We start from the raw sequence: 114585 nt of genomic DNA, 5'->3' as shown, positions 1-114585 counted from the left end.
AAGCCGGGCTTGCTCACGCCCTCCACCACGCAGCCCGAAATGATCCCATCGCTCGACCAGGTTCCGATCGCGATGCCGTTGGTCCTTGAGCCCTGCATCCCGGTGCCGTTCCCCCGCACCGTGACCCGCTCGCAGAACCAATCGACGCACCCGTTCATCGTGAGCCCCCCGGAGTCGTTCCGCCCCGCCTCGGCGAACTCGATGGTGAGGTCCCGGACGCCCACGTTCCTGAGATTTGGCACGCTCGTGCTCATGGGCTTCGAGAAGTGCAGTGGAATGACGGCGCTCGCAGGTGAGGCGGCGTAGTACTTGAGCACCGTCTCCCGGCCTTCCCCTTCCAGGATGATGCCGTCGTGGTCCACGAGCAGCCCGGCCGTCAGTTTGTACGTCCCCTTCGGGATATAGACCACGCCGCCGCCCGCCGCCGCCGCCGCAGTGATAGCGGCCTGGATCGCCGGCTGGTCGAGGGCCGTGTCGTCGCCCACGGCGTTGTAGGGGGCGTTCTTCACATTATAGATCATCGTGGCGTCCTCCGGGTGCAATGAACACCGCCCCTGCACGCAAGCTTCCGGCGCCGGATGCCGGCATCATCGCGTCTGCGCGGTCATCACAGCTCGACCCGGCGAGGCGCGCGGCGCGGATCGAGCTCTCCGGCGCCGCGCAGCCGCGCCGGTTAGAATAGCTATATGGTGTGTGCTCGCGGGCGCAAGCCGATGGGGGAGCCGAGCAGCTTTATGTCTATCTCGCCATGATCCTCGGGCACACGCCTGGATACGGCGTGCCGCGTCGTGGCGACTTACGGTGTCTGTCGAGCCGCGGTGAGCTCATCGCTCGATCTCGACGTGCCACGCATCTTCCGAGATCTGCTCGACCGAGGCGCGGAGCCCGAGGAGATCCCGGAGCAGCTGCAGGTGGGTCGTCGTGTGCGACGACGGGCGCACGGTCCGGAACGCGCCGCGTCCGGCGAGCGCCATCGGCAAGAGCAGCTGATCGGCCAGGTGCTCGCCCACCGGGACGCCCGCCGCGAGGTAATCGCGCGCTTCCTCGGCGACCTTCGTGGCGACGGTCTCCGCGCGCACTCCCTTCTGGCCGAACCCGGTGAAGACCTCGGTCACGTGCTCGCTCTCGACGGCGATCGTGAGCACGTTGCCCGGGCCGTGCCCGCCCGTCAGCACGCGCGGCCTGAAGCAGCCCGGCTCCCAGCCGAGCACCGCCGCGGCCGCGTCGAGCTCGCGCATCGCGACGGCGCTCGGGAGGTTCGACACCGTCGCCACGGCGCTCCGGCCGCGGATCTCCCCGCGCGAGAGCAGCGTGAGCGGCGCGAGCGCGGGCGCCGGCGCGACCGAGATCCGGACGAGCCCGCCGCCGGCCGGATAGAAGCCGGGCGTCACGAGCGTGGCGGTGATGTCCGGCCCCATCCTCCGCACGAGCGGCAGATAGGCCAGATCCAGGAAATCGAACGGCGGCGCCATCGGGTTGTGCGTGCCGCCCTCGAGCGTGATCGTCGACGGCGCGGGCGCGCGGAACAGCGCGGGCAGGACGGTCTGCAGGACGAGCATCGTGCTCCCCGCGCTGCCGATGCGGAACGTGTGCTCGCCGGGCACGATCGCCGTCGGCCGGAACACGAGCTCCTGCGACCCGAGCGCCGCGCCCGAGACCTCGGCGCGGCCGATCTGGGCGGCGGCCTGGACCGAGGTGAGGTGCTGCCGCATCAGGCCGGGGCGCCCGCGGCCCTTGCGGATCGAGGTGATCCGGACGGGCGTCTGCGTGATCAGCGAGAGGCTGAGCGTCGTGCGGAGGATCTGGCCCCCTCCCTCTCCGACGGATCCATCGATGGTCAGCATGGCAGTCGATCCTCCCTGGATGAGCGATACCACGACCCCTGGCCGCGGCTCACCCCTTCACGCAGACGACCTGCCGCAGGGTGTGGACGATCTCGACGAGATCCTTCTGCGCCCGCATCACGTCGTCGATCGGCTTGTAGGCCGCCGGCGTCTCGTCGATCACGTCCTCGTCCTTGCGGCACTCGACGCCCGAGGTCGCGGCCTCGTGGTCCGCGACGGAGAAGCGGCGGCGCGCCTCGCCCCGCGACATGACGCGGCCCGCGCCGTGGCTCGAGCTGCAGAAGCTCTCCGGGTTGCCGAGCCCGCGGACGATGAACGAGCGCGCGCCCATGCTGCCGGGGATGATCCCGAGATCGCCCGCCTGCGCGCGGACGGCGCCCTTGCGGGTCACGAGCACGTCCTTCCCGTAGTGGTGCTCGCGCGCCACGTAGTTGTGGTGGCAGTTCACCGCCTCGACGGTCGCGTCGAAGGGCGGCAGCTCGCCCGAGCTACGGAGCGCCTCGACGACCTGCGCCATCATCAGCTCCCGGTTCACCGCCGCGAAGTCCTGCGCCCACGACACCGCCTGCATGTAGTCGTGGAAGTGCTTGGTCCCGTCCGGCAGGTACGCGAGGTCGTCGTCGGGCAGGTTGATGAAGAAGCGCCTCATCTCCTGCTTGGCGAGCTCGATGAAGTAGCTCCCGACCCGGTTGCCGACGCCGCGAGACCCGCTGTGCAGCATGACCCAGACGCGGTCCTCCTCGTCGAGGCAGAGCTCGATGAAGTGGTTGCCGGTCCCGAGCGTGCCGAGGTGCTCGATGGCGTAGCCGCGCCCGATGCGCGGGTGCTTCTCGATGATCTTCAGGTACCGCGGCTCGAGCTCGGCCCACGCCGCGACCTGGGCGGGGGGCGGCGAGCGCCACGCGCCGCGGTCGTTCTTGCCGCCGTTGTCGGTGCGGCCGTGCGGCACGGCGCCCTCGATGGCCGTCCGGAGCCCGCGCAGCGCGTCCGGCAGCTGCGACGCGGAGAGGCTCGTGCGCGCCGCCATCATCCCGCAGCCGATGTCGACGCCCACCGCCGCCGGGATGACCGCGCCGCTCGTCGCGACCACGCTCCCCACGGTCGCGCCGATGCCCTGGTGCGCGTCGGGCATCACGGCGATCCACCTGTGGATGAACGGCAGCGCGGCGAGGTTCTTGAGCTGCGCCTCCGCGGCGGGCTCGAACGGCACGCCGACCGTCCACGCCTTGATGGGCACGCCCGAGTCCGTGGGGATGACGTTGTAGCTTCGCTCCATGGCAAGATCTCCGGTGAGGGGTCGAGCCGCTCGGCTCGCGCCGCGGCCCGTTGGCGGTGGGTCCCGTCGGTCTCTGTCGTTCCCGCCGGTCCGTCGTTCCTTCGTTCCTTCGTTCCTGCGTCTCGCACGGCGCGTGCCACTCGAAATCCAGGCGATCGCGGGCCGCTGGCCCTGCGGATTAGACCTGTGTATAAACCGGATAGAGAAAATTCTATGGCACGCAAGCCCACCGTGGTCCTCGGCATGCTCGGCCCGACGCTCGACACCGGAAAGACGCCGGAGCGCTGGTCGCGCTGGCGCCCGAGCGTCGCGCTCTGCCAGCACGAGGACCTGATCGTGGACCGGTTCGAGCTGCTCCACCACCGCCGCTTCGAGGGGCTGGCCGAGACGGTGATGGGCGACGTGCGGCACGTGTCGCCGGAGACGGACATCCGCGCTCACGTTGTCGAGATGGACGACCCGTGGGACTTCGAGGCGGTGTACGGCGCGCTGCACGATTTCGCGAGGGCGTACCCGTTCGCGCCGGACCGGGAGGACTACCTCGTCCACATCACGACGGGCACGCACGTCGCGCAGATCTGCCTGTTCTTGCTCACGGAGTCGCGTTACTTCCCCGGGCGCCTCATCCAGACGTCGCCGCCGAAGCGCGACCGGGAGGAGCTCGCGGCCGGGTCGTTCACGATCATCGATCTCGACCTCTCGAAGTACGATCGCATCGCGTCGCGCTTCCAGAAGGAGCAGCGCGAGGGGGTGTCGTTCTTGAAGAGCGGCATCGAGACGCGCAACGCGGCGTACAACCGGCTGATCGAGCGGATCGAGCACGTGGCGATCGCGTCGCGCGCGCCCATCCTGCTGATGGGCCCGACGGGGGCGGGGAAATCGCAGCTCGCGCGGAAGATCTACGATCTCAAGAAGGGACGCCGGCAGGTGAGCGGCGATTTCGTGGATCTGAACTGCGCGACGATCCGGGGCGACGGCGCGATGTCGGCGCTCTTCGGGCACACGAAGGGCTCGTTCACGGGGGCGCTCCAGGACCGCCCGGGTCTCCTGCGCAAGGCGCACGAGGGGGTGCTGTTCCTCGACGAGATCGGCGAGCTCGGCGCGGACGAGCAGGCGATGCTGCTGCGGGCGATCGAGGAGAAGGCGTTCTTGCCGGTCGGCTCGGACAGGGAGGTGAAGAGCGAGTTCCAGCTGCTCGCCGGCACGAACCGGGATCTCGCGCTGGAGGTCTCGGCGGGGCGCTTCCGGGAGGACCTCCTGGCGAGGATCAACCTGTGGACCTTCCGGCTCCCGGGCCTCCGGGAGCGGGTCGAGGACATCGAGCCGAACCTCGATTACGAGCTCGACGCCACCGCGCGGCTGCTCGGCGTGCGGATCACGATGAGCCGCGACGCGCGCGCGCGGTTCCTCGAGTTCGCGACGTCGCGGGAGGCGGCGTGGCCCGGCAACTTCCGGGACTTCAACGCGGCCGTGACGCGGATGGCGACGCTCGCGCCCGGGGGACGGATCGGGGTGCCGATCGTCGAGGAGGAGATCGAGAGGCTGGCCGAGGCGTGGCGGCGGGGGCCGGCGGCGGGCGGGCGGGCGTTCGCCGCGGGCACCGCGGCGGGGGAGGGGGGCGACGGGGACGATCCCGTTGTCGCGGCGCTCGGCGCGCGCCGGGCGGCGGCGCTCGACCCGTTCGACCGGGTGCAGCTCGCCGAGGTGCTGCGGGTGCTGAAGAGCGCACGATCGCTGTCGGAGGCGGGACGGGTGCTGTTCGCGGCGTCGCGGGTGAAGAAGAAGAGCGTCAACGACGCGGACCGGCTGCGGAAATACCTGGCGCGCTTCGACATCGACTGGAGCGAGGTGGCGGGGAGCGGGTAGAGCGGGTCTCCCTATCACAAGGCCAGGACCGAGCCCGGGCAACAACGATGTTGCGGCGCCGGACCGTCGAGCGCCGCGCGCGACCGATGCGCGATGCTCCGTGGGTCGTGTCACGCCGCGAGCCGTGACATGTCACGCCGCGAGCCGTGACATGTCACGCAGCAGCCCGTGACATGTCATGGAGAATGGGCCGCGCCCCGCGGCGGGCGGCCCGCCGTCCAGCGCACGGTGACGCGACGAATCGAGACCTCCAGCGCTCTCTGCGCCTGGCACATGGAGTGCTACGTGCCACGCCGAGCGGCCGAGAAACAGCGTTTTTCACAACGGCCTGTGCTCGCGGGACGACAATGGCAAATCACGAGAACATCAATCTACCGGAGCGTACCAGGTTGCGTTCTTCTGCCGCCGGCAGAGGAAGAGGGACGACGAACGACGATTCGAGGCTTCGAGCGCGGCTCGCACGGGCTTTTGCGCTGGTAGCGGGCGTGAGCGTGGTCGGCTGCGGTGCGCCCGAGGGGGAGGCGCCCGAGCAGGCCGCGATCTCCACGGCCAGGCAGGCGCTCTTGAGCCAGTTCGAGATCGCGCTCGGGTTCCCGGCAGGCTTTTCACAGGGCAACGTCGCCCTCCATGCATCGCAGTCGTTGCGCATCGCCGGCGGGGTCACGCTGCAAGGCGTGAACGGGGCGCCGGCGCCGGCGGTGAACGTCGGCGCTGGCCTGCTCGAGGTCAACGCCGCGACGAGCACGGGGTCGCTCATCAGCGGAGGGAATATCTGGCTCGGGAGCCAGTCGCACGCCACCGGCACCGTCCAGGCGGCAGGCACCATCACAAAGCAAGCCGGCGCAAACATCATCGGGACAGAGCTTCCGGCCACGCCCCTCGGCCCGCTCGGGAACCTGCGCTTCACGGTCGACTTCCCGTCGCTCATCAACGTACCGGCCGTCGGACCGGACACGACCGCCTCGCTGGCCCCGGGAGGTTACACGAGCGTCTCTGTCGGCTCTCGGAGCACGCTGGATCTCAGCTCGGGCACATACTATCTCGATCAGCTCCAGATGCAGCCTCAGTCGATCGCCCGCCTCGACACGTCGGCCGGTCCGGTGATCGTTTACGTACGCCAGCTGCTCGATTTCAAGGGTAAGGTTCAGATCGTCGGCCCGGACAGCAGCTTCTTCCTGGCCTACCTCGGGACCGGGACCGTCTCGCTCGAGACCGCGTTCAACGGGACCATCGTGGCGCCCAGCGCGACCCTGCGCCTCGCGCCGGTCGGGTCGCCCGGACATCGAGGGTCGTTCTTCGGGCAAACGGTCGAGGCCGCCGAGGCGGGCTCCACCATCGTGTTCGACCCCTTCGACTACTGGTACGATGTCCTGAACATTCACCCGGTGGTCAAGTGCGTGCGACGCTATAAGCACCCTGCGGGGGCCGCGCTCCTCGGCTACGAGAACGAGAGCGACTTCCCGGTCACGGTGCCGCTCGGCCCCCAGAACCAGCTCGTCCCTGCGGGAGACGTGGCGCCGCCAACGACGCTGTTGCCGGGGGTGCACGACAATGTGTTCTTTGCGCCCTTCGACCTGAGCGGCAGCCTCTCGTGGCAGCTCGCCGGAGAGACGGCGACCGCGAGCTCGTCCAGCCCCGCCTGCGATCTGGGAGATGTCCCCCCGAAGCCAGAGCCCGACCCGCCGCTCCCCCTCGTCCCCATCGAGCGCCCGAGCGTGTCGCTCGCGTCGTTGAACGTGCAGCTCGCGCCGGAGGTGACGACGTCCGCCACGTCCCACCTGGCATCGGAGGTGTACGGCGACTTCGTGGGCCCGCAAGTGGGCAACACGAGCAACGAGGAGGCTGGCCCCGCCGCCTTCACGTTCACGGTCACCTCGCTCAACTTCGATGACAGCGAGGGGCTGTGCGGCACGGTCGATCCGTTCGTCGCCAAGCTCGTCATCGACGGTCAGGACAAGGGTCGAACGAGCAGCGGCACGGTGCAGGTCGCCCGCGACCGGGACACGGTCCACGTCTCGATCGACGTGGACGACGACGACGCATTGTTCTGCCTGGGAGACGACGACCTCCGGGAGTACGGGTTCGACGTCGACCTGTACACCGGCGCCACCGGCGCGAACGAGACGTGCATCGACGGCGGCCGCCTGTGCTTCACCGCGACGCCGATCGCGAGCCCGGACATCTGCTTCGACTGGAACGCGCAGTTCATCGACTCTGGACCCTGGACCGGCGTCGGCCCCGAGGACTTCCTCGTCGGCAAGGAGATGCAGCCGGTCCCGGCGAGCTTCGCGCGCTACCAGATCACGATGACGAACTCGACCGGCGTGTTGTTCGACCGCGGCGGCGTGCTCGACGGCAACGGCTGCGTTCCGAGGCCCAAGCTCCCCGTGCGCTCGCACTGGCAGCTGGGCACCGGCCTGCAGATCGCGACCCGCGTCATCAGCCAGCACTGCCTGGACCCTTCGGGGACCAACTGCGCCATGAACGGCTCGGCGTTCACCGGGGCCAACATCGTCGTGCGGGAGACCGGGCAGAGCGGGCCTGCCTCCATGTGCGCGATCTACGCGGAGGACGTCGGGAGCGTCACCGACGCGACGTGCTCGGCCCGCCAGATCGACTGGCCCACGGTGCCGCCGGCGCCCCTCCGCCCTGTCTTCGTCGAGCACAACTCGATCACCCGGACCAGCGCGGCGATCAGCCAGATCCTCAAGCGTGAAGACGCGAGCGGAGGGGAGCTCGGTATCACACGTGCGATGATCGAGAGTCGCTACGAGGGCAACGGTCGAGTCGAGATCGTCGTCGACGAATATTGCGAAATCGAGGAGCCCTGCACGGGGGAGCCCCTCCTGACGAGCTGCAGGAGCCAGGACACGTTGTTCCTCGAGCCGGATGGACTGGCCGCTTCGTCGACCCGCTTCAAGTACGTCGTCGCGCACGAGTTCGGTCATTTCATCCAGGGCAACGGTCAAGGGGTGATGCAGCCGGCGTACGGCTGCGGCGCGGGCGACGCCAACCAGCCCGCGCTCTGCCGCTGCGATGGCGTCCCCCCCGATCAGCGGCTCCATTGCCTGCAATCGCTGGAGGAGCCGAACGCCGTGCAGGTCGAGGGGTTTGGTCAGTACTTCGCGGCCAAGGCCTTCAACGCCGACATGGAATCGGACTGCACGTTCGTTTACTACAAGCAGATAGCGAACACGGCGTGCATGCCGGGCGTGACCGATTGCGCGCTGGACACGGCCACCGGGCTCTACATCAATCAGCCGCCGATCCCGGTGAGCTGCAAGCAGGCCGTCCGGTGGCGCAACACGCACTGCATCGACCAGAACTCGTCCCCCGACCTCCTCTCGTTCGGCACCGAGTACGATTGGCTGGAGTTCCTCTACGGGATCGACAGCCATCCGTCGCCGACAGAGCGCTGGAAAATGAAAGATATTTTCAACGCCTACATCGCCGCGTGCAGTGAATCTGCGCAGAACATCGACATTTGCACCGGCAAGCGCGTCAGCTGGGATGGCGGGCTGGGCCACGAGAGCCTGCTCGAAGGCGTTACCTTGCTGGTGACGGAAGGGTTCAAGACCCAGCCCGCGGCGGATCGTTTCGAGAGGGTGGGCGAGGACTTCGGGGTCAGCGACGTGCCATGAATACAAGCGGTTCGATGACGTGCGCGATCGGTGTCGCTCTCTGGGCTCTTTTGGCCGTGCCCCTCGGCTGCCAGCCCGAGGCGGAGGGCCGGGAGCCATCCGTCGTGCCTGCCGGCAACATGGATCCGGTCGGTCCGGAGGTGGCTGGCTGGGAAGTAGCCTCCGCCGATGGATCCGTGTGTCGGCATCCGGCGGTGGTGGCCGAGTGCGCGAATGGTTGGTGTCGCATTCCGCCGGGCTGCTTCATCATGGGCTCGCCGGAGAGCGAGCTCTGGCGCGGTGAGAGCTCCGAGATCCCAAGGGCGGTCACCATCGAGCGCGGGTTCGAGATCGGGCAGTTCGAGCTGACGCGCAAGCAGTGGTCGGAGCTCGTCGGTGTCGTGCCAGAGAAGCCGGAGAAGGTGCTGGAAGGTCCGGTGACCTGCAAGGACGACGCGTGTCCGCTTCGCTACGCGACGTGGTTCGAAGCCCTGCTCTTCGCCAACCAGCTCTCCGCGCGTCACGAGCCGCCGCTCGCGCCCTGCTTCGAGCTCTCCGAATGTCAAGGCGAGCTGGGCCGCGGCGTGACTTGCGGTCGCGTGAGCCTCACGGGCGGCGCGACGAGCGTCTACGAGTGCGAGGGCTATCGCCTGCCAACGGAGGCAGAATGGGAGTACGCCGCGCGCGCGGGGACGAGGACGGCATACTACGGAGGTGACATCACCGGGACGAATCCGGATGCGCGCTACGACCCCGAGCCGAGCCTCGACCCCATCGCATGGTATGACGTGAACTCGGGAGGGCGTACGCACCCCGTGGGATCCAAGCGGCCCAATCGCTGGCTCTTGTTCGACATGCTCGGCAACGTCTTCGAGTGGACCAGCGATCGCCCCGTCTTTCGCGAGGTCGAGGGGCCAGCGACGAACCCTGCCACGGAGATCGCCCTGAGGACCGACGCGCCCGATCTCCGCGTGGCCCGAGGCGGCAACGCCGCGGGCTCGCGGGATATGCTGCGAACGGCCGGCCAGAATTACCCAGCGTCGGACGCTGTGTCCCGCGGCGTCGGCTTCCGTCTCGTCCGAACCATCAAGTAAGGCCCGGCCGTCGCGCGCCTCGCGGCGGCGGGCCTCGTCGGGCTGGGCGTCGGCGGCCACGAGCAGCCCGGGATCGTCGTCGCCCTCCTCACGCAGGCCCCGCGCCACCTCCAGCCGGCAGCGCCGGCGCCGCAGCGCCTCTTCGGCAGGGCGCGCGGCGCGCGGGGAGGGAACGTCGCCGTGCGCCGTTCGCGCTTGACCGACGTATGCACCGTAGTGTATATGTACATCCATGCAACTGGACGTCTTCCAGGTGCTGGCCGATCCCACGCGCCGCCGCATCGTCGAGGCTCTCCTTTCTGGCGAGCAGCAGGTGGCCGAGGTGGTGGAGAAGGCCGGCATCCACCAGTCGGGCGTGTCGCGGCACCTGCGCATCCTCTCGGAGTCGGGCTTCGTCTCGATGCGGCCCGATGGGCAGCGGCGCCTCTACGCCCTCCGGCCCGAACCCTTCCGCGAGCTCGAGGAGTGGCTGGGACGTTACCGGCAGCTCTGGGAGGAACGCCTCGATCGTTTCGGTGCCGCGCTGGAGAAGAAGCGCGCAACCGCTCAGAAGAACCCCGCCATTCAAGACAACCCAAGCAAAGGGAAGCGATCATGAACAGCGCAGTCAAAGCCCAGGCCCGATCCAAAGTTACAATCGAGCGCACCTATCGCGCTAGCTTGCAGGAGGTCTGGGACCTCTGGACCACGCGCGAGGGCTTCGAGTCCTGGTGGGGCCCGCGAGACTTCCGCGCCGCCGTGGCGGAGCTCGACGCCCGACCGGGCGGCACGCTGCGCTACGAGATGATCGCCGCCACGCCCAAGATGGTCCGCGCCATGGCGGAGATCGGCCAGCCGCCCTCGCACGCCGTCACCTCCACCTTCGCCGAGGTCAGGCCCATGACTCGGCTCGTGCTCCGCAACGTGATCGACTTCTTGCCCGGCGTACCGCCTTACGAGGCCGACATCGAGGTCGAGCTCAGCGAGCTCGGCGACCGCGTGAAGATGGTTGTGCTGCTCGACACCATGCACAGCCCCGAGTTCACCGAAATGCAGAAGGAAGGCTTCACCAGCCAGCTCACCAAGCTGGACGAGAAATTCGGAAGCTCGTGAGAGAGCGGCCTCGAACGCCTTGATCCTTTATACGGGCCGCCGGTGTCCAGCCGGCGCGCGATCAGAAGACGATCGTGCCCAGCTCGATTTCGTCCAAGCCGGTGATGCCCTCCGGCTGGCCGAAGAACAGGAGCCGGCCCGTGGCAGGCAAGGTCGGCGTGTTCCAGGTGAGCTCGATGACGATGTGAGGGTTCTGATAGCGGTCGCGAGCCACGAATGTGGAGGCGGGCGGTCCGAACGGATTCGAGAACCCAGCCAGATCGGGCTCTTCCTGGACGGGCGTGCCGTCGTCAAGAAACCTGACGGACGCGTCCAGCCACGTCCAGTCATCCAGCGCGCCGTCGGCGGTTGATACGGCCGCTTGCAGCCAAGCGTACACCCGTCGGGCGCGGTCACAGTACATGTCGGCCTGCAGCGAGCTCGCTGGGTCGGACGGGCTGTCGATGTCGATGTCGATGTCCGTGACCTGGCCGTCGCGCCAGGTCACGGTGCCGTGCCAGCGTCCGGCGTAGGGGGTGAGCAGCTCGACCGGATCGTGGCCGTTGACCTGCTCACCTGCCTCCAGAGGGCGGGACGATTCACGCTGGCACGACGCGTCGTCGTCTCGCGTCCCCAGGCAGCCGGCCTGGAGCAGCGCAGCCAGCGCGATTGCAGTGCGCCACGTCATTGCGAGACCTCCACGACGGCGAGCGTGACGGTGTCGCCGCCCGTCAGAACCAGCGACCCGTCGCCATAGGCGACACCCGCGCCGGCAGCCACGAGCTCAAAGGTCACTCTTACGAACCCGCTGTCGACCAAGGGATCGAGGATCTCCGCGGAGACGACGTCGGCACCGGCGAAGATCGACGCTGGCAGGGTGACGGAGACCGTCGCAGGCCGGACGAGCGCGCCGTTTCCGTCGACGAAGAGCCCGGTCTCCGCGCTGACGCTCAGCCGGCCGTCGGCGGTCTCGAACAGGATCGTCACCGGGACCTCGTAGTGGGTCGGCTTGTCGTCGCAGTCGAGATGAGCATGGCTCGGCTTGTTCGTTGTCGCCGTCGTCAGCTTCAGCGTGGTGGTCTGGTCGATCTGCACCCAGCGGAGCGGCAGGGTCTGCGGCATCAGCGCGGCGAGGGCGGGTCGCGGGTCGATCCCGCCCGGCGCGGCTTCCCCGGGCGCCACGGACAACCCCTCTCCACATTCGGCAGGAAAAAAGCATCCGGTCGTCCCGCCAAGCAGCAGACCCAAGGCGAAGAGCCTCGACACCCTCCCGACGAACCTCATGTCGTCAGGCATAAGCAATCGACGTACCTGCCGCAGCAAACCCGTGAGCCCGACGCGGGATCGGGGACTTGGACGGCCCTACCACGACATGAGTGTCGCGATGGGCCACCCCTGACACAGCCCCGTGAACCCGTGTAAAATGACCGTGATGGCAGCGTCGCTCCAGGTGGTGGCTCGGTGCGCACCGACCCGAGCACGCCTGCGATCATCACGTGAACGCGCGTGACATGCCCGGAGCGAGTGCGCCTCGTCCGCCCATCGCGACGGATAGCACCTCTGGATATTTACCGTTTCAGTTGACAATTCACTCACTGGGGCATTGTCGTTGGCTGCTTCGGTGCATGGTGCAGCGAGCTGGTCTTTACCGGTTCATCATTTCGGCGGGGATTGACGACGGAGGTCGCCTCCGCTGTTGATCGTGGGGCCGAATTGCCCCAGAGTGCCGGGCGCTGGAGGTCAGTTTCGATGGCTTTGCGTTCATCTCAACAATCACCTTTCCTGGTTCTTGCGCTGGGGGCGGTTGTGCTCCTGTCGGCCTGCTCGGACGACGACGGCGGCGGCTCGACAGCGAGCTCCGGGGGCACGGGCGGCTCGTCGGCGAGCTCCGGGGGCTCCGGGGGCTCCGGGGGCTCCAGCGCGCAGGGCACGGGCGGCGCGGGCGGTGGCACGGGCGGCGCCGGGGACACGGGTGGGGGTGGCACGGGCGGCGGCGGCACAGGCGATGGCGGCACCGGCGGCGGTCTGGACGCGCAAGGGATCGTGCCCAATCCCATCATCTCCCGCGGCAAGCCGGCCTTCGCCTCGGCGGGGACGGCGTCGGTGATCAACGACGGCAAGTACCGATCGGCAGGGACCTGGATCGCGGGCAAGCCGACCTCCGCCGCGCCCGCCTGGGTCGCCATCCAGGTCGGCACCGGGTACGAGCGGCTGCTCCTGAGCTGGACGGCCTCGTACAACTACAACTACACGGATGTGCAATACGGGGCGCCGGGCGCTTACCGCGTGGAGACGTCGAGCAACTCCACGAACGGCTCGGACGGCACCTGGACGAAGGTCGCCGAGGTGACCGACAACCCGGTCCGCACGCGCGCCCACAGCTTCGATTTCAGCGGCCAGAGCTGGGTCCGGCTCGTCGTGACCGCGGCCCCCGCGACGACCGACGAGACCGGCGTCCAGCTCGACGAGATCGACGTGCACGACATCTCGAAGGGCGCGGAGGACACGTGGTTCTTCCTCGGCGACAGCATCACGGCGTTCGCCTATGACCGCGACACCCCGGCGACGCAGCCGAGCTTCGCCGAGAACGTGCACGCCGCGCACGCGGGCCACTATCCCGCGATGATCAACGGGGGCATCGGGAGCGAGCTCGTCAAGAGCAGCGACAAGCCCAGCGCGCTCGATCGCATCGATGACGTCCTGGAGCTGAACCCCGACTTCAACTTCTTCGCCATCGGTTACGGCACCAACGACTCCTGGGGCCAGACCGACCCGAGCACCTTCAAGGCGAACCTGCAGCAGCTCATCGACAAGATCGAGGCAGCGGGCCGCGTGCCGGTGCTCGCGCATATCCCCTTCTCGCCGGACGGCAACCACGACGCGCTCCCGGCGTTCAACAAGGCGATCGACGAGCTGACGCAGGAGAACGGCCTCCCTGCTGGGCCGGATCTGTATACGTGGTTCAAGGATCACGCCGGGCAGCTCTACGACGATGTGCACCCGGATCCCGCCGGGCGGGTCGCGATGAACAAGCTCTGGTCCGACGCCGTGGACGGCCTCTACCCGGCCCAGCGGTAGCGCGACCGCACACCCCCGCGCCCGCGCCGACCGCGCCGGGCTGCGCCGACAAACCACGCGACCCCGCGGCGCCGGCGCGAGCCTTGACTCCACGCGGCGGCGGGGGCTAGCTCGAGCCGGCGCACCGGCTGAAATAGCGGGCGACGGAGCGGCGCCGTGATGGACGACGAGCGGGACGAGCGAGAAGAGGAGGATACGAAGCGGGACATCGCTCCCTATGTCCCGCGCCGCCCCCTGATGGCGGTGATAGGCAACGGCCTCGCGGTGGACTCGGCGACGGAGGCGGTGTGCGTCGAGCTCGGGCGGCGCGCCGTGGAAGCGGGGTTCCGGCTCGTCACCGGGGGGCTTGGGGGCATCATGGCCGCGGTCTCGCGCGGCGGGCGCGAGGCGACGAGCTGGCGCGACGGCGATATCCTCGGGATCCTGCCAGGGTACGAGGCGTCTGCGGCCAACCCGTACGTGGACATCGTCGTTCCCACCGGGATGCAGATCGGGCGCAACATCCTGGTCGTCGCCACGGCGGACGTGGTCGTGGTCGTGGGCGGCGGCGCGGGCACGCTGAGCGAGATCGCCGTCGCCTGGCAGCTCGGCAAGCCGCTGCTCGCGCTCGCGACGAGCGGGGGCTGGGCGAAGCAGCTCGGAGGGGAGCGCGTCGACGACCGGCGCTCCGACAGGATCGTGTCGGTCGCGAGCGCGGAGGAGGCGGTCGCGAGGGCGTGGGAGATCGCGGGCCGAGGCCGCAGCCCGGGGGGCGTGACAGGGCGCTGAGCGCGCGGGGCGCGCTCGCGCCGAGGGCGGCGCCGGTGCTGAGAGGCCGAGGGGGCCCGACCCGCGTGACGCGCTGTCGACCCGCGCTGTGATGATGGCGTCTCCCGAGCGCCGTGGCCGGGGCGCGCGCGGCGGAGCCTCCGCGCGAGCCGGCCGCGAGGCGGCCCGTGCTAGCCTCCGCGCCGATGTCGGAAGCGGAAGAGGACGAGATCCGGCGGCTGAGAGCCCGCGTTGGGACGACCCTCCACGGGAAATGGCGGCTCGACGCGCTGATCGGGGCAGGGGGAATGGCGGCCGTCTACGCGGCCACCCATCACGTGGGGCACCGCGTGGCCATCAAGATCCTGCACCCGGAGGGCGCCGTGTCCCGCGAGCTCCGCGCCCGCTTCGAGCAGGAGGCGCTCGCCGCCGCGCGGCTCGGGCACCCGGCCGCGGTGCAGGTCCACGACATCGACGTGACCCAGCAAGGAGAGCCGTTCCTCGTCATGGAGCTGCTCGACGGAGAGAGCCTCAGAGAGCGCGTCGTGCGGCTCGGCACGATCGCGTTGCCCGAGCTCCTCGCCCATGTGGATACGCTCCTCGAGGTCCTCAAGGCCGCGCACGACGCCGGGATCGTCCATAGGGACATCAAGCCAGACAACCTCTTCGTGACCCGCGAGGGGCGGCTCAAGGTGCTCGATTTCGGGATCGCGCGCATGAAGCAGGGCGGCGCGGGGCTGAAGACGCGGACGGGCGCGGTGCTGGGCACGACGAGCTACATGGCGCCCGAGCAGATCCTGGGGAGGAACGTGGACGGGCGGGCCGACCTCTACGCGGTGGGCGCGACGATGTTCACCCTCCTCGCGAACCGTCGACTCCACGACGAGGACGCGCTCACCGAGGGAGAGCTCCTCGTAAGGAGGAGCACGACGCCCGCTCCTCCGCTATCGACGGTGGCGCCTTTCGTGGATCCGCGGGTCGCGCGCATCGTGGACCGCGCGCTCGCCTTTCAGGTCGAGCGGCGCTATCCGGACGCGCAAACGATGCTCGCCGACGTGCGCGCCGTGCGGCGTGGCGATGAGCCGCCCTTCGCGACGGTGGACAGGGCGGAGGGCGAAGAGCGAACGCGCGCGCACGGCCGGGCCATCCCCGATGGACCGCCGGTGGCGGCGCGGTTTTCGAGCGCGCGCCCGCCGGCGGTGGCGATGCCGGCGGCCGCGCCGGGGCCGTTGCCGGGCCAGCCTTATCCGGAGGCGGGCGCCGCGCTCCGGGGGCGGGCGCGGCGCGCGCCGCGAGCGACGCAGCTCGCCGTCGTCGGCGGGGTGGCGGTGCTCCTCTTCTGTGTAGGGGTCGGGGCGGTGCTGCTGTTCTGGCCCTCCCGCGATGAGGGCGCCCCCTCCCGCGATGAGGGCGCCGCCGACGTTGGCGACAGCCGCGCGCCGGTGCCCCCGAAGGACGTCGCGCAGGCCCAGACCGCCGTGGCGCTCGCGGCCGACCCCGCCGGCTGCCCGCCGGGCGCGCCTTGCGCTTGTCCAGGCGGCAGCCCGGGAAACGTGCCGAAGAGCTGCCTCCTCACGTGCGGCGATGCGTCCGGCTGCAGGCCGAGCTGCTCCGATCGAGATACCTGCGCGAGCCACTGCGCCGGAGACTGCGAGTCTTCCTGTGCGAGGAGCAAGGTGTGTGGCACGACGTGCGCTGACGGCTGCTCCGCCGAGTGCCGCAATGCGGAGACGTGCCAGGTCACCTGCGGCGCAGGGTGCTCGATCACCTGCGAAGACGTCAACAAGTGCGTTCACGTCGTGGGCGACAGGAGCGTCGTGAAGTGCAATCGGGTCGGGGGGTGCCAGGTGATGTGCAAGGGCTCGTGCGCGGTGTCGTGCTCCAACACCGGGGGAGGATGCCCGGTGACGTGCGTGGGGCAGGGGCACGCGGTGAAGTGCCGCGACGGCCGCAAGGCGTGCGGGGACGGCTGCTCGCTGCCGGGGTGAGACGCGCCTCAGAGCCGCGCTTTGCGCAGGGCGAGCAGCCAGTCGTTGAGCTCTCCCTGGTTGGGCGGCTCCTCCGGCAGTACCGCGTGATCGCGGGCCGCCTCGAGGGTCGTAAAGGCTCGGGCGATCTGCTCGGACCAGCGCTCGGCGACGTCGGGAGCGAGCGGCGCCTGCTCGCCGGCGCGCTTGGCCTCGACGAGCTCGCGTGCGGCGCTGAAGCCGTACACGTCGAGGAGCGCGGTCACGTCGGTGACGATCTCGCCCGTCCTGAGGGCGTGGGCGCCGGTCAACGTGGTCCGGAGGACGTAGAGCAGCTTCTTCGCCGACGAGCGGCCTCCCGCCTCCCAGGCGCGGAGCTGGCTCGTGGCGAAGCCGACGTAGTGGCGGAAGATCCGGCGCGAGAGCGCGGCGGCGACGAGGGGGCGGAGCGAGGCGAGGTCGGGATCGACGTGGAGCTGGAGGGGGCCGATGATCCGCTCGATGTAGTTGCCGTTGCCCTGGAGGACGCCGAGGAGGACGGGGTGGAGCTCGTTCGACGTGTAGTCGATCTCGACGCCGTCGATGACCTGCATCCGCTCGGGGCTCGCGTTGCTGCGGAGCAGTCCGAGCAGCTTCTCGGTCGGCTCGACGTGCACCGCCTTGAGGTCGAGGTCGCTGTCCGGCGAGGGGAAGCCGTACGCGTGGGCGCCGCTCAGGGCGATGACGAGGTGCGATCGCTTGGCCTCCTCCTCGGCGATGACGCGCGCCGCGACCTCTTGCTGCTTTGCCTCGAGCACCTGGGGGTTCATCCGTCGTCCTTTCTCTCGTCGTCGCCGCGCGTCGGGGCCGCGTCTCCGTCGTCCCAGGCCGCGATCGGCGCCGGGGGAGCGTCCTTGCCGAGCGGGCCGGGCTCCGCCGCGAGGTGCCGGCGGGCGATCTCCTCGCGGACGCGTCGGAGGAGCGCGTCGGCGCGGGGCACGTCCGGGTGCGGCGGCAGCTTCGTGGCGAGCCGCGCGGCCTCCAGGTCGGGCGTCATCGCCTCGGCGAGCTCGATCGTGCGATCGAGCGTCCAGGCGCCGCTCTTGATGGCGAGGAGCGTCTCGCGCAGGTCTCCCTGCACCACGAGATCGACCTCGCCGTCGCGCAGCCAGCGGATGGCGGTCGCGATGAGGCGCACCAGGTTGTAGGCGTTCTTGGGGCGGAGGTCGCGGGCGGAGTCGAGCGACGTCCTGCCCTGGCGCGCGAACGCCGCGAGCGAGGCGAAGTCGCGCGCGGGCAAGAGGCCCTGATCGTGGAGCGAGCGGTAGAGCTGCTTGATGTACTCCTTCGCCTGGAGCTCCCTGTCGACCTGGGTCGGCGCGGCGCGCGGGCTGAGGGCGGCGAGCTTCCGGGCGACGTCGTCGAGGGCCAGCGAGGGGTCGTCGGCGAGCCAGTCGAGGACCCGTTCCCGGTGCTCGGCCAGCCGGTGAGCCTGCGAGAGCCGCTTGAGCTGGGAGAGCGCGTAGCGGCCGAAGCTGCCGTAGAGGGCCGAGGAGACGAACGCATCACGGGCTTCCAGGAGCCATGCGCCGATGTCGTCGCGGGCCTCGGCGGTGTGGACGAAGAGCAGCTCGAGGGTGTTGGGGTCGGCGCGGAGGGCCTGGCGGATGGCCTTCTCGATCTCCCAGTAAGAGGAGCTGCCGTCGGTGCTCACGAGGTCCCTCGGGGGCTCGGCGAGGCCCGTGGTCCAGGGGAAGGGGAGGGCGAAGACGCCGCGCCGGTCGGTGTCGGAGCCCTCGTTCGCGAGCCCCCACGCGCGCGAGCCCACGACGGCCTCGAGGACCACGGCGGGGCGGAGGGCGTCCCAGGCGGCGCTCCGCCGCTCGGCATGCCGCACCTGGCCGGCCTTGCGCGGGACGAGCTCGTCGCGGTTGTAGCGGACGACGCCGATGCCGACGAGCATGACGTCGAGCTCCGCGCCGGCCGAGCCGACGACGCGCCCGATGGCGCCCTGCGGGATGCGTCGGTCGCCGAGGACGCGGTCGACCCGGGTGGTCACCTCGGTGCCGTGGGGCAGCGGGACGGCGAGCGGGTCGAGGTGGGTGAGGCCGCGCAGGCGGAGCTCCATGTGCGGACGCTAGCATGCGGGAGGGCGCGGCCGAGCTGGCTCGTGCGGGACGTACGGTGCGGCTTTCCTTGCTCTGCGGAGGTCGCTCTGGAGGGCTCGGGCGTGGTGGGGCGGGGCCCTGACGCGAGGCCGGTCCCGCTGGGGGGCCAGTGCGCCGAGGGGTCGGCTGGGGTACGGTGGCCGGCGATGATCACGCGGATCGAGGTCGATGGGTTCAAGTCGCTCCGCGGCTTCGCGCTGGACCTGGAGCCGCTGACGGCGATCGTGGGCGCCAACGGCGCAGGCAAGTCGAACCTGCTCGACGCGCTGCACCTCCTGTCGCGGCTCGCCCAGACCAGCGTCACCGAGGCGCTGAAGAGCGGTCGCGGTGCAATCCGGGATCAGTTTTCGCGGCTGCGGGACGGAGCTGCGGGGCGCATCAGCATCTCGGTGGAGATGCTCCTTGGCACAACCAAGGACCCTGATCGCGGAGGGCAGTTGGTGACGAGGGTGCGCCACAAGTCCGAGATCGGGCGCGCCGTCCTTTCTTCAGGGATCGAGGATATCACCATTGATGAACAGCGCTTCCTCGCCTTCGATCATCCAGCCGCGGACACGTGGATCGAGCGGCATCCGGCGCTGCTTCCTTTCGCTCGTTACAACGACCCGACCAGCGTGCGCATGGAGAGCGTTTTCAAGCTGGAGGGCACAAGACCCGCCACCGGTCCGGACACTCGGGTGGCTCGTTGGAATGAGCTCGGAGTGGAGTGGGACCCTGCCTTCGCTCGAGCCCTTCAGCACCGCGGCATCCTGGAGGGGTCGCTCTCCTCCAGGAACTGGGTTGGCAGGGTTGCGAAGGAGCTCAGCGCAATCCGTGTCGTTCACTTCGAACCCTCCAAGCTTCGCCTCTCCAGCGACCGCGCTGCAGGCCCTGCCCTCGCGGCCGACGGCTCCAACCTCCCGACCGCGCTCGCCGCGCTGGCCCCCGAGGCGCGCGCGCAGATCCGGGCCGACCTCGCGGAGCTCATCCCGGGTTTTCGCTCGTTTGAGGTGGTGCCGACCGATGAAGAGCTCCGGCTGGAGGTGGATTTCACGGACGGCGCCCGCGTACCGGCCCGCATCCTCTCGGATGGCACATTGCGCCTCATCGCATTGCTCACGCTCCTGCGTGGCTCGCCGCCCGGCGCGCTGATCGCCGTCGAAGAGCCGGAGAATGGCATCTATCCGGGTCGCCTGCGCGCGCTCATCGACAAGCTCGTCGACGCGACCACACCCAAGGGCGACGTGCTTCCGCCGCAGGTGCTGCTCACGAGCCACTCGCCGGCGATCCTCGCCGCGCTCCATGGAAGACCCGAGTCGCTCGTCTTCGCGGATCTCGTCCGGCGGGGGGACGACCTTCGCTCCACGCGCATGCGCCACGTGCGCGTAGACGACGGCCCGGAGCGCGACCCCAGCACCGTCTCCCGTCGGGAGATAGAGCGCCTCCTCGACGCGGCGCGCCCGGAGGACGAGGCGTGATCTGGCTATGCGCAGGCGTTTACGCCGAGGGGCCCACCGACGACCGGTTCCTCTGCAACCTGATCAACCGGATGTTGCCGCCGCTCGCCGTCGAAATTTGCAAAGGCGGCTTCTACATAGATGACGCCCGGCGTATCAACGAGCCGCGACGAATACGGGGAGCCAGCCGGGAAGAGCGGATCGCCGCGGCAATCGAGGAGAGCTGGAGCGAGTGCAACCTGTTCGTCGTGCACAGCGACGGCGAGGGCGCGCCCGATGAGGTGCGGCGCGAGCGGATCGAGCCGGGCCTCGCCCGCGCGCGGCGCGCGCGACCGGATCTCGCGGCGGCCGCCTGCGTGCCCGTGCGGGAGACGGAGGCCTGGATGCTGGCCGATCCGGAGGCATTCTGCCGGATCTTCGAGACCGACCGGACGCCGCTGCTGCCTCACGATCCAGAGGCGGAGTCCGATCCGAAGAAGGCCCTGGAGACGGCGCTTTGTGGCCTGGGCGCGCGGATGGGTCGAGGCGTGGAGGAGTACTATGCCGTGCTCGGGGCCGAGGTGCGCCTCGATTCCCTGCGGCGCCTCGCGGCGTTTCAACAGTTCCGCGACGAGCTGTGGAAGGCGATCGCTGCCATTGCGACCCCCAGCGGCGCATGAGCCGCTCGCCGGTCGCTCACGAACTTCGTGTATCGGATGCCTGCCCAGCTGGGGGCGGTCATCGCTCGATCAGCAGCACCGGGCTGCCTGAGAGGGCGAGCGTCACCTTGCCGCCGCTCGCGTCGGCGGAGCTCTTCGCGCCGTCCCACGCGTGGACCTCGAACCCCGTCGCCGTCGCGAGCTCGACGCTCGCGGACGCGTCCTCCGTGCTGCTTGCCGTCACGGCCCAGAGGGCGACCCGGCGCTTGCCGTCCTTCGTGAACACGGCCCCCCGAGCGGCCCCCGGCAGCGCGAGCTCGCTTGTCGCACGGTCATCGTAGGACGCGCCGAAGAGCACCTCGTTGAGGGTGGTGTACGCCTTGCCGAGGTCGGTCTTGGTCGCCTGATCCACGCTGCTGAGGGCGCCCACGTCGTTATAAAGCCCCATGTGCGCGAACACGTCGTCGCTCCCGTCCTCGCCGTTCGATAGGATGAACCAGTCGACGCCGCCGATGCCGTGCGCCTGCGCCATGGTCATCATCTTGATGAGGTAATTGCGTGCGTACTCCGGGCTCCCCACCTCCGGGTACTCCGGCGTCGGCGCGAGCGGCGCACCGTTCTCCGAGACATTCCACGCCTGCACCTCCGCGCCGGCGTCGGCGAGCGTCGCTGCGAAAGCGTCTTTCGACGCGAGGAAATCGTCGACGGACGCATCCGAGCTCTTCGGGCTGAAGATGGGGTAATAGTGAAAATCGAGCACGTCGACGTAGGCGCCGCCCTTCTCCGGGTACTCTGGCGTGACCGCCCCGCCCTCGGGGTTGTCGGTGTAGCGCAGGATCGCCGAGAGGAACGAGGGATATCCGATGCCCCCGGTCGCGATCCGCGCGTCCGGATCCGCCTTGCGTGCGGCCTCCTTCGTGACCCGCAGCATTCGTATGTAGTCAAATATCGATCCGTTGAACCTGGGGAGATCGGCGGCCTTCGGCGGCTCGGTCTTCCAGGCCTCGGTGACGCGCCAGTCGGCCACCCAATCGGGTTCGTTCCAAACGTGCCACAGCTTGACCCAGGGCTTGTAGGCGTCGACGGTCCGGTACACGTAGGAGGCCCACGCGTTGCCAGGGTTCACCGCTCCGTCGGGCGAGAAGATCGGCTCGTAAAGGCTCTTCGGGATATAGTACTCGTTCTGCCAGTCGTCCGCGTCAGCCGGCGCCACCGTCAGGGCGACCGACTCGGATCCGATGAGAAATCCGATATGATCCCCCATGCCCAGGGACGCGTACGATTGAATGTCGCCGACCTCGATGTCGTATCCCCACCTGGCGAAATGGGCGGCTGGCAGCTTGATGCGGAGGCTGCGGACGCCCGCGAGCGCCGCGAGCGTCGCCTCCTTGTCGTCGCCCCAGTCCGCGTTGCGGTGGCCGAGGTTGGCGCCATAGCGAAACGCGTGAGGGAGCCCGCCGCTCCCGCCGCTTCCGCCGTTCCCCCCGCTTCCCCCGTTCCCCCCTTCCCCGGAGCTGGTGTCGCCGCCGCCCGATGCGTCGTACCCTGGCGAGTCGTCCCCCGAACTACATGCAACGACAGCTGAAGCGCACAGCAGAACGGCCCATCGACGCATGAAAATTCCTCCTCCAGGTGGATCCTGGGAGGCCAGTGTAAGGGATATTTTCTGGCTGCGGCGGTCCGGTTTCCGGCTGACGACAGCGACCCGACCCCAGGGTGGGGTGGAGCGACCGGTTCCAGGTTGGCGTGGCGGCTGGAGACGTGACCCAGGTTGAGCGATCGACGCGACCCAGGTTGAGCGATCGACGTGACCCAGGTTGAGCGATCGACGCGACCCAGGTCGGGCGAGCGCGGCGTCAGGGCTCGATCGGCGCGAGCAGCACATCCCGGTGGCGCGCAAGGAAGCGCCGCACATCCTCGGCGGCCTCGCCGGTGAGCTCCTCCACGGCCCGCGTGGCCACATCCAGCGTGCCGCGGGCGATCGCTTCGTCGAAGGAGGCGAGCAGCGTGGCCACCGCGGCGGGCATTCCGGCCTTCTGCATGCCCTGCTCCAGCGCATCGCGCGGCACGGGGACGTAGTCGATCGATTTTCCGGTGAGCTCCGAGGCGATCTGCGCGAGCTCGCGCTGGGACACGGCCGCCGGCCCGGTGATATCGAGCACGCGCTTGCCGTCGAAATCGGCCGTTAGCGCCGCGGCCGCAGCGCGGGCGCAGTCCTCGCGCGTGACATATCCCGCCTTGCCATCGCCGGCCGCAGCGACCAGCCGGCCCGTCGCCAGCGCGCGCCGCAGCGAGGCCACCAGGAAGTCGGCATAGAGGTTGTTGCGGAGGACGGTCGCGCCGAGCCCGCTCGCCGCGATCGCTTCCTCGGTGGCCTGGTGGTCGGGCGCGATCGTGATCGGCGAGCCCGGCCCGGGGTTTGTCAGCGACGTGTAGACCACGTGCCGCACGCCCGCCTTTACCGCGGCCTCGATCGCCCCCCGGTGCTGCGCGATGCGCCGGCCCGGGCGATCCAGCGCGTCGGTGCTGATGAGCAGGAGCCGCGCCGCGCCGGCGAACGCCTCCGGGAGCGAGGCGGGCGCATCGAAGTCTGCGCGCCGCACCTCGACGCCGCGGGCGCGGAGCTCGCCGAGCTTCTCGGGGTGCCGGGTCGTGACGATGAGCGGTCCGGCGCCCCGCGCGAGCAAGAGATCGACGACGCGCCGCCCGAGCTGGCCCCCGGCGCCGGTGACGAGGAGAGGTTGAGACATGGTGAGAGCTCCTTGTGAAGAGGTTGAATGCATGTTTGCGTCTGTCCCGCATCTGGTGCAACACGCACAATCTGGCTACTGTGTTCCGAAATGGGAACAATGGACCTGAACCACCTCTCCGTCTTCACGGCGGTCGCCGAGACGGCGAGCTTCACGGAAGCGGCGCGCCGTCTGGGGGTGCCCAAGTCGACGGTCAGCCGGGGCGTCGCGTCGCTGGAGGCGTCGCTCGGCGTGCGGCTCCTGCAGCGGACGACGCGCAGCGTGGCGCTGACGACGGCCGGGCAGGCGCTCGTCGACCGCCTCGGCTCACGGCTCAAGGCGCTCACCGAGGCGATCGAGGGGATCCCGGAGCTCGAGGACGAGCCGTCAGGCTCGCTCCGCCTCACCGCGACGGCGGACTTCGCGGCCGAGGTGCTGGCGGAGATCCTCGCCGCCTTCTGCCGCCGCTACCCGCGCATCACGCTGGAGATGCACCTGTCGACGCACGCCGTGGATCTGGTGAAAGAGGGGTACGACGCTGCGTTCCGGTTCTTCAAGGAGAAGCCGCGAGACTCGACGCTGGTCGCGCGCAAGGTGGGCGAGCTGCACCTGCAGTTCTACGCCTCGCCAGCGTACCTGGCCGCGCGGGGGACGCCGAGGACGCTGGACGACCTCGCGGGGCACGATTGCGTGGTGCTCACCGGGACGAGCCCGTTCGGGCGAGACGATGCGTCGCGCGCCCGCGCGCGGCTCCGCGCCCGGTGGCTCGCGAACGACGGGTTCTTCGCGCGCGAGGCGGTGCGCCACGGCGTTGGGATCGGCCTGCTCCCCGCCTTCCTCGTCCAGCAGGACGTGCTCGCTGGAGCGCTCGTCCGCGTGCTGCCGCGCTGGAAGGCGCCGACGGGCGGCGTCTTCCTCGTGTTCCCGAGCGGCCAGCACCTGCCGAGGAAGACCGTCGCGCTGCGCGATCACGTGGTCGAGGCGCTGCGCGTGCAGCTCAAGGCGCGCGCGAGCCGCGTCGGTGAGGGCTAGCCGCCCCCTCTCGTTTGCTGCGATGCCGTGTCCAACGCACGTTGCGCACATTACACATGTGTTCGACGATCGGCGGTGCCGCGATGGGATGTGGTCCGCGCCCCCGCGCTGCCGCCCGTTGGGGCTTGATCTGCCGTCAGGTCGTGAGGTTAGGCTGGTGCGCAGCCGAGGCCGCCGGCGCGTCGCGGGCGGGGCACCTGAACATGAGCGCACACGTGGACACTCTCGCGCGATCGCCGCTCGCGGTGGTCGGGGTTGGGCTCGATCTGGCGATCACTGCGTGGAACGAAGGCGCCGAACGACAGCTCGGGTTCTCGAGGCAGGAGGCGATGGGCCGATCCATCGCCGAGCTGCTCCCCTCGCCCGATGGCGCGGAGTCGTGGCGGCGGCTGCTCGACGAGGACAGCGGGGAACAGCGCCTGCGCCATGCCCGGAGCGACGGGCGCGACGTGGCCATCGCGTGGGTCCACCATCGCGTGCTCGACGCGCGGGGCGATGCGGCGGGCGTGGTGTGCATCGGCCGCGACGTGACGGCCGAGATCGAGGCGTCCCGGCTCCACGCCGAGCACCAGCACATCCTCCGCGCCCTCGTCGACAACCTCGATGTCATCGTCTGGGCTTGCGATGCCAGCGGCGTGTTCACCTACTTCGACGGCAAGAGCCTCGCGGCGGCCGGCCTGAAGCCAGGACAGCTCGTGGGGCTGAGCACCTTCGACATCTACAAGGAGCACGAGACCGTGGGGTTGCGCACCGCGCTCCGCGGGGAGCCGCTCCACAACATCATGGAAGTGGGCGGAAAGCCCATCGAGAACTGGTTCGTCCCGGTCCGGAGCGAGGGGGGCGAGGTGAGCTCGGTAGTCGGCATCACCCTCGATCTCAGCGAGTCGCGGCGCGCGGAGCGGGAGCTCCGGGAGCGGCTGGCGATCATCGAGCGGCAGCAGCAGGTGATCCGCCAGCTCTCGACGCCCATCCTGCAGGTCTGGAAGGGCGTGCTGGCGCTCCCGATGATCGGCGTGGTCGACAGCGCGAGGACGGCGGAGGTGATGGACAGCCTGCTCCAGGCGGTGGTGCGCACCGGGGCCCGCTATGCGCTGCTCGACCTGACCGGGGTCGAGGCGGTCGACACGAAGACCGCGAGCTACCTCGTCGATCTCGTCCGCGCGATACGGCTCCTCGGCGCCGAGGGCATCATCACCGGGATCCGGCCGAGCGTCGCCCAGACGATCGTCTCGCTCGGGATCGATCTCGCCGAGATCACGACGCTGTCCGATCTCCAGGCGGGCCTGAAGCACTGTATCGGGGGCGCGCTGCGCTCGGCGTCACGGGCCGATTGATTCCAGTCGTGTATGGGCATCACCGCGGCGAGCGGGCCGCCGGTGACGGGGAGTCCGGGGAGGGGCGCCGACCCAGGTTGAGGTCGCTGGCGGAGGTCGCTGACCTGCGCGCGCCTGGCACGGACCTCGCATGGGCAGAGGATCGTCCCTGGAAGGAGGCCCCTCATGGATTACGACCGCTTCGTCGAGGAGGTGCAGCGTCGCGCCGGCTTCGAGGGCCGCACCGAGGCCGAGCGTGCGATCACCGTGACCGCTCGGACGCTCGGCGAGAGGCTGCTCCCAACGGAGGCAGCCGCGGTCGCCGGTGGGCTGCCGGGGCCGGTCGCCGCCGCCGTGCGCGGCGCGACGTACCAGGGCGACTTCGATCGCGATGAGCTCTACGACCGCATCGCCCGGCGCGAGGGCGCGCCGCGCGGCTTCGGCAGAGAGCACGCCCAGGCCGTGTGCCAGGTCATCGGCGAGGCGCTGCCCGAGGCCGAGCGCGCGCGGCTCCAGCGGCATCTGCCCGACTGGGCGGACCTCTTCGCGTCGCGCCCGGCCGGAGCGCTCCCGCCGCGCCCGGCCCACGCTGCGTCTCCACCCGAGATCGGCCACGGCTCGACGCTCGCGACGGGGCGGCCCGGCAGCCACCACCCCTTGAGCACGGCGCGCCCTGAGACGGCCCATGCGCAGTCGGTCGCCCGATCCGACGACCCTCACGCGGATACCAGGCTGTCGAGCAGCCCGGGTCTGACGCAGGAGCGCCTCCGAGAGACGCTCGCTGACGGGCGCCCGGGCCCCGAGCACCCCGTCAGCGAGACGCAGCGCTGACCAGCGAGTTGCAGCGCGGACGACCCCAGCCCAGCGCGGGTTCGTCGGGCGCTCGCTTGACAGCGGCCGTCGTCCAGCGGACATTTCCCTCACGGGCTGCTCCGAGCCCGGCTCCTCGCCTGCCGCCGGCACGGCTCCAGCGAGGGGCGAAGAGGGCGCTGCCCTTCGGCGGTCTTCGCTCGTGATGCTGCCGCTCTTCCGTCGGTGCCGGCCGACAAGGATCGATCTCGGCAGATCACCTGGACAGGGCCGATGGGGAACCGCCACCACCACAAGAAGCTGCGCGCCGATGTCCGCGCCAGGATGGCCCGGACCGGCGAGGGCTACCAGAAGGCGCTCGCGCAGCTCCTCGACGAGCGCTCCGCACCGAAGGCGGTGCGAAACATCGATCTCGTGCCGATCGACTACTTCGGCACGCCGGCCGCGATCGCGGCCTTCGAGATCGCGGGGCGGCTCGCGTGTCTCGTCGTCTCGAGCCGGCATCATCCGCGGCCGTTCCCCCAAAGCCCCCTCGTCGCCCTGGCGATGCGTGGGCCTCGGACCATCCATTGAGTGATCTCCGCGATCCCGAGTGTCGCGAGGTCATGATGAGCACATCAACGAGAGATCGAATCGACGCCTTCCGCGCGCACGGCTTCTTTGTCGCGCGCGCTTTCCTCGACATCGTCGAGCGCGCCGAGCTCCGCTGCGCGTGCGACGCCGCGCTCCTTTTCACACGAGCGCTCTCCCGGGAGACAGGTCACTCGACCCCCCGGATCTCGCTCCTCACGGACGGCGCCACCTGCTTTCAGGACGACCCCCGCGCGCAGGAGCTCATCGCCGCGTTCGTCGGCTCCCGGCGTGTCTGCGACATGCTCTCCGGCCTCTCGCGGCCGGGAGAGGACGAGGCACCGCGCCTGAAGGACGCGCACTACTACCACGAGCAGACAAGGCGCGACTGGGATGGGGACTGGCACCGAGACAGCCAGTTTGGCCAATCCGATCCAGAGATCGAGCGCGCGATCGTCGCGACGACGACATCGGTCCACTTCCGGGTGGCGCTGGAAGACGACGACCGGCTCGAGATCGTCCCCGGATCCCACGCTCGCTGGGACACGCCGGACGAGCTCCGGATCCGCAGGGGCGCCGATCGAACCACGCCGGACATGCCGAACGCCGCCCGCATCGCCTTGCGCGCCGGAGACGCGTGCATCTTCCACGCGTGGTCCATTCACCGCGCGACGTACCTCCGGGCGCCTCCGCGTCGCACGATCGACGCCCTTTACACCTTCGCTCGTCCGACCGTCCGTCGGTGGACGCCGGCGACGTGAGGCGCGGCCGTCCGTCGCCCGGCCATCACCCGCCGTCGATCTTCTCCGCGAACACCGCCGCGAGCCGCTTCGACCTCCGCCCCTTCACGGCCTTTCGCACCCGCTCCACGAGCGGCTCGTCGTGCCGGTGGAGCGCGAGCGCGCTCAGCGCCGCGACCGCGTGCACCTCCGCCCCCTCCTCGACAAGCGCCACGAGCGCGTCGTTCGCCGCGTCGGTGCGCAGCAGCGCCATCCCGAGCAGCACGCTGTCGCGCAGCCGGCTCGCCCTCGCCGCCTCGGCGAGCTCGGCCTGCAAGATCGGCAGCGCCTCGGGCAGGCGCGACTCGCCCAGCGCGAGCGCCGCCGCCTCCGCCGCGCCGTCGTCGCCTTGCTGCAGCACCTTCGCCACGAAGCCGAGGTACCGCCCCGGGAGCAGCCGCAGGAGCCCCCGGTAGCAGGCGCCGAGCACGTCCGGCTCCGGATCGCCGGCGAGCGCCTTCACGTGGAGCGCAGCCGCCGCCGCGTCGAGGCCGGAGTTGCCGAGCGCCGCCGCGGCCTCCGCGCGCGTGACCGGCTCGCGATCTGCGAGCAGCGGCGCGACCTCGAGCAGCGCCTCGCGGTGGCCGACGTGGAACAGCGCGTGAGCACACAGCCCGCGGAGCCCCGCGGCCGTGTCGATCGGCTGCCCGAACGCCGGCTCGAGCTGCACGTGGCGCAGCCCCGCCAGGTAGGTGTCCGGCTCGTGCGCGTCGAACGCGAGCAGCGCCTCGACGATGCGGTTCTTGCCGGAGCAGCCCTTGTCGCTCTTGAGCGGCTCCTCGAGCAGCCGCGGGAACGCCCCCACCAGATCCGGCGTGAGCTCCCGCAACCCGAGGCGCCCCGCCATCGCCGCGGCCTCGCCCACAAGGTAACCGTTCCGGTCCGCGACGAAGCGGCGCAGCTCGGCCGCTGCCTGCGCGGGCGGCGCCTCGGAGAGGGCCGCGATCCGCGCGCGCTTCTCGTCGAACGAGCGGGAGACCGGCACCCGGCGAGCATACAGCAGCCGCGCGCGAGGTCGCCTATCCTCTATCCTTGCCCGCCCATGGCGCCCCGCCCGCCCCTGCTCCACCGCCTCGCCGACGGGCTGGAGACCCGCCCCGTCAAGGCCGCGATCTCGCTCCTGATCCTCGTCTCGGTCCTGCCCATCCAGGGCCTCGACGAGCAGCTCCGCCCGTATTTCCTTGCGATCTTCGGCGTCGAGCTCCTCTTCCGGGGCGTCCTCCTCCAGCAGCGCGGGGACGGGCGGTCGCGCCTCGACGTCCTCCTCTTCGCCTTCGACATCGTCGCCTGGCTCAGCTTCCTGCCGCTCGAGCGGATCCTCGACGCGCACGCCGCCCACGCCCTCCCCATGCTGCGGCTCTCGCGGCTCTTCCTGCTCCTGCGCTTCACGCGCGAGATCGCGATCGACCTCTACGCGATCATGACGCGGCGCGAGCTGCTCGAGCAGTTCGGGCTCGTCACGCTGGCGGTCTGGGGGCTCGCGTTCGGGTCCTCCGTGCTGCTCAGCCACCTCGCGATCGCGCACGACTACGACGGCCGAGGCCCGGCCCCGGACGCCACGTTCATCGACCGGATCTGGTGGTCTTTCCGGCAGATCGAGAGCGCCGACAACCTCGTCGAGAACCTGCGGGTGCACCCCGTCGTGGCCGTCGTCTCGCTCGGCCTCACCATGGTGGGCGTCTTCATCACGTCGTTCATCATCGGCATCGGCGCCAACGTGGTCGACCAGGTCGTGCGCGCGGCGCGGCGGCGGCCAGTCCGCTACGCGGGGCACGCGCTCGTGATCGGCCCGGTGCACGAGGCGGAGATGCTGGTGCAGGAGTTCGTCCGCCTGTACGAGCGCCACCGCGCGCTCCGGAGCATCCGGCTCTCCGAGCTCTGGCTGTGGCTCGTCCGGCGCGGCCCCGTGCCGACCCGGCACGCGCTGCCGCGGATGGCGCTCCTCGGCACCGAAGACGACCCGCCCGCGTACCTCTACGCGCCGGGGATGCGCTGGGTGACCTACCGCAGAGGGGACAGCGCGCAGCCGGAAGAGCTCGGCCTCGTGGGCGCCGCCGGGGCGAAGCGCGCGCTGATCCTCACGCGGCCCGACGCGGGCCCCGACGCCGACGCCCTGACGGCCATGGCGCTCTCCTCGTTCCGGACCCAGAACCCGAGGGGCCACGTGTTCGTCGAGGTGCAGGAGAGCAAGAACCGCGATCTCCTCGCGGCGGTGGGCGGGCCGGGGACGTATCCGCTCGACATGCAGCGGTTCCTCGGCTTCTTCCTGTGCCAGCACCTGATCACGCCAGGCGTGGAGTCGCTCTACGCCGACCTCATGACCGCCGATGGCTCGGAGTTCTACACGCACATCTTCCTCGGCGAGGAGGCCGTGCGGTCCGTCGCCGCGCTCGGCGAGGGCCCGGGCGGCGAGATCTCGTTCTCGCGCATGGCGCGCGCGGCCCACGAGAGGAACGTGATCCTCGCGGGCGTCTTCCTCGGGGAAGGGGTGCCGGAGCGCAGGGAGGGCGAGCTCGTGTCGGTCGAGGGGCTCGTGCCCTGGCTGAATCCGCTGCTCGATCCGCCCGAGGGATCGCCGGCGTGGGCGCTCGGCGCGCGGGCAGGTCGGGTGCCGGCGCGGTGGCTCAGGGGGCTCATCGGCGTGTCGGCCACCTACGCGCCGCTCCGGCGCTACGGGCGAGAGCTCCTGATGGGCCGAGGGGTCGCCGCGGGCGACGCGGCGGCGGGCGGCGCGACGGCGGCGGGCGACGCGGCGGCGGCGCAGGCGTGGGCGGCGGGGCTCTCGCTGCACCGCAGCCAGCTCGAGCGGCTGCTGATCGTCGGGTACAGCGCCGCGCTGCCCTCGCTGCTGCAGGCGCTCGCGCAGTTCGTGCCGGGCGTCGAGGTGACGCTGGTCCTCGGGGAGCGCGGGGACGAGCGGATGCCGCTCGCCGATCGGCTCGCCTCGCTCGGCGTGGCGCTCGCTCCGGACGGCGCGCCGCCGGGCATGGACGGGGTGACGCTCTCGCTCCCGCGCGGCGGCATCGCGACGGTCTACACGCAGCACGGGCACGACCTCACCTCGCTCGCGGTGCGCTGCGCGGCGCGCGGCGCGCCCGTCTCCGCGGCGGTGTTCCTGAGCGAGCCCGAGGGGCTCGATCGCGACGCGCGCACGGCGATGCGGCTCATCCGCTTCGCGCGGGCGCTGGAGAGCCGGGAGCTCGCGCACGGCGAGGAGCTGCACGTGCTCGCGGAGTTCTCCTCGGTGGCGAAGGGCGAGCACGTCCGGAGCCTCCTCGACCCCCGCAAGTGCGGCTTCGCCGGGACGGACAGGCTGCGGGTCAGCCTTGTCAGCACCGAGCGCATCAAGAACTACTTCATGGTTCACAGCGCCTTCGTGCCGGGAGTAACGGCTCTTTACGATGAGCTCCTCGGCGACGGCGGGCAGGACCTCGTCCGCGTCGAGGCGCCGTCGCGCGGCGAGTCGGAGCAGGCGATCGGCGCGATCGGCTTCGACGATCTCCGGACGGCGCTCGAGCCCCGCGGCGCGATCCCCGTCGCGCTGGAGCTCGATGACGGCGCCGTGCTCCTGAACCCTTCGCCGGGGCCGGCCCTCGAGACAGCGCGCATCCGCGCCGTGTACGCGCTCGCCCGGGGCCAGGACCTCGTGGCCCAGGGCGCGCAGCGGCCGGGGCGGGGCGACGGCGACGAGGCCGCGCGCGACGAGGAGCCTCGGCGGATCAGCGCCTGATCAGCTCGCCCCTGCGCCCTTGGCGGTGTTTTTCGCGCCTGGCCCGAAGTCGCGCGCGATCTTCGCGGCGAGATCTGTATCCTGGAGTCGTGCCCGAGCGTCCGGACCTGGAGTACGTCGTCCCGATCCTCGCGCGCGAGCTCGCGGGCACGACCATCGCGTCGGCCCGGGCCGAGAACGCGGTGGTGCTGCACGTCCTGCTCCCGGAGCGCCTCGACGCGCTCTTGCCGGGCGCGGAGATCCGACGCGTGACGCGGCGGGCGCACGCCGTGGTCCTCGAGCTCGCCGGGGCGCGCGCGCTCGATCTCGTGATCTCCCCGATGCTGGCAGGGCGGTTCTCGATCACACGGCCAGGAGAGACGCGGATCCCGACCGATCTCGCCTTCTCGCTGGCCCTCGGGGACGGCCGCGAGCTCCGGGTCCGGGACGACGTGCAGAGCAGCAAGGTCTACGTGCTCGCGCGGGGCGATTTCGACAAGATCCCCGGGCTCCAGCGCGTCGGCCTGGATGTCCTCGATCCTCGGGTGTTCACGCCGGAGGCGTTCCGCGCCGCGGCGCGCGGGCGGCGCGACCTCGCCAAGGACTTCCTGATGGACGGCGCGGCGCTCGACTCCATGGGAGACGCGTACGCCGACGAGGTGCTCTTCGAGGCGAAGATCCACCCGAAGGCGACCGTCACGAGCCTCTCCGACGAGGAGACCGATCGCCTGCACGCGGCGATCGCCCGTGTCCTCGGCGACGCGACGCGGACGATCGCCCGGCGGGCCCCGGCGCTCGACGAGAGGCTGCGCGACTTCCTCAAGGTCCGCGGGCGCCCGGGCCAGCCGTGCCCGCGCTGCGGCGACAAGCTCCGGCGCGCGAGCGTCCACGGGCACGACGCGATCTTCTGCCCGGCCTGCCAGCCCGAGGCGCGGAGAGGCACAGCCGCGGATCCGCGCCGCGCCAGGCGGGAGCCGGGGTGAGGCGAGCCGGTCACGACGCCCGCCCTGGTCGTGCGCCGATGACCGGCTCGGCGACACGGCCTGTCGACCTGGGGAGCTCGGCGGCGCCGGAGCTCAGGGTCGCGACGCCCACGTAGCGGCTCTGCTCGACGACCACGCGCTGCAGAATCGCCTCGGAGCGCAGGTCTTCCCGTCCGTCCATGAATCGGACCACGAGATCGATCAACGATCATCTACCGGTCGTCCACCGGCGTGAACGACGCTCCGTCGAAGCAGCTCCTCTCTTCTCCGCGGAGACGCGACCCGACAGACGCAGAGGCTTCACAACGGAGAGCGGATAGAGACCCGACGCTCTCCGTAGCTCTTCCACTGCGCCTCTGTGGTGCATTTTTCTTCTCACTGCATTGATGCGGCCGCGCTGGCGCGAGTCGAGCCTTTGTGCGAGTCACGGTGACAGGTCGTGGCGTTCTGAGCTACGCTGTGCGCCCGCAGGAAACGCAGTATGCTTTGCAAATTCCACCTATCTGCACATCGCCTGGCCGGCGTCGCCGCGCTTCTGTTGTCGCTGCCGGGCTGCGCCCTCGAAACGAGAGGCACAGGCGGGGCAGGTGACTTCGAGCCTCGACCCGGAGGCCCCGGTGGCGCTCCCGCTGACGAACCCGGCGGAATTATCGACGGAGGGCCCGGCGGCGCTCCCGTCGAACAGCCGGGCGGAGGTCCGACGGGAGGCACCGGCGGCGGCGCCCCGACGGAAGAACCCGGCGGCGATCCGACGGAAGGCGCCGGCGGCGCTCCGGTGGAAGAACCCGGCGGCGATCCGTTGGAAGAACCGGATGAACATCCCGCGCCGCTGTGCGAGACGGCAGCTTCATCGCTGATCGCGTGCTTCGCGTTCGAGGGGAGCCCGGACGACGCCTCGCAGCACCACTTCACGCCCGAGCGGGTGCGCAGCGTGGAGTACGCGCCTGGCCGGGCCGGCCAGGCGCTCTTGCTGAAGCAGGGGAGCAAACTCTACTTCCGCCATGACGCCGCGTGGACCGCCCCCGCGATGACCATCGATGTCTGGATCAACCCCGCCTCTCTGCCGGAGAAACGGCGATACACCGTGATCGACAGCGGCGGGAAGCCTTCGCTCTTCCTGCTGCCGGGCGGGCAGATCCGTTGCACCGTGGGCGTCGAGCGAAACGTGCCTTACCCCGTCGTTCCTGGGCAGTGGACGCACATCGCCTGTCTCTCCGATGGCCAGACGCAGAGCCTCTACGTGAACGGCGTCGAGGTCGACCGGAGCCCCTCTGGCCCGGTGATCGCCTCCGGCGAACAGCCCGTCCACATCGGCTCGGACGAGCCCTCCGGGGAAGACGAGTTCAAAGGGCTGCTCGACAGCCTCCGCATCTTCGGTCGGCCGCTCACGCCTCAAGAGATCTGCGCAGCTGCCGGCGCCTGCTGAGCGGCGCGGCCCTTGCGCCCGCCGCACTGGGGGAGGTGGCCCGCGGCTGGGGTGGCCCGCGGGCGGCTCACCGCCATCGCCGCGGGCCGCTCATGGCCGTAGCCAGGCCGCTCATGGCCGTAGCCCCGGGCCGGATCCATGGCCGGTGCCGCTGAGCCACGGGAGAGCCCCAGCGGAATCGGCCAGCGCTGCCGGAAGAGTGCGCTCTTGGTACGAGAACGGAGGTGGGCGGGAAGAAAGCGGGCCGGGATGAGGAGCGAACGCCTCAGAAGGGAGCGTCGCGGAGCTTCTCCTTGTACTCCGCCTTGTACAGATCGTGGCAGGACTTGCAGCTCGCCTTGGCGCCGTCGATGTCGCCCTTCTTGGCCTTCTCGACGCCCTCGTTCGAGATCGCGACCCACTTGTCCATGCCCTTCGGCGGCCTCGCCGCCACGTACTTCAGCGCCTCCGCGATCTTCGCGCCGTCGCCGCTCGTGGTCGCCGACTGCATCACCGACTTCATCCAGCCCTGCATCGGACAGGCCTTCTGTCCTTTTGCACCGCAGCCGAAATCCTTCTTCTCGGCGACGGAGGTGGGGACGTCCGCGGTCCCGCCGGCGGCCCACGCGGCTCCAGCAAAGCCAATGCCGACGCTCATCAACAGGGCACTCATCAGCTTCTTGCTCATCGACATCCGACGTCTCCTGTGGGTAAGGGCAAGCGCAACGAGAGACATTGCAGCTCCAGGGGTGGATGTCAACAGCCACCTTGGTCGCCGAACCAGCTCGCGAGCGCTGCGGAGGCGGAGACGAGGTCGGGGCACAAAAACTTCATCGCGAAGTCCGCCGAGGCGAAGATAACGTCAGGAGAGAAAAACTTCATTCATGATGTCTCCTCCGCGCCGTCTCCGTCCTCGCTCGCACCGTGTGGAACGTCCTGACGCCACGCAGCGAGCGGAGGTCTCGCCCCGCCGGAGAGCGCGCCCCGGGAGCGCCTCTCTGGGCGCGGGCCGCCCGTTCTCCTGGTGGAGCGCGCCCACGGCGGGCGCCGTCGGCGGATTCGGGCGGCGCCGCGAGCAGGGGACATCGCGAGCATCGTCGCGAGCGCTGGCTGAACACCCTGCGACGAACGGGCGCGGCACCCTACCGCGCGACGATGGGTCGGCGCCGCTGCTCACCGAGTTCGCGCCCGCGGTCCCCGGATCCATGTCCACCGGGTGATGGATGGGAGCACGCGGTGAAGCACAGCTTCGTGGCGACGCGCTTCTTCATCGATGCATTGCGTGGAGTACGTCTTTTCCCCGCGCAGGAGGCCTAGAGTAACGATCACGTGGGAGTCTCGAAAAAATCAACAGAAGGGAAGAGCAACCGCAAGGGCGCAAGGGGCGCAAGGGGAAGGCAAGAAAATATCTCGGCTCTGGTCCCTTGCGCCCCTTGCGCCCTTGCGGTTGCTCTCTTTCCCGCATTCCTGCGCTTGGAGCTGGCTTCCTGGCAGATCGGCTGGGCCTCGCAACCCATTGAATTCAGAATACGTACGTTCATCGACATGGCGCGTCGCGACGCGCTCCTCGATTCGCTTCAGGTGCCCTGAGCCGGAGCCGCCGAGCACGCCACCCGTCGGCGCCCCCTCCGGCGCCTGCGCCGCGGCCGTTCGCCCACCACGGACGCCCTGCTCGTGGAGGGCTCCCGCACGCTCGGCGCGCCGTCCGGTCGGCCTGCACACACGCGCGTATCCGTCGAGATACCCTCGTTCGCACCGGCGGGCTGCCAGCGCGCGGAGCCCAGCTCCTCCCCGAACGCACCGGCGTGTTCTTCGAGAGACTCCAGTCCTGACGCGTCGCATCGCGCGCTCGCTTCGATCACGCCGTGGAGGTGAGTCGCCATACCATCCAGGGCCTAGATCCAGACCAGGGGGCCGCGCGCGTGATATCGCTGGATCCACGGCCGTTGATGCGCGTCGGAGAGATCGTCGACGAGCGGTTCCAGATCGAGGGCCTCGCGGGCTCGGGCGGGATGGGGCACGTCTACCGGGCGCGCGATCGGCAGAGCGGCGACACGGTGGCTCTCAAGGTGCTTCGCCGCGCCGGCAAGGGCGAGCTCAGCCGCTTCTCCTGCGAGGTAGAGGCGCTCTCGGCGCTGCGCGTCCCCGGCGTCGTCCGGTACATCGCCCACGGCGTCACGGCGGGCGGCAAGCCGTACCTGGTGATGGAGTGGCTCGCCGGGGAGACGCTCGCCGAGCGCGTCGCGCGGCGAGGGCTCACCCCCGCCGAGAGCGTCGATGTCGTCGCGCGCGTCGCGGAGACGCTCGGCGTCCTCCACGCGCAGGGCGTCGTGCACCGCGATCTCAAGCCGAGCAACCTGCTCCTCGTCGAGGGCCGGCTCGATCGCGCGATGGTGCTCGACTTCGGGATCGCGCGCTTCCGGTTCGACCAGCAGCTCACCATGCCGGGCACCGTCCTCGGGACCCCGGAGTACATGGCGCCCGAGCAGGCGCGCGGCGAGCGGCGCGTCGACGCCCGCGCCGACGTGTTCGCGCTCGGCTGCGTGCTCTTCAAGTGCCTCACCGGGCGCTCCGCCTTCCAGGGCGCCGGGGCGCTCGCCGTGCTGGTCAAGGTGCTGCTCGACGAGCCGCCGCGGCTCCGCGAGGTCCGGCCCGACCTGCCTGACGGGCTCGACGCCCTCGTCGCCAGGATGCTCGCGAAGCAGCCAGGCGGGCGACCCCGCGACGGCGCGGCCGTCGCGGCAGCGCTCCGCGCGATCGAGCTCGGCAGCGATGACGCCGCGTTCGGCGGCCAGCCCGCGGCGCCGGCGCCCGTCCTGGAGCTCACGAGCTGCGAGCGGCGCGTCACCTGCCTCGTGCTCGCGCACGAGCGCTCGGCGCCCGAAGAGCAGACGCGCTCGCAGGAGGAGGAGCAGGCGCGGGCGACGTGCCGCGCCGAAGAGCTCTACGCGCTCGCCGAGCGTCACCAGGGCCAGATCGAGCTCATCGACGCGAGGTCGCCGCTGATCGTGCTGACGAGCGCCGAGGCGGCCACCGATCTCGCCGCGCAGGCCGCGCGGTGCGCGCTCTCGCTGCGCGGGCTGCTCGGCGGCGCGCCGGTCTCGCTCGTGACCGGGCGAGCGGAGCTCACGTCGCGCATCCCGATGGGCGAGCTCATCGATCGGGCGGTGCAGCTCCTGCCGTCGCACGGCGAGCCGGGCGCGGCGGCCGCGGTCCGCATCGACGAGGTGACGGCAGGGCTCCTGGGCGGTCGGTTCGAGACGAGCGGCGAGGGCGCCGAGCGCTTGCTCGTCGGGGCGCGGGACGACCTCAGGCTCACATCCGCGCCGGCCCTGCTCGGAAAGCCGATGGCGTGCTTCGGGCGGGAGCGGGAGCTCGCCGTGCTCAACGCCGAGCTCGAGCGGAGCGTCGAGGAGTCCACCTCGGGCGTGCTGCTGGTGGTCGCGGCGGCCGGGATGGGCAAATCGCGGCTGCGGCAGGAGTTCCTCGAGAAAGTGGCGGCGCGCAACGCGCGAGCGGCCCACCGCGCGCGGGGGGAGGAGGGCGCGGATGGCGCCGACCTCGCGGACGCGGCCCACGTGGAGGTGTGGGTCGGTCAGGGTGATCCGATGAGCTCGGGCTCGGCGTTCGGCCTCCTCTCGCGCGCGCTGCGGAGCGCGATGGGCATCGTCGACGGCGAGCCGCTGGAGGAGCGGCGGCGCAAGGTGAGGGCGCGGGTCGAGCGCCACCCGGCGCTCGACGTCGGGCGCGTCAGCGCCTTCCTTGGCGAGCTCCTGGGCGCGCCGTTCCCGGACGACGACATCCGGGTCGGCGCGGCGCGCCGCAACCGGCTGCTGATGGGCGATCAGCTGCGGCTGTCGTGGGAGGAGTTCATCCGGGCCGAGTGTGCGAGGCAGCCCGTGCTGCTGATCCTCGAGGACCTGCAGTGGGGCGACCTGCCCACCGTGACGATGGTGGAGGCGGCGCTCCGGAGCCTCCGGGACCTGCCGTTCCTGGTGCTCGGGCTGGCCCGACCGGAGGTCCACGAGGCCTTCCCCGGGCTGTCGCAGGGGCGCTTCGGCAACCAGATGATGCTGCCGCCGCTCACGCGGCGCGCGGGCGAGCGGCTTGTGCGCGCCGCGCTCGGCGACGAGGCGAGCGCGGAGCTCGTGGCCACGCTCGTGGATCGGGCCGACGGCAACCCGTTCTACCTGGAAGAGCAGGTCCGCGCGGTGGCGGCCGGCCACGGCGCGGACCTTCCGGAGACGGTGCTGGCGATGGTGCAGGCGCGCATCGAGGCGCTCGACGCCGAGGCGCGGCGCGCGCTGCGGGCGGCGAGCGTCTTCGGCCAGGCGTTCTGGCCGAGCGGGGTGAGCGCGCTGCTCGGCGGCGCCGAGGTGGCGCGCTGGCTCTCGGAGCTGGAGCGGCGCGAGGTGATCCACCGGCGCGGCCCCGGGCGGCTGCGGGGAGAGGTCGAGTACCGCTTCCGCCACGCGCTGGTGCGCGAGGCGGCGTACGGGATGCTGACGGAGGCCGACCGGCGGCTGGGCCACGCGCTGGCGGGCGCATGGCTGGAGGGCGCGGGCGAGCCCGACGCGATGGCGCTCGCGGAGCACTTCGAGCGCGGCGCCGTGCCCGCGCGGGCCGCGGCGGCGTACCTGCGCGCCGCGCAGCACGCCCTGGAGGGCAACGACCTCGGCGCCGTGATCGCGCGGGCCGAGCGCGGGCTCGCCTGCGCGCCGGAGCCCGCGGTGGTGGGCGCGCTCCGGCTGGTCCAGGCCGAGGCGCACGTGTGGCGGGGCGATCTCACGCTGGCCGAGCAGCGGGGGACCGAGGCGGCGCGGCACCTCGCGCCCGGCTCGGCGCCGTGGTTCGCGGCCGTCGTGCAGGTGGTCGCCGCCGCGAGCAAGCTGGGCGGCTTCGACCGCGTGGAGCGGTGGATGGGCGCGGCGATCGTCGCGCCCGCGCTGGAGGGCGCGGGCAGCGCGAGGAGCACGTGCCTCTGCGCGGGCGCCGCGACGCTGGCCTTCGCCGGTCGCCCCGCCGTCGTGGACGCGCTCCTCGCGGCGGTGGAGCGCGCGCTGCGCGACGGGTCCGCGACCGGCGCGGAGGTGGTCGCGGGCCTCCACCAGGCGCGCGCGTTCCGCGCCATGAGCGGGGGCGATCCAAGCGCCTGCGTCACCGGCCTGGAGGCCGCGCTGGCCGCGTTCGAGCAGGTCGGCGACCGGCGCAACGCGTGCATCACCCGCGCGAACCTGGGCTATTCCTACGGGGAGCTCGGCGATTTCGGCGGCGCCGAGGCGGCGCTCCGGTCCGTGCTGGAGGCCACCGAGCGGATGGGGCTCCACGAGGTGGCGGCGGCGGCGCAGGCGAGCCTGGGGCAGGTCCTCGCCTACCGCGGCAGGCTCGCGGAGGCGCGGGCCGTCGAGGAGGCGGCCCTCGCGTCGAGCCAGCGGCTGGGCGACCCGCGCGCCGAGGTGGTGTCGCGCTCGTACCTCGCGAAGATCGCCCTCCTCGCCGGCGATTTCTGCGGAGCGGAGCGCGAGGCGCAGCTCGCGGAGGCGCTGGAGAGCGCGTCGCCGTACCGCGTCGCGGCCATGGCGATCCGCGCGCGGGCGCTGATCGGGCTGGGGCGCGCCGACGAGGCGCTCGAGGCGGCCGGCGAGGCCCTGGCAGCGCTCGAGTCGCTCGGCGGGATCGAGGAGGGCGAGTCGATGATCCGGCTGGTCCACGCGGAGGCGTTCTCCGCGGTCGGCGACGCGGCCAGCGCCGCCGCCGCCATCGCAGCTGCGCGCGACAAGCTGCTCGACCGGGCGGCGAGCGTCCGTGACCCCGAGTGGCGCAGGTGCTTTCTCTCGCACGTTCCGGACAACGCCCGCACCCTGGAGCTTGCGGCGCACTGGGTAGGAGCTGTCGGAGCTGTCGGAGCAGGGCGGAACTGTCGGGACTGAACGTCGTGAGTGCGACGAAGCGTTGAAGCGTTGCTGTCCTACGGCGGAATCCGCGGAGGACATGCAATTTAATAGCTGACAGTCGAGGTGGTTTGCCGTACCCTGATCATTGACGTGGAGAGTTCCCGGCTGTCGCTGGGTTGAGCGACGCGCCGGAGGGCGTGCTGTGATCGGGGAGCGGTGGCGCTCCCCTTGGCTCGCTACCGAGGTCTCATCACGTGAAAACCAGGGCTGTACTTGGGTGTGCAGGCATCCTTCTCGTGGCTACCGGCTGCGTCGCGCCCGAGCAGGCGCCCGAAGCGGGGGATGAAACAGAGGAGCTCGGCTCGAGCGCTGACGAGCTCGCGAGCGGCAATGCGCTGAGCTTCAACGCGCTGAGCTTCAATGCGCTGAGCTTCAACGCGCTGAGCTTCAACGCGCTCAGCCACAACGCGCTGAGCCGGGAGGCGGCCTCCGCGCTGAAGGATCCCGGCGAGCGGGGCGATCTCTTCCGGACGCTCGTGAAGTACACGGTCAGCTGTGCGCTCCGGGAGTCCCAGTCGTTCCGTTTCTCCTGGACCGACCTCTCGGGTGCGACCCACAACGAGGTTTATCCCGGACACCTCGGCCTTGCGCACCGGTGGGACCGGCGCCCGCTCGACGACGAGGGCAAGCAGATGGTCTCCGCGTGCCTCGCGGCCCACACGAACCGTTATGGCGTTTCGGTCCGTGTCTCGATGCGCTCCCGACAGAACCCGCTCCGTTGCGAGGTCGGGGCCGACGAGCTCGACGAGTACCCTCATGTCGAAGGGGCCTTCTGGGGGAACCTCTTCTCGGAGACGCCGTACCTGCGCGCCTGTTACGACGCCACGAACGTCGACGTCTCGCGCTCGGCGAAGCGCGACTGCGCCGCCGGCCACCCCGGCGCGGACGGGGATATCGAGAGCTGTGGGATGATCGAGATCGTCGGGAGCTGCAAGGAGTACTGCGGCAAGCTCGATCGCAAGGAGCAGTTCTACAAGAGCTGCGATGATCCGGACTCGGGCAGGACGCGTTACGTCATCACCACGGCGCTGCGCTGACTCCTGCCCTCCGGAGGCGAGGGGGCATCGGTCATGTCCTCTCCTGGCGACCCTGATCGGAGCCGAGCGAGCGCTCTTCCCTCCTTGGCGCCGGCGGCGTCGCCGGGCGAAGATGCGCGGCCATGGAGATGCATCAGGTCCGGTATTTCCTTGCGGTGACCGAGACCCGCAGTTTCACGCGTGCGGCCGAGCGGTGCGCGGTCTCGCAGCCCGCGCTCACGGCCGCCATCAAGAAGCTCGAGGAAGAGCTGGGCGGGCCGCTCGTCCTGCGCGAGCGCGGCGGCGCCAAGCTCACCGCGCTGGGGCAGCGCGTGCTTCCGCGGCTCCAGCGGCTGCGCGACGAGATGCAGGCCGTGCAGGTGATCGCGGAGAACCACCGGCGCCTCAAGCAGGTGCCGCTCCGGGTGGGCATCCTCTGCACCATCGGGCCTGCGCGGCTCGCGGGCTCGCTGGCGGCGTTCCGCGCGGAGGCGCCGGGGGTGGAGCTGGAGATCGCGGTGACCGTGCAGGGCGAGCTCCTGCGCCGGCTGGAGGAGGCCGAGGTCGACGTCATCGTCTCGAACCTCGGCGACGCTGTCCCCGACTGGTGCGTGGTGGCGCCCCTCTACGAGGAGGGCTACGTCGTGGTCCTCCCGCCCGGCCACCCCCTGGCCGCGCGCGAGGGCGTGCGGCTCGAGGATCTGGACGGCGAGCCCTACCTCGATCGGCTTGCCTGCGAGATGCGCGAGCAGGTCGCGGGCGCGTGCGCCGCGCGGCGCGTGGAGCTGTATGCGGCGTACCGGACCGATCGGGAGGACTGGGTCCAGAGCCTTGTGCACGCGGGGCTGGGTTTTGCCTTCATGCCCGAGCACTCGGTGCTCCTGACGGGCGCGTCGCAGCGCCCGCTCGTCGACCCGGCCCTCCGGCGCACCGTCGCGCTGGTGCGCTCGGGCGATCGCACGCCGGGTCCGGCCTTGCAGCTCTTCTGGGACGCGCTGGTCTCGCGCGCTGCCCGGCCGCGGCCGGTCACCCCTTCGCGGCGATGATGTCGACGCGCTCGATGACGGGCGCCGTGGCGAGCAGCTCCGGCGCCTTTGCCATGAGCGCGGCCGCGATGCGGCCCTCGAGGTGCTCCTTGCGCCCCACCTCGTCCGCGAAGGTGTCGAAGATGCCGAACGTCGACGGCCCGATGCGCAGCGCGAACCAGTGCACCGTCCGCGGCTCCTCGGCGGCGAGGCCGACGGCGGAGCGGAGGAGCGCCTCGACCTCGGCCTCCTTGCCGGGCTTGGCCTCGATGCGGGCCAGGAGGGAGAGCGTCACGGCGTTCGTGGAAGCAGCGGTCATGGGATCCTCCTCTTCGGCGGCGCACGGCGCGCCGCGCTTCGGTGAGGAGAGTTGTAACGACGCGCGGCCGGGGGACCATTCGATGTTCTGGATGGATCCATAAGCGCCGTGGATGGGGCTTGCCCCGATCCCGCGCGAGCCGCCACCGGACGCCGCTGCGTGTGGCGGATGCGGCAGGGGGTGATGCACCCTCTCACAGGATAACACAAGCGCCCAGGCGCTGTGTTGCGTCCATGCTTTACACGGCTGGGTCGATGGTCAGGTGATCCTGGGTGCTGGGTAAACCGACCTGCCTCGACAGCGCTCTGCACGCGCGAAGCGCGATCCGCGCAGGCCGAGAGTCATGTACGATAGGCTTTTATGCAGCGTCGAGCGCGCGTGGTGGCCGCGGACGGGCGGAGCGTTGAGCCGACCACCGGTGGCGACAAGTGCAACGGCGGCGATGCGTGGCATGGCTCGGAGGAATGGATCCGGTGGGGCTCTGCTTTGGGCGTTAAGCAGGGCTCGGTCGAACGGGTTCGGTGGACCCTAAGTGTATGTGAATTCGATGATGTATCAGAGAGGGAGGGGTTTGAATATGAGAAATTTTCTTTCGGTCTCAGGCTTCGTTGGTCTGCTGTTGACGGCCGTTGTCCTTAGCGGTGCCTGCTCCTCTCCCGTCGATGAGTCCGAAGTCGGCTCTGCGGGACAGGCAGTCATCACTTCCGTCGAGCCGCCTTCTGGAGAGGCCGCAGGGCCGTACGGGCACATTCTCGCACTAAACCGCAGCGTACTCGGATTCGATGCCCTTCCGTCGCCCGACAACGAAGCCAATGGAGCGTACTTTACTGCTCAGTGCGGCTGCGTTTCGCTCGTTAGCGAGGGGGCGCTTATTAGCATGAATCGTTACGAGCATGGCGATCCCAAGGTGACGTTTTCCAATGTTCTGGAAGAGGGTACCCACTCATATCAAGCTGTTTACACTCCCCTTGTGGACGCCTCTCGTTGCAGTGGACCGTGGGCTTGCCCGAACCCGTTTGCCGCAGTCGTCAAGTACATTTCGGGCCCCGTTAAGGTGACCGTACAGATTACAGCCGCCCCTCACAAGACTTACCCGAACCGATGCAAGAGTTGCCCCTCTTGGTGTGACCCCTCGCACCCGGAGCACAACAAGATGACGAGTAAGTTGCCGAACAGATGTTATGGCGCCGGCAAGCACCGCTGCGGAGATGCTTGGTCGTGTACCTTCGTGAAGGAGTCCGGTACACATCTCGGATGCTGGAGTCTGGATGAAGGTGAACCGAACCCTGCGGGGCTATACCAAATTATTCGACACATTGAGGGTTGGAACACGTGCGATCCGTGGTCAGAGGCCGTGGGGGGGAGCGCAAGTTGGTACGCCGATCATCTCGGCAACAGCGTCCTCTGTCCCTCCACGGTGGCTACGGATACGAGCACGCTGCTCTGCTGCTACCCGGGGAGCGGATGCTTGTGATCAACCCCAATCCTTCGCTGCCAGACCATGCGGACGGGAGCGCCTAACCCTGCGCGGCTGTTGACAAGCGTGGTCGGTCGCTCTTAGGGATTTCTCACACGCTTGCAGCAGACCGCAACGTTAGCCGGATAGAGCAAGAGGCAGGCAGGGCTGGAGGTCGCCACCGGCGGCGATCCGAGCCACGCCCCGGCACGGTGCGCGTCCCAGGGGACGGGGGTCGACGCCGAGATCCCCAGCGTAAGGATGTATCGCAGGCTCTGATTTGGCCCGCACCCCTTCCGCTGCATGAACGTCCCCACGCCCGACCCCGGTGCGCGGCCAGGCCTGCGAGACCACATCCCCCCGTTCCCGACGCGCGCTCCCGACGGGGACGTCATCGATGAAAAGCTCGAGGCCTTCCGCGAACCTTCGAGCCCTCGCAGCCGCAGGGCCTCCGCCACCGCAGCCGAGCGCGCCGGAACCACAGCCGGCCGAGCCGCAGTCGATTCCAGACCGTGTTCGAGTTCTGCTCGAGCTCTGCGGCGATCTCCGCGATCGTGTATCCCTGCGCCGCGAGGGCGAGGACGGCTCGAAACCTTGGGTCGACTCGTCTCAGATCGTGCAGAGCTTTCCGGGCCTCGACCTGTTCGAGCGGCGCAGGGGTGTGGTCCTGGTGGAGACTTCCGGCGCTCGGCACGAGGACCTCGTACCGCCGGTGCGCGCGCGTTACGTAATGGGAAGCATGCCGCCAGCTGATGCCGACGATCCATCGCTTCAAGGCCACGGCGTCCGGGACCCCCGGCCGCGGCTGGAATCGCCCGGTACGTATGCTCTGCCATGCTCCGAGCAGCACCTCCTGGACGATATCGGCGCGATCCCTGCTCGGCACGCGCCAGCGCTGCAATATATCGTTGATGGTCGCCACGTGCCGGGTGATGGAGTCGATATCCAGCGCGATGGCTTCGTGCGGCGCGGTCACTCCTGCGCCTGGAGCGACCCGTGGCGCTCGCAGCGCACCCGCCGGAGCAGCGCGTCGCGCTCCGCGGCGTGCTCTCCGCGACCACGACGCTCGCGGTGCTCGTGCAGCAGACGGCACGCCGCGAGCTGTCCCTCGGCGGTCCCGAGCTCGAGCATCGCCCGCGCGCGCTCGATCCTCGGGTCGATCCGAGTGTGCTCCGCGCCGGCGCCTCCCCGGGACGACATCGCAACAGCGGCGGATATCGCGCGGGATGTCGTCGGGCTGCCCTGATGGGCGGATGCGGCGGCGGCCGTGACGGCCTCTCGCCTGATCGCGCTCGCGGATCGACCCGGCTCCGCGCCGCGCGCGTCACCAGGCGCCGCCGGGATCTCGAGCGCAGTCTGCGCGCGTCCCGTGGCTGCGCGCAGGGGCGCTTCGGCGAAACCAAAACCAGCCGCTGGGCCGGGCCAGGCGGCGCCCGCCCCGAGCACGAGCCCAGCTGCCGCTGTTACATGCAGCCTGAGCCGGCGAAGCCCGCGCAAGGCGTCGTGAAGCCAGGCGCCGGAGAAGAAGGGCACCACGCACGGCGCCGCGGCCTCCCCGCGCCGGTGCCGCTCTGCTTGCCAGCGCGCCCTCTCCTGCTCGACCTTGTCCCACGCGGCGGCGAGCCGTGACTTGACGGTGTTCTCCGAGAGCGCGTGCGCCCCGGCGATCTCGGCGAGCGTCCGGCCCAGGAGCTCGTGCTCGATGAACACCGTGCGACGTGCGTCGTCGAGCTTGTCGATGAAGCGCCAGAGGACGGCAGCCCGCTGGCGGGCCATCACGGCGGCTTCTGGACCCGGCCGCTCGTCCGAAAGATCCTCGTCCTGGAGCGGCGCGACCACCTCGTCCCGGCGGCGCGATCGCCGCCGGCTGGTGCGCGCCTCGTTTCTGACGATCTGGGCCACATACGCTGCGGCGTCCGTCGCCACGTCGATGTGCGCGCGGTTCTCCAGGATGCGAAGCCACGCCTGCTGGACGACGTCGTCGACGTCCTGAGCCGGCACGCGCATGGCGCGCGCGAGCCGGCGGAAGCGATCGGAGCCAAGCGGACAAGGGGCTGCGACGCCCAGGCTCGGCGAGGTGCTCACGTCCATGCACGTCCAGATGCTTCAGCCGCGAAAACAGGTGACCCAATCGACCTGCGCGACGAAGAACGGTGCGCGAAGGTGCGTCCACACCAGGATGACGGCCGGGCGACGCCTCGACGGAAACCATTACGAAGGCGCCGTCGGATTCGTTTCGCAAAAGTGCAGCGTTCGGCGTGCACGCGCCGTTGCTGGGCTGGCGGCATCCTCGGTACAGTGCGCCGCGTGACGCGCTGGCGCTCGGTCGTGGGCGGGATCTGTCTTGTCGGCGCGCTGGGCAGCGGCATCGGGCTCGCGCGCGCCGCGCCGGGGCCTGCGGGGCCCGTGGCGGCGGGGAGCGCGGGGGTGATGGAGGCGCACCAGCAGGCCCGGCGTGCCTTCGGCGCGCGGCGGTGGGCCGGAGCGGAGGCGAGCTTCGAGGCCGTCCTGGCGGCGCCCGAAGCCGCTGGCATGACCGCGGTGCAGCGGGCCGAGGTGCTTGGTTATCTCGGGCTCTGCGAGCTGGAGCAGGGCAAGCACCGGGAGGCCGCCGAGCACCTGGGGCAGAGCCTCGAGCAGGACGCCGCCCTGAATCGCGCGCTCCTCGACAGGTTCACGCGTGCGTTCAACAGGGCCGTCGAGCGCGTCGGGAGGATCTACGTGGCGGCCTCCCCGCCGGACGCCGAGATCCTCTTGGACGGGGAGCCCATCGGCACGGGCGCCACGGTCCACGAGCTGTTCGTCGCGCCGGGCGCGTACACGCTCCGGGCTCGCCTGTCGGGGCACGGGGAGGGCTCGCAGCGGGTCGAGGTCGATGCGGGGAAGACGGTCAGCGCGGCGCTGCAGCTCGCGCGCGCGGCCGACGCGCCTGCGCGCGCGCCGGATCCGGGTGCGAGCAAGAGCGCACCGGTCAAGCCGGCGGCGGCCTCGGCCGCGCCTGCGGCGGCGCCGGGGCCATGGGCGTCATGGCCGGGGACGCTGCGGATCACGGGCATCGCGGTCGCGACGGCCGCCGTGTCGGCGGGGGCGGTCTTCATGGTCCGGGCGAGCCGCCTCGACGGGGATCTCGGCGAGCGCATCGACGGCCTCCACCGCGATCCGGCGTGGACCTCGGGCGCGTGCCGCGAAGCGCCGCAGCCCTCGGCGTGCCCGGAGCTCCACGGGATGCGGGTGCAGCGCGATCGGTCCGGCGCCGTCGGGACCGCCCTGGTCGCGACGGGGGCCGTGGTCGGCGCGGTGACCGCCGCGTCCTTCTTCGTGGACCTCTCGTCTCTGCGATCGACGCCGGCGCGGACAGGGTTCCGTCTCGTCCCGGCGATGGCGCCGCAGCAGGTCGGGGTGGTGGCGCTGGGGGTATGGTGACGGCCATGGAGACCGGCATGGAAGGCCAGGCGGCGAGCGTGAACGTGAGGTGGGCCAGGGCGGTGCGTAGGGCCTCGGCGTTGCTCGCAATCGCCGGGCTGTGCGCGTGCGGCGCGAGCGTGGTCTCGGGGTGCAGCATGTACGGGGGCGACTACTGCTGGGAGGAGCAGACGTGCGACGAGCCTTCCCCCCCGGCGCCGCCGCCCCCGGCCTCGCAGTGCGATGGCGTTCCAGGAGAGGCGCCGGCGCTGGACGGTTGCGGGGTGTTCGTGCGCGCGGATGGCGACGACCGCGACCCGGGCACGCGGAAGCGCCCCGTGAGGACATTGCAGCGCGCGATCGTGCTCGCCGCGAGCGGACGCAGCGACGGCGAGGCGCCGACCCGGCGCGTGTACGCGTGCGGCGAGACGTTCGAGGAGGCGGTCGTGCTGCCCTCGGGCGTGGACCTCTGGGGAGGGCGCCGCTGCGCCGACGGGGACTGGTTGTTCGGGGGGCACGACCAGCTGACGACCGTCGCCCCGGGGCCGGGGGCGGTCCCGGTCCGGGTCCTCGACGGGGGAGGGGCGACGTCGACGATGTTCGGGGTCCGGGTCGTGGCCGCCGAGGGATCGGCGAGCGACGGGAAGTCGTCGATCGGGATGATCCTGAGCCAGGGGGCGAAGGTCCGGGTGGTGGAGAGCCAGGTCCACGCGGCCGACGGGAAGGACGGGGAGCCGGGGGAAGACGCCCCGCGCCTCCGGGCGAAGGACGGGGAGTACGGGGAGGACGGGGGGAATGCGTGCACGGTAAACGTCGCGATGGGCGCGCCCCCCGTGGTCACCGAGTGCGAGGGGGGCATCGAGTCCATCGGCGGACAGGGAGGGGATGGGCACGTCGAGGAAGGTGGCGACGGCCAGCCGGGCGCGCCTTCCTCGGCGGAGAATCCGGTGGCGTCCGGCAAGGGGGGGCTCGGCGCGGGCAGCGGGGACTGCGAGGCCGGAACGGCGGGCGCGAACGGCGAGCCCGGGCGGCACGGCCCTGGTGCGAGCGGCGTTGGCAGCCTCGACGTGACCGGGTGGGTGGGCGTTCGAGGCGTCGATGGCGCCCCCGGCGGCATCGGCCGGGGCGGCGGGGGCGGCGGCGGGAGTCGATCGCGGGTCGACATGATCCAGTGCCGTGCCGGGGCACCTCAGGGCGGTGCTGCCGGCGGCTCCGGAGGCAGCGGCGGCTGTGGTGGAAAGGCGGGCCAGGGAGGGGGCTACGGGGGCTCGAGCCTCGGGATCGTGGCGCTGGGGGGCGCCGAGATCACGGTCGAGACCAGTACCCTGGTGACCGGCCGAGGTGGCAATGGCGGGGCCGGCGGGACAGGCCAACTGGGTGGCAGGGGCGCGGCGGGTGGCAATGGTGGGAAGTATCTAGACCATATGGCTTGGCAGGCATGCGACGGGGGGACAGGAGGCAAGGGCGGCAATGGTGGCAACGGCGGGGGCGGCCTGGGTGGGCACTCGATCGGCGTCGCCACCGTCGGCGTCACCCACGTGAGCTTTGAACAAGGTGCGGCGCTCAGGTTCGCAGCTTCTGGCAATGGCGGCCCCGGGGGGGGTGTCGTCGAGGACGAGAGCAACGGTAGGCACGGTGAATCCGCCGCCTGGTTTATGTTCCCTGGCGGGGCTCAGGCCGAGGAGCCACCGCGATGAACGTCCCATCGCGCGGGGCGCAACGTCGAGAGAGACCATGAGGATCACTGAAACCTCACGACTGCTTCTGCTGGTGCCGCTCGTGGCGGCGGGGTGCGGGATCGACCTCGGTCCCTATGAAAATGAGCAGCCTCCCGCGCGGTGCGGCAGTGGAACGTCGTGCGAGCCCGCTCCTCCGCCGGAGTCGGTCTGTAGCGCGTACCTCACCGCCGACCAGGCAGAGGACGGCTGCGGCGTGTTCGTCCACTTCGCCGTGGGCGACGATGACAACCCCGGCACGCGGGACAAGCCGGTGCTGACCCTGCCGCGCGGCGTCGCGCTCGCGCGCGCGGGGCGGGGGCGCGTGTTCTTCTGCGGTTCTTATGATGGGGAGATCAAGCTGCCCTCCGGCGTCGATATCGTGGGGACCTTCAATTGCTTGAACGACTGGAAGCGGGATACCCTGCTCAACGGTGCAGTCGTCCAGACGACGCAGACGACGCGCAACCAGACCGTCCCGCTGACCATCGAGCCCGCGAGCCCCGGCGACACCGGGGCCGCCGACGGCGTGTCCACGCTCGTGGACCTCCGACTGTATAGCGGAAGCGAGGTCGGGCTCTTCGTCCGCTCCGGCACCGCTGTGGAGCTCGTCCGGGGCGAGATCGTGGGGGATTACAGCTTCAGGACGGAGGACGGTGAGGACGCGTCGCTCCTGCCGGAGGCGCCCGCTGGCCCGCGTGGCAGCCGCGGTGTGATGGGCTGCGCCGCGACCCCCGCGGCCGGCGGCGCGCCGGTGGTGAGCCAATGTGAAGACGGCGCCGTGTCGATCGGCGGCAAGGGGGGCGACGGCGGGATCGCCAAAGGCGGCGACGGCGGCGACGGTGGGCCCGCGCCGACCTCCGCTCCCGAGGATCGCTATCCCCCGGGCGCCGGGGGCATCGGAGACGGCGGCGATGGACGCTGCGGGCCTGGGGAAAAGGGGCGGAGCGGCGCGCCGGGCGTCGACGGCGCGCCGGGTCGGGGCATCGGGCGTCTCGGCGAGGAGGGGTGGATAGGCGCCCGGGCCGGCGACGGGGCCTGGGGGGCGCCGGGCCAGGGGGGCGGCGGGGGCGGTGGTCTTCGCGGAAGCGCCGCCCTGTGCAGCGCGGCCTCCCGGTCGGGGCCGTCCGGAGGCTCGGGCGGCGGTGGCGGCTGCGGCGGCAAGGGCGCGAAGGGCGGCGGCAACGGCACCCCGAGCATCGGTATCCTCGCGCTCCACGCCAGGGTCACGGTGCGCGGCAGCCGGATCGGCACGCGTCCGGCCATGCGCGGCGCGCACGGCGGGGAGCCTCAGCGCGGTGGTCTCGGAGGGTTGAGGGGCTCCGCCGGCTACTGGCCCGATGCATCCGGCCGCGCGTGCGACGGCGGTGACGGCGGTTTGGGGGGCCGGGGCGGTTATGGCGGCGGCGGGCGCGGCGGGGACTCGATCGGTATCGCCTACCTCGACGAGGACCAGCTCGTGCTGGAGAACGTCACGTTCGAACTGGGCGAGCCAGGCGTGGGCGGCATCGGCAACCCCGCGGATCCCGCGACCTGGGGCGAGGACGGCATCGCGGTCGAGACATTGCGCTTTCCCGAGTGAGCGGCGCGCGCCGCCTGGGAGCGCGGCGTCCGGGAAGCGGGCCAGGGGCGGGCGCTCGTACAGACAAAACGACGCCCCTTGGTTCCTGGACGGGGCGGCTCGGTTCCTGGACGCGAGAGATCAGTTCCTGGACGGGGCGGCTCGGTTCCTGGACACGAGAGATCAGTTCCTGGACGCGAGGGATGAGTTCCTGGACACGAGAGATCAGTTCCTGGACGCGAGGGATGAGTTCCTGGACAGGGCGGCTTGGTTCCTGGAGGCGAGAGATCAGCTCCTGGACAGGGCGGCTCGGTTCCTGGACACCGCTGACGGCTTCCCGGGCGCGGCGGTTGGATTTCTGCACTGCCTCTTCACCTCTTCACATCACCACACGGTTGCCGGATTCCTGCTTTGCTCGCGCCGCCCCGTCTGGGCCTCTTGCGGTCCCCCGGAGACGTCTTAACCAGGAGTGCTTGGGGAGAATCCAACTCTCCATGGACAATCCCTCGGTACATCAGGAGATTCCGATGCCCAAAGCGAAGACCGATCTGGACCTGTGGATGAACGAGGCGCTCGACGCTCCGGGAAACGACGAGCTATCCCTCTCGGTGCCCCTTCACGTGCTGTTCGGTGAGGCGGTCGACATCGCGAGGTTCCACAAGGCCTACTGGAAACCGGAGGTGAAGGACGGGAAGGTGGTGCGCCGAGGCCTCGAGATGGCGGCGAGCAAGAACAAGAAGGGGAACGCGCTGACCGCGAAGACAGGCGAGGAGATCCTCTCGCTCCAGCGCGCCGCCGTGGAGGCGGGCACGCGCTACCTGCTCGCCGTGGACCCCAAGAAGGCGAGCCCGTTCGAGCGCGGGCAGCTCGTCCTCGACGAGATCACAGCGACGCTCGAGTGGCTGTTCGACGATGGCGTCGTGGACGAGAACGACGCGAGGCTCGCCAAGCTGGGACAGGCCCACGCGGGCGACCCGTCCACCGCCGACGCGCTCGCGCTGGCCCTCGACGACTACGCCGCCCTCGCGGCGCCCCAGCGCGAGGCGATGGACGGCCTCGGCGGGTTCGACGTGGCCATGCTCGACGAGGCCACGGAGCTCGCGGCCGCGCTCCGGGCGCACCCCGCCCAGAGCGCCGCGCTCGGTGAGAAGGCGCGCGAGGCGCTCGTCCTGCGCAACAAGGTGATCGGGCTCCTGAACGCGCGGATATCGACGGTGCGCGCGGCGGCGCGGTTCGTGTTCCGGGACCGGCCGGAGATCGTGCGCGAGGCGACGAGCACCTACGAGCGGCGGCGTCGGGCCGAGGCCAAGCGCCGCGCGAAGAAGGTCGACGCGCCGGCGCCGCTGTGAGCTCGCCTTGACGGGGCGCTGTCCTGTGACCTCGTCCCGCGTTGCGGTGCCATCGGCCGAACGGTTTCCTTCCAATCCTCGGTGCGCCTGATCTCGCGAGGCGTGACGCCGCCTCGGAGGGCTCCTGTCGTCCGGACGAGCCGCCCGATCGCGCGCGGAGTGGCTCTCCTGACGCCGCCGTGAGGTCGTCGTCGGCGGGGCTCCGCGCTCCCTGCCGGTGTACGGTTGCCCACCAGCGCGATCCCCGGGCCAGCGCCGACGCGGCCCCGCCCAGCTTCGTCGACGCCAGCTCGATCCGCAAGCGGCCCGACCCATGGCGATGGCAGGGCAGTTACGGGACGCTCGCCCCTCGCGGCCCGATCGAAGTTCACAGCTCGCGTTCTGTGGGCGCTTGTTCCCTGCGCAAGAAGTAAAGAACCGTGGCGCCCTCCTCCCGGGTGTCCAGCTGGATCTCCATCGTTCCCAGCGATCCGCGGTTCAAGGCGAACTGGGCGAACTTGTCGCTGGGGATGCGTGGCCATTCGGGATGGGACAGCTTCGCGCGACAAAGGCTGGAAGAACAGACGACCTCGTCGACGCTGGCCTGTGGACCCAGCTGCTCGGGGATCACCCGTGTGATCACCGGCTCCGTCGCACGACGCCATGCCGGGTCAGGCGGCTCGGCGTCGACTCGAGCGCTCAGCTCGTCCCAGAACGCGATCCGCGCCTCGCGCACCAGACGCTCCTCTTCCTCGGGATCGAGCTGCTCGCGCACGTCCGTGCCATCGAGTCGGTCACCGTCCTGCTCATCGCCGGCGCGAAGCCTGCCAGCGCCGAAGGGCTCCGCCGACTCCTCCCCGGCTGAATCACGCCGCGAAGGGACGGCAGTCTTCGACGTCGCGGCTCGCAGCCTATGAACTTCGCGCTCCAAGGCTGCGAGCCGCTGGTCGTCCTCCGCGCTCGAGACGCCCTCGCGCTCGCTCACCGAGGGGGCCGAGGTGCGCCCCCAAGCGTACGCGCCCGCGGACGCTGTAATGCCAGCTAGAAGAATGAGCAGCCAGTGCGGTCTTGATTGAATCACTGGTCCCCCCGCGTGGGTGTCCCGAGTTCATGGTCTACGTGATTCGATTCATTGATTTAATTCGATTTAGAAGACGCGCACAGTGCTGAGGCCAGAATAATCGCCTGCGATCAAGCAGCCGACGGAGTATGTGTGTGAATTGCTCTGCGGCGAAACGGTGACCGTGGCGGTCCTCGTTACGACTCCGGAGAAGGTCCCGGTTCCTGACGCCATGAGTGGAGTCACGCCGACGCTATTGCCGTCCTGGTCGTGCACGTATCCAAGGCACAGGGTGTTCGCGCCATCTACGGTGCTGTTGTCAAACATGCGGACCCGGAAGGTCACCGTCGCTCCGAGTTGATGATCTATCGGGATTTCGCACTGGACGCTGAGCGGGTTGATCGATTCGTTGATGATGGCGTTGACCGCGAACATCACGTCCGTGCCGTTGATCACGTGGCACCCGGCGGCGCTCGCTGTCGCCCCAGCCGACACGTCACCCGAGCTCAAAGCAAGAGCCAATGCAGGGAGGAACGCAAATTTTGTGAAATTCTTCATGTTTCCACTCCTGTTCCCGGACCGGACGTGCGCGCGCAACGTCGAGGTGCTCGTCTCGCTCGCCGCCGCGCGCGGCAGCGCGTGCCGAGGCGCGCGAGTCAGGCATTGGGGTTCATCCTTCGATCACGCCCGGTCAGACGTGCTGTCAAGTCAGGCGAACTAACGCAAGGCTGGTCGTAACTTGAGCGGTGGCGACTCTTCTCCCTGGGAGACGGGTCGCACGCCTGTTCTTGCTTGTTGCAGCTTGTCGCAGTTTGTTGCAACGACCGTGCCGAGCTCGAGGTGTCCGGAGCGTTGCCCGTCAGTCGTCATGCCGCGGCCGGCGTGGAGCCTTTGCAGAGCGCACACAGGGCAAAGCCAGCCGATAGCCTGCTTTGCCGGGCAGGTACACCAGCACGACGCCGGCCGCGCCGAGGAGCGCGTCACGTAGCGCCGCGCCGGAGCGATGACATGTCACGTGACATGTCACGCTGGGGCCGTGACAGTCAGCCGTGACAGTCACGGCGGTCCTCCCGCAGGCGTCGCCCCGCGCCAGATTCGCCTCTCTGGTGGGTCCCGCGCAGCACGCGGCGCCGTGTGGTCCGGCGCGGCGACAGGCTTCCTCGACCGGGAGGCCGTGGGCGAGTCCGCCGCGATGGGGAGCTCGGGCCGTCCACCGCCGCCGCCCGCGCGCTCGATGTTCTTCCGGTCGGCCTGCCAGCAGCGATCGACGTCATGCGGGAGGTCCTCGGGGCAGAGCCTCGGTCTCCGTCGCGCACGAACGCGCACTCCTGAGCGGGCGCCCCCAGCGTCGTCTACCAGATGCGAGGTCACGAGCCGCGCGAGACGATCGACAGAGCCGTCCCGGGGATCGTACGGGCAGTCCAGAGCGCTCTCGCGGCGCTGCCATGCCGCTCGACATAACACGGCGCGTGCGAGCGCCGCGCGGGCGCCTTCGGGCCCCGGCCCAAAACCGCGCTGCCGGCCGGCCCCGCTTGAGGGGTGTGCCGCGCTCGCCCGCGCCGCCGCCGGGCCCGACATCAACGGCCTCCACCCTCCGCCATGGCGCCGCCACCCCTGCGTTGGAGCGCTCCTCGGGTTCTGCGGTGGTTTCGCGCCGGCATGGGGTGTGCTCGAGGCCGAGCGTCATGCCGACGCTCGAGCACAACGCCCTCGTCGAGATGTTTCGCGAGCACCCCGAGCTCGCGCCCCACTGGCTCGCGACGCTCTTCCACCTGGAGGTGCCGCCACACGCCTCGGTCGGTGTGGTCGAGTCGTCGCTCGACCAGCTCATCCCGGTGGAGTTCCGCGCTGATCTGGTGCTCGAGCTTCGAGACGCACACGGCGCGCTCGTGCTGGCGATCGTCATCGAGGTCCAGCGCGACATGGATCCGGACAAGAAGTTCTCGTGGCCGACGTATGTCACGGTCGTGCGCGCCAAGAAGCGCTGCGGCACGGTCGTCCTCGTGATCGCAACGGACGCCCGCGTGGCCGTCTGGGCGGCGGAGAACATCAACCTCGGCCTGGGCCTGGGCCACGTCGAGCCGCTGGTGCTCGGTCCGGCTGTCGTCCCCGAGATCACCGACCCAGCCGACGCAGAGAAGGACATCGAGCTGGCCTTGCTCTCGGCGGTGGCGCACGGCAATGGGCCGAACGGGCTCGCCGTGGTCCAGGCCGCGCTCGTTGCCCTGGGCCGGCTCGACCGGGAGCACGCCATGGTCTACTTTCAGGTCATCTGGAGCGGGTTGCGTGAGCCCATGCGGCGGGCTCTGGAGGCGCTGGTCATGGAACGGCAGATCGAAGGCGAGGAGACTTTTCCGTTCGTGCAGGAGCTCATGGAACGCGGCAAGCTCGCGGGGCTACGTGAAGGCAAGCTCGCGGGGCTACGTGAGGGCAAGCTCGCGGGGCTACGTGAGGGCAAGCTCGCGGGGCTACGTGAGGGCGAGCTCAAGGGCAAGAGGGACACGCTGCTGCGACTGCTGGCGCGTGCAGGGATCGCGCTGACCGAGAACGAGAGCGCACGCATCCACGCATGCGTGGACAACGCGACCCTCGACCGCTGGATCGATAACGTCCTCGGGGCCAAGACTGCCACCGAAGTGCTCTCCTGACGGTTGACGGATACGGGCCAACAAGGCGATGCGTCCGATGGGCTTTGCCCGCTGCGTGTTGCCACGATGTTGTGCAGATGCCTTCGCATGCCGTGGACCTCGCGGCCTCGCCCAGGGCGCACCTCGCCCAGGGCGCCGCGCTCGGTGAGGAGGCGCGCGAGGCGCTCGTCCACCCCGGGCAGGACACCTCGAGCGTCGCGCGCCTCGGCGGAAGCGCGCCGCGCGCGCTGGCGAGCGCGGAGGTCCGCGCCGCTCCGGGGGCAACGGCGCGTCCGGGTTGCCTCGGGCGCGAAACTGAATCAATCGAGACCATGGACTCATCAGCTGCACGGCGCCCGTCCGAGCTCCGCTACTCAAGGCAGGTAAGCCTGAGAGCGCTCCTCGGGGCCGCGACATTTCTCCTCACGGGCGCGGCGATCGCCGTGGCGGCCGCGCTCATGATCGCCTCGGCGACCATGCAGCAGGCCACCGGGATCCTGGGGGACGCGATCGAGAGCGTCCGCCTGGTACACAGGCTACAAGTCGACCTCCTCCTCGATGCGTATCAGATCAACCGCAGCGCCGGGTTAGCCAGCGGCGGGCCGATCTCCACCTTGCACGAGTGGGAGGCCGAGCTGAGGAGCGGCCTTGCGGAGGCTCACCATTACGTGAGCAGCCCGGAAGAGACTGGCATCCTCGTCGACGCGGAGCGGCGCGTCGACGAGTTCCTCGTCCAGCGTCGGTCCGCCGATGCCGGCGGCCCACCCCCCTCGTCGGACGCGCTGGCGCCGGCCATCGATGCGCACGCCTTCGACGAGGCGTTCAGGGCCCTCGACCGCCTTGCCGAGATCAACCTCGAGCAGGCCCGCGCGTCGAAGGCGCTCGTCGAGCGCCTGGGCCGGCGCGCGACCGCCGCCGGCGTCGGGGCCGTCCTCTTCTTCATGGCCGGTGCGTCCCTGGTCCTCATCAGCGCGCGGCGGCTCGTCTACGGCCCCATCGTCGCGATCCAGGAGGCGATCGGCCGCTACGGCGCGGGGGACCGCGCCGCGCGCGCGCCGCTCGTCGGGCCGCGCGAGCTCGGGGACATCGCGCGGGCCTTCAACAGCACGGCGGAGTCGCTGGAGCGCCAGCGCGAGGCGCAGTTCGCGTTCCTCGGCGGCGTGGCGCACGACCTCAGGAACCCGCTCTCGGCGCTCCGGCTGTCCGTGAGCTTCCTCAACGACGGAGGCCCCCCGCTGGAGCCGCGCGTACAGCGGACCATGGCGCTCGTCGGACGGCAGGTCGATCGCCTCGATCGCATGGTCGGCGACCTCCTCGACGCGTCGCGGATCGAGGCGTGCAAGCTCGACCTCCAGGTCGAGGACCGCGACCTGCGTGAGCTCGTGCAAGCGTCGGTCGAGCTCTACCGCCCGGTCTCGCCGGAGCACCCGATCGGGCTCTCGCTCCCCGAGGCGCCGGTGCTCGTCCGCTGCGATGCGACCCGGATCGAGCAGGTGCTGAACAATCTCTTGTCGAACGCGCTCAAGTACTCTCCCGCCGGCGGCCAGGTCGAGGTGGTGGTCAACGGCACCGACGGCCACGCCGAGATCGCGGTTCGCGATCAAGGGGTCGGGATCCATCCGGCGGATCTGGCGCACCTGTTCGAGCCGTTCCGGCGCCTCAAGGCGTCGGCGGGCGCGATCCCCGGGACGGGCCTCGGGCTCGCCGTGGCGAAGCGCATCGTCGAGGCGCACGGCGGTCGCCTCCTCGTCGAGAGCGAGCCCGGCGCTGGCTCGGTGTTCCGGGTCGAGCTGCCGCGCGCGACATGACGGGAGGAGACGCCGCCTGGCGCTCCAGCCTGGGGGAACGGATCCACGGGCCACCGGTTCGCTGGCGCGATGTCGTGACACTGGCATCGATCCCAGCATGACGTCGTCTCGGCCGGAGACGGCCTGATCCTCCGATCCGCGCTCGGCGATTCCGGCTCGACGGCGCGTGGGCCGAGGTTATCGTGCGAGCCCGCAGCGCAATCGGGCCGACCCGCGGAGGGGAAGATGAACCAGCAAGAGCGGCAGGACGCAGCCACCTATCGCGTCGTCGTGGATCACGAGAAGCAATACACCATCTGCCCTGTCGGGCGCGCGATCCCGCGCGGATCGCGGGAGGCCGGCAAGCAGGGATCCATCATGGAGTGCCTCGCTTATATCGAGCAGGCATGGGAGCGCCTTCGCGCCCCTGCGGAGGGATGCGCCTCGGCGGAGGTCGCCGCCCGAGCGCGCGCAGAGTGGCTATCCTGACGCCGCCATGAGGGGTGGTGGCGATGAGGGGGCGGCGTGGCCATGAAAGCGGAGTCCGTGCCGTCCGCCCGGCAGCTTGCTAAGCTGGACCGGGCTGGCTGGACCTGGAGCAAGCTGGCTGGACGGAGGTTCTCTCGCCATGGGAGCTGCCAAAGCGTGCCAACCTGGGCCAGGGAGGAACTCCAGCGCTCGACGTAACTGCATGAAACAAGGCGAGGATCGCTGCGGAATGGCGATTGCTTGGGGCGGGCTCGGAGGAGCTGATGCGTCGCTTGTCCTTCGTTGGTGCTGTCCTCGCTGTGCCCCTGTTCATCGGCTGTTCCTCGCACGTGGATCTCGATGCCGTGAGCGCCCAGGTGAGCCGTGCGATGCCGTCGGCTATGTTTGCGAGGCCGAGGTCGGGAGCGTCAACTGCGGTCCTGGGCTGCGTTGCCAACAGGACAGGACATGGGCCGCGTCAACACTCTATCCCTGGTGCTGCATCTAGGTAACAAGCGCTGGGATCCCTCCGGCAGCCGTGGATCCGAGTCACGGCGCGACGAGGCGGATCTGCGTCTCGATCGGATCGATCCCGCGCAGCACGGCGGCGCCGTGCGGTCCGGCGCGGCGACAGGCCTCCTCGACCGGGAGGCCGTGGGCGAGATAGAAGGTGAGCGCCCCGGCGAAGCTATCGCCGGCGCCGTAGTCGCCGAGGACGCGGTCCGGCGCGGGCGGCGCGCCGACCAGCGCGGCGCTCCCCGGGCGGAGGACGCGGACGGGGCGCGGCCCATCGGTGAGCACCAGCGCGCCGGGGCAGGGGTCGTACGCGTCGAGCGGGGCGTTCTCACGTGGATCCGAGGCGCTGCCGAGGACCACGTCGGGCGCGATCGCCGCTGCCCGGAGCGCCGCGCTCCTGCGGGCCGTCACCACGAGGCGGCGCGCGGCGCGCGCGAGGCGCAGGCTCTCGGGGTCGGCGCCGGTGAAGTAAACAGCGTCGCAGCCGGCGAGGATCGACCAGGGGAGCGGGTCGGTCGCGGCGGGCTGGAGCGGGGCCCCGGTGACGATGATGGTGCGGCGGCCCTCGGCGTCCACGACGACGACCACGCGCGGGTGGTCCACGGCGCGCACGGCCGCGTGGACGTGAACGCGCCCCGGCGCGACGCGGATGCGCTCCTCGACGGCGCGCGCCGCCCCGTCGTTCCCGAGCGCGGTGAAGAGGTGGATCTCGGCGTCGCTCAGGCAAAGCTGCGCGAAGGCGAGGCCGCCGCCCCCGCCGGGCAGGAAGCGTGTGTCGAGCAGGTGAACGATGTCGCCCGGCTGAGGGATGCCCTCGGCGCGGCCGAGCGTCACGTGCTCGACGTGGCCCACGACGGCGATGCGCGGCGCTGCCATGCCGCTCGACATACCACGACGGCGATGCGCGGCGCTGCCGTGCCGCTCGACAACGGCGGTGCTGCGCCGCTCGGGCGCCTCCGGGCCGCAGCCCGGGCCCCAGGCTGCGCTGCCGGCCGCGCCCGCCGGTGCCGAGGCGTCAGCGGCAGAACTGCCTATTATTTCGATAAGTTACCACTGACGCCTGGCCGAGCCGTCTTCCGGCGTGAGCCAAGGCGGGCCCAACGAACAGGCGTTTGCGGGACTGCGCCTGAGCAGCAGCGGCGGCGAGGTCCCGGCGCAGTCCCGCAAACGCCTGTTCGTCGGCGGGCAATTCTTGACACGTCGGGATGGCTTTGCGCGGGCTTCTATGGAACGTAGTGTCAAGACAGATCCCCTCCGATCGCCGACCGTCCTCTTCAACGGAGGCGTCCGCGCCCAGTCGGCACGTGCGGCGTGGCTTGTCCGGGGTCGCTCTCGCTGGTCACGTTGGTGATGTTTTCGAACGTCCCGATCGCCTGGGAGATGAACCCGGACGGTGCTTGCGCCGAGACGTCGTTGCCGCCACCCACAACGCTGGGCGGCGGGCCATGCCGCGGAGGCTGGGGAGACAGCGGCGCCGCTACGCACGGAACTGCCTGCCACTCGGTCGAGGATGCGCGCCGAGAGCGCGGAGAGGATCGCGCCCGAAGCACCGCGGCGAGAGGGCATGCTCGCGCGAAACTGTGATCGTTCACATTTGCCCCGCCCAAGGGGCTGATCGGCGCCGTGGGGCCGTGCGGCTCTCGCGCAGGACCGGCTCGACCTTGACCATGACGCGCGACCAGGAGCGCTGTCCGCCGCCGATCGGCCCGAGCACGAGGCAGCGGCGCCCAATCTCGGAAAAACACTGGCATACGGTCGAGCACAGAGACGTGTAATGAAGTCGCCGCCTGTTCCTCTTGACGCGACGCTCCGGAGGAGCCCCGCGAGCCCTGTCCTCCCGCAGGATCGGGATACCCGCGGGTCGGTCGATTCGAATTGACGCTCGGAATGTGATCGCTCACATTGTCGCTCGGACACTCTGCTTTTGCTTCGTTCCGGAGGGGGAGGTCATGCGCGTCGAGGCCTTCGTCTGCGGGTCGATCTCAGCACCGATTCCGTTCACCCGGTCGTCGCGGGCGCGGATAACGGTGAGCTCGTGGACGTTGCGATCGCGCTTCAGCAGCGCTGGGTGCTAGCGCACCGATCACGTTGGAGCTCCGAGGAAATCAACAGAAGGGAAGAGCAACCGCAAGGGCGCGAGGGACGCAAGGGGAAGGCAAGAAAATATCTCGTCTCTGGTCCCTTGCGCCCCTTGCGCCCTTGCGGTTGCTCTGTTTCCCGCATTCGTGCCCTTGGAGCTTGCTTCCCGGAAGAACGGTTGGGGCTCACAATCCATTGAATTTACGTAAATTTCAGCCCGTTCGGTGCTCTACGCCTTCAAATCATGCGCTTGGATTCACTAGCCCCTCGGATCGCGTTTGGATTTCCTCACCCCGTTGCTCCTCGGAACACCTGAGGCGTAGTTTTGCGTGCCACCTGCAGCGCGCTGTGCGACCCGTGCGTCGGCACGTGCCGCTCGCTCGGGACACCACGATGACAATGCAAAATGCGCCAAAGTACTTGTAGCGCGGGCCATGAAGCTCGAGTTTGAATTTTACGCACGTTGGAGGTTCTCATGCCCATAAAGAACTGGCCTGCTGTCATTTCGCTCTCGGTCCTCACTGTCCTCCCCGCCGCGGCGTATGCCAGCGACCCCGCTAACCTTCCCCTTCCGCCCAGGGGGTTCGATGCCAAGGACGCCAGCATTCCCCATGGGAAGGTGGACGTCTCCGTCAGCTATCCGACCCGAAACTACGGAATGCGGAAGGTGTCGGTTTATACGCCGCCGGGGTATTCGACGAGCCAGAAATATCCTGTCGTTTACCTGCATCATGGAATCGGCGGCAATGAGGTTTCCTGGCTCGGCCGGGGGAGCGACGAAGGCAATGCCGACAATATCATGGATTATCTCTACTCGAAGGAGATGGCCAAACCCATGATCGTCGTGATGCCCAGCGGCAAGATGGACGGAGCGGACGATTTCGCGCGCTTCGCAAACTTCGGGGACGTCCTGCTCCACGACCTGATCCCCTGGGTCGAGAAGACTTATTCGGTCGCCACCGATGCCGATTCGCGGGCCATCTCCGGCCTGTCGATGGGCGGGGGGCAGACCTTCAACTTCGGGTTTCCCAATACCGATGTCTTCCATTACATCGGACCGTATTCGGCTGCGCCCAATACCCAGCAGCCAAGTCAGACCATCAAAAATGTGGCTACTGTCAAGGAGAACGTGAAGCTCATCTTCATCTCTTGCGGCAGTACAGACGGCCTGATCGGCAATAGCAAAAATTATCACGACTTCCTGGACCAGAACAACGTCGATCATATTTACCAGATCGAGCCGAACGAAGGCCATACAAAGACCGTCTGGAACCGCAGCTTTTACAACTTCGCCCAACGCATTTTCCTCGACAGGGGCACGACGAGCGGCGGTGGGGCGGGCGGGGCGGATGGGACGGGTGGAGCGAATGGGACGGGGGGAGCGGATGGGACGGGTGGAGCGAATGGGACGGGTGGATCGGACGGGACGGGTGGAGCAGGTGAGGCCGCGGGCAACGGCGGTAGTACAGGCGATGGAAGCGGAAACAGCGGGGGCGTGACCGGAGGTGGTGCCGTCACGACAGGCGGTTCTGGTGCGACTGGCGGGCAGGTTCCGAGCAGCGGGAGCGGCGACACAGACCAAGATACGCCCGTGACGGAAGACTCTGGCTGCAGCTTCTCGGTCCCCGGGTCCAACCCCGGAACGCCTTGGCGCTTCGGGATCCATCTTGCGGCAATTGCAGCCGTCCTCTTCAGCGCGCGAGCAAGACGGAATCGGGGCTGAGAGCGCCTCTCAAAACCTCCCGTCGCCAGGCGACGCCCTGCAACCGTGGACTGACGAGGCGGATGCCGCTCGACGCGGGGTCCTCCCCCGCCCGTGAGCCGTGACACCCCGGTGACCTTCGCCGTGCGATGCTGCGCCCCGTGCTCTCCCCCGGGGCCAGCCGCTTGCGCGACTGGGCGCTCTTCGCGGCCGCCGCGAGCGTGCCCGCGATCTGCGTCGGCGCCCTAGGCCTGCGCGCCCTCGCCAGCGAGGCCGGCGGCGCCCGCCGCGAGGTGGCGCCCGGGCTGTCCACCACCTCCGCCCTCCTCTCGCGCGCGCTCGATCAGCAGAGCGACCGCGCCGCCGCCGCCCTCGCCGCCCTCCCGATGGAAGGCCCCCCTCGCAGGTCCCGCCGGCGGCCCTCCTCGCCGGCCCCCCGACGCCGCAGCAGCGGCGCTCGCCCGCATCGCGCCGCCGCTCGCCGCGCCTCCCGCCTCGCGGGCACGGCGGCGAGGGGCGCGACGCGGCGGCGCGCGAGCTTCGATGTGTCAGGCTATCCCAGGAACCAGCATGGAAACACGAGCGATTGAAAACGACGAGAGAGTCGAATACGGAACGTTCGAAGCTGCCGTCGAGCGAAGCAGGAAGATAGAGGAAGATCTCCCGAATAATCCGAAGAAGTACCGGATATTGACCGGGGACAGGCCGACGGGGAGACTCCATGTGGGGCATCTGTTCGGGTCGCTGCAGAACCGCGTCAGGATCCACGAGCTCGGAGTGCCTACCTATGTCGTCATCGCCGACTATCAGGTCCTCACCGACAGGGATACGTTCGAGAATATCTCCGAGAACGTACACCAGCTCGTCATCGACTACATCTCGGCCGGGCTCGATCCCGAAGCCGGAAATCTCGTGATATTCCCCCACAGCCATGTTCCAGAGCTGAATCAGCTCACGCTCCCGTTCCTCACGCTCGTGACGAACGCGGAGCTCGACCGGAACCCCACGGTGAAAGAAGAAATTCAGGCTGCTGGCCTCAAGCGGATCAACGCGGGGATGTACGTGTACCCGATCCACCAGGCGGCCGATATCCTCTTCTGCAAGGGAAACCTCGTGCCGGTGGGGAAAGACCAGCTCCCTCACCTCGAGATCACGAGGACCATCGCGCGCCGGTTCAACGACCGGTTCGCAAAGAAGCGGTCGGTCTTCCCCGAGCCGCAGCCGCTGCTCAGCAAAGCCCCTGTCATCCTCGGCCTCGACGGGTGCCAGAAGATGAGCAAGAGCAGGAACAACGCCGTGATGCTCAGCTCCACGGAGGACGAGACCGTGGCCCTGATCAAGAAGGCGAAGACCGACTCCGACCGCGTCGTCACGTTCGACCCCGAAAAGAGGCCCGAGGTGTCCAACCTTCTTCTCCTCGTGTCGCTCGCGACCGGGGACGACCCGCGCGCGGTCGCCGAGCGGATCGGTGACGGCGGAAGCGGCAAGCTCAAATCGCTCCTCTCCGAGGCTCTGAACGAGTTCCTCCGCCCGATCAGGGCGAGGCGCCGTGAGCTCGAAGCCAGCCCCGACTACATCAAATCGGTGCTCCGTAACGGAATCAGGGACGCGCGCGCGGTGGCTGAACAGACCCTCGGCGAAGTCCGCCGCGTCATGAACATGGAGATATGACCCTCGTGCGCCGGCCAGAGCGACAAACGGGTTGAAATCACGAGAAAAAGCAGGAATTTCACGGGGAGGCGGGGAGGCGGGGAGCGAGAGACGGCAAGAGGGAGAAATTCATTTTCTTTCTTCCTCCCCGCCTCCCCGCCTCCCTGTGAAAATTCTCCGGGTTTCAACGTGATCGATGTTCTAGGAGCAGGCTGGACGCGACTCCGCTCGTCTCTCCGCGATTCCGCTCGCTTCGCGACCTACCGAGCGGCGTCCAGAGCTCCGCCCCGGCGTCGCCAGGCACCCTCGCGGCGCTGCACCGCCGGGTACGACGGCGAACACCTGCGCGACGCCTCCTCGCAGTGATCCCGCTCCGCGCGGCGCGCGGTCAGGCGCCGCTCCGCGCCGCGCGCCGCCATCGGTCCTCGTGGCGCAACGCCCGCCCCTCGCGCTCCAGCTTGATCAGGTGCGCTTCCAGGCTCAGCCGCGCGAGCGGCCAGAGGAAGGGCGGCGTGTCCGCGTAGGCCACCGGCAAGAGCGCGTCGAGCGTCGCGCCGCCCGCGCCCCCCGCGCCGGCCGCCTCGAGCGCTGCGACCACCTGCTGCTCCCTCCCCAGCCGGTGCGCGATGTAGCGCCGGAACAGCGCCTCCGGCGCGTCGATCGGCCCGCCGTGCGCCGGCAGCGCGATCCGGGCGCCGAGCCCCGCGAGCCGCTCGATCTGCGCGAGGTACTCCGCCATATCGCCCTCCCGGGGATCGATAAGGATGGTCCCGACGCCAGCCACCATGTCGCCGCAGACAAGGGCGCCCTGCGCCTCGTCGAGGAAGCAGAGGTGGTCCGGCGCGTGCCCCGGCGTGTGGAGCACCCGCAGCGCCATCGGCTCCGGCCCGCCGAGCCGCAGCACCTCCCCGTCCGCGAGGCGGCGCGCGACCGGGACGCCCGGCAGGCGCGGGGCCGCCTCGGCGTGCGCCCAGACCGGCAAGCCGAGCTCGGCCGCGAAGAAGCGCGCGCCCCCGACGTGGTCGGCGTGGTGGTGGGTCACCGCGATCGCCACGAGCGACCGCCCCTGGGAGGCAAAGCCGCGCGCCCACGCGAGCCACTCGCGGCGCTCGTCGTCGTACGGCGTGGCCGGCTCGACGAGCAGCACCTCGCCGCCGCCGAGCGCGTAGCTGGCCGTGTGGGTCGCGGGGGGCAGGGTCGGCGTGCGCGCGGGGAAGGCCTCCACGCCGCGCACGCCGGGCCCGACGGGCTGCGGGCGGATCACCGCTCCACGACGACCGCGAGCGCCTCGCCGCCGCCGATGCAGAGCGTGGCCAGGCCGCGCTTCGCGTTCCGGTCCTTCATGGCGAAGAGCAGCGTCGTCAGGATGCGCGCCCCGCTGGCGCCGATCGGGTGGCCGAGCGCGACCGCGCCGCCGCGGACGTTGACCTTCTGGGCGTCGAGCCCGGACAGCTTGTTCACCGCGAGCGCCACCACCGCGAACGCCTCGTTCACCTCGAAGAGGTCGATCTGGTCCGTGGGGATGCCGAGCTTCTTCGTGGTGTTCGCGATGGCCGCGGCCGGCGCCGTCGTGAACCACTCGGGCGCCTGCGCGGCGCCGCCGTAGCCGACGATCCGCGCGAGCGGCGTGAGCTTGTGCTCCTTGACGGCGCGCTCGCTCGCCAGGACGAGCGCGCTCGCGCCGTCGTTGATCGACGACGCGTTCGCCGCGGTGATCGTCCCGTCCTTCTGGAAGGCGGGCCTCAGGGACGCGAACTTCTCGGGCTTGCCGGCCGGCGGGCCCTCGTCCTCCTTCACCACCACCGCGTCGCCCTTCTTCTGCGGGACGGAGACGGGCGCGATCTCCGCGGCGAAGAGCCCCTCGCGCTGCGCCGCGAGCGCGCGGCGGAAGCTCTCCTTCGCGTACTCGTCCTGCGCCTCCCGCGAGAAGCCGTGCTCCTTGGCGCACGCCTCGCCCGCGGCGCCCATGTGGAAGTTGCCGTACGGGTCCCACAGCCCGTCGTGGATCATGCCGTCCACGAGCTTGCCGTCGCCCATGCGGTAGCCGGAGCGCGCCTGGGGGAGGTAGTAGGGCACGTTCGACATCGACTCCATGCCGCCGGCGACGACGACGTCCGCGTCGCCGAGCGCCACCGTCTTCGCGCCGAAGATGACGGCCTGGAGGCCCGAGCCGCAGACCTTGCTCACGGTGGTGGCCGGCACCTTGCTCGGGATGCCGGCGAAGATGGCGGCCTGCCGGGCCGGAGCCTGCCCGATGCCCGCGGACAGGACATTGCCGAGGAACACCTCCTCGACGGCCTCCGGAGACAGCTTTGCCCGCTCGAGCGCCGCCCGGATGGCGACCTCGCCCAGGCGGGGGGCGGGCAAGGGCGAGAGTGCGCCCTGGAACGCGCCGATCGGCGTCCGGGCCGCTGCGACGATGTACACGGGGACGGGCAGGGTCATGATCTCCTCCAGCAGCGCTGATGCCATTTCATTCGATGACGCTGTCCATGCGCCTTGCGAATGTGCCTTGGGTACCTCGGTTGCCCTGGGGGGGCAAGCCGGCCCCGGGACGCTCCGCTGCCTGCGCGGTTCCCCGTGCCGTTCGTTCGGTTCGCGGGTTCACATCGATCGCCCCTGCCTCGCTCCGCCGGCCGGGCTCTTCACGCCCCTGCTGCTCGCGATTCCCTCGAGACGGTGAGTCTCCATCCAGCCGCCGCGCGCCGCGGCTCGCGGCGCGGGCGCCGCGGCGGCGCGCGAAGCCGCGGGAAACAGGCCGAGCAGCGCAGTCGTCGTGCGGCCAAGCTCGGACGGAATCCAACCTCCGCCCGAGCCGGATCCAGGCTGGCCCTGAGCGCCCGCGCCGTCCGGGGAGAGGCCCGCCGACTCGGCGCCTCGGCGCGGCGCGCACGGGGCGCGGGTCGGGGGGCTCGATGTGGTACGCCGGGGACGGCGCGTGTTATCGTGCGCGCCGATGGGGAAGGGGGGCTGTCCTCCCTGTGCCCGAACGGACAAGGAGCGAGCGAGCGATGGTGAATGCAGGCGATCGTGCCCCCGATTTCTCTCTCGAGAGCGACAGCGGCAAGACGGTGAGCCTCGCGGATTTCCCGGGCAAGACGGTCGTCCTCTACTTCTATCCAAAGGACGACACGCCAGGCTGCACACGGGAGGCCCAGGCCTTCTCCGGCGCTCTGCGCGCGTTCACCGAGGCCGGCGCCGTCGTGCTCGGCGTCTCCCGCGACTCCGTCGAACGCCACCGGAAGTTCAGGGACAAATACGATCTCGGCGTGACGCTCCTCAGCGATCCGGATCTCGCCGCGCACAACGCCTACGGCGTCTACGGCGAGAAGTCGATGTACGGCAAGAAGGTGATGGGCACGATCCGGAGCACCTTCGTCATCGGCCCCGACCGGGCCGTGAAGCACGCCTTCAGCGCCGTGAAGGTCGACGGACACGCGGACGAGGTGCTCGCGCTCGTGCGCGGCGGTGGCCGTGAGGCGCCGCCCGCGCCGCCCGCACCCGGCGCGCGGACGAACGCGAAGAGCGCGGCCAAGGCGCCTGCGAAGAGAGCGGCCAAGGCGCCTGCGAAGAGCGCGGCCAAGGCGCCTGCGAAGACTCGATAAGGAACCGCATGAACCGTCGGACAACGACATAGCCGACTCGCGGGGTGCGCGCCGGCGATCGCCTGATGGATGCCATCGCGAGGGCCTCGGGCGCGGGGACGGCGCGCTCGCTGAGCTGGACGGGCCCCGCGCTTCATGAAAGAATCTGTACCGTTGCTTGCAAATCGGTGAAATTGCCACGACACCAGGGCTCATCTCTCGATCCGCCTCGTGGCAGGTGGAGCGATGAGCGCTGGAGCGAGGAGCCTAATGATGATGTTGAAGCATCCGATGCTACGGACTTTTGCTTTGCTGAGCTGCCTCTCCGCGATCGTCGCCTGCGGCGACGACGAGCCGCCGCCCAAGGTGACCGAGGGCGAGGGCGGCGGGGGCAGCGGGGGGGGCGGCGGCAGCGGCGGCGGCGACGGCGGCGGCGTGCAGGTCGAGACGTGGGATCTCGACCGCAGCAAGCCGCTGTCGGACGTCGATCCGGAGTTCATGGAGGTGGAGCACCCGCTCGCGCCGGGCGCCGTGCTGGCCGATCTCAAGGCCCCGCTCCCCACGAACGCCACCTGGATGAACTTCGCGGTCGGCGAGGGTGATCAGCGGATCAACGCCGCGCCGTATGACCTCAAGGCGCTCGGACAGGCGCTGTCGATCTCCCGGCCGGACGTCGCGGTGGCGGCCACGTCCGTCACCTCGGCGGACGTGTCGCAGCTCGCGCTCAGCGCGCGCCAGCCCTTCAGGGGACACACCGTCAAGTCGGCCGATCCCCTCTCGGTCACCGTGGAGTGGGCGGCCGAGGGCGGCACGATGACGGCGCCCATCGTGTACGGGATGCCGTACGTGACGGCCACGTACGACGGGCTCGCCCCGTCCCTCCGCGCCGGCGACGGCGTGGCGATCACCTCGGTCAACGGCGGATCGACGAGCCCCACCACGGTCACGTCGGACCGATTCGAGATCTCGCTCAACAACGGCCAGACGTGGGTCCTCTATGCGTTCCCCGAGATCAGCCTCGAGTGGGACGCCCTCTCGATGGCGGCGGACGCGCCGTACGAGGGCTCGCTCCGCCTCGCGCTCGTCGCCGGGCCGAACGCCGCGGAGACGCTCGACGAGCACGCCGCTGTCATCCCGGTCGGCGGCGACATCGAGGCGTCGGTCACCGAGGACACCGCCACGGTGCGCTTCGTCTGGAAGACGGAGGGTGAGGGCGATCTCCTGACCATGGCGCTGCCGCACCACGACAAGCACCTCACGATGTTGAAGTCGGCGGACATCTCGTACCCGACCGTGATCGGCGACATGAAGGGCGTCTCCGGCGCGAGCTGGGAGCTCATTTACCCGCTCAGCACGATCGGCTGGGACGCGCCGCGCCGCGTCTCGGACCAGTGGGGCGAGGATGTCGTCGCCGCCCTCGAGGAGGAGAAGGGGTTCATGCCCGTCGCGACGGTCGTCGGGACAGACCCTTATTTCGGCGGCAAGCAGATCGCGAAGCTCGCGCGCCTCGCGCAGATCGCCGAGGTGGTCGGCAAGACGGATCTCGCCGAGGAGCTCAGGGCGCGGCTCAAGTCCCGCATCAACCCGTGGCTCAAGGGCGAGAACGAGAACCCCCTCGTCTACGACACGACCTGGGGCGGCCTCGTGACGACAAAGGGCCTGGAGAGCGACTCCGCCGATTTCGGACAGGGCTACTACAACGATCACCACTTCCATTACGGCTACTTCCTCTACGCCGCCGCCGTGCTGGCGAAGAGCGATGAGGCGTGGCGCGAGGAGTACGGGGAGAAGGCGCTCTGGCTCGTCCGGGACATCGCGAACCCGAGCGCCAAGGACAAATTCTTCACGCCGTTCCGCCACATGGATTGGTTCAGGGGCCACTCGTGGGCGTCGGGGCTGTTCCCGTTCGCGGACGGCCGCAACCAGGAGTCGACCTCCGAGGCCGTCAACGCCTGGTACAGCATGCAGCTCCTCGGCGAGGCGCTCGAGAACAAGGACGTGGAGAACCTCGGCCGGGTGCTCCTCGCCATGGAGACGTCCTCGGCGCAGACCTACTGGCAGATCACCGCGGACAGCACCGTTTACCCCGAGCCGTTCAAGGACAAGGGCGCTGTCGGCGTCCTGTGGTCGACGAAGGCCGACTTCGGCACGTGGTTCGGGGCCAACCCCGAGTACGTCTATGGGATCCAGATCCTCCCGATCACGCCCATCTCGGAGTCGCTCATCTCCAAGGACTGGATCCAGGACGCGTGGCCCGCGATCTCGGACTCCACGCAGGACGCCGCGGACCCCTGGAAAGCGTTCCTGATCGCGGCGCACGCGACCGTCGACAAGGAGGCTGCCTGGGAGGACGCGCAGGCGCTCACCGAGCTCGACGACGGCCTCAGCAAGACGGCGCTCCTCTACTGGATCGCCACGCGGCCCTGAGCCTGCCGCCCCCCGCCGAATCCCCTCATTGAATCGGCATTTTTAAAGAGATTGAACAGGGAGGCGGGGAGGCGGGGAGATTGATGGGAGTTCACTCCCCGTCTCCCCGCCTCCCTGTGAATTCCCCCCCCCGGCAAATTCGAGGGAATGCTTCAGGGCCGCGCCCTCAATCGATGGGCTCGACCCGCACGTCGACCGCGAGGCGCTCCGCCCCGCCTCCCACGTAGATCGTGCCCGAGGTCGGCGTGGCGTCCACGTAGTTGCGCCCGACCGCGACGCGGATGTGGTCGGTCTGCGTCAGGATGCCGTTCGTCGGGTCGAAGCCCTTCCACCCGATCTCCGGCAGGTACACCTGGACCCAGGCGTGCGAGGCCTCGCTCTGCCGCTGGTTCTCGTGCTTCGGCCCCGTGTAGATGTAGCCGCACACGTAGCGCGACGGCACGCCGAGCAGCCGCGTCAGACAGATGAACAGGTTCGTGAAGTCCTGGCACACGCCGCGGCGGTTCGCGTACACGTCGAACGCCGTCGTGAACAGGTTTGTCGACCCCTGCTTGTACTCGTACTCCTCGAAGATCGACGCGTTCAGATCGAGCAGCGTGTCGAGCAGATCGTAGCCGTTCCGCTCCACGAAGGTCATCGCGTACTCGATGAGCTCCGCGAGCTCGCTCTCCGCCAGCTCCGGCGGCAGGAGGAACGGCTGCAGGATCTGGCGCTGCCACGGCATCCACACGAGCGGGATCGTCGACCGGGCGCGCAGCGGGCGGAAGCTCAGCGGGTCGGTGTCGAGCAGCTCCACCCGCGACCTCGACTCGATGACGAGGTCATGGAACGGCGTGTCGAGCAGCACCCGCCGCGCGCGGTTGCCGAAGACGTCGTCGTACTCGCGGTGCTGGCCCTCGACCGACACGTGGATCTCGTTGTGCAGCAGCGACTGCATCCGGTCGTGCGCCGGCGTCAACCGCAGGAGGTGCGTGCTGCGCTCCACAGGGGTCGCGTAGTGGTACGACGTGCGATGCACGACCTGGAAGCGGCGGATGGCCGCGTGCACGGGGCGGCGGACCGGGCGCGACGAGAGCGGCGGCACGGAGGCCGACGCCTTGCGCCGGTCGGTGCGCGGGGTCGCCGTGGCCCGCAGCGCCCCCTGCCGCAGCACCACGAGGTGCCCCGGCGGCACGCGCTTCCAGGACGCCGGCCGGCCGCCCGCGTGGACCTTGAGCTCCTCGGACGACACGATGACGCCCTTGCGGCTCTTGACCCCCCGGCGCGTCAGGTCGACCTCGAGATCGTCGTCCCCGAACGCGAGGCGCTCGTACGGCGGCAGCACCTCCCACAGGAACGCGTCCCCCTCGCGATCGCGATCCGCGTAGACGACGAGATCGCGGCCGTCGGCCAGGACCGACGTGAGGGGGCCGTGCTCATTCATCTCGTCGAACCAGTCACGCAGCACCGCCGGATCGATGTCGCCGATGCTCCGGAGGCCCTCCGACGCCATCCAGCGCAGGAGCTCGCACAGGATGAGCTCCGTGTCCGTCGAGCCGACCGGCTGGAAGAGCGATTTCGGATCGACCTCGATCCGATCGACGAGGCTGCCGCTGTGCGCGAACAGCCAGTCGCGCCCGCCCCAGCTCCGGCTGAACGGCTGCGTGTTGGCGTCGTTGACGCTGCCCCACGTCGCCGTGCGGATGTGCAGCACGAGCAGCGACGACTCGAGGTGCTCCCACGCCTTCACGAGCTCGCTGCGGATGCTCCCCTGCGGCGGCGCCGGCTCCTTGAGCACCGAGGCGCTCGGCTCGCCGCCGGGGTAGTAGCCGATGCCCCAGCCGTCAGGCAGTTTGCGCCCGGGGCGCAGGCAGGTGAGATCGAAACAGGGGGCGAGCTCGCCCTCGAACGACATCGCGAGGAGATTCGGCATGGGTGCTTCGGCGACTCTGGCGGCTACTGGCTCGTGATCGTGGGGGTACTGTCGGGCGGCTCGTAACCGAGCAGCTCGCGACCGATACCGTCGCAGATCATCGCCGTCTCGTCGACCACATGGGTGAGCGCCGCGTGGACCGCCATCGGATCGAACGGCTCCGTCGCCCTGTCGGCCACCCACTGGTGCAGGAGGTGGAGCCGCTCCAGGCTCTCGCCGCCCGGGAGCGCCACGCTGTCCGGCGGCCGGATCTCGCAGAGGCGAGCGAACGCCGCGTGGACGCAGTGCCGGATCGAGCGCGGGAAGCGCGGCTCGTACAGGAGGAACTGGGCGACGGCCTGCTCGGTCACATGACCCTGGTTGAGCTTCATGAACGGCTCGAACCCGGAGCAGGCGCGGAGGAGCGAGAGCCAGAGCGCCGTCTCCACGACCCGGTGCTGCCTGCGCAGCGCGCCCTGCGCCTGCTCGCTCACCTCCGACGGCGGCGGCGGCGGCAGGTTGGTCAGGGCGTGGTGGTGCACGTCGAGCGTGCGCGCGGTCTGGCCGACGCGCTCGAGCAGCACGCCGAGCCAGATGAAATCGAGCGGCGTGTCCTGGAGCATCGTGCTCTGCGTGAGCCCGAGGCAGAGCTGTGTGATCTGGCGTACGCGCCGGTAGAACGCGTAGCGGCTCGACCTGAACTCCTCCCGCGCCTCCTCGCCGTTCACCCAGAGGTGGAGCTCGTTGACCGTCTCCCACGTCTCGAGGCTGACGACCTCGCGGATGGACCGCGCGTTCCAGCGGGCGGCCGTGATCGAGCGGCGGAGGCTCGTCGTGTTGTCCTCGTCGAAGCTCATGTAGCGCTGCACGAGCTCGCCGTCGGCCGCGGCCTCCTCGCCGTACTCGGCCCCGAAGTGCGCCTTCTGCCCGGCCACGATGATGACCGGCAGCCAGCACTGCTGCGCCGGGATCTCGGCGTCGAGCGCGAGGTTCTGCGTGACGGCGAGGATGCGGGCCATGTTCTCGGTCCGCTCGAGGTAGCGGCCGAACCAGAAGCAGTGATCAGCGACGCGGGAGATCACGTGGCCTCCGGGGGGTCGGAGCCCGGCGCCGCGCCGGGAGGGTCGTTGTTCGCGGCGGCGGGGCCCGCGTCGGGAGCGCCGACCGAGGGCGCGCGCTGCGCGCTCTCCCCTGGGCCCTTCAGGACCCAGGTGTCCTTCGAGCCCCCGCCCTGGCTCGAGTTGACGACGTACGAGCCGGCCACCAGCGCGACGCGCGTGAGCCCGCCGGGCAGCACCCACGAGCCGTCCCGGCCCGTCAGCACGTAGGGGCGCAGGTCGAGCCGCCGCGGGACCGCGACCTTCGCGGTCGGGTCCCAGGTGGGGCTCGTCGAGAGCTCGATCCTGTGCTGCGCGATGTAGCGGCGCGGCGTCGCCTGGATGCGCGCGCGGAACTCCTCCCGCTGCGCCGCGGTCGACTGCGGCCCCATCAGCATGCCGTAGCCGCCGGCCTCGTCGACGGCCTTCACGACGAGCTGGTCGAGGTGGTCGAGCACGTAGCGGCGATCGTCGTCGCGCATGCACAGGTAGGTGGGGACCTGATCGAGGATCGGCTCCTCGCCGAGGTAGTAGCGGATCATCTCCGGCACGAAGGGGTACACGGCCTTGTCGTCGGCCACGCCGTTGCCGGGCGCGTTCGCGAGCGCGACGTTGCCGGCGGCGTAGGCGCGCATCAGGCCGCGCACGCCGAGCAGGCTATCGGGGCGGAAGGCCTCGGGGTCGAGGAACGCCTCGTCGATGCGGCGGTAAATCACGTGGACCCGGCGGGGGCCGCGCGTCGTCCGCACGAAGACCTGGTCCTGATCGACGAACAGGTCGGGCGCCTGCACGAGCTCGAGCCCCATCGTGCGCGCGAGGAAGCTGTGCTCGAAATAGGCCGAGTTGTACGGCCCCGGCGTGAGCACGACGGCGCTCGTGCCGCTCGGGGGCACGGGCGACACCGAGCGGAGCGTCTCGGCGAGCCGCGCCGGGTAGTGGTCGACCCGCTGCACCCGCGCCTTGTCGAGCAGGTGCGGCAGCACGCGCTTGCTGATGAGCCGGTTCTCCAGGACGTAGGAGACGCCGGACGGCGTGCGGAGGTTGTCCTCGAGGACGCGGAAGGTCCCGTCCGGATCGCGGATGATGTCGACGCCCGCGATGTGGATGCGCACGCCGCCCGGGGGCCGCAGGCCGTGGACCTGCTTCAGGTACTGCCCGGAGCCGAGCACGAGGTCCCGGGGGACGCGCTCGTCCTTGAGGATGCGCTGGTCCCCGTAGACGTCGTCGAGGAAGAGGCCGAGCGCGCGGACGCGCTGCTCGAGGCCCCGCTCCATGTGCGCCCAGTCCGCGGCGGAGAGCATCCGGGGGACGAGGCAGAGCGGGAAGATCTTCTCCGCGCCGCGCTGATCCGCGTAGACCGAGAACGTGACGCCCTGGTTGAGCAGGGCGAGCTCCGCGAGGTGCTGCGCGCGCGCGAACTCGGTCGGCGCGAGCGCGCCGAGGAGCGTGGCAGTGCGCAGGAACTCGGGGCGAGGAGCGCCGTCTCGACCAAACAGCTCGTCGTAGGCGCCGGGGAGGGGAGTGTAGCCGGCAAAGAGGCCGGCACCCGGGTTCTCTACCAACACTGGAGTGAAGCTACAGCTGGACGGCCCTCGAGGTCCATGGGCCATTTGCGGTTTCTGCCGCGATGGAGGCAGTGCCGCGGGCGGCGGATCGCCCGGGCCTACTCGGCGTCGAGGATCTCGCGCTCTCTGGAGCGCGTGAGCTCGTCGACGGCGGCCAGGAAGGCGTCGTAGTCGATGGGCTTGGGCAGCACCCGAGCGACACCGAGACTCTTCGCGTCATGTTTTGAAGACGCGGATGAAACAATGACTGGTATACGGGCCGTCTTCTCGTTGTGCCGGAGCGCGGTCAAGAGACCCCACCCGTCCATCACCGGCATCATGATGTCGACGACGAGCAGATCCGGCGGCGCGATCTGGTCGAGCAACGCCAGCGCCTCCTCGCCGTTCGAGGCGCAGCGCACCTCGTAGCCGCCCTCGCTCTCCAAGATCATGCTCACGACCTCCTGGATGTTCGGCTCGTCGTCCACGACGACCACGAGCCTGGCGCGGCTGTTCGGCGCGCTCGATCGTGTTCGTGCCTCTGCGTTGCGCCGCACCGTCCGACCTCCGAGCGTATCCACCAGCATGCCGTTCTCCCCCGCGCTCTTAGGACCCGAATTTCAGGAATGAACGAGAGTATTCCCCACGCGCTCCGTTCCGTCGCTGCGTGGAATCCAAGATTGAAAGCTCAGGAGACTCCCGAAAGCGGCGACGTCCGCACGCCTGCGTCATTACGCCCGCGTCACGAGCGGGCGCGCGGCGCGACCGGGACATCCGTCTGCGAACGCCGCGAACGCCCCTGACACGCGGGCGTCCGCCCGCGCGGCCTCGCGGACGCCAGAATGTTGGCCATTCCCGAATTTCCAGGAAGCGTCCCGCGCGTCGTTCCTCGCCTGTTCGGTGCTCCTACTGCCCCGCGCTCTCCAGATCTGCAGTGGCGTCGTGGTAAGCGCGCGTGACGTCGGATTCGTCAAGGAAGCCTACGATCTTGCCCTCGGCGTCGGTCACCAGGAGCTCCCGCACGCGCAGCTCCAGCAGCACCTGGAGCGCGTGGTGCAGATCCTTCGCTTCGTTCACCGAGGCGGGGCTCGCCATCATGTCGTGCGCGATCGCGAGCCCCGAGAGCTCGGGGCTCGTCGCGGTGGCGCGGAGGATCTCGGCGTCGATGGTGCCGATGACCTTGCCGTCCTCGGAGATCACGGGGAAGGTGTCCTGCCACTCGCACGCCGCGATGCGCTCGACGACGATCGAGGCGGGGGTCCGCGCCTCGAACGACACGAACGGGCGGCTGCGGACGACGATGTCGGCGACGCGGACGCTGCGGAGCACGTCGACGATGAGCTCGCCCTGGTGCGCCGGGGACTCGCGCTTCGTCGCGACCTGCGCGCGGTACAGGGCGCTGTGCCTGAGCGCCACGAACGCGATGCCCTCGCAGAGCATGAGCGGCACGAGCAGGTCGTAGCTGCCGGCGAGCTCGCAGACCATGACGAGCGAGGCGATCGGCACGTGCGCGAGCCCGCCGTAGAACGTGCCCATCCCGACGAGCGCGAACGCGCCGGGGTCGATGCGCGGGTCGCCGAGGAGGAGCTCCGCCGCGCGCCCGAAGGCGCCGCCCGTGAGCGCGCCGAGCACGAGCGAGGGGCCGAAGTCTCCCGCGCTGCCGCCCGAGCCGACGGTGAGCGAGGTCGCGACGATCTTCGTGGCGAGCAGCACGAGCAGGAGCTGCACCGCCGTCCACCCGCTCGGCAGCCAAGAGGCGCCGGTGATCGCGATCTGGGCCGCCCCGTAGCCCGCGCCGAGCATCCCGAACCCCTGCCCAGGCCGGTCGAAGCGCGGCCCGAGCAGCATGAGCAGCGGGGTCACGAGCGCGCCGAGCGCGAGGCCGCCGAGCGCGGGCTTCGCCCAGGCCGGCAGCCGGATCCGGTGCACCGTGTGCTCGACGGCGTGCAGCGTCCGGAGGAACACGGTGGCCACGAGCGACACGACGAGCGCGAGCGCGGCGTAGAGGGGGAGGTGGCTCGGGATGAACGGGTAGCGGGGCGCGTGCGCGAAGAGGGTCGACTCGCCGAAGAAGTAGATGAAGACGGAGTACGACACGACGCTCGCGAGGATGGAGGGGACGAGCGCGTCGGCCTCGAAGTCGTCGCGGTGCAGCACCTCGACGGCGAGGAGCGCGGCCCCGAGCGGCGTCCGGAACACGGCCGCCATGCCCGCGGCCGCGCCGGCGATGAGCAGGATCCTCCGCTCGCGCGTGTCCACCCGGAGGGCCCGCCCGATGATCGAGCCGATCGCGCCGCCGATCTGCATGGTCGGCCCCTCGCGCCCGCCGGCCCCGCCGCAGCCGAGCGTGAAGATGGACGCGAGCGCCTTCACCACCGGGACGCGCCTGCGGATGTTGCCGCCCATGTGGTGGAACGCCCGGATGAACGCGTCGCCGCCGCCTCCGCGGGTCTCGGGCGCGAGCGTCGTCGTGAGCAGCCCGCCGACGAGCGCGCCGAACGCCGGCATGACGAGCACGAGCCAGGGCCGGAACGCCCCGATGTGCGCCCTCGCGAGCACCGCCTCGCCCTTGGCGCGGAGCGGCGCGTAGCCGGTGACCGCGATGAAGAGCTCGTGCTCGGCGAGCTCGAGGGCGGCGAAGAACAGCGAGCCGGCGACGCCGGCCGTCACGCCGACGAGGATCGCGTGGAGCAGCACCCGACCGACGAGCTGGAACGCGATGAGCCCCCGCGTGCGGCTGCGGGGGACCGGCGTGCGCGTCGCCGCCGTGCGGCTCGGGCGTGATGGGGAGTGCTCGCGGGACTGCATCATGATCTCGTGGCCCAGAGCTTCCCCCGTCGAGCGATGGGCCTGGCAGGAGCGGTAGCATCCCTGATCTTCGGCGGGTTGCCGCCTGAAATCGCCGCCAGGATCCGCGTCCCTCGAGGCGTCCTCTCGACATCGGCTTCCGATCGGCGCTCCCGCGCTCCATGAGCGCGTAAGGAAGCCTGGCGCGGGCGCGGCCTCCGGTCCCGCCCGAGCCCGGACGAGGTGGAGTCATGACGACCGATCGGAACACCGCCGAGTACGGCACCCTCATCACCGGAGACGCGAGCGTCACGATGGGCGACGCGACCGTCCAGACGACGGACGAGAGCGTCCGCACGACCGCCGAGACCGTCGTCACGCCGGTGGTGGCGCTCGACCTGGCCGCCGAGATCCTGGCGGGCACGCTCGGTCCGCTGATCGACGACGATTACGTGCCGGGCAAGACCCGGTTTCGGGACGTGCTCTGCGACCGGATCGACATTTCCCAGCTCGAGGCGGAGGAGCTTGTCGACGACATGGAGCGATCCGGGCGGATCCGCTTCATCGGTGTGGCAGAGGGCCGGGGATGGCAGATCCAGCAGGGCGCCGGTGTGCGGTGATCGCCGTAAGCTCAAGGAATCCGCGCTGGCCGGTGGTGCCTGATGAAACAATTCCCTTGCCGGCGTACTCGACTCATGGCCTACGCTGAGGCGTGTATGGAGGACGGTACGAAGCCGCGCAAGGCCGTGGTCCCGAACGCTCCGCCCGCTCCGCTCGTGATCGTGGCCGGCTGTCCTGCTGAGCTCGTCGCCGCCTGCCGGGAGGCGGGGGCTCGGCTCGGGGTGACCGTGCGCGAGTGCGATCTGCGCTCGCTCCGGCCGACGATCGCGGCCTCGCAGCCCTATGCCGTGATCGTGATGGAGGATCTGTACCGGTTCGATCGGGAGGCGTTCGACTCGATCACCCGCCAGGCACCCGCGTCGCTCGTGCGCATCGATCGCCGGGAGGTGCAGGACGAGGCGGCGCGGCGGCTGCTCATCGACGCCATCATCGAGTCGGCGGCGACCGAGCCGAGCAGCGGGATCCGGTCCATTCTCACGTGAAGCGGCCCGACGCGACGGCGCGCGGCCAGAGCAGAGGGGGAGAGCCACCGCCACGAGGCCAGGCGCGAGGAAGAGAAAATCTCTTCTCTCTCGGCGTCCTTGGCGCTCTTGGCGGTTCGATCTTCCGGCGCGCCGCCGACGGGCGCGCCGGCGTCAGGGCCGGCGCTTCATGCCGGGGAGGGTGGCCTTCTCGGGCGGCGGCTCGAGGTACTCGATCTGCTCCGCGGACATGATGCCGTACTTCGGGTTGGCGGCCGCGCCGCCGGTCGACTTCGTGAACGTGACGCCGTAGGTGCCGGTGACCTTCACCTTCGCGCCGACGGCCGGGATCGGGTTCGGCAGCTCCTGGCCCCAGAACTCGTCCGTGAGCTTCGCCTCGTTCTCCTTGCCGCGAGGCGCTTTGTCGATCGCCTCGATCATGCTGTAGATCTGCGCGAAGTTCGAGGCCCAGCCCATGACCTCGATCACGTCCTTCGCCTCGCCCTTCTCGTCGGCGATCGCGAAGCTCGGGACCGGCGCCTTGCAGTCCGCCGCGTCGCCCTTGCCGGTCTTGTGCACGGCGCAGGCCGGGGCCTCCGCGAGGTTCGTCTTGACGATGTAGCCGACGATGGAGAGCTTCTTGCCGTTCACGTCCTCGAAGTGGACGCGGCTCCGGAGGTCGTGCGTGACGCCCCAGACCGTGTAGGCGTCGCCCTGCTTCTTGTTCTTCGCGGGCAGCGTCGGCACCGCGGGCAGGGTCGCTTTGCGGCCGCTGAAGGCGGGCTTTGCCTGGTAGGGCTGCTCGTCCGTTCCGCACCCTGAAGTGCCCGCGACGAGGAGGATAGCGGCGAGGAGGGTTCGACCGAATCGGGCGTTCATGGCATCTCCAAGGTCAGCGTGACGGGCACCTCCAGCAGGAAAGATCCAGCGCTGGAATAGCCCTCGGACAGCGGTGCGCCGCGTGCGGGTCAGGCGCCTCTCGCATGCGCGCGCGGCGGCGGAAACGGCTAACACGGCCGCGAGTCGATCGTAAAGAGAAACGGAGACGTTCCCCTCTCTTCACCTGTCGGCGCGAGGCAGCGCACCGCGGCGGAGGGCGGCAGAGCGCGGCGGAGGGCGGCAGAGCGCGGCGGAGGGCGGCAGAGCGCGGCGGACCGCTGCCGGGGCGGCGCCCGATGGCGGGGCGCGAGAAGCGCGAGAGGCGCGAGAGGCGAGCGCGGCCGTGACCCGGCTGGCTCGCTTGCGTGCGGCTAGGCGAGGCCAGGCGAGGCCGGATCAGGCCGGGCCACGCCTGGCCGTGCCAGGTTCAGCGGCTCTCCGCGGCGTTCTCCCCGTCCCAGGGTTGCCCCGAATACGCGAAGGACGCGTTTCCGCTCTTCGCGATGGCAACATCGATCGAGTACCCTCTCCGTCCCATGCGCGAGACGACCCTGCGCGCCGCTTTCGAAGCGTCGAAGGTTTTGGTGATGATCCTTGCTGGCGGCGAGGGCCGACGGCTTGGCCCGCTGACGCACGACCGGGCGAAGCCGGCCGTGCCGTTCGGCGGCCGCTACCGGATCATCGACATCGTCCTCTCGAACTTCGTCAACTCCGGCCTGCACCGCATCAAGATCCTCACGCAGTACAAGAGCGCGTCGCTAGACGAGCACATCGCCCGAGCTTGGCGCCTCTCGCCGATGCTCGACAGCTTCATCGAGACCGTCCCTGCGCAGCAGCGCACGGGCAAGAGCTGGTTCAAGGGGTCGGCGGACGCCGTCTACCAGACCCAGCACGTCATCACGGACGAATCGCCCGAGCACCTGTGCATCTTCGGCGGCGACCACGTCTACAAGATGGACGTGCGCCAGATGCTGCACGATCACCTGTCGCGCGACGCGGAGGTGACGGTCGCTGCCATCCCGGTGACGAAGGAGGAGGCCCGCGCCTTCGGCGTCATCGAGTGCGACGAGTCGGGGCGCATCATCGCCTTCCACGAGAAGGTGCAGGATCCGCCGAGCATGCCCGGGAGGCCGGGCATGTGCCTCGCGTCGATGGGCAACTACATCTTCAAGACGAAGGCGCTGCTCGACGTCCTCGAGCACGACGCCGCGACCGAGGACAGCGCGCACGATTTCGGGCGCGACATCATCCCGCGCATGGTCCAGAGCGGCAGCCGCGTCTACGTCTACGATTTCCACGAGAACCATGTGCCCGGCGAGGACGAGGGCGCGGGGTACTGGCGCGACATCGGGACGATCGACGCCTACTGGGCGGCCCAGATGGATCTCGTCAGCATCCAGCCGGCGTTCAATTTCTACAACCCGCGCTGGCCGATCCGGACCGGGATCAGCCACGACCCGCCGGCCAAGTTCGTCTTCCGCGACGAGGCGAACGCGCGCGTCGGCATCGCCACGGACAGCCTTGTCTCGCTCGGGTGCATCATCTCCGGCGGCAGGATCCACCGGAGCGTGCTCTCGAACCGGGTCCGCGTGAACTCGTTCAGCCACATCGAGGAGTGCGTGCTGTTCGAGGACGTCAAGATCGGGCGCCACGTCAAGCTCCGCCGCTGCATCATCGACAAGGACGTCGAGATCCCCGCCGGCGCCGAGATCGGCTTCAACCTCGAGGAGGACCGCAAGAAGTGGTTCGTCAGCGAGGGGGGGATCGTCGTGATCCCGAAGCGCGCCAAGATCGACTCCCCCTGACGCACCTGGCCGCGGTCCAGCGCGGCGCGCAGCGTCCGCCCGCGCTGCGAGCGCGGCCGGAACGCTCGCCGGCCGCGGCGGCACCGTCCGGGCGCTCGGCATCCAATCGGCTGAAATTACAAGGAAAATTCCCGATCGCAGCGCGCGGCGGCCGCGATGGGCTCGCCGGCGGCGGGCCGCGCGGTCCCGCCGCGTCCGGGGGAACGGCGCGAGGGCGCTCCCCCATGAAACGGGCGTCCCTGCTACCTTGGGTAGGAGATGCCGCGCACGATCATCATCGGTGACGTTCACGGCTGCCGGGATGAGCTGGCGCGGCTGATCGAGCACGTGGGCTTCGCGTCGGGCGATCGCGTCGTCATGGTCGGCGATATGATCGTGCGCGGCCCCGATCCGTGCGGAACGCTCGATCTGCTCCGGGAGGTCGGCGCGATCTCGGTGCGGGGCAACCACGAGGATCGGCTGCTGCGCTGGCGCGCTGGGCGGAGCGATCCTCGCGGCGAGCCGCTGGGGGAGCTCTCGAAGGAGACCGCGCAGCAGCTGCGCAAGCGGGACTGGGCGTGGCTCGAGACGCTGCCATACTGGCTGGATCTGCCGGAGCACGGGCTCCGTGTCGTGCATGCGGGGCTGATCCCCGGGCTGCCGATCGAGCGACAGGATCCGCACACGTTGATGTACGTGCGCTGTCTCGGTCGCTACGGCGAGCCGGTCGAGCGCCGCGGGGGCAAGACGCTGTGGGGGCAGACGTACCAGGGCCCGCCGCACGTGGTGTTCGGTCACAACGCGCGGAGCGAGCCGCAGATGCACGCGTGGGCGACCGGGATCGACACGGGCGCGGTCTACGGCGGGCGCCTCACCGCGATGGTGCTGCACGAGGGCGAGGGCGTCCCGCCGCCGGCGTCGCGCTCTGAAGTCCTCGTCTCGGTCCCGTCGCGCCGCCGCTACGTCGGCCGCTAGAGCCGGGTGTGGAAATGCTCCGTCTGTTCCAGCGGTTCCGCGCGATCGGCCGCGCCTCTCCGCGGGATTTTCGCTAGGCTCGCGGCCGCGCCGCGGCCGCTCTCCAGGCCGGCGGCCCGTCATGGAGCAAGCCAGGTGGAGCCTCGATACCCGTTCGTTGCAGTGGATGTCCCCGAGCCGGAGGCCGACGAGATCGGCGCCCTGCTCTTCGAGCTGGGCGCCAGCGGCGTCGAGCAGCGCGACGAGCAGACGCTCGTGCGCGGCGCGCGCTCGGGCCAGGTGACGCTCGTCGCCAGCTTCGACGATCACGGCGAGGCGATGGCGGCCATCGCGGCGCTCGGGGACCTCGAGTCGCCGCTCGCCGCGCGGCTCGAGGAGGTGGTGGGCGACGCCTGGCGCGACGCGTGGAAGGAGCACTTCGCGCCGTTCGCGCTGACGCCCACGATCACGGTCGTGCCGCCGTGGGCCGAGCGCGGGCCGCAGCGCGAGGGCGAGCGGGTGCTCCTGCTCGAGCCGGGCAGGGCGTTCGGCACGGGGCTCCACGCGACGACGGCGCTCGTCGCGGAGCTCCTCGACGAGCACGCGGCGGAGCTGCGCGGCCGCGAGATCCTCGACGTGGGCACGGGCAGCGGCATCCTCGCGCTGGTCGCGCTGCTGCTCGGCGCGGCGCGGGCGATCGCGATCGACAACGACGAGGACGTGATCGAGGTGGTCCTCGAGAACGCGGCGCGCAACGGCCTGGAGGGCCGCATCGAGGCGAGCGCCGGCGTGGTCGAGGGCGTGACGCGGCGGTTCCCGTGGGTCGTCGCGAACATCGAGGCGCGGGTGCTGCGGCCGCTCGCGCCCGAGCTCGCGCGCGTGCTCGAGCCGGGCGGCTGGCTGATCCTGTCGGGCATCCTCGAGAGCGAGCGCGACGATTTGATCGCGCGGTACACGTCGTTGCCGCGCCCGCTCGCGCACGTCGCGACCCGGCCCGACCCCGCGACGCCGGGCGGCGATCGCCGGGCGGGGCGGGGCGACGCGGGCGGCGAGGGCTGGGTGGCGCTCCTGTTCCGTGCGCCGGACGGCGCGGCGTCCTCGGCGGGATGAGCGGCCAGGGGCTCTTGCGGGTGCCGCTCGGCGCGATCGAGGCAGGGGTGATCGCGCTGCCGGCCGAGGCGGCGAGCTACGTCGTGCGGGTCCACCGCCTCCGCGAGGGGGATCGGTTCGTCGTGTTCGATCCGGAGCTCGGGGTCGAGGCGGACGCCACGCTCGAGTCGGTCGGCCGCCGCGGGGCGGAGGCGCGCATCGACGCGCCCCGCCCGGCCGCGCTGCGGCCAGGCCGGCGCGTGACGTGGATCCAGGCGGTGGGCAAGGGCGACAAGATGGACGCGGTCGTCCGCGACGCGACCGAGCTCGGGGCGACGCGGATCATCCCGGCGATCTCGGCGCGGAGCGTCGTGCGGCCCGCCGAGGACAGGAGCCAGCGCTGGCGCCGGATCGCGGTCGAGGCGGCGCGCCAGTGCGGGCGCGGGGACGCGCCCCGGGTGGAGGCGCCGATGAGCCTCGCGGCGGCGCTGGCGGAGGCGCGGGCGGCGCCGTCGACGGAGGGGGGCGCGCTCGGGATGTGCCTGGATCCCTACGCGGAGACGCCGCTCGGCGCGCGGCTGGCCGCGCTGTCGCCGGGCATGGAGGCGGCGTTCGCGGTCGGCCCGGAGGGCGGGTTCACGCCGGAGGAGCTCGGCGTGTGCGCGGCGCTCGGGTTCGAGCGGGTGCGCCTCGGCTCGCTGACGCTGCGCACGGAGACGGTGTGCGCAGCGGCGCTCGGGGCGCTGATCGCGGTGGGCGACGCGCGCGCGGGGTGATGGGCCGGCCCGCGGCGAGCGGCGCGGTGGTCCGTCATGGCCGTCGCGCCAGGGGCCCCTTTGCCGGAGGTGCGGCGCCGTGGATCGCGGCGTTGCTCGGCGCGCTCGGGGTCGCGCTCTGCGCGTGCAGCACGACGGCAGACGCTCCGATGGGGACGCGCGCGCCGGCGCGCGACGGGGCCGCGCTTGGTCCAGGGGAGCCCGGCATCTTGCCTGCTGCGCCGCCCCCCGCCGTCGCCGCGGCCGCGACCGCGGTCGCGTCCGCGCCCCCCGAGCCGGCGCCGTGGCCCCGAGCGCGCCCGCCGCGTGTCGAGACGGACTGGTGCATCGACGGCGTCGACGCGCTCGACGAGGAGACCTGCTACGTGCTGCCCGACGCGCCGACCCGGACGCTGCTGCTCTATCTCCACGGGATCGTCCCGCCGGGGAAGGAGAGCGAGCAGAAGACAAACGTCGAGACGGTGGTGTCCCGCGCCGCGCGGCGCGCGGGCGTCGCCGCCCTGATGCCGCGCGGCAAGGTCGGCCTCGCGCCGAAGGGCTACGCGAGCTGGCGGGGCTGGCCGACGGGCGGGCGGGCGTACGAGGAGCACGCCGCGCCGCTCGTCGCGAAGTTCGCGGAGAAGCGGAGGAAGCTCGAGGAGATCGCCGGCGCCCCGTTCTCGCGGCTCTACGTCGCCGGCTCGTCGTCGGGCGCGTACTTCGTCGCGGCGCTCGCGCTGCGCGGCGGGATCGACGCCGACGGCTTCGGCGCGATGTCCGGCGGCGGAGGTCACGCGACGCCCCAGCTCGCGACGCTCGCGCCGAGGCCGTTCTACATCGGCTTCGGCGCCCAGGACACGGTGGGCGGCTCGGCCCGCGCCCTCGCCGGCCTCCTGCGCGGTGCGGGCTGGCCCGTGCGCGTCGCCGAGCACCCGTTCGGGCACGGCGCGAAGGAGGTGTACCTGGACGAGGCGTTCGCCTTCTGGCGCGAGCACGAGGGGCGTTAGGGCGCCGAACAGGTCGAATCTCGCCTGAATTCAATAGGACGGACCACCCGCCGTAGACGCAGGGGAGAGAGTCGGAAGGACACGGAGTGCGGGAGGGAGAGACCGCAAGAGCGCGAGGAGCGCGAGGGAACAGAGTAAAATCTATTCCCCTCTTCGCCTTGCGTCCCTTGCGCCCTCGCGGTCCTCTTCCCATCCGCTGATTTGTGCGACGTGGAGCCAGTCGCCACGCCCTCCGGGCGGGCCGGCGAGGGAGATCACTCGCCGCGACCGAGGAAGTCCATCAGCCAGGTCATTGCCGGCCGCATGGTGCCGTCCGGGTACAGGAGGCCCGTGCTGTCCAGCCAGGTGGAGCCGACGACGTAGCCCCAGAGGGTGATGCCTTTGACGGCGCTGTGGTTGTAGAACATCGTGAACTGCTCCTCCATCACCCTGCGCTGCTCGTCGTCGTCCGCGAGATTGATGTCGTACTCGGTGATGTACACGGGCAGGCCCGTGGCGGCGAGCCTGTCGATGTAGCCCTTCACGGTGCTGGTGTCGATCTTGTACGTGTTATGGGCCTCCGCGCCGAGGCCGTCGATCGGGGCGCCCGCCTTCAGCGCTGCCTTCACGATCTCGACGAAGTGGTTGTGATCGCTCTCGTACTCGATGTTGTTGTAGTCGTTGAGGATCAAGGTCGCGTCCGGGCAGAACTCGCGAGCCCACTTGAAGGAGTTGACGATCCAGTCATAGCCGCTCTCGCCGCGGCCTCCGATGGCGTTCATGAAGGGAGGCGTGGTGTGGGGCGGCGGCTCGTTGACGACGACGATGTACTTCGTGTCGGGGTACCGCTCGCAGAACGCCTGCATCCAGTCCCTCACGGCCTGCCGCTGCTCCTCCGCGGGGAGGCTCGTGAGCCAGGCCGCATGCGCGGCACCCCACACGAAATGCTGTTGCATGAAGGGGATGCCGTTGTCCTGCGCGTACTCGTAGATCGCGTCGAGCCTGCTCCAGTCTCGAACGCCGCGGGTCCTCTCGACAGAGGGCCACTTGCCCTCGTTCTCGGGCGCGATCTGGTTCCAGTACTGGATGAAGCCGTCGCGCACCTGGCCCTTCGTCGTGATGTTGCCGACGAACTTGCCGGTGCTGCCGATCGAGCCACCCGACCCGTCGCTGGAGCCGCCAGCCCCGGAGCTGCTCGGTCCAGCGCCTCCAGCGCCTCCGGCGGCTCCGGTGCCTCCGGTGCCGCCGTGGCCGGAGCCGCCCGTACCAGAGCCCAGAGCGCCCGTGCTGCCCGTGCCGGCTCCGCCGGCGCCCGTTGCGCTGGCGCCATGGCCCCCGGCTCCCGTCGTGCCGCCCGCGCTCGACGAGCCGCTCGGGCCATCGTCAGCCTTGTCCACCTTGCCAGAGCAGCCAGAGAGGGCCGCGATCCCGACCGCGATCGAGATCGTGCCGCACAGCCATCGAGAAGAACGGTTCTTGTTCATGCCAACCACCCGCAAGCTGAAGGATCGTGACCGGTGACTCGTGGAGCGGGAAAGCCGAGGGGAGCAGCGCGAGGTAGAGAGCATGCGCCCAGCGCCACGCACGCCAGGCAGACCGGCCCCTGGAGTTGCCGTCCCCCCCTCGGATCTATCACGACCACGTGCCTTGGAGCGATCCTCCACGGTCACGAGAGCGGGCGAAGCTACATCGGCTTCGGCGCCCAGGACACGGTTGGCGGCTCGGCCCGCGCCCCCGCCGGCCTCCTGCCCGGCGCGGGCTGGCCCGTGCGCGTCGCCGAGCACCCGTTCGGCCACGGCGCGAAGGAGGTGTACCTGGACGAGGCGTTCGCCTTCTGGCGCGAGCACGAGTGGCGTTAAAGCGCCGCCGTGATCGCCGAGCACGACGGGCCCGGACGCCGCGAGCCGCGGTCCCCCTCGGCGCTGCTTGCGACGAGCCTCTTACACTCGCTCGGGTCTCGCGGTAGAACGCCAGATACGTCAGGTAAAAGAGCATGATCTACAGATTCCCAACCTATGTGCCCGGCATTGCGCTCGCCATCGCGGTCCTTGCTGCGTCGATCGGCGCGCTCCTGCTGTGGAGGCGTCAGCCGCTGACCATTGCCTTGATCGCATTCGGGGTCGCTGCGGTGGCGGGTGGTGTCTTCGCGCCGATGCTGGCGATGGATCGGGTCGTCCTCGACGACGAGAAGCTGGAGCAGACGACAGGTTTCTGGTTCGCGCCGACCGTGAAGGGATTTCGTTTTGCTGATGTCGCGACCATCGCGATCGGCACCACCAGGGATAGGAAGAATCGCGAGGTCGAGGTGTGGCGTGTGAAGGGGAGGGATGGCCAAACGCGAGAGATTGACCCTGGTGACCTCTGGGAGATGAACGGCCAGGACATCATCCGGCGCCTACGAGAAAAAGGGATCGAAGTCAGGTGATGAGAAGAAGCCCGCTCGTCTCGCGCTTGGTGTCGGCGACCGTCGCCGAGGCGCCAAAGGTCGCGCGGCGCCTGAAGCTTCAGCCGAGCCACGCCGCCGCGAGCGCCAGCAGCCGCGCGTTCTCGGGGACCTTCTCGAGGAAACACCGCCGGATCTCGGCCTCCGGGATCCGGTCCGCGCGTGCGAGCAGGTCCGCGCGCGCCGCCGCCAGGGCCGCGCGCGCCTCGTCGGTCGACCCCGCTGCGTGGAGCGCCTCGGCGTGCACCAGCGTGAGCTCGGTCGCCTCAGGAGGCCTGAACCCGAGCGCTTGCAGGCGCGCCACGAGGTCCTCTGCGATCGCCGCGGCCTCGGCGGAGCGGCCCTGGGCGAGCCTCACCCGCGCGAGCACCGACCTGGCCCAGTCATGGGCCAGCGAGGGCATCGCGAGCCCCTCGATCCCCGCGAGCGCCTCGCGCTCGGCCGCGACGAGGTCGCCGCGCCGGCAGAGCAGGCTCGCGTGCAGCACGCGCGTCAGTCCCCCGAAGAACCGATCGTGCCGCGCCGCGAGGGTGCTGGCGAGGTCGGCGATATCCGCGATCGCCTCGTCGAGCTGGCCGCGCGCGCAGCGCAGGACCGCGCGCCACCACCGGGCAATCTGTCCGCTCAGGTCGGCGCGGGGGGCACCTGCCTCCCGCGTAGACGCGCCCCCAGCACAAGATGGGCGGCACCTGTCTCCTGGAGGAGGCAACTCCAAGAAAGATCGGTGCACCTGTTTCCTGGTATAGGCTCCTCCACGCCGGAGATGGGTGGCACTCGTCTCCGGGGGGGCGTGCCTCCACAAAAAGACGAGTGGCACCCATCTCCGCGGTGGACGTGCCTCCAACAAAAGACGGGTGCTACCCGTCTCCAGGTGGCACCTGGAGCTGCACGATGTCGCCCATGCGCCAGCGTCGCCTGCTCCCTGAATTAAGATCGGCGAGCGGGCGCGATAAGCACGCACGGGAGAGGTACGCGGCGAAAGTCCAACGCGACGCCGCTTCATGTGCTCGACTCGCGCGCCTCCCGCCGGGCAGCGCTGCACCGCAGACCAGCATGCCGATCGCTCGGACGTGGGCTTGAGACCGCGGGCGTCCCGCGCTCCGCCGCCTCCCACGCGTTCCGCGTGTACCGCGACGCTGCCGAGCTCGACACCTCGCTCGACGAGCTCGGCGTCCTGCCGTGATCGGTGGCCGTCAGGCGGCGAGCGCTTCGTGGACCGCGCGGGCGAGGGTGTTCAGCCCTCGATCCACCTCTCTGCCAAGGTGGACGCGGAGCGCGCGCCGGCCGCGCGACGAGAGGGTCGCGAAATCGCCGAGCGCCTGCGCCTGCTCGACGATGCCGAAGGTGAACGTGTAGCCGGGGATGGGCAGATCCTCGGGCTCGTCGGCGGTGATCTGCAGATACTCGCCGGTGCCCGGCCCTCCCTTGTACATCTGCCCGGTCGAGTGCAGGTAGCGCGGCCCGAACTCCACGCAGGTCGCCACGTGCCGGTGATCGCGCACGGCGCGCCGCATCTCCTCGAGCAGGCGCTCGTGCGCCTCGCTCCGATCGACCCACGCCAGCAGGGCCGCGTAGTCCCCGGGCGACAGGCGCGCGAAGTGGGCGCGCAGATAGCCGCGCAGCGTCCGATCGCCGGCGGCGCCGCGCTCCAGCGCCTCGCGGTTCGCCGGGTCCGCGTAGAGCGCGAGCCCAGCGTCGGCGAAGAACGGCGCGTCGTCGGGCAGCTCGCCGGCCTGGTCGTAGGCTTCCATCCGCTGCCGCGCTGCGGTCTTGCTCGCCTCGACGTCGGGCTGATCGAAGGGATTGACGCCCAGGATCGAGGCGGCGACGGCGGTGGCGAGCTCCCAGCGATAGACCTCCTGGCCGAGATCGTACGCGTCGGTGAGCGCGATACGCACGGTGGGCTGCCCGGCCGCCTCGAGCTCCGCCACGGCGGCGTCCTGCCCGCGATCGAAGCCGCGGTCGAGGCGCAGGTAGACAAAGATCCGATCGCTCCCGTAGACCTCTGCGCGCCCGAGCGGCTCGCGATCCACGGGCAAGAGGCCGGTCGCACGCTTGCCCGTGGACTCGGCGAGGAGCTGCTCGATCCAGGCGCCCAACGCCGCCATCGGCGGCGACGCGACGATCGTCACCTTGTCGCGCCCCGCCTTCGCGGCCGCGCCGAGCGCCGTGCCGAGCACCACGCCCGGGCAGTCGCCGGGCGGCGTGCTCTTGGTCGAGGCCCCGACCATCACGGCGGCGCGCTCGAGCAGTAGCTCGACATCGACCCCCATCACCGCGGCCGGCACCGTCCCGGGGCTCGTGAGCGCCGCATAGCGCCCGTCGATGCCGGGGACCGTATGGAACGTGTGCGCGTAGCCGCGCAGGCGCGCGCGCCGCGCGAGCGGAGAGCCCGCGTCCGTGACCGCGACGAAGCGCGAGGCCGCCGGGAGGGATCCCAGGCGTTCTTCCATGAGCTCGTGGAAGAACGCCTCCAGGAGATCGGTCTCCAGCGTCGTGCCGGACTTGCTGGAGACGATGAAGAGCGTCTTTTCGGGCACGAGCCGATCGACCACCGCGGCGATCTCGGCGGGATCCGTGGAGTCGAGCACGGTCAGGGCGGCGTGCCCGGTGGCCACCGGGAAGCTCCGCGACAGCACGTCCGGCCACAAGCTCGCTCCGCCCATACCGAGCAGGACGGCGCGGGTGAGGCCGCGATCGCGCACCTCGTCTTCCAGCGCGCGCAGACGCGGCAGGTTCGCCTTTTCGTGGAAGGGCGCTTCGAGCCAGCCGAGCCAGCTCGGCTCGTCGCTCCGCGTCCAGAGCGCCGCGTCGCGCTCGTGGATCCGCCGGAGGCCATCCGCCGCCTGCCACTCGGCGAGGGTCTTCGACGTGGCGAGCTCGAGCTCGCGGGGGAGGTGGAGCCGCACCGGCCGGGGGATAGCCGCGGCCGTGCGAGCAGCGTGTGATCGGCGTTTCATGCTGCGGCCACGCGGCAGCAACCTCAATGCCCGCTGTCGCCTCCGGCGAACTGGCCGCCTCCTTGCTGCGCGAGAGGGGATGAGCATCGACCGACTACGCGTGCTGGCCATCATCATCGACATCCGCGAGGCGGTGCTCGTCGATCAAGCGACCGGCATCGTCTGGGAGGTGGAGCCGCGGGACGAGATCGTCCAGTGGGCCTGCGCCGAGCACGGGATGACCGTCGAGGGCTGGCTCGTCGCGCTGCACACCGACCCCGAGCTCGTGCGGCTCTTCGAGGAGGCGCTGGACGAGATCCTCGTCGATCCGCCCGATCCCGGCCCTTACGACGAGATCTCGAGAGAGTCGCCGCGCGGCGCGCCCGACCCCCTCCCGGAGGCGTTCGAGCGCGACGCTCGCCTGCTCGGTCGGCCCGTGGTGCCCGTGAAGCATGAGTGGTTCGCGCACACGGCCCCGGGCCCGTGACCACCGTCGCGGCGCGCGCATGACGGTGACGGGCGCGCGTGATCGCGCCTCACCGGGCTCATGCAGTGCCTTGGTGCGCTCGGAGCATCATCCTGGTGGCACCGGCGTTGCGTCGATGGCTCGCCTCGCGATCCCACGAGGATCGCTGTCCCGAACGCCGGATGCGGCGACCGGGCACGGAGGAAGGATGGAAGGCGGAAGGCCGTCTTCGCCCGACATCCCACGTTTCGCTGGGAGCCGCGGGTCGAGGGCGCCGCCCGGGCGCTCGACGGGAAAGGGGAATGGGGTCATGGCAGCCAATCGTGCGGTTGTGTATCAGGGGCCTCGGATGGTCGAGGTTCAAAGCAGGGACTATCCCAAGATGGCCGATCCGCGGGGCCGGAAGCTGGAGCACGCGGTCATCCTCAAGGTCCTGGCGACCAACATCTGCGGCAGCGACATGCACATCTACCGGGGCCGGTTCCCGTTCCCGAAGGGGGACCAGCTCGGCCACGAGATCACCGGCGAGGTGATCGAGCTGGGGAGCGACGTGGAGTACATCAAGAAGGGCGATCTCGTCTCGGTGCCCTTCAACGTCGCGTGCGGACGCTGCCGCAACTGCCGGGAGCGGCACACCGACGTGTGCATGAACACGAACCCTGCGGTCGCGTGCGGGGCGTACGGCTTCAACCTCGGCGGCTGGCAGGGCGGGCAGGCCGAGTACCACATGGTGCCCTACGCCGACTTCCAGCTCCTGAAGTTCCCCGACAAGGACCGGGCGATGGCGAAGATCAAGGAGCTTGCCCTCCTCTCGGACATCCTCCCGACCGGATACCACGGGTGCATGGAGGCGGGGGTGACGACGGGATCCACGGTGTACATCGGCGGAGCCGGCCCGGTCGGCCGCGCCGCCGCCGCCGCCGCGCGCCTCCTGGGCGCGTCCTGCATCATCGTCGGCGACCCGAACCTCGCCCGGCGGGCGCTCGTGAAGAGGGCGGGGTACGAGGTCGTGGATACGACCTCGCACACGCCGCTGCCCGATCAGGTCGAGGCGATCCTCGGCGAGCGAGAGGTCGACTGCGGCGTGGACTGCGTGGGCTTCGAGGCGCACGGCTACGGCAAGATGGCCGGCGAGGAGGAGCCAGAGGCGGTGATCAACGCGCTCTTCGGGGTCGTCCGCGCCGGCGGCGCGATGGGCGTCCCCGGCATCTACGCGGAGGGCGATCCCTACGCCAAGGACGAGGAGCACAAGAGGGGGAAGCTGAGCCTCGATTTCGGCAAGGCGTGGATCAAGTCGCCCTCGATGACCGCGGGCCAGGCGCCCATCATGCGGTACAACCGGGACCTGATGATGGCCATTCTGTGGGGCCGGATGGAGTACCTGAGCGAGGTCATCAACCCCGAGGTCATCAAGCTCGACCAGGCGGTCGAGGCCTATCAGTTGTTCGACCGGGGGGAGCCGAAGAAGTACATCATCGACCCCCACGGCAGCCTAGGGAAGGCGGCGTAGAACGGACGCCCGAGGGCCGCGCCGCAGCGGCGCCTCCGCGGCGGCGCGATCGTCACCGGCGCGCCGGGACGGCGGACCCTGCGCTGAGGCCGAGCAGCAGCAGCGACATGCCGCTGAAGAGCAGGGCTGCTCCTGCGCTTCGGCGATCTGCGGGCCTCGCAGCAGCCCCGGTCCGCGGTCGATAGCCAGCCGCGCGTCGACGATCACCCGTTTGCTCAGCGCCGCGCGCCACGCGGAAGGCATCCTACCGTATAGCTGCACCCTGCGGAGCTCCCTGGGGTCGGCTCGCCCCTGGCGCGGGCTGCCTGTCTGCGGGCGCCCAGAGCAGCTTCTCCGGCGTGATGGGCAGGCCGCGCACGCGGACGCCGGTGGCGTGATGGACCGCATTCGCGATCGCCGCCGCGACGCCGGTGATCCCGATCTCCCCGGCGCCGCGGCAGCCGATCGCGTTGAAGACCAGATCCGGCTCATCGAGCCAGCTCACGTCGATGTCGGGAACGTCGGCATGGACGGGCACGAGATAGCCGGCAAGATCGGCGTTGATCGGCTGCCCGTGCGCTCCGTCGTAGGCGAGCTCCTCGAGCAGCGCCTGCCCGATGCCGAAGACGATGCCGCCGATGAGCTGGCTGCGCGTCGCCTTCGCGTTCAGCACCCGCCCGACGTCGAAGACGCTCACCACGCGCGAGACGCGGATGCGGCCGATGTCCGGATGAACGCGCACCTCCACGAAGTGCGCGCCGAACGACTGGAACGTGAAGCGGTCGTCATGCAGGCTCCTTGGCTCGGTCTTGCCCTCGGCCTCCAGGCTGTCGCGCCCGATGCGCGCCAGCAGCTCGGCATAATCGATGTGGATGGCGAGCGGCGGACGGCGGGGGAGGCTCCCCTCCGCGCACGGGAGCTCGCCGGTCTGGTCCGCCGCGCCCCAAAGGCCGCTCGGCGTGGCCGCGGCGAGCGCGAGGATCTCCCGGCGGAGCGCGGCGCATGCATCCAGGATCGCCGGCGCCGTGCTGGCCGTCAGGTTCGAGCCGCCCGCAGGGGGGCAGGGCGCGAGCCGGGTGTCGCCCAGCTCGGCCGTGACCTGAGCGAGCGGCAAGCCGAGCCCTTCCGCCGCGACGAGCGCCATCATCGTGTACATGCCGGTCCCCACGTCCACACCCGCCGTCGAGACGACGGCGCGGACGCCGGTCCCGCGGCGCTCGAGACGCACGCGCGCGGTCGCGCCCATGAGCCAGGCGGGGTGCGTGGCCGTCGCCATCCCCCAGCCGACGAGCGCGTCGCCATCGCGCATCGAACCCGGCTCCGGCGTGCGCTGCGCCCACCCGAACCGCTCGGCGCCCCGCTCGTAACAGGCGAGCAGGTGCTTGCTCGAAAACGGAGCTCCGCGGTGTGGATCGATGTCCGTGTGATTGCGGCGGCGCAGCTCGACCGGATCCATCCGGAGCACGAGGGCGAGCTCATCCATCGCGCTCTCCAGCGCCCACATGCAGGGGGCTTCGCCTGGTGCCCGCATCCATCCAGGCGCCATCACGTTCAGGCGCACGCAGTCGTAGGTCGCTTCGTAGCTCGGACAGGCATACAGCAGCCGGGAGGTGCAGCTCGTCGGTTCCAGGAATCCCTCTCCGTCCAGGCGCTCGTCCGCGGCCGTGTGCACGCGCGTGTGGTGGCGCAGGGCCAGGAGCGTCCCGCCTCGCGTCGCGCCCAGCTCGAAGCGCTGCACGGTCTCCGTGCGATGTCCCACGTTGGTGAGCACCTGCGCGCGGGTGAGGACCGCTCGGACCGGCCGCTTCAGCCTCAGGGCGGCGAGCGCGGCGAGGACCGTATGCCAGCCCGTTGCGACCTTCGAGCCGAACATGCCGCCGACGAACGGCGCGAGCACCACGACCTTCTCCTGGGGCAACCCGAGCGCCGCCGCGAGCACGGCCCGGTCGCCCCGCACCCATTGCGTCGCGTTGTACACCGTGAGGGTGTCGCCGTCCCACGAGGCGACCGACGCGTGCGGCTCCAGCGCGCACGGATGCTCGTTGGGCGTCGCGTAGGTGACGTCCAGGCGCACCTCGGCCGCGGCGAGCGCGCCCGCGAGCGACGCGCCCCGCTGCACCTGCAGCTCCTCGCCGAACACCTGCCGCGGCACATCGGCGGTCTCCAGGGCCTGCTCCATCGCCACGGCGAAGGGCGCGCGCTCGTACGCGACCTGGACGAGCGACGCGGCGTAACGCGCCTGCTCGGGCGTATCGGCGACCACCATCGCCACGTACTGGCCGTAGCGATGGATGCGCGCGTCCTCGAGCGGGGGGCGCCGCTCGGGCGTCATCCCCGTCCAGTCCGCGCTCGTCGGCATCTCGCCGAGCGGTCCACGGTTCTCATGGGTGAGCACGAGCAGCACCCCCGGCGCACGCTCGGCAGCCGCCACGTCGAGGCGCACCACCCGCCCGCTCGGGATCGTGCTGCCCACGAGCGCCGCGTGCGCCGTCGCGGGGAACCTGGTCTCGGCTGCGTACCGCGCGCCGCCGGTCACCTTCATTCGCCCGTCCACACGGCTGACGGGTGTGCCGATCAGGCAGTTGCCAGTCGCCATCATAGACTCCTAGGCCGCCCGGGCCGTGAGCTCGCTCAGCGCACGCACCAGCGCGCGCTGAGCGAGCTCGATCTTGAAGCCGTTGTGCCGCCGGGGGACAGCGCCCGCGAGCGCGGCGTCCGCGGCGGCACGAAAGCTGTCCGCCGTTGCACGCCGCCCGGCGAGCACCCGCTCGGCCTCGGGGCAGCGCCACGGCTTCGTGGCCACGCCGCCCAGCGCCACACGGGCCGCGCGGATCGTCTCGCCATCCATGTCGAGCGCCACGGCCGCCGACGCGAGGGCAAACTCGTAGCTCGCCCGATCCCGCACCTTGAGGTAATGGGAGCGGCGGGCGTAGGAGAGGTGCGGCAGATCGACGTGGGTGATCAGCTCTCCATGCTCCAGCACCGTCTCGCGCTCGGGCGTGTCGCCCGGGAGCAGGTGAAGGTCCTCCAGCGGAATGCTGCGCGTCGTGCCATCCGGCTTCCGCGTCCGCACGACGGCATCGAGGAGGACGAGCGCTGCGGACATGTCGGATGGATAGGTCGCAATGCAGTGCTCGGTCGTGCCCAGGACGGCGTGACTGCGATTGAATCCATCGATGGCATCGCAGCCGGACCCGGGCTCCCGTTTGTTGCACGCCGCGTGCACGTCGCGGAAGTACGGGCACCGGGTGCGCTGCAGGATGTTGCCGGCGGTGGTGGCCATGTTGCGCAGCTGTGTCGAGGCGCCGGAGAGGATCGCCTCCGAAAGGACGGGGTAGCGCTCGCGGATGGTCGCGTGCCACGCGAGCTGGCTGTTGCGCACGTTGGCCCCGATATGCACGCCTTCCCCGTCCTCCGTGATGGAGGCGAGCGGCAGCCGACGGATATCGACCAGCGTGTCCGGCGACACCACATCGATCTTCATAAGGTCGATCAACGTGGTGCCGCCGGCGAAGAAGACGGCCCCCGGCGCGCTGGTCACCGCGCGGGTCGCCGCCTCGGCGCTCTCGCCTTCCATGTAGCGGAACGGCTTCATGCCGCGCTTCCTCCCCCGTTCAGATCCCGCGCCCGGCGCACCGCGGCGACGATGTTCGGGTACGCGCCGCAGCGACAGAGATTGCCGCTGAGACGCTCGCGGATCTCCTCATCGGAGAGAGCACCCAGCGAGGGCGGCGCGGAGACGTCCAGCGTGACATGGCTGGGGACGCCGCGGCGCGCCTCCTCGATGAGCGCCACGGCCGACATGATCTGACCCGGCGTGCAGTAGCCGCACTGGAGCGCGTCGCATTCGATGAAGGCCGCCTGCACGGGGTCGAGCCGGTCGCCGTCCGCGAGCCCTTCGATCGTCGTGATCTCGTCCTCCTGGTGCGCGACGGCGAGCGCGAGACAGGCGAGCTCCCTCTGGCCGTCCACGAGCACGGTGCAGGCCCCGCACTGCCCGAGGTCGCACCCCTTCTTGCTCCCGTTCAGGTCGAGATGGTCGCGCAGCGCGTCGAGCAGCGTCGTGCGCGGGTCGAGGCGCAGCTCGCGAAGCTCACCGTTGACCCGGAGACGCACGGGCACGCAGCCCTCAGGGGACTGCGACGCTCCTATGCCCGCATCCATTCTGCCCGCATCCATTCCGGCCGGGCGCAGTCGATCGGCGACGGCCATGGCGCCATCACCCCGTCGCCGCCAGCCTCTTCGCGTGGATCGCGGCGCGCAACGCGGCCGTGAGCGTATCCGCGTCCCAGCTGTCGTCGAAGCGCACGTCGTCGATGAAGAACGCCGGCGTGCCGTTGACGCCGCTGCGCACGCCGGAGCGGACTTCGGCCTTCACCTTGTCGAGGTGCGCGTGGCTTGCGAGCTCGTCGGCAAAGCGCTCGGTATCGAGCCCGAGGTCGGCGGCGTAGCCGACCAGGTCCTCGAGATCGAGCGCGTCCTGGTGCTCGAAGAGTGTGTCGTGCATGGCCCAGAATTTCCCCTGCGCCCCCGCGGCCTCGGCGGCCTCTGACGCCGCGAGCGCGTGCGGGTGCAGCTCGGCGAGCGGGAAGTGGCGGAAGACGAAGCGCACGTCGCGACCCACCCGGCGCAGCACGTCCTGGAGCACGAGGTGGGCGCGCGCGCAGTATGGGCACTCGAAGTCGCCATACTCGACCAGCGTGACAGGCGCGTCCACGTCACCGAGGATGTGGTCGCCGGGGCCGACCGGCGGTGTCAGCTTGCTCATCTCGAACCTCCTAACTTGTCCAGCGCGTCGAGGATGCCGTCAGCGCCGGGGTTGATGCCGACGGGCGAGACGTAGCTCCACGCCACCTTGCCCTCCGCGTCGATGACGAACAGCGCCCGCTCGGAGATGCCGTCATGCGTGCGGTAGATGCCGTACTGCCGCGCCACCGCGCCCTTCGGCTCGAAATCGGCGAGCAGCGGGAAACGCAGCTTTCGGTCGCGGGCGAACGCGAGGTGGCACCACACCCCGTCGACGGAAATGCCGAGGAGCTTGGCGTGGTGTCGCTCGAATTCGCTGCGGACCTCGCTCTCGTTGTAGAGCGCCAGCTGGTCGCCGCACACGGGGCTCCAGTCGGCCGGGTAGAAGGCAAGGATGACCGGCTGCCCGCGGAAGTCGCTCAGCGATACCTTCTGGTCGGGCGTGGTCGCCAGCGTGAAATCGGGCGCGGCCGCGCCCGAGCCGATCGGTTGGGCCATAATGGTTCCTCCCCCTACTTGATGGCAGCATGGTGCTCCCACCGGGTACCGCAAGAAGCAATCTGGGCTCCCGGTCGAGCGGCCAGCGGCGGCGGTCGGCTCAGGGCGAGACGGTGATGAGGTCCTCGACGCTGTAGACCCCGGGCGCCGACCAGGCTGCTCTCTCGGCCTCCTCCCTCTCGGCCCACGAGCGCACGCTCCCGCGCAGGACGATCTTGCCGCCGTTCACCACATCGACGCTGATGCGCCGGGCGTCCATCTCGGCGCTGCGCTTGAGGGCGTCCTCGATCTTGGACCTGACCTCCGGCGGCGAGACGTGCGGCTTGACCGTGATGAAGTTGCTCACCCCGAGCACGCCTACCAGATTGCGGACGGCGTGCTCGGCCTCGTCCTTCTGGAGCTTCCACTCCACCTCGCCCTCCAGCTTCAGCCAGCCCTTGCTGACCGTGACCTTGATCTTGTCGGCCGGCACGAGCACGTTGGATCTGAGCGCGCTGACGGCCGCCGCAGCAATGTCCTCGTCGGTGCGCTGGCTGCTGCCCGGCAGCCTGACCTCGAGCTCGTTGGCGACGGCCTTGACGCCGTAGACGCGCTTGGCCGCCTGCTCGGCCGCGTACTTCTCGGCAAACGATTGCACGCGGCCGCTCAGGGTGACGACGTCGCCCTTGACCGTCACGCCGATTTCGGCTGCATTGACGCTCGGCTCCCACGCCAGCTCATCGAGGACATCCCGTTGCAATTGTCTCTCATTCATCGATCTCCCTCCGTTTTGGGGCGGTTCTGGCTTGTTCTTCTTGACCTGCCAGGCCGGTGGGCGCACCCGATCGGTGGCATCGGCGCGCATGCGGCTGCTCCACCTCGGCCGCGTTTTCATCGGCGCGCATGAGCTTCCATCGGGCCGGCCTTCCAGCCTTGGTCTTGCGAGCCAGCATCGCACGTGCCATTTCGGAGCATCGCCCAACCGCGCTCTTCTGTTCTGGGGTCGAGGAGAGGAACTCGAGCAGTATGAGCGGTCGATCCGGAGCCCTCGCGCTCCCTCCTCTCCCGCCTGTATGACCGGATGAATGGCAGTCCTGGATGGGCCCGCTCTCGAGCGTGTCGGGCCGGCGAACGCGAGACGAGAGGGGAGGCTCCCCGGCGCGCCTTGCGCACCTGCGCCGCCGTGCGGTGCGCACGGCACGATGGATGCTTAGATTGGAGGGCGGAGGAAGAAGGAGGGGACGATAGTCAATCTAAGCATTCGACGAGGCGATCCACGCGAGCCGCTCGACACCGCCTGGAATCCTTCGCGCATGACGGGTCTGCTCCGCGCGCTCGATCCCTTCCGCGTGAGCCGCGATCTCATGGGCAGCGACCCGTTCGCCAGCATGGTCCAGGCGGCGAGCACCGTGTTCGAGCCCGATATCGAAGTCAAGGAGACCAGGGACAGCTACGTGCTCAACATCGACCTGCCCGGCGTGCGCGAGGAGGACATGGAGGTCTCGGTCACCGTCGACGAGCGGCTCCACGTCGTCGGGATCGAGCAAGAGCAAGAGGCAAGAGAAGGAGGGACCTCACCGGTCTCGGCTCGACGATTCATCGGCGGCCGAGCCTAGTCGAGCCTGACGGAGTGCCACATGATGCCCCGTGCTAGACGCGGCCTGCTGCCACATGATGGGGGAGTGCCACATGAAGACCGACATCGAACTGCAACGTGACGTCCTGAACGAGCTGTCGTGGGAGCCGAGCGTGGATGCGGCCCACATCGCCGTTTCGGTCAAGGATGGTATCGTCACCCTGGGCGGCCACGCGTCCACTCACGCCGAGAAGCACGCCGCGGAGGAGGCTGCCAAGCGCGTCTACGGCGTCAGGGCCGTCGTCAATGAGCTTGACGTCAAGCTGGCCGACAGCGGCCGGCGCACCGATGAGGACATCGCCGCCGCAGCGGTCAAGGCGCTCGAGTGGAACCTCCTCGTGCCAGCCGACAAGATCAAGGTCACGGTGAGCAACGGCTGGCTGAAGCTGGAAGGCGAGGTGAACTGGCAGTTCCAGAAGAACGCTGCGGAGAGGGCCGTCCGCTATCTTGCGGGCGTGAGGGGGGTGAGCAACTTGATCACCGTCGGGCCGCGCGTCTCCCCGGCAGAGGTGGAGGGTCAGATCGAGGAGGCCTTGAAGCGCAGCGCCCTGCTGGATGCCCGGCGCATCCGCGTCGAGGTGGTGGACGGCGAGGTGTTCCTGCGCGGGAGCGTGCGCTCGTGGGCTGAAAGAGAGGAGGCCGAGCGGGCAGCCTGGGCGGCTCCGGGGGTTCACCGCGTGGAGGACTTCATCGCCGTCGAGGGGTGATGATCCCCGAGAGACTCCGCGGCGCGCGAGCCAGGCGTCACCGCCGCTGGGCCACGGTCACTTGACGCCGTTCAAGGGCGGCACCTTGTTCCAAGGCCGGCACCTCAGCGCCCTCTCTGCTCGCTGCGACGTCTCAGAGCAGCTGTCCTGAGCTTGCCCGCCCTGACGGCCCGCCTCTGGAAGAGGAGAGGGAGGCTCTCGAGCACGTCGACCCGGTCCGCGATCATCAGCAGGATCGTGTGGGGAAGCTGGTGATCCGGGATCTCGTAGGCCACGCGGCGCAGCGCGCCGCTCGCCCCCCTCGGCGGCAACGCCGTGCTGAACACCGGCGTCGGGCGGGCGAGCCCTGGGCGCCTGAGCACGCGACCCTCGATCGGCTGCCGCTCGGGCTCTATCCAGTGCGCCCACGCCAGGAGGTGTGGCGGCGCCTCTCTCGGGACGCCGGGCCTCTCCTCCGGGCACAGATCAACTCCCCAGTACGGCTGCTCCGTCGGCCGCGCGATCTCGGCTTCCATGATCGTTTCCCCCTCGATGAAAGAGCTCACTTGGCGCCCGACGGGATGAGCACGCATTTGAGGATCCCGTCGGACCTCGCCGCGAACAGGCGATACATCTCCGCGGCCGCATCGAGCGGGACGCGGTGCGTGATGAGCGCCCTCGGGTCGATGTTCCCCTTGCGGATGTGCTCGAGCAGGTGGGGCATGTACCGCTTCACGTCGCATTGCCCGGTCTTGATCGTCAGTCCCTTGTTCATGGCCGCGCCCACATCGACGAGGTTCCACGGCGGCCCGTAGACGCCGATGATCGAGACCCTCCCGCCGCGGCGGACCGACTGGATCGACCAGTTGAGGGCGACGGGCGAGCCGGCCTCGAGCATGAGCGTCTTGCCCAGCACGTCGTGCAGCGTCGAGCCGTTCGCCTCCAGACCGACCGCATCGATGCAGACATCCGGCCCGCGGCCGTCGGTCATGCCCTGGAGGACGGAGACGACATCAGGGACCTTGCTGAAATCGAGCGTCTCTGCCTGGTTGTACCGGCGCGCGAAATCGAGGCGGTAACCGACCGAATCGATCGCGATGACCCGGCGCGCGCCGAGGAGCCAGGCGCACCGCTGGGCCACGAGGCCGACGGGCCCGCAGCCGAAGACAGCCACCGTGTCCGCGGGGCCGATGTCTCCCATCTCCGCCGCCTGGTACCCCGTGGGGAGGATATCCGAGAGAAAGAGCACGTCCTCGTCCGAGAGGTCGTCGGGGATCTTCATGGGGCCGACGTCGGCGAAGGGGACGCGGACGCGCTCGGCCTGGCCGCCCTGATAGCCGCCGGTAGTGTGCGAGTAACCGAAGATCCCGCCGGTGATCGTGGTGAGCGGGTTCGTGTTCTCGCAGGCGGAGGTGCGTTCTCGCTGGCAGAAGAAGCACGTACCGCAGGCGATGTTGAACGGCACCACGACGCGGTCGCCGCACTGGAGGGTCCGCACGGATGGCCCGACCTCCTCCACGACGCCGGTGAACTCATGGCCGAAGATGGTGCCGACGCGCGTGTCGGGCACGTAGCCATGATAGAGATGCAGGTCAGAGCCGCAGATCGTGGCGCGACTCACACGCAGGACCACGTCATTCGGATGTTGAATCCGAGGCTCCGGGTTTTCCTCGACACGGACGCATTTCGGCCCATGGTATGTGAGCGCCAGCATTCGCACCACCTCCCCTTTTGCTCGATGGGGACGATGCAAGGAGCGAACCCAGCGCGCACGCTCATGGGCGCAACCGGCGTAGGCACCGGCGCTCCGCGATCTCGCCGCCCGGAGGCCAGGGAGGACGGTTGTCCATCGTTTGAAAACCCGGACATCTACCGCTGCTCCATCGAGCTCCTGGTTCTGGCGCTTCGTCTCGTCGTGCGCCTTCCTCGAGGAGAGCGGGAGCTCCGTGTTCAACTCGAACGCGCAGCCATGTCGGTGCCACGACACATCGGGCGATGTTCTCATCGGTGCGCTGGCAGCTGCCCGGCAGCCTCACCTCGAGCTCGTCAGCCTTGGGCTCGCGAGCCTGCATCGCGTGAGCCATTTCGGACCATGCTCCGACCGCGCTCTTCTGTTCTGCGGTCGAGGAGAGGCACGCGAGCAGCATGAGCCGTCGCTCCGGAGCCGTCGCGTCCTCTCCCGCCTGCGTGACCGGATGAACGGCAGTCCGGCATGCGTCCGCTCCGGAGCGCGTCGATCCCGCGAACGCGAGGGGAGGCTCCTCGGCGCGCATCGTGCACTTGCGCCGCCGTGCGGCGCGCGCAATTGATGCTTACAGTGGGGGGAGAAAGAAGGAGGGTACGATGGCCAATCCAAGCACTCGACGAGGCGAGCCGCAGGAGTCGCTCGCCACCGCGGGGGATCCAGCGCGCATGACGGCTCCGTTCCGCGCGCTCGATCCTTTTCGCATCATCCGCGACCTCGTGGGCAGCGACCCGTTCGCCGGCATGGTCCAGGCGGCGCGCACGGCGTTCGCGCCCGATATCGAGATCAAGGAGACCAAGGACAGCTACGTCTTCAACATCGACCTGCCCGGCGTGCGCGAGGAGGACCTCGAGGTCTCGATCTCCGGCAACCGGCTCACGGTGAGTGGCAAGCGGGAGGAAGAGGAACAGCGCGAGGACGAGCGGTTCTTCGCCTACGAGCGCTCCTACGGGGCGTTCAGCCGCTCGTTCGTGATGCCCGAAGGCGCCGATCTCGACAGGCTGAGGGCCGAGCTCAGGGACGGCGTGCTCCAGATCTCGGTGCCCAAGAAGGCGGAGATGCAGTCACGGCGCGTCCAGATCGGCGGCCGCAAGGAGGCGGGCGGCAAGGAGCTCGCATCCGGGCAGTCGGCCGAGAAAGCCGGGACGACGGCCGAAGCCGAGAGGGCTGCGAAGGGCGAAAAGAAGGCAGCGTAGACCCTGGGAAGTGGCCAGGTCTCTCCTGCTCGCGCTCGCGACGCCGCGGCGCCTGGCCACGCTCTCTCGCCGGCCGCGGCGCCGCGTCGGCCGCGGGCGATCCTTGCCTGGCGAGGCAGGAGTTCGAGCCGATGAGCGCCGATCAGAGCACAGATGCCTCGTTGCCGCTGGGCGGCGGTCACTTGACACCGTTCAAGGACGGCACCTTGTTCGCGGTAACCCGATCCCTGCCATGCCCGCGTCATGCGCTCCCGGCGGAGCGCGCGAGACGCTCGTTACGGCGGGCAGGCACGAAGGTGAGACGCTGGGCTTCTATTCGCGATGAAACTCCAGCGCCAGGAAGAGGAGGGGATGCACATGGCTGATCGCTTGGAGGACCCTGTCCGCACGACGAGCTTCGGATTGGGGTTGGTCGATGCTCATACGGTGCAGGAGAACCGCGGTTCGTTCCTGGGGCTCGGCATCGCCCTGTTGGTGCTTGGCGTTCTCGCGATTCTCATGCCCGTGGTCGCCTCGCTGGTCTCGGCGGTCGTCATCGGGAGCGTGCTGGTGGTGAGCGGCCTCCTCCTGGGCGTCCACGCCGTCCGGAACCCGCGATGGGCCAACTCCTCCTGGTCCCTCGTGAGCGCCCTGTTCCAGATCGTCGCGGGCGTCCTGATCGTGGCCTTCCCGGTGACAGGCACGATGACGCTGACCTTGATCCTCGCGGCGTTCTTCTTCGCAGACGGCTTCCTCAGGATCATCCGCGCCATCCAGCACCGCGGGATGCCCGCCTGGGGCTGGCTCCTGTTCGATGGGCTGCTCTCGCTGGCGCTCGGGGTCCTGATCTGGTGGCGCTGGCCGAGCACCGCGGCGTGGGCGCTCGGCCTGCTCGTCGGCGTCAACCTCATCATCAGCGGATCGTCGATGCTGCTGATCGGGGTCAGCGCGCGACCCCGGCCTGTGGCCAGCGCGCGCGTGTGACCGGCGCGCCGCGCCCGGAGCGGCGCGCCACGCTCGTCGTCGCTCAGCCGTACGGTCGCGGTCCATGAGGCCGGTCTCTGACATGTTCGGAGCGCCGGCGGGCGCGGCCGCTCGAAGCGCCTGGATGCCTGCCCTCAGCGCGACCCGTTCGCCAGCATGGTGCAGGCGGAGAACACGGTGTTCGTGCCCGATGTCGAGATCAAGGAGCCGAAGGACAGCTATGAGTTCAACATCGACCTGCCCGGCGTCCCCGAGCAGGACCTTGAGGTCTCAGGCCGACAAAGCCGGGCAGACCGAGAAGGGCGACGAGAGGGCGGCGTAGTTGCTGGTGTGGCCCTGGCGGAGGAGGAGGTCGAATCCGATGCGCGTCAATGAGATCATGACATTCCCGGCCATCACGATCGCTCCAACCGATTCGGTCGCGCACGCCGAGGAGACGATGAACCGCGAGAAGATCGGGCACCTCCCGGTCACCGACGGCGACGTGCTGGTCGGGGTCGTCAGCCGGCAGGACGTGCTCGACGTGTCGCCTCCGAGAATCAGCATTCCGTCGGAGGACGACGAGATCGAGTACAAGGCCAAGCTCCACGTGAGCAAGATCATGCGCGGGGTGGTCGAGACGGTGCGTCCCGACACAGACGCCGCCGAGGCCGCCGGCAAGCTGCTCGATCTGAAGATTGGGTGTCTTCCGGTCATCGACGAACGATTCCACGTCGTCGGAATCGTCACCACGTCCGACTATGTCCGCCTCGCCAGAGACCTCCTGAGCCATACCTGAGCCATAGACGTCTCGAAGAGACGGGCGTCGTGCGCCCCTGATGCACCATCTACAACATCGACCATCGCCTCCGTCACGACTGCTGCAGATCGGCGCTATGAATCGCTGAACCGCGAGGCCATGCTCATGATCGGCGAAGCCGACATGGAGCTCCTCAGGGTGCGCTGCGATGCCTATGTCATCGAGTAGCGCGGCGCCTCGCGCCGGCGTGGCGCCGAGACACACCTTGACGGGACCGCCTTTCGCAGGCGCCGGACCGGCGGGCTCGTCGGGAGCGCCCGGATGGACGCCCGGCGCATCCGTGTCGAGTGCGGGAGGGCGAGGTGATCTTCCTCGGCCGCGTGCGCTCGTGGGCCGAGAAGGAAGAAGCCGAGCGGGCGGCATGGTCGGCTCCGGGCGTCCACTGCGTCGAGAACCTCATCACCGTCGAGCCGTGATAACGCCCCGGCGCAGCTCGCGAGGTGGGGGCTCCGGATCGATCTCCAGCGCGCCTCCGGCGCCCGAACTCGCGGGCGATCCTCAGCCATGCCTGACGAGCTGGACCGGCAGGATATAGAACAGCGCGATCAGGAGGATGATGAGCGCGCCGGCGACGGGGCTCCACCATGCGACGAGGAACGAGGCGCCGTAACCGATCGGCCCTATGAGGTAGCGCTCGGTGGTCGCTCGGATGACATCGTCGTCCAGCTCCGGATCGACCAGCCGGCGATTGTGGGTCGCGTGCAGCCATATGGCCAGGAACAGGCTCGCCGTGACGAACAGCGAGCTCGCGTAGACGAGGAGCGCCGTGCGCGTCCTGTCGTCGTGCGCGTGCCAGTAAACGCCGAGGAGCGCCGTCGGAAAGGGGATGAGCGCGATCGTCATCAGGAAGAGCACGTTGAGCTTGAGGAAGACATGGTCCGTGCGCCGGAACAGCCTGAAGACGTGGACGTGGTGGCTCCAGTAGATCCCGAGGTACACGAAGCTCATCACGTAGCCCACGTAGACGGGCCACTGCGTCGCCAGCGCATCCAGGAGCCGAGCTGAGTCGGTCAGCCCTTGAGGGATCTTGAGCTCGATCACCAGCAAAGTCGCCGCGATCGCGAACACCGCGTCGCTGAGCGCCTCAATGCGGCTCGTCCCCTCGTGCGTCGCGAGGACGAGGGCGAGCCTCCGGCGTCGGTGCGGTCTCAGGCGCTCGCCGGGAGCGCTCGCCAGAGGGGCCGTCATGGGCTCGTTCGCCCTCTCCCTGGCTGGCCGCCGCTCGCCGTGAGCAGCCACGTCTCCACGGCGTGCGCGAAGCCCTCGTCGTCGTTCGACAGCGTGATGAAGCGCGCTTGCCGCTGCACGACGGGGCGCGCGTGCCCCATGGCGATGCTGAGCCCGCTCTCCCGGAACATGAACACATGGTCCGGCAGCTCGCCGATCGCGGCGATGGCCGCACCGGAAATGCCGAGGAGCGCCGAGAGCGTCCTCACGACCTCTCCAGGGTTGGCCCGGGGATGCCTCACCTCGATGGAATGAGGCCGCTGGCGTGACTCCGAGAGGTACGCGCACGCTCCCAGGAGGCCCGACTCGCAGCGCTCCAGCACCTCGGCGTCGTCGCTGACGCCGACGATCTTGACCGCGCGGTCCACGACGCCCTCCCGGCGCTCGACGACCCTAGGGAGAACCTGCACGGCCGCCTGCTCGAGCGCTACGCGCGGCGCGTCGGCGCGGCGCACCAGCCAGTCGTCGCCCTGGTAGACCCAGACGTCGGCGCCGTGTCGCTCCAAGGTCGCGATGACGACTGCGGCCGCGCCATTGTCCAGCGGGTGCTGGAAGATCTTCTTGAAGGCCAGATCGCCTGTCGCCCCGAACAGCACGAGCGCATCGGCGGCGCTCACGCCGCCTGCTCCGCGGCGCCGCCGAGCGCGCGCCGCATCGCCCCGATCGCCTTGCCCATGATCCATCCAGCGAGCACGCGCCCGGCTCCTCTCGTCACGGCCCTGGAGCCGTGCCTTCCCGGTCCGGCATCGCGTGTGCCACGCCGGCCCAGCACCCGAGCGCGCTCGTTCCGGCGGGCGACGCGACGACGCGGCGTGGGGCGACGTGGCGTGAATCGAGCGCAGGAGCCTCCCGGCTCGTACCCTGGAGCGCGCTCGAGGGCAAAGGACGGTGACGAGCGTCGCCGGCGGCACGGGGCGCCGCGTGCTGCACAGGGCACTTCGTGCACGGGCGTGCTCGCCAGGAGGACGGGCGCGGCATGCGCGCGACGTCGCGGCGAGGAGCTCTCCGGGGTCCTTGCTGCCGCAGCCCTGAGCGCGGCCCTGCGCCGTCCGTGTGCAGGTTGCGCATGCGGCGGGTCTGGTCCGATGATCGCTTGAGTCGACTCCATGCTCGATCGAGTCGTTGCCTACCTGAGGACGCACGGCGTACCGTTCCGTCTCTCCAGCCATCCATCGCCCGAGCCGCTCCCGGCGGTCGCGCACTGCGTCCCTCCGGGCGGCCTCGCAGTAGAGACGCAGGTGCTCGTCGTCGGCGGGCAACCTGCCATCGCCTGCCTGCCCCGGGGGGAGAGGCTGAGCCTCCCGGAGCTCAGGCACGAGCTCCGCGCGGAGGTGATCGAGGGCAGCCCCGCGGATCTGAAGCCGCCCTACTCGCAGGCCGGCGGGCAGATCCCGCCGCTCGGTGGGGCGATGGGCGCCCTCACCCTCATCGACGAGCGGCTGACAAGCGCGTCCGCCATCGTGTTCACGGCCTTCTCCCCGAACGACTGCATCGAGCTCTCGTATGACGAATTCGCGCGCCTCGAGCGCCCCCGCGTCGCCTCGTTCACGATCGGCGGCGAGCTCCCGGAGCATGCCGAGCCGCAGGAATCCAACAAGAAGGTCGCGTAGGTTACCATGGCCAAGATCATCGGAATCGACCTGGGTACGACGAACAGCGTCGTCGCCGTGATGGAGGGGAAGGAGCCCAAGGTCATCCCCAACCAGGAGGGCTCGCGCCTCACCCCGTCCGTCGTCGCCTGGGACGAGCGGGGCGAGGTGCTCATCGGGCAGATCGCCAAGCGCCAGGCGGTCGTGAACCCCTTCGGCACCATCGCCTCGGCGAAGCGCTTCATCGGGCGGCGCCTCGAGGAGGTCACGGAGGAGGCCAAGCGCGTGCCCTTCAAGGTCGTCGAGGCGAAGAACGGCGACGCCGCATTCGAGGTGCGCGGCAAGGTCATCTCGCCGCCGGAGGTGTCGGCGCACGTCCTCCAGAAGCTCAAGAAGGCGGCGGAGGAGTACCTCGGCGAGAGCGTCTCGGCGGCCGTCATCACCGTCCCCGCGTACTTCAACGACGCGCAGCGCCAGGCGACCAAGGACGCCGGGCGCATCGCGGGGCTCGACGTCAAGCGCATCGTGAACGAGCCGACGGCCGCGGCGCTCGCGTACGGCCTCGACAAGAAGAAGCACGAGATCATCGCCGTCTACGACTTCGGCGGCGGCACGTTCGACATCTCCATCCTCGAGGTGAGCGACAGCGTGGTGCAGGTGATCTCGACGAACGGCGACACCCACCTCGGGGGCGACGACATCGACCACCTGGTGATCGACTGGCTGGTCGCCGAGTTCAAGCGGGACACGGGCATCGACGTATCGACCGACAAGATGGTCGTCCAGCGCCTCAAGGACGCGGCGGAGCAGGCGAAGATCGAGCTCTCCAACGTGCAGGAGACCACCATCAACCTCCCGTTCCTCACCGCGGACGCCTCGGGCCCCAAGCACCTCTCGAAGGTGCTCACCCGCTCGCGGCTCGAGCAGATGATGAAGCCGCTCGTGGACCGGACGATGGAGCCCGTGCGCCGGGCCCTCGGCGACGCGCAGAAGACGGCCCAGCAGATCGACGAGGTCGTCCTCGTCGGCGGCTCCACCCGAATCCCCTTGGTTCAGGAGACGGTCCGGAGCTTCTTCGGCAAGGAGGCGCACAAGGGTGTCAACCCCGACGAGGTCGTGGCCGTCGGCGCGGCCGTGCAGGCCGGCGTGCTCTCCGGAGAGGTCAAGGATCTCCTGCTCCTCGACGTCACGCCGCTGTCGCTCGGCGTGGAGACGCTCGGAGGCGTAATGACGCCGATGATCCCGCGCAACACGACGATCCCGGCGCAGAAGAAGGAGGTCTTCTCCACCGCGGCCGACGGCCAGCCCTCGGTGGAGGTCCACGTCCTGCAAGGGGAGCGGGCCGAGGCGCGGTACAACCGGACGCTCGGTCGCTTCCACCTCGACGGCATCCTGCCGGCGCCCCGCGGGGTGCCGAAGATCGAGGTGGCGTTCGACATCGACGCGAACGGCATCCTCTCGGTGCACGCCAAGGACATGGCCACCGGCAAGGATCAGCGCATCACCATCACCGCGTCGGGCGGGCTCAAGGAGGACGAGATCGAACGGATGGTCTCCGAGGCGCAGCGCAACGAGGCCGAGGACGCGAGGCGCCGCGAGGAGATCGAGCGCCGGAACAAGCTCGACACCCTCTGCTACACGCTCGAGAAGACCGTCGCGGAGAACAAGGACAAGCTCGCCGACGCCGACGTCGCGGCCCTGAATGCGCTCATCGCCGAGGGCCGTCGCGCGATCGAGCAGCAGGACGACGCCCAGGTCGCGGCCGCGCTCGAGAAGGTGGAGAAGGAGGCGCACCGCGTCGCCCGGGTGATGTACGAGAAGGCGGGCGGCCAGCCGCCCGAGGCTCCGGCGCCGCCCTCGGGGGCGCGCGATACCGGAGGGAAAGAGGGCGTGATCGACGCGGAGTTCGAGGAGACCGGGACGTAGGCAGGTCCGATATCGAGGCGGCGAGCCGCCCGGCTGCGCCGTGCTCCTGAGGAGTGCAACTGGCGTAGGCATCGGCGCGCCGCGCGCGCGTCGCCCGGAGGCCAGGGCCGGCGGTTGTCCATGGTTTGCGGAAGCGCTGGCGCGTGGGCGGTCCTCGGTGGTCCTGGATGCCTGCGGCGTCAGCGCCGCTCGCTCTGGGTGCGGGCCAGGAGGATGCTGACTTTGCCGGTAGCCCGCTCGAGCGCCGCCACCGCGTCGTCGCGCTTGTCCTCCGCGATGGCCTTGAGCGCATTCCGGGTCTCTGCGATAGCCGCGACGGCTTCTTGATCTCCGCAGCCGCTCCCCGCGTACCGCGTACCCACCTTCCGGCGGCCATGAGTCTTGCTATCGGCGTCTGCCTGTTAAGCCCTCCGGTTCCGTCGGAAGTCCGAGAAGCCGACCGATCGCCTCGTGGACGACACGGGCCGCCTCCTCATCGCCGAGGGCGACGGCACGGCTCAGCGTGCCCGCGAGCGAGGCGACCACGGCGGCCCGAGGCGACGGGTCGGCCGGTGCGAGCCCGCCAAACTCAGGCGTCGGCGGTCGGGCCCGGATTGGGTCGATGCCTTCCGAAGGGTTGCGATCGGTGGTCTGGTGCCCCCCAAATCCCGCGGGAAGCGACGGATCGCGACGGTTCGGCACCGCAACTTCGTTCCTCCAAAAAAAGATGGGTGGCACCCGTCTCCGGATGGACGTGCCTCCACGAAAAGATGGGTCGCGCCCGTCTCCGCGATGGACGCGCCTCTGGCAAACGATGGGGCTACCCATCTCCCGATGGACGTGCCGGCAGGAGTTCGTAGTCCGTGCGGTTTGCGACCAGGTCGACCGCGGCGCTCCGCCCTCGACCAAGTGGACATCGACGTTGCCGAGCTCCCCGGCATTCACCTCCACCCCGCGGCCGCTCCCCCGCCAGGCGCCTTACCAAGCGAGCGGCGTCCCCTTGAGGGGTACAGCCGCCCTACCACGTCAGCGACGGCGTCGGATGCCGAAGACGGCTGCAGCGGCCGCCCGCCCGCTCATTGAAATCCGCGAAGATTCCGCGACGTGCGGCTGTAGTACTAGAGCGCCGAACAGGTTGAAACTCGCCTGAATTCAATGGGTGGCAAGCCCCAACCGATCTTCCAGAAGCAAGCTCCAAGCACAACGAATGCGGGAAAGAGAGCAACCGCAAGGGCGCAAGGGGCGCAAGGGACCAGAGATGAGATATGTTCTTGCCTTCGCCTTGCGCCCCTCGCGCCCTTGCGGTTGCTCTTCCCTTCTGTTGATTTCCTCGGAACTCCAACGTGATCGGTGCGCTAGCGCTCACGCGCCTGGAGCCGCACGACGTTGCTCGCGCGTCTGAGCCGCCCGCGAGCGCCACACGCGGCGGCGCCATCGCCGGGGAGCCACAAGACCGGCTACGGATGGCCCGATGGGGTTCCGCAGGCACCGCAGCCCAGACGGTCCCGCAGTTTTCGCCGCTGCTCGAGGGCGACGCCGCTATTGCCCCCGGCCGGCGGGCCTCTCGGCGTCGTCGAGCTGCCGAGCGGCGCCTACGCCCATCACGTCGCGCAGGCGATGCAGATCGCCCAGGAGCGCCATCGCCTCGATCACACCGCGCGCGGTACTCGGGCGAGCGGAGCGGGAGAATCAACGGTTCAAGAGCTCGATCATGCCGCTGCGCATCCGCCCGTCTTCGATCGACGGCGCCCACGCGACAAGGGCGGGCCGCGCGGGGGCCTACGGTTCTGCCGTGCCGCGATCGCACACGGCTTGGACGCCCGCGCTCGCAACCAGCGACGGCAGGGCCCGACGCTCATCAGCACACGGACATCGACGGCCCCGAGCTCGCCGGCATCCACCTCGACCGCCGCGCGCGGAGCGGTCGCGGATCTCGACCCTGCGTCCTATCTGCTCGAGCGCCATGTAGCGCGACGTCGGCGGCCCCGCGCACCTGCGGCCGCTCCGGAGCGAGGAACGCGGCCTTGCTGTCTGCTCCGACGCCATGCAGAACTGGCGCCAGCCGGTCGACGCGCGCCGTGCCGACTTCGCGCGAAGTCATCCAGGTGAACCTCGACCCGGCGACGGCTCCGTACGCGCCGGCGTCCACCGCGACCCCGCGGCCGCTGTCTGCTCCGACACCAAGCAGCGCGACGCCGACGCGATCTGAACAATACTAGCTTCAGCCGGCGACGCAGGTGGAGGCCGCCTCGCCGGACTCTCCTTCAGGACCCCCTGCGCCCACGCCGAGCCGTGGGCCGATGCCGCGCCCAGCATCGTCGACCCCGGCGAGGGCCGCAAGGGGCCGTGCCCATGGCGATGGCCGGGTGGTTACGGCAGCCTGTGACGCCCAGATCCCACCAGTCTGGCCAAGCGAGTGTACTCGGATGAAAGTGCTCAGTCGTCCCGGCCCGGTCAATCGGCAGCCAGAGGCAAACGTCAGCTTCGATCCGGCGCTGTTCGCTCGCCATTCCTGAGCCTCCAACCACCAGGACAGCCAAAGCTGTGTTCGATGAGGAGCGCTCGATCAGCTCAGCGCCTGCGGTCGGTTCGCACGGCTAGAGTCATGATCCGCTGGTGTCTCACGTGCTGCGCCAACAACAGAGCGAGTCATACCCTCACGCACAGCCGCAGCCACACGACCCGTAGGCGGCTCGCCGCGAGCACGGCGGCGGGGCCCCCCTGCCAGGGGAATAGACTCGGATGGCCTCGCAGAGACGGGACTCACCGCGGGCACCAGGCCGGCGGGGCTGACCCCGGCTCCGAGTCTGCGTGTGTGCCGTCTCGCATAGGACACGTGGGTTTTCGGGCGCTTGTCCCGAACTCCAATGAGGGTATCCGGACGTCGTGGCGCCTTCGTAATCGAGACGAGCGCGGGACGGGAGAGCAGCGAGAGGCGCAGCCCCGGCGTGAGGCCCCCTCGCCCAGGGAGCACCGGAGATCCCCGGGTACAGCAACTGACGCCGCGGGCAAGCCGAATTCCACTGCGACAGCAGGCGAGCCACTGCGACAGATCCAGGCCAGACGGACTTACCACGGGCGCGCTCGGCAGGTGCTGACGTGAAGAACGATTCACGTGGGGGGAGCGTCGTGTACTATTGGGCTCGATGCAGGGAGCCGAGGGCGCGTGGTGGCCGGGGACGGGCGCAACGTCAAGCCGGCCAATGACGGCGACGCTCGGCAGTGCTCGGAGGACGGATTCGGTGAGGCTCGGCTCGGTGCGCCGGCGTGTCTCGGTCGACGAGGTTGGGCGGAATCAGGCCGGATGAGCTCGGGAAGCCTCCGACGAGGCCGTCGGAAGCGAGCTGGGCGGGGGCGAGCCATACCGGGGATCCAGAGCCGAGTGGAGCGAACATCGAAGCACGTGGAATCTACAGCGATCTGGCTCGGCGCAGCTCATGCCGACGGAGGTTTTCGATGAAGAGAATGGGAATGCGATGGCATCTTGTGGCGATGGTGATGACCGCTGCATTCACGGCTCTGGCGCCGGGTGCGTGCTCGGAATCGCCGTACGACACGACGGCGGTCGCCTCGCAGAAGTGTCCGAAGGATCAACCGGCGCAGTGCGTGGCGACGTTCGGAGACCCCAGGACGGCGGGAATCGAGGCAAGCCAGGATGCAGACGGGCCCGTCATCACGACGTTCTCTCCAACAGCGTACTTCGGGGACGCACCGTTCAGGAGCGACATCGCCTTTCAGGTGAAGAGCCCCGTAGCCGCGTCGCTTCGGTGCGAGTTCGATGCGGAGGGCGACGGCGTCTTCGAGCAGCACGTGGATTGCTCGGCGGGCTCAGTGTCCGTCGCGTACCCAGTCCCCGGCCGGTACGCGCCGGCGCTCCGGGTGACAGACTCTGCGGCGCGGGTCGCGACCGCGTCGGAAATTCTCCTGTCGAACCGCCTGGTTCTGAAGGCAGGTACTATCCTCGTCGACGCACTGCCTGGGCTCGCAGAGAGCTCGGTGGATGGCGACGTCGTGACGCTGACGTTCGCTTCCGAGAGCCAGGTGGCGCCGCTGGCCGCAGGGGCGATCCTACTCGACCGGAGGGTCAACGGCTACGTCCGTGAGGTGACGGCTATTGTGAAGGAGGGGGCGAAGCTCGTGGCGCAGACGGAGGAGCGCCCTGTGTACGATGCCTTCGATAGCGGCTATTTCGGGATGAGGTATGCCGTCGCGGAGCGGCTCGACGAGACCGGCGCGCAGCCCTACCCAGGGCCCAGGCCGCAGGACGCGCCGGGGGAGTTCGAACTCGGGCCGTTCCGTAGGAAGCTGAGCGTGCCTCTACCCTCGATTCTCAAGCTCGAAGTGAGCGGGGTGGAACTCGCCCTCGAAGACACTGCGCTCGATATCGAGTTCGAGCTCCATTTGTTCGAGGTCTCGATCCCAGCGCGCTATGCGTTTGTCATGGCAAACAGCCAGATCATATTCGAATCGGACGTGTCGATCACGGGCACGAAGCCCCTCATCGACAAGGAAGATGGGAGCACGTTTTTGCCGATCGGACCGCTCGGGGTAGGCTGGTCCACGCCACTCGGCAAGGCCGCGTTAGGTGCGGTCGTGGAGGTGGGAGTAGCCTCGGATCTGAACCTGTCGGTGGGGTGGCATCAGAAGGTCAGCAGCAAGCTCGCCCTCGATCTCCGGCAAACGGATCCCCTCGCACCTGCCTGGTCAAAGCAGATGCAAGGCTATCCGCCGGATGCCGCCGTCGTCTCGGGGCCGCCCCCGACATTTGAGGTCTCCAACGGCCATGTAGATCTCGAACTTACCGGCAAGCTCTTCGCGGCCCCCCAGGTCGTCATCGCGGTGGGGAACGCGGCCGGAGTGATGAGGCGTGCCAAGAAGGACCATAAGAAATATCAAGCCGAATGTAAGGCATTCAAAGGAATTCGAATGGCTGCGGGCTTCGAAGCGAACGTGTCATTCACGGGTAGCCTCGAGACGAACTCCGGCGGGACCTCGCTCTGCTTGCGGCTCGAGCGCGAGGCTATGCTCTTCGCTGAGCTCTTTCCCGGCTTCGAGTTTTGCCCTTCGGCAGAGCTTTCGCTCCTTGACGACGAGATGAAGGACGTGGGAAAAATCTGCTGGCCGTCGGCGCCGACGTGCACGAATGGCGAGCAGGACGGCAACGAGACGGACATGGACTGCGGCGGCTCCTGCGCCGACTGCGCAAACGGCAAAAAATGCAAAACCAACGCTGACTGCGTGAGCAACAAGTGCACGGGCGGCGTGTGCACAGCGCTAGCGGCGACGTGCTTCGATGGCGTCGTGAACGGCAACGAGACCGACTCGGACTGCGGCGGCTCGTGCTCCCAATGCGCTAATGGCAAGAGGTGTCGCGAGAATTCGGACTGCACGAGCGGTTCTTGCGAGGCGGGCGTGTGCGCCGCGCCCGGACCGACGTGTCCGTCCGGCGACGGGCTCTACTGTGGCAAGCAGGAACTCGGGCAGAACACGAGCTATCTCTACCGCTGCCAGGACGGCGTCTATTCGGTCTCGAGCGCCTGCAACGGGCTGGGTTGCCAGGTGAATTTGCCCGGTGTCGACGACTCGTGTGTTGTCGCCTGCGCGTGCGCCGGCGGCACGTGCTGCTCCGACGGGTGCAACTT

Annotated in this window: 95 protein-coding genes (2 of these 95 cut by a window edge); 54 read left to right on the top strand and 41 right to left on the bottom strand. The window is 70.0% G+C overall.

Going from position 1 to position 114585, the window contains the following annotated elements; genetic code table 11:
- The 3 genes from WME90_RS37500 to WME90_RS37490 all read right to left on the bottom strand — a co-directional run.
- A protein-coding gene (locus tag WME90_RS37500; protein ID WP_437276875.1) for a right-handed parallel beta-helix repeat-containing protein crosses the window boundary here: on the bottom strand, window positions 1–521 show its 5' end (the start). It extends 1534 nt beyond the left edge of the window; 521 of the gene's 2055 nt are visible here — the first part of the coding sequence; its start codon is at window positions 519–521; the stop codon falls past the left edge of the window.
- A gap of 303 nt (window positions 522–824) precedes the next feature.
- Window positions 825–1844, bottom strand: coding sequence for an RNA 3'-terminal phosphate cyclase (gene rtcA, locus WME90_RS37495; RefSeq protein WP_437276874.1), 1020 nt, complete (start codon window positions 1842–1844; stop codon window positions 825–827).
- Window positions 1845–1893: 49 nt separating this feature from the next.
- Window positions 1894–3120 carry an RtcB family protein gene (locus WME90_RS37490; RefSeq protein WP_437276873.1) on the bottom strand — a complete coding sequence of 409 codons (1227 nt, stop codon included), beginning with the start codon at window positions 3118–3120 and terminating at the stop codon, window positions 1894–1896.
- A gap of 213 nt (window positions 3121–3333) precedes the next feature.
- Between WME90_RS37490 and rtcR the strand changes: the two genes are divergently transcribed.
- From rtcR to WME90_RS37465, 5 genes are all read left to right on the top strand, one after another.
- Complete coding sequence (gene rtcR / locus WME90_RS37485; RefSeq protein WP_437276872.1) at window positions 3334–4986, top strand: RNA repair transcriptional activator RtcR; 1653 nt, start codon at window positions 3334–3336, stop codon at window positions 4984–4986.
- A 485-nt stretch (window positions 4987–5471) separates the two neighbouring features.
- A complete protein-coding gene (locus WME90_RS37480; RefSeq protein WP_437276871.1) occupies window positions 5472–8627 on the top strand; it encodes a hypothetical protein in 3156 nt (1051 codons plus the stop codon).
- A gap of 14 nt (window positions 8628–8641) precedes the next feature.
- A complete protein-coding gene (locus tag WME90_RS37475; protein WP_437276870.1) occupies window positions 8642–9700 on the top strand; it encodes a formylglycine-generating enzyme family protein in 1059 nt (352 codons plus the stop codon).
- Window positions 9701–9932: 232 nt separating this feature from the next.
- Complete coding sequence (locus WME90_RS37470; protein WP_437276869.1) at window positions 9933–10298, top strand: ArsR/SmtB family transcription factor; 366 nt, start codon at window positions 9933–9935, stop codon at window positions 10296–10298.
- On the top strand, window positions 10295–10792 hold the full coding sequence (locus tag WME90_RS37465) for an SRPBCC family protein (RefSeq protein WP_437276868.1): 498 nt from the start codon (window positions 10295–10297) through the stop codon (window positions 10790–10792). Before WME90_RS37470 ends, WME90_RS37465 begins: the two co-directional genes overlap by 4 nt.
- 61 nt (window positions 10793–10853) lie before the next feature.
- Here the strand turns inward: WME90_RS37465 and WME90_RS37460 are convergent, their stop codons facing one another.
- The gene (locus WME90_RS37460; RefSeq protein ID WP_437276867.1) at window positions 10854–11459 is read right to left on the bottom strand and encodes a hypothetical protein; all 606 of its coding nucleotides are present in this window, start codon (window positions 11457–11459) and stop codon (window positions 10854–10856) included.
- Entirely contained in the window at window positions 11456–11953 is a 498-nt protein-coding gene (locus WME90_RS37455; RefSeq protein ID WP_437276866.1) for a hypothetical protein, read from the bottom strand. Before WME90_RS37455 ends, WME90_RS37460 begins: the two co-directional genes overlap by 4 nt.
- A gap of 624 nt (window positions 11954–12577) precedes the next feature.
- Between WME90_RS37455 and WME90_RS37450 the strand changes: the two genes are divergently transcribed.
- The 3 genes from WME90_RS37450 to WME90_RS37440 all read left to right on the top strand — a co-directional run bounded on the left by WME90_RS37450 (window position 12578) and on the right by WME90_RS37440 (window position 16584).
- Window positions 12578–13849 carry a GDSL-type esterase/lipase family protein gene (locus tag WME90_RS37450; RefSeq protein WP_437276865.1) on the top strand — a complete coding sequence of 424 codons (1272 nt, stop codon included), beginning with the start codon at window positions 12578–12580 and terminating at the stop codon, window positions 13847–13849.
- Window positions 13850–14008: 159 nt separating this feature from the next.
- Window positions 14009–14617, top strand: coding sequence for a TIGR00725 family protein (locus WME90_RS37445; protein ID WP_437283712.1), 609 nt, complete (start codon window positions 14009–14011; stop codon window positions 14615–14617).
- A gap of 185 nt (window positions 14618–14802) precedes the next feature.
- Complete coding sequence (locus WME90_RS37440; RefSeq protein WP_437276864.1) at window positions 14803–16584, top strand: serine/threonine protein kinase; 1782 nt, start codon at window positions 14803–14805, stop codon at window positions 16582–16584.
- A gap of 8 nt (window positions 16585–16592) precedes the next feature.
- On the opposite strand, the gene WME90_RS37435 is transcribed toward WME90_RS37440, so the two are convergent.
- The gene (locus tag WME90_RS37435; RefSeq protein ID WP_437276863.1) at window positions 16593–17372 is read right to left on the bottom strand and encodes a nucleotidyltransferase domain-containing protein; all 780 of its coding nucleotides are present in this window, start codon (window positions 17370–17372) and stop codon (window positions 16593–16595) included.
- Window positions 17369–18670, bottom strand: a complete 1302-nt coding sequence (locus tag WME90_RS37430) for a DNA polymerase beta superfamily protein (RefSeq protein ID WP_437276862.1) — start codon at window positions 18668–18670, stop codon at window positions 17369–17371. The genes WME90_RS37435 and WME90_RS37430 overlap by 4 nt, the downstream gene beginning before the upstream one ends.
- Before the next feature lie 186 nt (window positions 18671–18856).
- On the opposite strand from WME90_RS37430, the gene WME90_RS37425 reads away from it, so the two are divergent.
- On the top strand, window positions 18857–20167 hold the full coding sequence (locus WME90_RS37425) for an AAA family ATPase (protein ID WP_437276861.1): 1311 nt from the start codon (window positions 18857–18859) through the stop codon (window positions 20165–20167).
- A gap of 74 nt (window positions 20168–20241) precedes the next feature.
- A complete protein-coding gene (locus WME90_RS37420; protein WP_437276860.1) occupies window positions 20242–20805 on the top strand; it encodes a hypothetical protein in 564 nt (187 codons plus the stop codon).
- Window positions 20806–20863: 58 nt separating this feature from the next.
- Here the strand turns inward: WME90_RS37420 and WME90_RS37415 are convergent, their stop codons facing one another.
- Both WME90_RS37415 and WME90_RS37410 read right to left on the bottom strand, forming a co-directional pair.
- Window positions 20864–22399: a hypothetical protein gene (locus WME90_RS37415; protein WP_437276859.1), complete on the bottom strand. Its 1536-nt coding sequence runs from the start codon at window positions 22397–22399 to the stop codon at window positions 20864–20866.
- 241 nt (window positions 22400–22640) lie between these two features.
- Window positions 22641–23534: an SDR family oxidoreductase gene (locus WME90_RS37410; protein WP_437276858.1), complete on the bottom strand. Its 894-nt coding sequence runs from the start codon at window positions 23532–23534 to the stop codon at window positions 22641–22643.
- Window positions 23535–23633: 99 nt separating this feature from the next.
- Here WME90_RS37410 and WME90_RS37405 point away from each other — a divergent pair, with 99 nt between their 5' ends.
- The 5 genes from WME90_RS37405 to WME90_RS37385 all read left to right on the top strand — a co-directional run bounded on the left by WME90_RS37405 (window position 23634) and on the right by WME90_RS37385 (window position 27999).
- Window positions 23634–24545, top strand: coding sequence for a LysR substrate-binding domain-containing protein (locus tag WME90_RS37405; RefSeq protein WP_437276857.1), 912 nt, complete (start codon window positions 23634–23636; stop codon window positions 24543–24545).
- Window positions 24546–24760: 215 nt separating this feature from the next.
- Window positions 24761–25879, top strand: coding sequence for a PAS domain-containing protein (locus WME90_RS37400; RefSeq protein ID WP_437276856.1), 1119 nt, complete (start codon window positions 24761–24763; stop codon window positions 25877–25879).
- Between the two features lie 165 nt (window positions 25880–26044).
- Window positions 26045–26689 (top strand): DUF2267 domain-containing protein, encoded by a 645-nt coding sequence (locus WME90_RS37395; RefSeq protein WP_437276855.1) that lies wholly within the window; start codon window positions 26045–26047, stop codon window positions 26687–26689.
- A 252-nt stretch (window positions 26690–26941) separates the two neighbouring features.
- Window positions 26942–27241: a hypothetical protein gene (locus WME90_RS37390; RefSeq protein WP_437276854.1), complete on the top strand. Its 300-nt coding sequence runs from the start codon at window positions 26942–26944 to the stop codon at window positions 27239–27241.
- Window positions 27242–27273: 32 nt separating this feature from the next.
- A complete protein-coding gene (locus tag WME90_RS37385; protein ID WP_437276853.1) occupies window positions 27274–27999 on the top strand; it encodes a phytanoyl-CoA dioxygenase family protein in 726 nt (241 codons plus the stop codon).
- Window positions 28000–28024: 25 nt separating this feature from the next.
- Here the strand turns inward: WME90_RS37385 and WME90_RS37380 are convergent, their stop codons facing one another.
- Window positions 28025–29002 (bottom strand): hypothetical protein, encoded by a 978-nt coding sequence (locus WME90_RS37380; RefSeq protein ID WP_437276852.1) that lies wholly within the window; start codon window positions 29000–29002, stop codon window positions 28025–28027.
- A gap of 57 nt (window positions 29003–29059) precedes the next feature.
- Between WME90_RS37380 and WME90_RS37375 the strand changes: the two genes are divergently transcribed.
- Together WME90_RS37375 and WME90_RS37370 are read left to right on the top strand one after the other, a co-directional pair.
- Window positions 29060–31747, top strand: coding sequence for a hypothetical protein (locus WME90_RS37375; RefSeq protein ID WP_437276851.1), 2688 nt, complete (start codon window positions 29060–29062; stop codon window positions 31745–31747).
- 89 nt (window positions 31748–31836) lie between these two features.
- Entirely contained in the window at window positions 31837–32709 is an 873-nt protein-coding gene (locus WME90_RS37370) for a DNA-formamidopyrimidine glycosylase family protein (protein ID WP_437276850.1), read from the top strand.
- Window positions 32710–32719: 10 nt separating this feature from the next.
- On the opposite strand, the gene WME90_RS37365 is transcribed toward WME90_RS37370, so the two are convergent.
- Window positions 32720–32890: a hypothetical protein gene (locus tag WME90_RS37365; RefSeq protein ID WP_437276849.1), complete on the bottom strand. Its 171-nt coding sequence runs from the start codon at window positions 32888–32890 to the stop codon at window positions 32720–32722.
- Between the two features lie 618 nt (window positions 32891–33508).
- Between WME90_RS37365 and WME90_RS37360 the strand changes: the two genes are divergently transcribed.
- Entirely contained in the window at window positions 33509–34135 is a 627-nt protein-coding gene (locus WME90_RS37360; RefSeq protein ID WP_437276848.1) for a LamG domain-containing protein, read from the top strand.
- 265 nt (window positions 34136–34400) lie between these two features.
- Here the strand turns inward: WME90_RS37360 and WME90_RS37355 are convergent, their stop codons facing one another.
- Both WME90_RS37355 and WME90_RS37350 read right to left on the bottom strand, forming a co-directional pair.
- Window positions 34401–34808 (bottom strand): hypothetical protein, encoded by a 408-nt coding sequence (locus tag WME90_RS37355; RefSeq protein ID WP_437276847.1) that lies wholly within the window; start codon window positions 34806–34808, stop codon window positions 34401–34403.
- Between the two features lie 62 nt (window positions 34809–34870).
- Window positions 34871–34996 (bottom strand): hypothetical protein, encoded by a 126-nt coding sequence (locus WME90_RS37350; RefSeq protein WP_437276846.1) that lies wholly within the window; start codon window positions 34994–34996, stop codon window positions 34871–34873.
- A 1067-nt stretch (window positions 34997–36063) separates the two neighbouring features.
- On the opposite strand from WME90_RS37350, the gene WME90_RS37345 reads away from it, so the two are divergent.
- From WME90_RS37345 to WME90_RS37335, 3 genes are all read left to right on the top strand, one after another.
- Entirely contained in the window at window positions 36064–40044 is a 3981-nt protein-coding gene (locus WME90_RS37345) for a serine/threonine-protein kinase (protein ID WP_437283711.1), read from the top strand.
- Between the two features lie 260 nt (window positions 40045–40304).
- Entirely contained in the window at window positions 40305–41105 is an 801-nt protein-coding gene (locus WME90_RS37340) for a hypothetical protein (protein WP_437276845.1), read from the top strand.
- Window positions 41106–41227: 122 nt separating this feature from the next.
- Window positions 41228–42130: a LysR family transcriptional regulator gene (locus WME90_RS37335; protein ID WP_437276844.1), complete on the top strand. Its 903-nt coding sequence runs from the start codon at window positions 41228–41230 to the stop codon at window positions 42128–42130.
- Here the strand turns inward: WME90_RS37335 and WME90_RS37330 are convergent.
- The 3 genes from WME90_RS37330 to WME90_RS37320 form a co-directional block, all read right to left on the bottom strand.
- Window positions 42111–42428: a putative quinol monooxygenase gene (locus WME90_RS37330; protein WP_437276843.1), complete on the bottom strand. Its 318-nt coding sequence runs from the start codon at window positions 42426–42428 to the stop codon at window positions 42111–42113. The genes WME90_RS37335 and WME90_RS37330 overlap by 20 nt on opposite strands.
- 1847 nt (window positions 42429–44275) lie before the next feature.
- Entirely contained in the window at window positions 44276–44860 is a 585-nt protein-coding gene (locus WME90_RS37325; protein WP_437276842.1) for an RNA polymerase sigma factor, read from the bottom strand.
- Window positions 44857–45975: an RNA polymerase sigma factor gene (locus WME90_RS37320; RefSeq protein WP_437276841.1), complete on the bottom strand. Its 1119-nt coding sequence runs from the start codon at window positions 45973–45975 to the stop codon at window positions 44857–44859. The genes WME90_RS37325 and WME90_RS37320 overlap by 4 nt, the downstream gene beginning before the upstream one ends.
- Before the next feature lie 216 nt (window positions 45976–46191).
- Between WME90_RS37320 and WME90_RS37315 the strand changes: the two genes are divergently transcribed.
- The 4 genes from WME90_RS37315 to WME90_RS37300 all read left to right on the top strand — a co-directional run bounded on the left by WME90_RS37315 (window position 46192) and on the right by WME90_RS37300 (window position 51911).
- On the top strand, window positions 46192–47307 hold the full coding sequence (locus tag WME90_RS37315; protein ID WP_437276840.1) for a PEGA domain-containing protein: 1116 nt from the start codon (window positions 46192–46194) through the stop codon (window positions 47305–47307).
- 5 nt (window positions 47308–47312) lie between these two features.
- Window positions 47313–48983, top strand: a complete 1671-nt coding sequence (locus tag WME90_RS37310) for a hypothetical protein (protein ID WP_437276839.1) — start codon at window positions 47313–47315, stop codon at window positions 48981–48983.
- 37 nt (window positions 48984–49020) lie between these two features.
- Window positions 49021–50583 carry a hypothetical protein gene (locus WME90_RS37305; protein ID WP_437276838.1) on the top strand — a complete coding sequence of 521 codons (1563 nt, stop codon included), beginning with the start codon at window positions 49021–49023 and terminating at the stop codon, window positions 50581–50583.
- A 506-nt stretch (window positions 50584–51089) separates the two neighbouring features.
- Window positions 51090–51911 (top strand): hypothetical protein, encoded by an 822-nt coding sequence (locus tag WME90_RS37300; RefSeq protein ID WP_437276837.1) that lies wholly within the window; start codon window positions 51090–51092, stop codon window positions 51909–51911.
- A 367-nt stretch (window positions 51912–52278) separates the two neighbouring features.
- Here WME90_RS37300 and WME90_RS37295 read toward each other — a convergent pair whose 3' ends face one another.
- Window positions 52279–52875, bottom strand: coding sequence for a hypothetical protein (locus WME90_RS37295; RefSeq protein ID WP_437276836.1), 597 nt, complete (start codon window positions 52873–52875; stop codon window positions 52279–52281).
- A 162-nt stretch (window positions 52876–53037) separates the two neighbouring features.
- Window positions 53038–53508 carry a hypothetical protein gene (locus tag WME90_RS37290; RefSeq protein ID WP_437276835.1) on the bottom strand — a complete coding sequence of 157 codons (471 nt, stop codon included), beginning with the start codon at window positions 53506–53508 and terminating at the stop codon, window positions 53038–53040.
- Between the two features lie 1127 nt (window positions 53509–54635).
- On the opposite strand from WME90_RS37290, the gene WME90_RS37285 reads away from it, so the two are divergent.
- The 3 genes from WME90_RS37285 (at window position 54636) to WME90_RS37275 (ending at window position 57853) form a co-directional block, all read left to right on the top strand.
- The gene (locus WME90_RS37285) at window positions 54636–55598 is read left to right on the top strand and encodes a hypothetical protein (RefSeq protein ID WP_437276834.1); all 963 of its coding nucleotides are present in this window, start codon (window positions 54636–54638) and stop codon (window positions 55596–55598) included.
- A 77-nt stretch (window positions 55599–55675) separates the two neighbouring features.
- Complete coding sequence (locus WME90_RS37280) at window positions 55676–57385, top strand: ATP-binding protein (RefSeq protein ID WP_437276833.1); 1710 nt, start codon at window positions 55676–55678, stop codon at window positions 57383–57385.
- 225 nt (window positions 57386–57610) lie between these two features.
- On the top strand, window positions 57611–57853 hold the full coding sequence (locus WME90_RS37275) for an MbtH family protein (RefSeq protein ID WP_437276832.1): 243 nt from the start codon (window positions 57611–57613) through the stop codon (window positions 57851–57853).
- A gap of 528 nt (window positions 57854–58381) precedes the next feature.
- On the opposite strand, the gene WME90_RS37270 is transcribed toward WME90_RS37275, so the two are convergent.
- A complete protein-coding gene (locus tag WME90_RS37270) occupies window positions 58382–59224 on the bottom strand; it encodes a PfkB family carbohydrate kinase (RefSeq protein WP_437276831.1) in 843 nt (280 codons plus the stop codon).
- 1678 nt (window positions 59225–60902) lie between these two features.
- On the opposite strand from WME90_RS37270, the gene WME90_RS37265 reads away from it, so the two are divergent.
- The 3 genes from WME90_RS37265 (at window position 60903) to trpS (ending at window position 63800) form a co-directional block, all read left to right on the top strand.
- On the top strand, window positions 60903–62150 hold the full coding sequence (locus tag WME90_RS37265; protein ID WP_437276830.1) for an alpha/beta hydrolase: 1248 nt from the start codon (window positions 60903–60905) through the stop codon (window positions 62148–62150).
- 128 nt (window positions 62151–62278) lie between these two features.
- Window positions 62279–62719, top strand: coding sequence for a hypothetical protein (locus WME90_RS37260; RefSeq protein ID WP_437276829.1), 441 nt, complete (start codon window positions 62279–62281; stop codon window positions 62717–62719).
- Complete coding sequence (gene trpS / locus WME90_RS37255) at window positions 62700–63800, top strand: tryptophan--tRNA ligase (RefSeq protein WP_437276828.1); 1101 nt, start codon at window positions 62700–62702, stop codon at window positions 63798–63800. The genes WME90_RS37260 and trpS overlap by 20 nt, the downstream gene beginning before the upstream one ends.
- A 367-nt stretch (window positions 63801–64167) precedes the next feature.
- Here trpS and WME90_RS37250 read toward each other — a convergent pair whose 3' ends face one another.
- Both WME90_RS37250 and WME90_RS37245 read right to left on the bottom strand, forming a co-directional pair.
- Window positions 64168–65043, bottom strand: coding sequence for an MBL fold metallo-hydrolase (locus WME90_RS37250; RefSeq protein WP_437276827.1), 876 nt, complete (start codon window positions 65041–65043; stop codon window positions 64168–64170).
- A complete protein-coding gene (locus tag WME90_RS37245) occupies window positions 65040–66224 on the bottom strand; it encodes an acetyl-CoA C-acyltransferase (RefSeq protein ID WP_437283710.1) in 1185 nt (394 codons plus the stop codon). The genes WME90_RS37250 and WME90_RS37245 overlap by 4 nt, the downstream gene beginning before the upstream one ends.
- Before the next feature lie 566 nt (window positions 66225–66790).
- Here WME90_RS37245 and WME90_RS37240 point away from each other — a divergent pair.
- Window positions 66791–67384, top strand: coding sequence for a peroxiredoxin (locus WME90_RS37240; RefSeq protein WP_437276826.1), 594 nt, complete (start codon window positions 66791–66793; stop codon window positions 67382–67384).
- 249 nt (window positions 67385–67633) lie between these two features.
- Complete coding sequence (locus WME90_RS37235) at window positions 67634–69790, top strand: glycosyl hydrolase (RefSeq protein WP_437276825.1); 2157 nt, start codon at window positions 67634–67636, stop codon at window positions 69788–69790.
- 166 nt (window positions 69791–69956) lie between these two features.
- Here the strand turns inward: WME90_RS37235 and WME90_RS37230 are convergent, their stop codons facing one another.
- The 5 genes from WME90_RS37230 to WME90_RS37210 all read right to left on the bottom strand — a co-directional run bounded on the left by WME90_RS37230 (window position 69957) and on the right by WME90_RS37210 (window position 77133).
- On the bottom strand, window positions 69957–71702 hold the full coding sequence (locus tag WME90_RS37230) for a class II glutamine amidotransferase (RefSeq protein ID WP_437276824.1): 1746 nt from the start codon (window positions 71700–71702) through the stop codon (window positions 69957–69959).
- A 23-nt stretch (window positions 71703–71725) separates the two neighbouring features.
- Entirely contained in the window at window positions 71726–72763 is a 1038-nt protein-coding gene (locus tag WME90_RS37225) for an alpha-E domain-containing protein (RefSeq protein ID WP_437276823.1), read from the bottom strand.
- Entirely contained in the window at window positions 72760–74388 is a 1629-nt protein-coding gene (locus WME90_RS37220; RefSeq protein WP_437276822.1) for a circularly permuted type 2 ATP-grasp protein, read from the bottom strand. Before WME90_RS37220 ends, WME90_RS37225 begins: the two co-directional genes overlap by 4 nt.
- A 53-nt stretch (window positions 74389–74441) precedes the next feature.
- The gene (locus tag WME90_RS37215) at window positions 74442–74909 is read right to left on the bottom strand and encodes a response regulator (protein ID WP_437276821.1); all 468 of its coding nucleotides are present in this window, start codon (window positions 74907–74909) and stop codon (window positions 74442–74444) included.
- Window positions 74910–75228: 319 nt separating this feature from the next.
- Window positions 75229–77133 carry a chloride channel protein gene (locus tag WME90_RS37210; protein ID WP_437276820.1) on the bottom strand — a complete coding sequence of 635 codons (1905 nt, stop codon included), beginning with the start codon at window positions 77131–77133 and terminating at the stop codon, window positions 75229–75231.
- A 227-nt stretch (window positions 77134–77360) separates the two neighbouring features.
- On the opposite strand from WME90_RS37210, the gene WME90_RS37205 reads away from it, so the two are divergent.
- A complete protein-coding gene (locus WME90_RS37205; RefSeq protein WP_437276819.1) occupies window positions 77361–77729 on the top strand; it encodes a hypothetical protein in 369 nt (122 codons plus the stop codon).
- 96 nt (window positions 77730–77825) lie between these two features.
- Window positions 77826–78212, top strand: coding sequence for a hypothetical protein (locus WME90_RS37200; protein WP_437276818.1), 387 nt, complete (start codon window positions 77826–77828; stop codon window positions 78210–78212).
- A 153-nt stretch (window positions 78213–78365) separates the two neighbouring features.
- Here WME90_RS37200 and WME90_RS37195 read toward each other — a convergent pair whose 3' ends face one another.
- Entirely contained in the window at window positions 78366–79070 is a 705-nt protein-coding gene (locus WME90_RS37195) for a hypothetical protein (RefSeq protein WP_437276817.1), read from the bottom strand.
- A gap of 536 nt (window positions 79071–79606) precedes the next feature.
- On the opposite strand from WME90_RS37195, the gene glgC reads away from it, so the two are divergent.
- The 5 genes from glgC (at window position 79607) to WME90_RS37170 (ending at window position 84659) form a co-directional block, all read left to right on the top strand.
- Window positions 79607–80875, top strand: a complete 1269-nt coding sequence (gene glgC / locus WME90_RS37190) for a glucose-1-phosphate adenylyltransferase (protein WP_437276816.1) — start codon at window positions 79607–79609, stop codon at window positions 80873–80875.
- 258 nt (window positions 80876–81133) lie between these two features.
- The gene (locus WME90_RS37185) at window positions 81134–81829 is read left to right on the top strand and encodes a metallophosphoesterase (protein WP_437276815.1); all 696 of its coding nucleotides are present in this window, start codon (window positions 81134–81136) and stop codon (window positions 81827–81829) included.
- 135 nt (window positions 81830–81964) lie between these two features.
- Window positions 81965–82918 (top strand): 50S ribosomal protein L11 methyltransferase, encoded by a 954-nt coding sequence (locus WME90_RS37180; RefSeq protein WP_437276814.1) that lies wholly within the window; start codon window positions 81965–81967, stop codon window positions 82916–82918.
- Entirely contained in the window at window positions 82915–83673 is a 759-nt protein-coding gene (locus WME90_RS37175) for an RsmE family RNA methyltransferase (RefSeq protein WP_437276813.1), read from the top strand. The genes WME90_RS37180 and WME90_RS37175 overlap by 4 nt, the downstream gene beginning before the upstream one ends.
- Window positions 83673–84659: an alpha/beta hydrolase gene (locus WME90_RS37170; protein ID WP_437276812.1), complete on the top strand. Its 987-nt coding sequence runs from the start codon at window positions 83673–83675 to the stop codon at window positions 84657–84659. The genes WME90_RS37175 and WME90_RS37170 overlap by 1 nt, the downstream gene beginning before the upstream one ends.
- Before the next feature lie 254 nt (window positions 84660–84913).
- On the opposite strand, the gene WME90_RS37165 is transcribed toward WME90_RS37170, so the two are convergent.
- The gene (locus WME90_RS37165; RefSeq protein ID WP_437276811.1) at window positions 84914–86122 is read right to left on the bottom strand and encodes an endo-1,4-beta-xylanase; all 1209 of its coding nucleotides are present in this window, start codon (window positions 86120–86122) and stop codon (window positions 84914–84916) included.
- A gap of 33 nt (window positions 86123–86155) precedes the next feature.
- On the opposite strand from WME90_RS37165, the gene WME90_RS37160 reads away from it, so the two are divergent.
- Window positions 86156–86497 (top strand): hypothetical protein, encoded by a 342-nt coding sequence (locus WME90_RS37160; RefSeq protein WP_437276810.1) that lies wholly within the window; start codon window positions 86156–86158, stop codon window positions 86495–86497.
- Between the two features lie 134 nt (window positions 86498–86631).
- A complete protein-coding gene (locus tag WME90_RS37155; protein ID WP_437276809.1) occupies window positions 86632–87063 on the top strand; it encodes a hypothetical protein in 432 nt (143 codons plus the stop codon).
- A 79-nt stretch (window positions 87064–87142) separates the two neighbouring features.
- Here WME90_RS37155 and WME90_RS37150 read toward each other — a convergent pair whose 3' ends face one another.
- Both WME90_RS37150 and WME90_RS37145 read right to left on the bottom strand, forming a co-directional pair.
- Window positions 87143–87568 carry a hypothetical protein gene (locus WME90_RS37150; protein ID WP_437276808.1) on the bottom strand — a complete coding sequence of 142 codons (426 nt, stop codon included), beginning with the start codon at window positions 87566–87568 and terminating at the stop codon, window positions 87143–87145.
- Between the two features lie 706 nt (window positions 87569–88274).
- On the bottom strand, window positions 88275–90041 hold the full coding sequence (locus tag WME90_RS37145; RefSeq protein ID WP_437276807.1) for a bifunctional transaldolase/phosoglucose isomerase: 1767 nt from the start codon (window positions 90039–90041) through the stop codon (window positions 88275–88277).
- A 79-nt stretch (window positions 90042–90120) separates the two neighbouring features.
- Between WME90_RS37145 and WME90_RS37140 the strand changes: the two genes are divergently transcribed.
- Window positions 90121–90507 carry a hypothetical protein gene (locus WME90_RS37140; protein WP_437276806.1) on the top strand — a complete coding sequence of 129 codons (387 nt, stop codon included), beginning with the start codon at window positions 90121–90123 and terminating at the stop codon, window positions 90505–90507.
- 328 nt (window positions 90508–90835) lie between these two features.
- Window positions 90836–91996 (top strand): alcohol dehydrogenase catalytic domain-containing protein, encoded by a 1161-nt coding sequence (locus WME90_RS37135; protein WP_437276805.1) that lies wholly within the window; start codon window positions 90836–90838, stop codon window positions 91994–91996.
- 244 nt (window positions 91997–92240) lie between these two features.
- Here WME90_RS37135 and WME90_RS37130 read toward each other — a convergent pair whose 3' ends face one another.
- From WME90_RS37130 to WME90_RS37105, 6 genes are all read right to left on the bottom strand, one after another.
- Window positions 92241–94574, bottom strand: a complete 2334-nt coding sequence (locus WME90_RS37130) for a xanthine dehydrogenase family protein molybdopterin-binding subunit (RefSeq protein ID WP_437276804.1) — start codon at window positions 94572–94574, stop codon at window positions 92241–92243.
- 6 nt (window positions 94575–94580) lie between these two features.
- Window positions 94581–95570, bottom strand: coding sequence for an FAD binding domain-containing protein (locus tag WME90_RS37125; protein ID WP_437276803.1), 990 nt, complete (start codon window positions 95568–95570; stop codon window positions 94581–94583).
- Window positions 95567–96187 (bottom strand): 2Fe-2S iron-sulfur cluster-binding protein, encoded by a 621-nt coding sequence (locus tag WME90_RS37120; RefSeq protein WP_437276802.1) that lies wholly within the window; start codon window positions 96185–96187, stop codon window positions 95567–95569. The genes WME90_RS37125 and WME90_RS37120 overlap by 4 nt, the downstream gene beginning before the upstream one ends.
- 7 nt (window positions 96188–96194) lie before the next feature.
- Window positions 96195–96743 (bottom strand): DsbA family protein, encoded by a 549-nt coding sequence (locus tag WME90_RS37115; RefSeq protein WP_437276801.1) that lies wholly within the window; start codon window positions 96741–96743, stop codon window positions 96195–96197.
- Window positions 96740–97219: a redoxin domain-containing protein gene (locus WME90_RS37110; protein WP_437276800.1), complete on the bottom strand. Its 480-nt coding sequence runs from the start codon at window positions 97217–97219 to the stop codon at window positions 96740–96742. The genes WME90_RS37115 and WME90_RS37110 overlap by 4 nt, the downstream gene beginning before the upstream one ends.
- A gap of 100 nt (window positions 97220–97319) precedes the next feature.
- Window positions 97320–97973 carry a BON domain-containing protein gene (locus WME90_RS37105; protein ID WP_437283709.1) on the bottom strand — a complete coding sequence of 218 codons (654 nt, stop codon included), beginning with the start codon at window positions 97971–97973 and terminating at the stop codon, window positions 97320–97322.
- A gap of 538 nt (window positions 97974–98511) precedes the next feature.
- Here WME90_RS37105 and WME90_RS37100 point away from each other — a divergent pair.
- Both WME90_RS37100 and WME90_RS37095 read left to right on the top strand, forming a co-directional pair.
- Window positions 98512–98814: an Hsp20/alpha crystallin family protein gene (locus tag WME90_RS37100; RefSeq protein WP_437276799.1), complete on the top strand. Its 303-nt coding sequence runs from the start codon at window positions 98512–98514 to the stop codon at window positions 98812–98814.
- Window positions 98815–98887: 73 nt separating this feature from the next.
- On the top strand, window positions 98888–99541 hold the full coding sequence (locus WME90_RS37095; protein ID WP_437276798.1) for a BON domain-containing protein: 654 nt from the start codon (window positions 98888–98890) through the stop codon (window positions 99539–99541).
- Window positions 99542–99645: 104 nt separating this feature from the next.
- On the opposite strand, the gene WME90_RS37090 is transcribed toward WME90_RS37095, so the two are convergent.
- Complete coding sequence (locus tag WME90_RS37090; RefSeq protein WP_437276797.1) at window positions 99646–100056, bottom strand: hypothetical protein; 411 nt, start codon at window positions 100054–100056, stop codon at window positions 99646–99648.
- Between the two features lie 26 nt (window positions 100057–100082).
- Window positions 100083–101234: a zinc-dependent alcohol dehydrogenase gene (locus WME90_RS37085; RefSeq protein ID WP_437276796.1), complete on the bottom strand. Its 1152-nt coding sequence runs from the start codon at window positions 101232–101234 to the stop codon at window positions 100083–100085.
- Window positions 101235–101863: 629 nt separating this feature from the next.
- On the opposite strand from WME90_RS37085, the gene WME90_RS37080 reads away from it, so the two are divergent.
- From WME90_RS37080 to WME90_RS37060, 5 genes are all read left to right on the top strand, one after another.
- Window positions 101864–102460 carry an Hsp20/alpha crystallin family protein gene (locus WME90_RS37080; RefSeq protein WP_437276795.1) on the top strand — a complete coding sequence of 199 codons (597 nt, stop codon included), beginning with the start codon at window positions 101864–101866 and terminating at the stop codon, window positions 102458–102460.
- A gap of 357 nt (window positions 102461–102817) precedes the next feature.
- Entirely contained in the window at window positions 102818–103423 is a 606-nt protein-coding gene (locus WME90_RS37075) for an HdeD family acid-resistance protein (protein WP_437276794.1), read from the top strand.
- 156 nt (window positions 103424–103579) lie between these two features.
- Window positions 103580–103798, top strand: a complete 219-nt coding sequence (locus WME90_RS37070) for a hypothetical protein (protein ID WP_437276793.1) — start codon at window positions 103580–103582, stop codon at window positions 103796–103798.
- Window positions 103799–103802: 4 nt separating this feature from the next.
- Window positions 103803–104201 carry a CBS domain-containing protein gene (locus tag WME90_RS37065; RefSeq protein WP_437276792.1) on the top strand — a complete coding sequence of 133 codons (399 nt, stop codon included), beginning with the start codon at window positions 103803–103805 and terminating at the stop codon, window positions 104199–104201.
- A gap of 323 nt (window positions 104202–104524) precedes the next feature.
- Entirely contained in the window at window positions 104525–104638 is a 114-nt protein-coding gene (locus WME90_RS37060) for a BON domain-containing protein (RefSeq protein WP_437276791.1), read from the top strand.
- An 82-nt stretch (window positions 104639–104720) separates the two neighbouring features.
- Here WME90_RS37060 and WME90_RS37055 read toward each other — a convergent pair whose 3' ends face one another.
- Entirely contained in the window at window positions 104721–105410 is a 690-nt protein-coding gene (locus WME90_RS37055; protein WP_437276790.1) for a TMEM175 family protein, read from the bottom strand.
- Window positions 105407–106066: an HAD hydrolase family protein gene (locus tag WME90_RS37050; RefSeq protein ID WP_437276789.1), complete on the bottom strand. Its 660-nt coding sequence runs from the start codon at window positions 106064–106066 to the stop codon at window positions 105407–105409. The genes WME90_RS37055 and WME90_RS37050 overlap by 4 nt, the downstream gene beginning before the upstream one ends.
- A 489-nt stretch (window positions 106067–106555) precedes the next feature.
- On the opposite strand from WME90_RS37050, the gene WME90_RS37045 reads away from it, so the two are divergent.
- Together WME90_RS37045 and dnaK are read left to right on the top strand one after the other, a co-directional pair.
- Entirely contained in the window at window positions 106556–107059 is a 504-nt protein-coding gene (locus tag WME90_RS37045) for an aminoacyl-tRNA deacylase (protein WP_437276788.1), read from the top strand.
- A gap of 6 nt (window positions 107060–107065) precedes the next feature.
- Window positions 107066–108964, top strand: a complete 1899-nt coding sequence (dnaK, locus tag WME90_RS37040) for a molecular chaperone DnaK (protein ID WP_437276787.1) — start codon at window positions 107066–107068, stop codon at window positions 108962–108964.
- 179 nt (window positions 108965–109143) lie between these two features.
- On the opposite strand, the gene WME90_RS37035 is transcribed toward dnaK, so the two are convergent.
- A complete protein-coding gene (locus WME90_RS37035) occupies window positions 109144–109326 on the bottom strand; it encodes a hypothetical protein (RefSeq protein ID WP_437276786.1) in 183 nt (60 codons plus the stop codon).
- 3073 nt (window positions 109327–112399) lie between these two features.
- Between WME90_RS37035 and WME90_RS37030 the strand changes: the two genes are divergently transcribed.
- A protein-coding gene (locus tag WME90_RS37030; RefSeq protein WP_437276785.1) for a hypothetical protein crosses the window boundary here: on the top strand, window positions 112400–114585 show its 5' portion. It continues 511 nt past the right edge of the window; 2186 of the gene's 2697 nt are visible here — the first part of the coding sequence; the start codon lies at window positions 112400–112402; the stop codon falls past the right edge of the window.

The organism is Sorangium sp. So ce375, assembly GCF_051473855.1.
In the GTDB taxonomy this organism is placed as follows: Bacteria; Myxococcota_A; Polyangia; order Polyangiales; family Polyangiaceae; genus Sorangium.
This window is presented reverse-complemented; position numbering and strand designations above follow the sequence as displayed.

Bases quoted from the DNA above. Each gene is read 5' to 3' on its own strand.
- rtcA (WP_437276874.1), bottom strand. From the start codon at position 1,844: ATGCTGACCATCGATGGATCCGTCGGAGAGGGAGGGGGCCAGATCCTC.
- WME90_RS37490 (WP_437276873.1), bottom strand. From the start codon at position 3,120: ATGGAGCGAAGCTACAACGTCATCCCCACGGACTCGGGCGTGCCCATC.
- rtcR (WP_437276872.1), top strand. From the start codon at position 3,334: ATGGCACGCAAGCCCACCGTGGTCCTCGGCATGCTCGGCCCGACGCTC.
- WME90_RS37475 (WP_437276870.1), top strand. From the start codon at position 8,642: ATGACGTGCGCGATCGGTGTCGCTCTCTGGGCTCTTTTGGCCGTGCCC.
- WME90_RS37470 (WP_437276869.1), top strand. From the start codon at position 9,933: ATGCAACTGGACGTCTTCCAGGTGCTGGCCGATCCCACGCGCCGCCGC.
- WME90_RS37465 (WP_437276868.1), top strand. From the start codon at position 10,295: ATGAACAGCGCAGTCAAAGCCCAGGCCCGATCCAAAGTTACAATCGAG.
- WME90_RS37460 (WP_437276867.1), bottom strand. From the start codon at position 11,459: ATGACGTGGCGCACTGCAATCGCGCTGGCTGCGCTGCTCCAGGCCGGC.
- WME90_RS37445 (WP_437283712.1), top strand. From the start codon at position 14,009: ATGGACGACGAGCGGGACGAGCGAGAAGAGGAGGATACGAAGCGGGAC.
- WME90_RS37440 (WP_437276864.1), top strand. From the start codon at position 14,803: ATGTCGGAAGCGGAAGAGGACGAGATCCGGCGGCTGAGAGCCCGCGTT.
- WME90_RS37435 (WP_437276863.1), bottom strand. From the start codon at position 17,372: ATGAACCCCCAGGTGCTCGAGGCAAAGCAGCAAGAGGTCGCGGCGCGC.
- WME90_RS37430 (WP_437276862.1), bottom strand. From the start codon at position 18,670: ATGGAGCTCCGCCTGCGCGGCCTCACCCACCTCGACCCGCTCGCCGTC.
- WME90_RS37425 (WP_437276861.1), top strand. From the start codon at position 18,857: ATGATCACGCGGATCGAGGTCGATGGGTTCAAGTCGCTCCGCGGCTTC.
- WME90_RS37415 (WP_437276859.1), bottom strand. From the start codon at position 22,399: ATGCGTCGATGGGCCGTTCTGCTGTGCGCTTCAGCTGTCGTTGCATGT.
- WME90_RS37410 (WP_437276858.1), bottom strand. From the start codon at position 23,534: ATGTCTCAACCTCTCCTCGTCACCGGCGCCGGGGGCCAGCTCGGGCGG.
- WME90_RS37405 (WP_437276857.1), top strand. From the start codon at position 23,634: ATGGACCTGAACCACCTCTCCGTCTTCACGGCGGTCGCCGAGACGGCG.
- WME90_RS37395 (WP_437276855.1), top strand. From the start codon at position 26,045: ATGGATTACGACCGCTTCGTCGAGGAGGTGCAGCGTCGCGCCGGCTTC.
- WME90_RS37390 (WP_437276854.1), top strand. From the start codon at position 26,942: ATGGGGAACCGCCACCACCACAAGAAGCTGCGCGCCGATGTCCGCGCC.
- WME90_RS37385 (WP_437276853.1), top strand. From the start codon at position 27,274: ATGATGAGCACATCAACGAGAGATCGAATCGACGCCTTCCGCGCGCAC.
- WME90_RS37375 (WP_437276851.1), top strand. From the start codon at position 29,060: ATGGCGCCCCGCCCGCCCCTGCTCCACCGCCTCGCCGACGGGCTGGAG.
- WME90_RS37365 (WP_437276849.1), bottom strand. From the start codon at position 32,890: ATGGACGGACGGGAAGACCTGCGCTCCGAGGCGATTCTGCAGCGCGTG.
- WME90_RS37355 (WP_437276847.1), bottom strand. From the start codon at position 34,808: ATGTCGATGAGCAAGAAGCTGATGAGTGCCCTGTTGATGAGCGTCGGC.
- WME90_RS37350 (WP_437276846.1), bottom strand. From the start codon at position 34,996: ATGAAGTTTTTCTCTCCTGACGTTATCTTCGCCTCGGCGGACTTCGCG.
- WME90_RS37345 (WP_437283711.1), top strand. From the start codon at position 36,064: ATGCGCGTCGGAGAGATCGTCGACGAGCGGTTCCAGATCGAGGGCCTC.
- WME90_RS37335 (WP_437276844.1), top strand. From the start codon at position 41,228: ATGGAGATGCATCAGGTCCGGTATTTCCTTGCGGTGACCGAGACCCGC.
- WME90_RS37330 (WP_437276843.1), bottom strand. From the start codon at position 42,428: ATGACCGCTGCTTCCACGAACGCCGTGACGCTCTCCCTCCTGGCCCGC.
- WME90_RS37320 (WP_437276841.1), bottom strand. From the start codon at position 45,975: ATGGACGTGAGCACCTCGCCGAGCCTGGGCGTCGCAGCCCCTTGTCCG.
- WME90_RS37310 (WP_437276839.1), top strand. From the start codon at position 47,313: ATGGAGACCGGCATGGAAGGCCAGGCGGCGAGCGTGAACGTGAGGTGG.
- WME90_RS37305 (WP_437276838.1), top strand. From the start codon at position 49,021: ATGAGGATCACTGAAACCTCACGACTGCTTCTGCTGGTGCCGCTCGTG.
- WME90_RS37300 (WP_437276837.1), top strand. From the start codon at position 51,090: ATGCCCAAAGCGAAGACCGATCTGGACCTGTGGATGAACGAGGCGCTC.
- WME90_RS37290 (WP_437276835.1), bottom strand. From the start codon at position 53,508: ATGAAGAATTTCACAAAATTTGCGTTCCTCCCTGCATTGGCTCTTGCT.
- WME90_RS37285 (WP_437276834.1), top strand. From the start codon at position 54,636: ATGCCGACGCTCGAGCACAACGCCCTCGTCGAGATGTTTCGCGAGCAC.
- WME90_RS37280 (WP_437276833.1), top strand. From the start codon at position 55,676: ATGCCTTCGCATGCCGTGGACCTCGCGGCCTCGCCCAGGGCGCACCTC.
- WME90_RS37275 (WP_437276832.1), top strand. From the start codon at position 57,611: ATGAACCAGCAAGAGCGGCAGGACGCAGCCACCTATCGCGTCGTCGTG.
- WME90_RS37270 (WP_437276831.1), bottom strand. From the start codon at position 59,224: ATGGCAGCGCCGCGCATCGCCGTCGTGGGCCACGTCGAGCACGTGACG.
- WME90_RS37265 (WP_437276830.1), top strand. From the start codon at position 60,903: ATGCCCATAAAGAACTGGCCTGCTGTCATTTCGCTCTCGGTCCTCACT.
- WME90_RS37260 (WP_437276829.1), top strand. From the start codon at position 62,279: ATGCTGCGCCCCGTGCTCTCCCCCGGGGCCAGCCGCTTGCGCGACTGG.
- trpS (WP_437276828.1), top strand. From the start codon at position 62,700: ATGGAAACACGAGCGATTGAAAACGACGAGAGAGTCGAATACGGAACG.
- WME90_RS37245 (WP_437283710.1), bottom strand. From the start codon at position 66,224: ATGACCCTGCCCGTCCCCGTGTACATCGTCGCAGCGGCCCGGACGCCG.
- WME90_RS37240 (WP_437276826.1), top strand. From the start codon at position 66,791: ATGGTGAATGCAGGCGATCGTGCCCCCGATTTCTCTCTCGAGAGCGAC.
- WME90_RS37235 (WP_437276825.1), top strand. From the start codon at position 67,634: ATGATGATGTTGAAGCATCCGATGCTACGGACTTTTGCTTTGCTGAGC.
- WME90_RS37230 (WP_437276824.1), bottom strand. From the start codon at position 71,702: ATGCCGAATCTCCTCGCGATGTCGTTCGAGGGCGAGCTCGCCCCCTGT.
- WME90_RS37220 (WP_437276822.1), bottom strand. From the start codon at position 74,388: ATGGCCCATGGACCTCGAGGGCCGTCCAGCTGTAGCTTCACTCCAGTG.
- WME90_RS37215 (WP_437276821.1), bottom strand. From the start codon at position 74,909: ATGCTGGTGGATACGCTCGGAGGTCGGACGGTGCGGCGCAACGCAGAG.
- WME90_RS37210 (WP_437276820.1), bottom strand. From the start codon at position 77,133: ATGATGCAGTCCCGCGAGCACTCCCCATCACGCCCGAGCCGCACGGCG.
- WME90_RS37205 (WP_437276819.1), top strand. From the start codon at position 77,361: ATGACGACCGATCGGAACACCGCCGAGTACGGCACCCTCATCACCGGA.
- WME90_RS37200 (WP_437276818.1), top strand. From the start codon at position 77,826: ATGGAGGACGGTACGAAGCCGCGCAAGGCCGTGGTCCCGAACGCTCCG.
- WME90_RS37195 (WP_437276817.1), bottom strand. From the start codon at position 79,070: ATGAACGCCCGATTCGGTCGAACCCTCCTCGCCGCTATCCTCCTCGTC.
- glgC (WP_437276816.1), top strand. From the start codon at position 79,607: ATGCGCGAGACGACCCTGCGCGCCGCTTTCGAAGCGTCGAAGGTTTTG.
- WME90_RS37185 (WP_437276815.1), top strand. From the start codon at position 81,134: ATGCCGCGCACGATCATCATCGGTGACGTTCACGGCTGCCGGGATGAG.
- WME90_RS37175 (WP_437276813.1), top strand. From the start codon at position 82,915: ATGAGCGGCCAGGGGCTCTTGCGGGTGCCGCTCGGCGCGATCGAGGCA.
- WME90_RS37170 (WP_437276812.1), top strand. From the start codon at position 83,673: ATGGGCCGGCCCGCGGCGAGCGGCGCGGTGGTCCGTCATGGCCGTCGC.
- WME90_RS37165 (WP_437276811.1), bottom strand. From the start codon at position 86,122: ATGAACAAGAACCGTTCTTCTCGATGGCTGTGCGGCACGATCTCGATC.
- WME90_RS37155 (WP_437276809.1), top strand. From the start codon at position 86,632: ATGATCTACAGATTCCCAACCTATGTGCCCGGCATTGCGCTCGCCATC.
- WME90_RS37145 (WP_437276807.1), bottom strand. From the start codon at position 90,041: ATGAAACGCCGATCACACGCTGCTCGCACGGCCGCGGCTATCCCCCGG.
- WME90_RS37140 (WP_437276806.1), top strand. From the start codon at position 90,121: ATGAGCATCGACCGACTACGCGTGCTGGCCATCATCATCGACATCCGC.
- WME90_RS37135 (WP_437276805.1), top strand. From the start codon at position 90,836: ATGGTCGAGGTTCAAAGCAGGGACTATCCCAAGATGGCCGATCCGCGG.
- WME90_RS37130 (WP_437276804.1), bottom strand. From the start codon at position 94,574: ATGATGGCGACTGGCAACTGCCTGATCGGCACACCCGTCAGCCGTGTG.
- WME90_RS37125 (WP_437276803.1), bottom strand. From the start codon at position 95,570: ATGAAGCCGTTCCGCTACATGGAAGGCGAGAGCGCCGAGGCGGCGACC.
- WME90_RS37120 (WP_437276802.1), bottom strand. From the start codon at position 96,187: ATGGCCGTCGCCGATCGACTGCGCCCGGCCGGAATGGATGCGGGCAGA.
- WME90_RS37115 (WP_437276801.1), bottom strand. From the start codon at position 96,743: ATGAGCAAGCTGACACCGCCGGTCGGCCCCGGCGACCACATCCTCGGT.
- WME90_RS37110 (WP_437276800.1), bottom strand. From the start codon at position 97,219: ATGGCCCAACCGATCGGCTCGGGCGCGGCCGCGCCCGATTTCACGCTG.
- WME90_RS37105 (WP_437283709.1), bottom strand. From the start codon at position 97,973: ATGAATGAGAGACAATTGCAACGGGATGTCCTCGATGAGCTGGCGTGG.
- WME90_RS37100 (WP_437276799.1), top strand. From the start codon at position 98,512: ATGACGGGTCTGCTCCGCGCGCTCGATCCCTTCCGCGTGAGCCGCGAT.
- WME90_RS37095 (WP_437276798.1), top strand. From the start codon at position 98,888: ATGAAGACCGACATCGAACTGCAACGTGACGTCCTGAACGAGCTGTCG.
- WME90_RS37090 (WP_437276797.1), bottom strand. From the start codon at position 100,056: ATGGAAGCCGAGATCGCGCGGCCGACGGAGCAGCCGTACTGGGGAGTT.
- WME90_RS37085 (WP_437276796.1), bottom strand. From the start codon at position 101,234: ATGCTGGCGCTCACATACCATGGGCCGAAATGCGTCCGTGTCGAGGAA.
- WME90_RS37080 (WP_437276795.1), top strand. From the start codon at position 101,864: ATGGCCAATCCAAGCACTCGACGAGGCGAGCCGCAGGAGTCGCTCGCC.
- WME90_RS37075 (WP_437276794.1), top strand. From the start codon at position 102,818: ATGGCTGATCGCTTGGAGGACCCTGTCCGCACGACGAGCTTCGGATTG.
- WME90_RS37070 (WP_437276793.1), top strand. From the start codon at position 103,580: ATGGTGCAGGCGGAGAACACGGTGTTCGTGCCCGATGTCGAGATCAAG.
- WME90_RS37065 (WP_437276792.1), top strand. From the start codon at position 103,803: ATGACATTCCCGGCCATCACGATCGCTCCAACCGATTCGGTCGCGCAC.
- WME90_RS37055 (WP_437276790.1), bottom strand. From the start codon at position 105,410: ATGACGGCCCCTCTGGCGAGCGCTCCCGGCGAGCGCCTGAGACCGCAC.
- WME90_RS37045 (WP_437276788.1), top strand. From the start codon at position 106,556: ATGCTCGATCGAGTCGTTGCCTACCTGAGGACGCACGGCGTACCGTTC.
- dnaK (WP_437276787.1), top strand. From the start codon at position 107,066: ATGGCCAAGATCATCGGAATCGACCTGGGTACGACGAACAGCGTCGTC.